At 71.9% G+C, this 110,459-nt stretch carries 112 protein-coding genes and 1 riboswitch (1 of these 113 running past the window's edge); of the genes, 45 read left to right on the top strand and 67 right to left on the bottom strand.

Annotated elements, in window-relative coordinates:
- Nucleotides 1-91: 91 nt before the first annotated feature.
- Nucleotides 92-463, bottom strand: coding sequence for a hypothetical protein (locus tag KA711_15030; protein MCM0610279.1), 372 nt, complete (start codon nt 461-463; stop codon nt 92-94).
- Between the two features lie 295 nt (nt 464-758).
- A complete protein-coding gene (locus tag KA711_15035; GenBank protein MCM0610280.1) occupies nt 759-1,838 on the bottom strand; it encodes an asparaginase in 1,080 nt (359 codons plus the stop codon).
- 43 nt (nt 1,839-1,881) lie between these two features.
- On the opposite strand from KA711_15035, the gene KA711_15040 reads away from it, so the two are divergent.
- Genes KA711_15040 through KA711_15055 form a run of 4 tightly spaced genes read left to right on the top strand, consistent with a single transcriptional unit; the run spans nt 1,882 to nt 6,662 of the window.
- Nucleotides 1,882-2,781: an EamA family transporter gene (locus tag KA711_15040; protein MCM0610281.1), complete on the top strand. Its 900-nt coding sequence runs from the start codon at nt 1,882-1,884 to the stop codon at nt 2,779-2,781.
- A gap of 13 nt (nt 2,782-2,794) precedes the next feature.
- The gene (locus KA711_15045; GenBank protein ID MCM0610282.1) at nt 2,795-3,613 is read left to right on the top strand and encodes a DUF429 domain-containing protein; all 819 of its coding nucleotides are present in this window, start codon (nt 2,795-2,797) and stop codon (nt 3,611-3,613) included.
- A 23-nt stretch (nt 3,614-3,636) separates the two neighbouring features.
- A complete protein-coding gene (locus tag KA711_15050; GenBank protein ID MCM0610283.1) occupies nt 3,637-6,141 on the top strand; it encodes a ligase-associated DNA damage response DEXH box helicase in 2,505 nt (834 codons plus the stop codon).
- Nucleotides 6,138-6,662, top strand: coding sequence for a thermonuclease family protein (locus KA711_15055; GenBank protein ID MCM0610284.1), 525 nt, complete (start codon nt 6,138-6,140; stop codon nt 6,660-6,662). Before KA711_15050 ends, KA711_15055 begins: the two co-directional genes overlap by 4 nt.
- A gap of 89 nt (nt 6,663-6,751) precedes the next feature.
- On the opposite strand, the gene KA711_15060 is transcribed toward KA711_15055, so the two are convergent.
- The 8 genes from KA711_15060 to KA711_15095 all read right to left on the bottom strand — a co-directional run bounded on the left by KA711_15060 (nt 6,752) and on the right by KA711_15095 (nt 16,384).
- Nucleotides 6,752-8,368 carry an ABC transporter substrate-binding protein gene (locus tag KA711_15060; GenBank protein MCM0610285.1) on the bottom strand — a complete coding sequence of 539 codons (1,617 nt, stop codon included), beginning with the start codon at nt 8,366-8,368 and terminating at the stop codon, nt 6,752-6,754.
- A gap of 111 nt (nt 8,369-8,479) precedes the next feature.
- On the bottom strand, nt 8,480-9,283 hold the full coding sequence (locus tag KA711_15065; protein MCM0610286.1) for a type 1 glutamine amidotransferase: 804 nt from the start codon (nt 9,281-9,283) through the stop codon (nt 8,480-8,482).
- Nucleotides 9,284-9,302: 19 nt separating this feature from the next.
- Nucleotides 9,303-10,313 (bottom strand): FHA domain-containing protein, encoded by a 1,011-nt coding sequence (locus KA711_15070; protein ID MCM0610287.1) that lies wholly within the window; start codon nt 10,311-10,313, stop codon nt 9,303-9,305.
- Nucleotides 10,310-11,713, bottom strand: a complete 1,404-nt coding sequence (locus KA711_15075; protein MCM0610288.1) for a trypsin-like peptidase domain-containing protein — start codon at nt 11,711-11,713, stop codon at nt 10,310-10,312. Before KA711_15075 ends, KA711_15070 begins: the two co-directional genes overlap by 4 nt.
- Nucleotides 11,714-11,765: 52 nt before the next feature.
- Entirely contained in the window at nt 11,766-12,680 is a 915-nt protein-coding gene (gene rocF, locus KA711_15080; protein MCM0610289.1) for an arginase, read from the bottom strand.
- A 36-nt stretch (nt 12,681-12,716) separates the two neighbouring features.
- Nucleotides 12,717-13,634: a TIGR00730 family Rossman fold protein gene (locus KA711_15085; protein ID MCM0610290.1), complete on the bottom strand. Its 918-nt coding sequence runs from the start codon at nt 13,632-13,634 to the stop codon at nt 12,717-12,719.
- Nucleotides 13,635-13,719: 85 nt separating this feature from the next.
- Nucleotides 13,720-15,156 carry a S41 family peptidase gene (locus tag KA711_15090; GenBank protein MCM0610291.1) on the bottom strand — a complete coding sequence of 479 codons (1,437 nt, stop codon included), beginning with the start codon at nt 15,154-15,156 and terminating at the stop codon, nt 13,720-13,722.
- 127 nt (nt 15,157-15,283) lie between these two features.
- Nucleotides 15,284-16,384 carry an ABC transporter ATP-binding protein gene (locus KA711_15095; GenBank protein ID MCM0610292.1) on the bottom strand — a complete coding sequence of 367 codons (1,101 nt, stop codon included), beginning with the start codon at nt 16,382-16,384 and terminating at the stop codon, nt 15,284-15,286.
- 79 nt (nt 16,385-16,463) lie between these two features.
- Between KA711_15095 and KA711_15100 the strand changes: the two genes are divergently transcribed.
- Complete coding sequence (locus KA711_15100) at nt 16,464-18,089, top strand: iron ABC transporter permease (protein MCM0610293.1); 1,626 nt, start codon at nt 16,464-16,466, stop codon at nt 18,087-18,089.
- A 27-nt stretch (nt 18,090-18,116) separates the two neighbouring features.
- Here KA711_15100 and KA711_15105 read toward each other — a convergent pair whose 3' ends face one another.
- Nucleotides 18,117-18,548, bottom strand: coding sequence for a DUF1841 family protein (locus KA711_15105; protein ID MCM0610294.1), 432 nt, complete (start codon nt 18,546-18,548; stop codon nt 18,117-18,119).
- 47 nt (nt 18,549-18,595) lie between these two features.
- On the opposite strand from KA711_15105, the gene KA711_15110 reads away from it, so the two are divergent.
- Nucleotides 18,596-19,186, top strand: coding sequence for a malonic semialdehyde reductase (locus KA711_15110; protein MCM0610295.1), 591 nt, complete (start codon nt 18,596-18,598; stop codon nt 19,184-19,186).
- An 8-nt stretch (nt 19,187-19,194) separates the two neighbouring features.
- Here KA711_15110 and kefC read toward each other — a convergent pair whose 3' ends face one another.
- Together kefC and KA711_15120 are read right to left on the bottom strand one after the other, a co-directional pair.
- Nucleotides 19,195-21,051 (bottom strand): glutathione-regulated potassium-efflux system protein KefC, encoded by a 1,857-nt coding sequence (gene kefC, locus KA711_15115; protein ID MCM0610296.1) that lies wholly within the window; start codon nt 21,049-21,051, stop codon nt 19,195-19,197.
- A gap of 3 nt (nt 21,052-21,054) precedes the next feature.
- Nucleotides 21,055-21,645: an NAD(P)H-dependent oxidoreductase gene (locus tag KA711_15120; GenBank protein ID MCM0610297.1), complete on the bottom strand. Its 591-nt coding sequence runs from the start codon at nt 21,643-21,645 to the stop codon at nt 21,055-21,057.
- A gap of 79 nt (nt 21,646-21,724) precedes the next feature.
- Here KA711_15120 and KA711_15125 point away from each other — a divergent pair, with 79 nt between their 5' ends.
- From KA711_15125 to KA711_15140, 4 genes are all read left to right on the top strand, one after another.
- Nucleotides 21,725-22,342, top strand: a complete 618-nt coding sequence (locus KA711_15125; GenBank protein MCM0610298.1) for a ParA family protein — start codon at nt 21,725-21,727, stop codon at nt 22,340-22,342.
- Between the two features lie 14 nt (nt 22,343-22,356).
- Nucleotides 22,357-22,830, top strand: coding sequence for a MaoC family dehydratase (locus tag KA711_15130; GenBank protein ID MCM0610299.1), 474 nt, complete (start codon nt 22,357-22,359; stop codon nt 22,828-22,830).
- Between the two features lie 80 nt (nt 22,831-22,910).
- Nucleotides 22,911-23,669 (top strand): response regulator transcription factor, encoded by a 759-nt coding sequence (locus KA711_15135; protein ID MCM0610300.1) that lies wholly within the window; start codon nt 22,911-22,913, stop codon nt 23,667-23,669.
- Nucleotides 23,670-23,832: 163 nt separating this feature from the next.
- Nucleotides 23,833-25,251 (top strand): HAMP domain-containing histidine kinase, encoded by a 1,419-nt coding sequence (locus KA711_15140; GenBank protein MCM0610301.1) that lies wholly within the window; start codon nt 23,833-23,835, stop codon nt 25,249-25,251.
- Here the strand turns inward: KA711_15140 and KA711_15145 are convergent.
- A complete protein-coding gene (locus KA711_15145) occupies nt 25,199-26,353 on the bottom strand; it encodes an alpha-hydroxy-acid oxidizing protein (GenBank protein ID MCM0610302.1) in 1,155 nt (384 codons plus the stop codon). The two genes, KA711_15140 and KA711_15145, sit on opposite strands and share 53 nt — an antisense overlap.
- 99 nt (nt 26,354-26,452) lie before the next feature.
- Complete coding sequence (gene dinB, locus KA711_15150; GenBank protein ID MCM0610303.1) at nt 26,453-27,583, bottom strand: DNA polymerase IV; 1,131 nt, start codon at nt 27,581-27,583, stop codon at nt 26,453-26,455.
- A gap of 142 nt (nt 27,584-27,725) precedes the next feature.
- Between dinB and KA711_15155 the strand changes: the two genes are divergently transcribed.
- Complete coding sequence (locus KA711_15155) at nt 27,726-28,076, top strand: hypothetical protein (protein ID MCM0610304.1); 351 nt, start codon at nt 27,726-27,728, stop codon at nt 28,074-28,076.
- A gap of 22 nt (nt 28,077-28,098) precedes the next feature.
- Here KA711_15155 and mltB read toward each other — a convergent pair whose 3' ends face one another.
- Genes mltB through KA711_15175 form a run of 4 tightly spaced genes read right to left on the bottom strand, consistent with a single transcriptional unit; the run spans nt 28,099 to nt 33,201 of the window.
- Entirely contained in the window at nt 28,099-29,175 is a 1,077-nt protein-coding gene (gene mltB / locus KA711_15160) for a lytic murein transglycosylase B (protein MCM0610305.1), read from the bottom strand.
- A gap of 44 nt (nt 29,176-29,219) precedes the next feature.
- Nucleotides 29,220-31,220, bottom strand: coding sequence for a DUF3488 domain-containing transglutaminase family protein (locus KA711_15165; protein MCM0610306.1), 2,001 nt, complete (start codon nt 31,218-31,220; stop codon nt 29,220-29,222).
- Nucleotides 31,221-31,279: 59 nt separating this feature from the next.
- Nucleotides 31,280-32,266 (bottom strand): DUF58 domain-containing protein, encoded by a 987-nt coding sequence (locus KA711_15170; protein MCM0610307.1) that lies wholly within the window; start codon nt 32,264-32,266, stop codon nt 31,280-31,282.
- On the bottom strand, nt 32,263-33,201 hold the full coding sequence (locus KA711_15175) for a MoxR family ATPase (protein MCM0610308.1): 939 nt from the start codon (nt 33,199-33,201) through the stop codon (nt 32,263-32,265). The genes KA711_15170 and KA711_15175 overlap by 4 nt, the downstream gene beginning before the upstream one ends.
- 41 nt (nt 33,202-33,242) lie before the next feature.
- On the opposite strand from KA711_15175, the gene KA711_15180 reads away from it, so the two are divergent.
- The 8 genes from KA711_15180 (at nt 33,243) to KA711_15215 (ending at nt 41,578) form a co-directional block, all read left to right on the top strand.
- On the top strand, nt 33,243-34,181 hold the full coding sequence (locus KA711_15180; GenBank protein ID MCM0610309.1) for a histone deacetylase family protein: 939 nt from the start codon (nt 33,243-33,245) through the stop codon (nt 34,179-34,181).
- Nucleotides 34,181-35,473: a mechanosensitive ion channel gene (locus KA711_15185; GenBank protein ID MCM0610310.1), complete on the top strand. Its 1,293-nt coding sequence runs from the start codon at nt 34,181-34,183 to the stop codon at nt 35,471-35,473. The genes KA711_15180 and KA711_15185 overlap by 1 nt, the downstream gene beginning before the upstream one ends.
- A gap of 156 nt (nt 35,474-35,629) precedes the next feature.
- Nucleotides 35,630-38,488, top strand: coding sequence for a monovalent cation/H+ antiporter subunit A (locus KA711_15190; GenBank protein ID MCM0610311.1), 2,859 nt, complete (start codon nt 35,630-35,632; stop codon nt 38,486-38,488).
- The gene (locus KA711_15195; GenBank protein ID MCM0610312.1) at nt 38,485-38,865 is read left to right on the top strand and encodes a Na+/H+ antiporter subunit C; all 381 of its coding nucleotides are present in this window, start codon (nt 38,485-38,487) and stop codon (nt 38,863-38,865) included. Before KA711_15190 ends, KA711_15195 begins: the two co-directional genes overlap by 4 nt.
- Entirely contained in the window at nt 38,862-40,430 is a 1,569-nt protein-coding gene (locus KA711_15200; protein ID MCM0610313.1) for a monovalent cation/H+ antiporter subunit D, read from the top strand. Before KA711_15195 ends, KA711_15200 begins: the two co-directional genes overlap by 4 nt.
- Nucleotides 40,427-40,942 carry a Na+/H+ antiporter subunit E gene (locus tag KA711_15205; protein MCM0610314.1) on the top strand — a complete coding sequence of 172 codons (516 nt, stop codon included), beginning with the start codon at nt 40,427-40,429 and terminating at the stop codon, nt 40,940-40,942. The genes KA711_15200 and KA711_15205 overlap by 4 nt, the downstream gene beginning before the upstream one ends.
- On the top strand, nt 40,939-41,220 hold the full coding sequence (locus KA711_15210; GenBank protein ID MCM0610315.1) for a K+/H+ antiporter subunit F: 282 nt from the start codon (nt 40,939-40,941) through the stop codon (nt 41,218-41,220). Before KA711_15205 ends, KA711_15210 begins: the two co-directional genes overlap by 4 nt.
- 22 nt (nt 41,221-41,242) lie before the next feature.
- Nucleotides 41,243-41,578 carry a Na+/H+ antiporter subunit G gene (locus tag KA711_15215; protein ID MCM0610316.1) on the top strand — a complete coding sequence of 112 codons (336 nt, stop codon included), beginning with the start codon at nt 41,243-41,245 and terminating at the stop codon, nt 41,576-41,578.
- A 3-nt stretch (nt 41,579-41,581) separates the two neighbouring features.
- Here KA711_15215 and KA711_15220 read toward each other — a convergent pair whose 3' ends face one another.
- Complete coding sequence (locus tag KA711_15220; protein ID MCM0610317.1) at nt 41,582-42,658, bottom strand: calcium/sodium antiporter; 1,077 nt, start codon at nt 42,656-42,658, stop codon at nt 41,582-41,584.
- Between the two features lie 124 nt (nt 42,659-42,782).
- Between KA711_15220 and KA711_15225 the strand changes: the two genes are divergently transcribed.
- Both KA711_15225 and KA711_15230 read left to right on the top strand, forming a co-directional pair.
- Nucleotides 42,783-43,133, top strand: a complete 351-nt coding sequence (locus tag KA711_15225) for a hypothetical protein (GenBank protein MCM0610318.1) — start codon at nt 42,783-42,785, stop codon at nt 43,131-43,133.
- A 102-nt stretch (nt 43,134-43,235) separates the two neighbouring features.
- On the top strand, nt 43,236-45,320 hold the full coding sequence (locus tag KA711_15230; protein MCM0610319.1) for a TonB-dependent receptor: 2,085 nt from the start codon (nt 43,236-43,238) through the stop codon (nt 45,318-45,320).
- A 10-nt stretch (nt 45,321-45,330) separates the two neighbouring features.
- On the opposite strand, the gene pdxH is transcribed toward KA711_15230, so the two are convergent.
- Complete coding sequence (gene pdxH, locus KA711_15235; GenBank protein ID MCM0610320.1) at nt 45,331-45,963, bottom strand: pyridoxamine 5'-phosphate oxidase; 633 nt, start codon at nt 45,961-45,963, stop codon at nt 45,331-45,333.
- A gap of 159 nt (nt 45,964-46,122) precedes the next feature.
- Here pdxH and KA711_15240 point away from each other — a divergent pair, with 159 nt between their 5' ends.
- Nucleotides 46,123-46,725, top strand: a complete 603-nt coding sequence (locus tag KA711_15240) for a nucleotidyltransferase family protein (GenBank protein ID MCM0610321.1) — start codon at nt 46,123-46,125, stop codon at nt 46,723-46,725.
- Here the strand turns inward: KA711_15240 and KA711_15245 are convergent.
- On the bottom strand, nt 46,722-47,378 hold the full coding sequence (locus tag KA711_15245; protein ID MCM0610322.1) for a gamma-glutamylcyclotransferase: 657 nt from the start codon (nt 47,376-47,378) through the stop codon (nt 46,722-46,724). The genes KA711_15240 and KA711_15245 overlap by 4 nt on opposite strands.
- Nucleotides 47,379-47,450: 72 nt before the next feature.
- Here KA711_15245 and edd point away from each other — a divergent pair, with 72 nt between their 5' ends.
- Complete coding sequence (gene edd, locus KA711_15250; protein ID MCM0610323.1) at nt 47,451-49,298, top strand: phosphogluconate dehydratase; 1,848 nt, start codon at nt 47,451-47,453, stop codon at nt 49,296-49,298.
- Nucleotides 49,299-49,404: 106 nt separating this feature from the next.
- Nucleotides 49,405-50,034, top strand: coding sequence for a bifunctional 4-hydroxy-2-oxoglutarate aldolase/2-dehydro-3-deoxy-phosphogluconate aldolase (locus tag KA711_15255; protein MCM0610324.1), 630 nt, complete (start codon nt 49,405-49,407; stop codon nt 50,032-50,034).
- 36 nt (nt 50,035-50,070) lie between these two features.
- On the opposite strand, the gene KA711_15260 is transcribed toward KA711_15255, so the two are convergent.
- The 22 genes from KA711_15260 to KA711_15365 form a co-directional block, all read right to left on the bottom strand.
- Nucleotides 50,071-50,706 carry an FMN-binding negative transcriptional regulator gene (locus KA711_15260; GenBank protein ID MCM0610325.1) on the bottom strand — a complete coding sequence of 212 codons (636 nt, stop codon included), beginning with the start codon at nt 50,704-50,706 and terminating at the stop codon, nt 50,071-50,073.
- Between the two features lie 16 nt (nt 50,707-50,722).
- The gene (gene gloA, locus KA711_15265) at nt 50,723-51,127 is read right to left on the bottom strand and encodes a lactoylglutathione lyase (protein MCM0610326.1); all 405 of its coding nucleotides are present in this window, start codon (nt 51,125-51,127) and stop codon (nt 50,723-50,725) included.
- Between the two features lie 9 nt (nt 51,128-51,136).
- Nucleotides 51,137-51,712, bottom strand: a complete 576-nt coding sequence (locus KA711_15270; GenBank protein ID MCM0610327.1) for a TMEM165/GDT1 family protein — start codon at nt 51,710-51,712, stop codon at nt 51,137-51,139.
- A 7-nt stretch (nt 51,713-51,719) separates the two neighbouring features.
- The gene (locus KA711_15275; GenBank protein MCM0610328.1) at nt 51,720-52,529 is read right to left on the bottom strand and encodes an SDR family oxidoreductase; all 810 of its coding nucleotides are present in this window, start codon (nt 52,527-52,529) and stop codon (nt 51,720-51,722) included.
- 11 nt (nt 52,530-52,540) lie between these two features.
- On the bottom strand, nt 52,541-53,524 hold the full coding sequence (locus KA711_15280) for an MBL fold metallo-hydrolase (GenBank protein MCM0610329.1): 984 nt from the start codon (nt 53,522-53,524) through the stop codon (nt 52,541-52,543).
- Nucleotides 53,524-54,726 carry a hypothetical protein gene (locus tag KA711_15285; GenBank protein MCM0610330.1) on the bottom strand — a complete coding sequence of 401 codons (1,203 nt, stop codon included), beginning with the start codon at nt 54,724-54,726 and terminating at the stop codon, nt 53,524-53,526. The genes KA711_15280 and KA711_15285 overlap by 1 nt, the downstream gene beginning before the upstream one ends.
- 119 nt (nt 54,727-54,845) lie before the next feature.
- A complete protein-coding gene (locus KA711_15290; protein ID MCM0610331.1) occupies nt 54,846-55,277 on the bottom strand; it encodes a biopolymer transporter ExbD in 432 nt (143 codons plus the stop codon).
- 37 nt (nt 55,278-55,314) lie between these two features.
- Entirely contained in the window at nt 55,315-55,752 is a 438-nt protein-coding gene (locus KA711_15295) for a biopolymer transporter ExbD (GenBank protein ID MCM0610332.1), read from the bottom strand.
- 43 nt (nt 55,753-55,795) lie between these two features.
- Nucleotides 55,796-56,614 (bottom strand): MotA/TolQ/ExbB proton channel family protein, encoded by an 819-nt coding sequence (locus KA711_15300; GenBank protein MCM0610333.1) that lies wholly within the window; start codon nt 56,612-56,614, stop codon nt 55,796-55,798.
- A gap of 104 nt (nt 56,615-56,718) precedes the next feature.
- The gene (locus tag KA711_15305; GenBank protein MCM0610334.1) at nt 56,719-57,312 is read right to left on the bottom strand and encodes a TonB family protein; all 594 of its coding nucleotides are present in this window, start codon (nt 57,310-57,312) and stop codon (nt 56,719-56,721) included.
- A 320-nt stretch (nt 57,313-57,632) separates the two neighbouring features.
- Complete coding sequence (gene miaA, locus KA711_15310) at nt 57,633-58,646, bottom strand: tRNA (adenosine(37)-N6)-dimethylallyltransferase MiaA (GenBank protein ID MCM0610335.1); 1,014 nt, start codon at nt 58,644-58,646, stop codon at nt 57,633-57,635.
- On the bottom strand, nt 58,643-59,887 hold the full coding sequence (locus tag KA711_15315) for a Bcr/CflA family efflux MFS transporter (GenBank protein ID MCM0610336.1): 1,245 nt from the start codon (nt 59,885-59,887) through the stop codon (nt 58,643-58,645). The genes miaA and KA711_15315 overlap by 4 nt, the downstream gene beginning before the upstream one ends.
- A gap of 155 nt (nt 59,888-60,042) precedes the next feature.
- Nucleotides 60,043-61,044 (bottom strand): rRNA pseudouridine synthase, encoded by a 1,002-nt coding sequence (locus KA711_15320; protein ID MCM0610337.1) that lies wholly within the window; start codon nt 61,042-61,044, stop codon nt 60,043-60,045.
- A 46-nt stretch (nt 61,045-61,090) separates the two neighbouring features.
- A complete protein-coding gene (locus KA711_15325) occupies nt 61,091-61,372 on the bottom strand; it encodes a DUF493 family protein (GenBank protein MCM0610338.1) in 282 nt (93 codons plus the stop codon).
- Nucleotides 61,369-62,238 carry a D-amino acid aminotransferase gene (locus KA711_15330; GenBank protein ID MCM0610339.1) on the bottom strand — a complete coding sequence of 290 codons (870 nt, stop codon included), beginning with the start codon at nt 62,236-62,238 and terminating at the stop codon, nt 61,369-61,371. Before KA711_15330 ends, KA711_15325 begins: the two co-directional genes overlap by 4 nt.
- A 13-nt stretch (nt 62,239-62,251) precedes the next feature.
- A complete protein-coding gene (locus KA711_15335) occupies nt 62,252-63,151 on the bottom strand; it encodes an amino acid ABC transporter substrate-binding protein (GenBank protein MCM0610340.1) in 900 nt (299 codons plus the stop codon).
- Between the two features lie 95 nt (nt 63,152-63,246).
- Nucleotides 63,247-64,164, bottom strand: coding sequence for a LysR family transcriptional regulator (locus tag KA711_15340; protein MCM0610341.1), 918 nt, complete (start codon nt 64,162-64,164; stop codon nt 63,247-63,249).
- 19 nt (nt 64,165-64,183) lie between these two features.
- Nucleotides 64,184-65,332 carry a D-alanyl-D-alanine carboxypeptidase gene (locus KA711_15345; GenBank protein ID MCM0610342.1) on the bottom strand — a complete coding sequence of 383 codons (1,149 nt, stop codon included), beginning with the start codon at nt 65,330-65,332 and terminating at the stop codon, nt 64,184-64,186.
- A complete protein-coding gene (locus KA711_15350) occupies nt 65,332-65,964 on the bottom strand; it encodes an alpha/beta fold hydrolase (protein ID MCM0610343.1) in 633 nt (210 codons plus the stop codon). Before KA711_15350 ends, KA711_15345 begins: the two co-directional genes overlap by 1 nt.
- A 16-nt stretch (nt 65,965-65,980) precedes the next feature.
- Nucleotides 65,981-66,310, bottom strand: a complete 330-nt coding sequence (locus KA711_15355) for a (2Fe-2S) ferredoxin domain-containing protein (GenBank protein MCM0610344.1) — start codon at nt 66,308-66,310, stop codon at nt 65,981-65,983.
- 25 nt (nt 66,311-66,335) lie between these two features.
- Nucleotides 66,336-67,460, bottom strand: a complete 1,125-nt coding sequence (locus KA711_15360) for a VanZ family protein (protein MCM0610345.1) — start codon at nt 67,458-67,460, stop codon at nt 66,336-66,338.
- Nucleotides 67,461-67,473: 13 nt separating this feature from the next.
- Complete coding sequence (locus KA711_15365) at nt 67,474-67,902, bottom strand: CopD family protein (GenBank protein ID MCM0610346.1); 429 nt, start codon at nt 67,900-67,902, stop codon at nt 67,474-67,476.
- Nucleotides 67,903-68,134: 232 nt separating this feature from the next.
- Here KA711_15365 and hemB point away from each other — a divergent pair, with 232 nt between their 5' ends.
- Genes hemB through KA711_15380 form a run of 3 tightly spaced genes read left to right on the top strand, consistent with a single transcriptional unit; the run spans nt 68,135 to nt 71,156 of the window.
- Complete coding sequence (gene hemB, locus KA711_15370) at nt 68,135-69,136, top strand: porphobilinogen synthase (protein ID MCM0610347.1); 1,002 nt, start codon at nt 68,135-68,137, stop codon at nt 69,134-69,136.
- 17 nt (nt 69,137-69,153) lie between these two features.
- On the top strand, nt 69,154-70,257 hold the full coding sequence (locus tag KA711_15375; GenBank protein MCM0610348.1) for a magnesium transporter CorA family protein: 1,104 nt from the start codon (nt 69,154-69,156) through the stop codon (nt 70,255-70,257).
- A complete protein-coding gene (locus KA711_15380) occupies nt 70,257-71,156 on the top strand; it encodes a DMT family transporter (GenBank protein MCM0610349.1) in 900 nt (299 codons plus the stop codon). The genes KA711_15375 and KA711_15380 overlap by 1 nt, the downstream gene beginning before the upstream one ends.
- 74 nt (nt 71,157-71,230) lie before the next feature.
- Here the strand turns inward: KA711_15380 and KA711_15385 are convergent, their stop codons facing one another.
- Nucleotides 71,231-72,604, bottom strand: coding sequence for an N-acetylmuramoyl-L-alanine amidase (locus KA711_15385; protein MCM0610350.1), 1,374 nt, complete (start codon nt 72,602-72,604; stop codon nt 71,231-71,233).
- Nucleotides 72,601-73,125: a tRNA (adenosine(37)-N6)-threonylcarbamoyltransferase complex ATPase subunit type 1 TsaE gene (gene tsaE / locus KA711_15390; GenBank protein MCM0610351.1), complete on the bottom strand. Its 525-nt coding sequence runs from the start codon at nt 73,123-73,125 to the stop codon at nt 72,601-72,603. Before tsaE ends, KA711_15385 begins: the two co-directional genes overlap by 4 nt.
- On the opposite strand from tsaE, the gene queG reads away from it, so the two are divergent.
- The 3 genes from queG to xerD all read left to right on the top strand — a co-directional run bounded on the left by queG (nt 73,111) and on the right by xerD (nt 76,226).
- Nucleotides 73,111-74,238 carry a tRNA epoxyqueuosine(34) reductase QueG gene (gene queG / locus KA711_15395; protein MCM0610352.1) on the top strand — a complete coding sequence of 376 codons (1,128 nt, stop codon included), beginning with the start codon at nt 73,111-73,113 and terminating at the stop codon, nt 74,236-74,238. The genes tsaE and queG overlap by 15 nt on opposite strands.
- 96 nt (nt 74,239-74,334) lie before the next feature.
- Nucleotides 74,335-75,312, top strand: coding sequence for a tripartite tricarboxylate transporter substrate binding protein BugE (locus KA711_15400; protein MCM0610353.1), 978 nt, complete (start codon nt 74,335-74,337; stop codon nt 75,310-75,312).
- Nucleotides 75,309-76,226 (top strand): site-specific tyrosine recombinase XerD, encoded by a 918-nt coding sequence (gene xerD, locus KA711_15405; protein MCM0610354.1) that lies wholly within the window; start codon nt 75,309-75,311, stop codon nt 76,224-76,226. Before KA711_15400 ends, xerD begins: the two co-directional genes overlap by 4 nt.
- A 147-nt stretch (nt 76,227-76,373) precedes the next feature.
- Here xerD and KA711_15410 read toward each other — a convergent pair whose 3' ends face one another.
- The 4 genes from KA711_15410 to KA711_15425 form a co-directional block, all read right to left on the bottom strand.
- Complete coding sequence (locus KA711_15410) at nt 76,374-77,390, bottom strand: porin (GenBank protein ID MCM0610355.1); 1,017 nt, start codon at nt 77,388-77,390, stop codon at nt 76,374-76,376.
- 152 nt (nt 77,391-77,542) lie between these two features.
- Nucleotides 77,543-78,295, bottom strand: a complete 753-nt coding sequence (locus KA711_15415; GenBank protein ID MCM0610356.1) for an amino acid ABC transporter permease — start codon at nt 78,293-78,295, stop codon at nt 77,543-77,545.
- Nucleotides 78,296-78,324: 29 nt separating this feature from the next.
- A complete protein-coding gene (locus KA711_15420; GenBank protein ID MCM0610357.1) occupies nt 78,325-79,191 on the bottom strand; it encodes a basic amino acid ABC transporter substrate-binding protein in 867 nt (288 codons plus the stop codon).
- 23 nt (nt 79,192-79,214) lie between these two features.
- Nucleotides 79,215-80,027: a ferritin-like domain-containing protein gene (locus KA711_15425; protein ID MCM0610358.1), complete on the bottom strand. Its 813-nt coding sequence runs from the start codon at nt 80,025-80,027 to the stop codon at nt 79,215-79,217.
- A gap of 17 nt (nt 80,028-80,044) precedes the next feature.
- On the opposite strand from KA711_15425, the gene KA711_15430 reads away from it, so the two are divergent.
- Nucleotides 80,045-80,569: a gamma carbonic anhydrase family protein gene (locus KA711_15430; protein ID MCM0610359.1), complete on the top strand. Its 525-nt coding sequence runs from the start codon at nt 80,045-80,047 to the stop codon at nt 80,567-80,569.
- 9 nt (nt 80,570-80,578) lie between these two features.
- Nucleotides 80,579-81,538, top strand: coding sequence for an Hsp33 family molecular chaperone HslO (locus KA711_15435; GenBank protein ID MCM0610360.1), 960 nt, complete (start codon nt 80,579-80,581; stop codon nt 81,536-81,538).
- A 613-nt stretch (nt 81,539-82,151) separates the two neighbouring features.
- Here the strand turns inward: KA711_15435 and KA711_15440 are convergent.
- The 7 genes from KA711_15440 to KA711_15470 are packed head-to-tail and all read right to left on the bottom strand — an operon-like array spanning nt 82,152 to nt 87,963.
- Complete coding sequence (locus KA711_15440; GenBank protein ID MCM0610361.1) at nt 82,152-82,904, bottom strand: ATP-binding protein; 753 nt, start codon at nt 82,902-82,904, stop codon at nt 82,152-82,154.
- Nucleotides 82,828-83,469 (bottom strand): nicotinamide riboside transporter PnuC, encoded by a 642-nt coding sequence (pnuC, locus tag KA711_15445; protein ID MCM0610362.1) that lies wholly within the window; start codon nt 83,467-83,469, stop codon nt 82,828-82,830. The genes KA711_15440 and pnuC overlap by 77 nt, the downstream gene beginning before the upstream one ends.
- Nucleotides 83,470-83,479: 10 nt before the next feature.
- Nucleotides 83,480-83,782, bottom strand: coding sequence for a cell division protein FtsB (gene ftsB, locus KA711_15450; GenBank protein ID MCM0610363.1), 303 nt, complete (start codon nt 83,780-83,782; stop codon nt 83,480-83,482).
- Nucleotides 83,783-83,800: 18 nt separating this feature from the next.
- Nucleotides 83,801-85,084 (bottom strand): phosphopyruvate hydratase, encoded by a 1,284-nt coding sequence (gene eno / locus KA711_15455; GenBank protein ID MCM0610364.1) that lies wholly within the window; start codon nt 85,082-85,084, stop codon nt 83,801-83,803.
- Between the two features lie 45 nt (nt 85,085-85,129).
- Nucleotides 85,130-85,423 (bottom strand): DUF1330 domain-containing protein, encoded by a 294-nt coding sequence (locus tag KA711_15460; GenBank protein ID MCM0610365.1) that lies wholly within the window; start codon nt 85,421-85,423, stop codon nt 85,130-85,132.
- A 9-nt stretch (nt 85,424-85,432) separates the two neighbouring features.
- Nucleotides 85,433-86,290, bottom strand: a complete 858-nt coding sequence (gene kdsA / locus KA711_15465; protein MCM0610366.1) for a 3-deoxy-8-phosphooctulonate synthase — start codon at nt 86,288-86,290, stop codon at nt 85,433-85,435.
- Nucleotides 86,287-87,963 (bottom strand): CTP synthase, encoded by a 1,677-nt coding sequence (locus tag KA711_15470; protein MCM0610367.1) that lies wholly within the window; start codon nt 87,961-87,963, stop codon nt 86,287-86,289. Before KA711_15470 ends, kdsA begins: the two co-directional genes overlap by 4 nt.
- A gap of 114 nt (nt 87,964-88,077) precedes the next feature.
- A riboswitch (cobalamin riboswitch) is annotated at nt 88,078-88,342 on the top strand.
- A gap of 202 nt (nt 88,343-88,544) precedes the next feature.
- Here KA711_15470 and KA711_15475 point away from each other — a divergent pair.
- The 6 genes from KA711_15475 to KA711_15500 all read left to right on the top strand — a co-directional run bounded on the left by KA711_15475 (nt 88,545) and on the right by KA711_15500 (nt 93,799).
- Nucleotides 88,545-90,380: a TonB-dependent receptor gene (locus KA711_15475; GenBank protein ID MCM0610368.1), complete on the top strand. Its 1,836-nt coding sequence runs from the start codon at nt 88,545-88,547 to the stop codon at nt 90,378-90,380.
- A gap of 17 nt (nt 90,381-90,397) precedes the next feature.
- Nucleotides 90,398-91,285 (top strand): ABC transporter substrate-binding protein, encoded by an 888-nt coding sequence (locus KA711_15480; protein MCM0610369.1) that lies wholly within the window; start codon nt 90,398-90,400, stop codon nt 91,283-91,285.
- Nucleotides 91,286-91,303: 18 nt separating this feature from the next.
- Complete coding sequence (locus tag KA711_15485) at nt 91,304-92,335, top strand: iron ABC transporter permease (protein MCM0610370.1); 1,032 nt, start codon at nt 91,304-91,306, stop codon at nt 92,333-92,335.
- Entirely contained in the window at nt 92,332-93,108 is a 777-nt protein-coding gene (locus tag KA711_15490) for an ABC transporter ATP-binding protein (GenBank protein ID MCM0610371.1), read from the top strand. The genes KA711_15485 and KA711_15490 overlap by 4 nt, the downstream gene beginning before the upstream one ends.
- A gap of 302 nt (nt 93,109-93,410) precedes the next feature.
- Nucleotides 93,411-93,578 carry a hypothetical protein gene (locus tag KA711_15495; GenBank protein MCM0610372.1) on the top strand — a complete coding sequence of 56 codons (168 nt, stop codon included), beginning with the start codon at nt 93,411-93,413 and terminating at the stop codon, nt 93,576-93,578.
- Nucleotides 93,579-93,595: 17 nt separating this feature from the next.
- Entirely contained in the window at nt 93,596-93,799 is a 204-nt protein-coding gene (locus KA711_15500) for a hypothetical protein (protein ID MCM0610373.1), read from the top strand.
- 54 nt (nt 93,800-93,853) lie between these two features.
- On the opposite strand, the gene KA711_15505 is transcribed toward KA711_15500, so the two are convergent.
- The 5 genes from KA711_15505 to KA711_15525 all read right to left on the bottom strand — a co-directional run bounded on the left by KA711_15505 (nt 93,854) and on the right by KA711_15525 (nt 99,623).
- The gene (locus tag KA711_15505) at nt 93,854-94,837 is read right to left on the bottom strand and encodes a dipeptide ABC transporter ATP-binding protein (protein MCM0610374.1); all 984 of its coding nucleotides are present in this window, start codon (nt 94,835-94,837) and stop codon (nt 93,854-93,856) included.
- Complete coding sequence (locus KA711_15510) at nt 94,834-95,820, bottom strand: ABC transporter ATP-binding protein (protein MCM0610375.1); 987 nt, start codon at nt 95,818-95,820, stop codon at nt 94,834-94,836. Before KA711_15510 ends, KA711_15505 begins: the two co-directional genes overlap by 4 nt.
- Before the next feature lie 4 nt (nt 95,821-95,824).
- Nucleotides 95,825-96,757, bottom strand: coding sequence for an ABC transporter permease (locus KA711_15515; GenBank protein MCM0610376.1), 933 nt, complete (start codon nt 96,755-96,757; stop codon nt 95,825-95,827).
- Complete coding sequence (locus KA711_15520) at nt 96,723-97,682, bottom strand: ABC transporter permease (GenBank protein ID MCM0610377.1); 960 nt, start codon at nt 97,680-97,682, stop codon at nt 96,723-96,725. The genes KA711_15515 and KA711_15520 overlap by 35 nt, the downstream gene beginning before the upstream one ends.
- Before the next feature lie 150 nt (nt 97,683-97,832).
- Nucleotides 97,833-99,623: a peptide ABC transporter substrate-binding protein gene (locus tag KA711_15525; protein MCM0610378.1), complete on the bottom strand. Its 1,791-nt coding sequence runs from the start codon at nt 99,621-99,623 to the stop codon at nt 97,833-97,835.
- A 208-nt stretch (nt 99,624-99,831) separates the two neighbouring features.
- Between KA711_15525 and KA711_15530 the strand changes: the two genes are divergently transcribed.
- On the top strand, nt 99,832-100,812 hold the full coding sequence (locus KA711_15530; GenBank protein MCM0610379.1) for a succinylglutamate desuccinylase/aspartoacylase family protein: 981 nt from the start codon (nt 99,832-99,834) through the stop codon (nt 100,810-100,812).
- Here the strand turns inward: KA711_15530 and KA711_15535 are convergent.
- Genes KA711_15535 through KA711_15545 form a run of 3 tightly spaced genes read right to left on the bottom strand, consistent with a single transcriptional unit; the run spans nt 100,800 to nt 104,002 of the window.
- Nucleotides 100,800-101,648, bottom strand: coding sequence for an alpha/beta hydrolase (locus tag KA711_15535; GenBank protein ID MCM0610380.1), 849 nt, complete (start codon nt 101,646-101,648; stop codon nt 100,800-100,802). The genes KA711_15530 and KA711_15535 overlap by 13 nt on opposite strands.
- Nucleotides 101,649-102,476: a proteasome-type protease gene (locus tag KA711_15540; GenBank protein MCM0610381.1), complete on the bottom strand. Its 828-nt coding sequence runs from the start codon at nt 102,474-102,476 to the stop codon at nt 101,649-101,651.
- Nucleotides 102,477-102,520: 44 nt separating this feature from the next.
- A complete protein-coding gene (locus KA711_15545) occupies nt 102,521-104,002 on the bottom strand; it encodes a PLP-dependent aminotransferase family protein (GenBank protein MCM0610382.1) in 1,482 nt (493 codons plus the stop codon).
- An 86-nt stretch (nt 104,003-104,088) separates the two neighbouring features.
- Here KA711_15545 and KA711_15550 point away from each other — a divergent pair, with 86 nt between their 5' ends.
- Genes KA711_15550 through KA711_15575 form a run of 6 tightly spaced genes read left to right on the top strand, consistent with a single transcriptional unit; the run spans nt 104,089 to nt 108,996 of the window.
- Nucleotides 104,089-104,688 carry a LysE family transporter gene (locus tag KA711_15550; protein ID MCM0610383.1) on the top strand — a complete coding sequence of 200 codons (600 nt, stop codon included), beginning with the start codon at nt 104,089-104,091 and terminating at the stop codon, nt 104,686-104,688.
- Nucleotides 104,685-105,605 carry a DMT family transporter gene (locus KA711_15555; protein MCM0610384.1) on the top strand — a complete coding sequence of 307 codons (921 nt, stop codon included), beginning with the start codon at nt 104,685-104,687 and terminating at the stop codon, nt 105,603-105,605. Before KA711_15550 ends, KA711_15555 begins: the two co-directional genes overlap by 4 nt.
- Nucleotides 105,602-106,297 carry an amino acid racemase gene (locus KA711_15560; protein ID MCM0610385.1) on the top strand — a complete coding sequence of 232 codons (696 nt, stop codon included), beginning with the start codon at nt 105,602-105,604 and terminating at the stop codon, nt 106,295-106,297. The genes KA711_15555 and KA711_15560 overlap by 4 nt, the downstream gene beginning before the upstream one ends.
- Nucleotides 106,298-106,299: 2 nt before the next feature.
- Nucleotides 106,300-107,463: a PLP-dependent aminotransferase family protein gene (locus KA711_15565; protein ID MCM0610386.1), complete on the top strand. Its 1,164-nt coding sequence runs from the start codon at nt 106,300-106,302 to the stop codon at nt 107,461-107,463.
- Nucleotides 107,464-107,479: 16 nt separating this feature from the next.
- Entirely contained in the window at nt 107,480-108,331 is an 852-nt protein-coding gene (locus tag KA711_15570; protein ID MCM0610387.1) for a PhzF family phenazine biosynthesis protein, read from the top strand.
- Nucleotides 108,328-108,996 (top strand): VOC family protein, encoded by a 669-nt coding sequence (locus tag KA711_15575; GenBank protein ID MCM0610388.1) that lies wholly within the window; start codon nt 108,328-108,330, stop codon nt 108,994-108,996. The genes KA711_15570 and KA711_15575 overlap by 4 nt, the downstream gene beginning before the upstream one ends.
- 21 nt (nt 108,997-109,017) lie before the next feature.
- On the opposite strand, the gene KA711_15580 is transcribed toward KA711_15575, so the two are convergent.
- Nucleotides 109,018-110,067: an alanine racemase gene (locus tag KA711_15580; protein ID MCM0610389.1), complete on the bottom strand. Its 1,050-nt coding sequence runs from the start codon at nt 110,065-110,067 to the stop codon at nt 109,018-109,020.
- A 107-nt stretch (nt 110,068-110,174) separates the two neighbouring features.
- Nucleotides 110,175-110,459, bottom strand: the 3' end of a protein-coding gene (gene ahpF / locus KA711_15585; GenBank protein ID MCM0610390.1) for an alkyl hydroperoxide reductase subunit F. 1,338 nt of this gene lie beyond the right edge of the window; only the last 285 of its 1,623 coding nucleotides appear in the window; the start codon falls outside the window, past its right edge — the gene reads right to left on this strand; it ends in the stop codon at nt 110,175-110,177.

The raw sequence follows: 110,459 nt of genomic DNA on the forward strand, positions 1-110,459 counted from the left end.
CTAACGTGTTTTCGACAGCATAGCGAACTAGGTGCGTATGGCAAGAACTTGGTGCATGCACCCGGATATTGCCATAGGCACCAATGGGGGTTTACCCAGGAAGTTCTGCACGATACTTCAGCAGGCGAAGGCCTTTGGCGACCATATGTGGGATGAGCCAAAGCTTGTTCTTCGCGTCCCACGTGGCTCCGCAGGCGAGCAAGAGCGAGCGCATCGACTTGGTGCTGTCCGGAATGCGCAGGGCGATGAGCGAGCGGTTTCGGGTTGCTACGGGGGTCGTTTCCGCGAGCAGTTCCACGGTTGTGTAGCGGGTGAGGCCGTCGCCAGACATGCGGTGTCGGACGCAGACCAAGTTCTCGCCATGTCTCTTCGCAAAGCGCTTCGCGCCGTCCTGCTCCGGGCTGTAGGTCTTGGCAACTCGCAGTTGCTGGAGGGCCGCAGGTTCTTTCTTCACTGTTGGCATGCGCAGGTGTCTCCTGTGAGGCCTAACGTTCGAGCTGAGCTTCCCGCGTAGTCTTGCAGCGTAAGCCTGGTGTGCGAAGGTGCCGGAGGCGCCGCACAACAAGCTTAAGCTGCATGCCCTAGCGGATCAGATTGAGCGAATACGAAGGGACTTCCCCAATCCAGTAACGGTATCGGGGTGCCCAGAGTGACTCGTGGAAGTTCAATCTGCTCGGAAAGAGGGGAAGTCATGACGGAGATTACACGCAGTGCGTGCATGCGCCCATCACCTCGCGGATGCCTCCGGTCCGTTGGGGTCAGCTCCTGGGTGTCGGGTTGGCCAGGCTGGGTGGTGCGTCGGTTTGCTCGACTCCGCCCGTCCACCGCAGCCGCCCGACTTCGATGCCGTTCCAGTTGCGCACTGGGTGGTTGGCCAGCTCCTGCAGCAGGTCGGCTTCGGTGCTTTCCAGCGGCACCAGCGCCGCGATGGTGGCCGCCATCACCACCTCCACCGCGCGCGCGTTGTTGCCGTCGTCCATCTTGATGGCCACGCCCAGCCCCAACTCGGGGATGGCGGCGCAGTGCACGCCCTCGGCCCCCACCTTGCAGAACACGCGCGGGCCCAGCGCCTCCATCACACGGGTGTCGAAGCGCCCGCTGCCGGCCACCATGAAGGGCGCCGTCGCCACCGCCTCGCGCAGGCGCCTCGCCGCGCGGGCGTGGTCGGGCTGCAGGCCCACGCCCGTGGCCACGCGCGCAAAGGCGTGTGCCAGATGGCGCAGCGGGATGGCGTAGGTGGGGATGCTGCAGCCGTCGGTGCCGCACGCCGTGTGCGTCAGGTCGTAGCCGGTGGCGGCCTGCAGCGCGGCGGTCACCTCCCGCATCACCGGGTGCTCGGGCGCCACGTAGCCGCGCAGGAAGGCGCGCGCATCGGCGCCGCGCTCGGCCGCCATCAGGCAGCCCACGCAGACGAAGCCGCTGTGCTTGCCCGAGCAGTTGTTGTGCAGCGCGCTCGGCGCCTGGCCGCTGGCGGCCAACGCCTTGATCGACGCGTCGTGGTAGGGCCAATGCGTGCCGCACTCCAGCGCCATCGCGTCCACGCCGGCCTTGGCCAGCATGCCGGCCGCCGTGGCCGCGTGCGCGGGCTCGCCGCCGTGGCTGGCGCAGGCCAGGGCCAGTTCGGCATCGGTCAGGCCGTAGCGCTCGGCGGCGCCGCTGGCCACCAGCGGCAGGGCCTGCAGCACCTTGACGGCGCTGCGCGGGAAGATCGGGCGCTCGATGTCGCCCACGGCGGTGTGCACGGCGCCGTCGGCGTCGAGCACGGCGATGGCGCCGCGGTGCTGGCTTTCGACGATGCCGCCGCGCAGCGCGTGCACGAGAACCGGGTTCACTGTCATGCCAACGACTGTAGTGCGCCCGTGGCGCGGCCAGAATCGGGTCATGCCGCCCGCCGCGCTCGCGCTCGTGATCCTCGCCGCCGTGCTGCATGCCACCTGGAACATCGCCGCCAAACGCGCGTCGATGAAGGCCGGCGGCGATGACCGCTTCGTCTTCATCACCACGGCCCTCACCAGCGTGCTGTGGCTGCCGATGGGCCTGTGGTTCGGATGGCACGAAGTGCCGCGCTGGGGCTGGGCGGAGTGGGGTGTGGTGGGCGCCAGCGCCGCCGTGCACCTGCTGTACTTCCGCGCGCTCATCACGGGCTACCGCGTGGGCGACCTTACCGTGGTGTACCCCCTGGCGCGCGGCAGCGCGCCGCTGCTCACGGCCGCGGTGGCGGTGCTGCTGCTCGGCGAGACGCTGGGTCTGTCCGGCACGCTGGGCGTGCTTGCGGTGTGCGGCGGCGTGTTCCTGATCGCTGGCGGGCCGGCGCTCTTCACGCGGCTGCACACCGCCAGCGCCGAGCAGCGCCGCCGCACCGCCGCCGGCGTGCGCTGGGGGCTGATCACGGGCGCACTGATCGCCGGCTACTCGGTGGTCGACGGCTACGCCATCAAGGTGCTGCTGATCGGTCCGGTGGTGCTCGACTACCTGTGCAACCTGCTGCGCCTGCCGCTGCAGCTGCCGCTGCTGCTGCGCGACCGCGCCGGCATCAAGGCCGCCTGGCGGCTGCAGTGGCGCTGCGCGCTGGTGGTGAGCACGCTGGGGCCGTCGGCCTACATCTGCGTGTTGTACGCGCTGCAGATGGCGCCGCTCAGCCACGTGGCACCGGCGCGCGAGCTCAGCCTGCTGGTGGCCGCGCTCATCGGTGGCCGGCTGCTCGGTGAGGCCGACCGCGGCCTGCGCCTGGCCGGTGCGGCCTGCATCGCCGGGGGCGTGATGGCCCTGGCCTGGGGATGAACCCGTGACGACGATGTTGTGGGGCGTTGACTTCAGCAGCGCGCCCGGCCGCCGCAAGCCCATCGTGCGCGCGCGCGGCGAGCGGCAGGGCGCCGTCGTGCGGCTGCTGGGCTTGGACGAGATGCCCACGCTGGCCGCCTTCGAGGCCGCGCTGGCCGTGCCCGGCCCCTGGCTGGGCGCCTTCGACTTCCCCTTCGGCCTGCCGCGCGCCTTTGTGGACGCCCACGCGCTGGGTGCCGACGCCGCGGCCGTGGTGCAGGCCGTGCGCGCGCGCTGCGCCACGCGCAAGGACTTCCAGGCCCTGGTCGACAGCTGGGGCAATGGCCGGCCGCCGGGCCAGCGGCTCATCCACCGCGTCACGGACACGGCCATGACGGGCCTGAGTTCCTCGAGCCCGCTGCAGACACGCTACGTGCCCGTGGGCTTCATGTGGTTCGAGGGCTTTGCGCGGCTGGTGCAGGCGGGCGTGGCGCTGCCGGGCCTGCAGGCGCCGGTCGAGCAGGGCGAGGGCAGGCGCGTGGCGCTCGAAGGCTACCCGGGCCTGCTGGCCCACGAACTCATCGGCCGCACCAGCTACAAGAACAGCGAGGCGCCCGAGCGCCTGCTGGCGCGCAAGACCATCGTTGAGGCGCTGGAGCAGGGCCGCACGCGCCTGGGCCTGCGCCTGAAGCTCACGCCCGCGCAGGCCGGCGATCTGGTGGCCGACGCCAGCGGCGACCGGCTCGACGCCGTGCTCTGCCTGCTGCAGGCGGCCTGGGCACTGGAGCAGCCGCGCCACGGCCTGCCCGAGGGCCTGGACCCGGTCGAAGGCTGGATCGCCACCGCGGGCTGAACGCCGTGCGGAGCCACGCCCCCATGTCGCCCGACGAGTGGTTCGCCTCCCGCGGCTGGCAGCCCTTTGGCTTCCAGCGCGAGGTCTGGGCCGCCATGCCGCAGGGCCGCAGCGGCCTGCTGCACGCCACCACGGGCAGCGGCAAGACGCTGGCGGTGTGGATCGGCGCGCTGCTGCGCGCGCGGGCGCAGCGCGCTGCCGCGCCGGGGCTGCAGGTGCTGTGGATCACGCCCATGCGCGCGCTGGCCGCCGACACCACGCGTGCGCTGGCCGAACCCTTGGGCAGCCTGGCCCCGATGTGGCGCGTGGGCCAGCGCACCGGCGACACCCCCGCCGCCGAGCGTGCGCGCCAGGACCGCCGCATGCCCGAGGCCTTGGTGACCACGCCCGAGAGCCTGACGCTGCTGCTCACGCGCGAGCGTGCCGCGGCCGAGCTGGCCGGCATCCACACCGTCGTCGTCGACGAGTGGCACGAGCTCATCGGCAACAAGCGCGGCGTGCAGCTGCAGCTGGCGCTGGCGCGCCTGAAGCGTTTCAACCCCGGCCTCGTGGTCTGGGGGCTCAGCGCCACCCTGGGCAACCCGCAGGAGTCCATGGCCACACTGACGGGCCAGGCCGACGCCACGCTGGTGCGCGGCGTGCACGACAAGGCGCTGGTCATCGACACGCTGCTGCCCGCCGAGCCCGGCCGTTTCAGCTGGGGCGGCCACCTGGGCGCGCAGATGCTGGAGCCGGTGGTGCGCGAGATCGAGGGCAGCGGCACCACGCTCGTTTTCACCAACACGCGCAGCCAGGCCGAGACCTGGTACCAGCTGCTGCTGGACCAGCGGCCCGACTGGGCCGGGCTCGTGGCCCTGCACCACGGCAGCCTGGACAAGGCCGTGCGCGAGTGGGTCGAGGCCGGGCTCCGGCAGGGGCGGCTCAAGGCGGTGGTGGCCACCTCCAGCCTGGACCTGGGCGTGGACTTCCTGCCCGTGGAGCGTGTGCTGCAGATCGGCAGCGCCAAGGGCGTGGCGCGCCTGCTGCAGCGCGCCGGCCGCAGCGGCCACGCCCCCGGCCGCACCAGCCGTGTGACCCTGGTGCCCACCCACACGCTCGAGCTCGTGGAAGCCGCCGCCGCGCGCCGCGCCGCGCGGGCCGGCCGCGTGGAATGCCGCAGCAGCCCCGAGGCGCCGCTGGACGTGCTGGTGCAGCACATCGTCACGGTGGCGATCGGTGGTGATGAAGGCGGCGGCTTCGAGGCCGACGCCTTCTTCGACGAGGTGCGCTCGGCGCCCGCCTACCGCACGCTGCCGCGCGAGGCCTTCGACTGGGCCCTGGCCTTCTGCGAGCGCGGCGGCGACAGCCTCTCGGCCTACCCCGAGTACCACCGCATCGTGCAAGGCGCCGACGGCCGCTGGCGTGTGGCCGATGCATCCATCGCGCGCCGCCACAAGCTGATGGTCGGCACCATCGTGTCGGACGCGTCCATGGCCGTGAAGTGGGCCAGCGGCGCCGGGGCCGGCGCCACGCTGGGCCATGTGGAGGAGGGCTTCATCGCGCGCCTGAACAAGGGCGACTGCTTCGTCTTCGCCGGCCGTGTGCTGGAGTACGTGCGCACGCACGAGATGGCGGCGCTGGTGCGCGTGGCCAAGAAGTCCCGTGGGGTGGTGCCGGCCTGGGCCGGCGGCAAGATGCCGCTGTCCAGCGAGCTGGCCGACTCGGTGCAGGCCCTGCTCGACGGCGCGGCCGGCGGCGACTTCGCCGAGCCCGAGCTGCAGGCCGCGATGCCGATGCTGCAGGCGCAGGCGCGGCTGTCCAGGCTGCCGGTGCGCGACGCGCTGCTCGTGGAGCGCTACGACAGCCGCGAGGGCCACCACGTCTTTCTCTACCCCTTTGCCGGGCGCAACGTGCACATCGGCCTCGCGCAGCTGCTGGCCTGGCGGCTGGCGAACCGGGTGCGCGATGCCAGGCCGAACACCTTCTCCCTGAGCATCAACGACTACGGCCTGGAGATCGTGGCGGCCGCGCCGCTGCCCGAGGGTGCACTCGAAGACCCGGCGCTCTGGGCCACGGATGACCTGCTGCACGACGTGCTGGCCAGCCTCAACAGCGGGCAGTTGGCGCAGCGCCGCTTCCGCGAGATCGCGCGCGTGGCCGGGCTGGTGTTCGGCGGCTACCCGGGCGCACCCAAGAGCCTGCGCCAGCTGCAGGCTTCCAGCAGCCTGTTCTTCGAGGTCTTCCGCCAGTACGACGCCGGCAACCGGCTGCTCACGCAGGCGCGGGCCGAGGTGCTGGCGCAGGAGTTGGAGCTGTCGCGCCTGCAGGCCACGCTGACGCGGCTGCAGGCCTTGCCGCAGCAGCGGGTGCTGCTGGCCGCGCCGAGCCCGTTTGCATTGCCGCTGATGATCGAGCGGCTGCGCGAGCAGCTCAGCACCGAGAAGCTCAAGGACCGCCTCGAACGCCTGGTGGCCGCGGGCGAAGCGGCACTCGCCCGCCCGCTGGGCGGTGCCCGCGGGCAGCGGCGTTCCGCAGGATCGCGGGCGTGAAGCGCCTGGCCTGCCGTCCGCGTGCCGTGGCCCTGCTGGCCCTGGCCCTGGGCGGCGCCGCCGCGTCCGCCGCAGCCCAGGGCGGTCCCGCGCAGGCCGTTCAGGGGCTGGTGGTGGCCGTCACCGACGGCGACACGCTCCGGCTCCGCATGCCCGAGCGCAAGCCGGTGACCGTGCGGCTGCGCGACATCGACGCGCCCGAGATCTGCCAGCCCTGGGGCCCCGAGGCCAGGGCTGCGCTGGCGGCGTTGGCGCTCAACCAGCAGGCGATCCTGACCCCCGTGGCGCGCGACAGCTACGGCCGCGTGGTGGGCCGCGTGACGGTCGGCGGGATCGACCTCGGCACCCGCCTGGTGGAAGACGGCCATGCCTGGAGCACGCGCAGCCGCCAGGACCGCGGCCCGCTGCTGCAGCAGGAGCGAAAGGCCCGCGCCCTGGGCCGTGGCCTGCACCGGCAGCCGCCCGGGGCCGTGCCGCCCTGGGACTGGCGGCGCCACCAGGGGCCGTGCCCCAGGCCCTGAACCCCGCCCGCACGGGTACTCGGCGTCCGTCGCAGAGCTGCGGTCCGCTTCGCCGTCCAGGTCCGCGCAGGCGGACCTGGAGCCGCGGCTCAGCGCAAGCGCACCCAGCGCAGTTCGATGGTGTCGTTGGGCCACATCACCGTTTGCACCTTCTTGGTCATCGCCCAGCTGAGGGTGCGGCGGTACAGGGGGATGTAGGGCAGGTCGTCGGCCACCAGGCGCAGCACGGTGCTCACCATCGCGCGGCGGCGCGTCAGGTCGGGTTCGGTGCGCAAGGCGTCGATCAGCGCATCGACCTTGGGGTTGCTGTAGCGGCCGGCGTTGAAGCTGCCCAGGCCCGACTTGTCGTGCGTGCGGAACAGGCCGTTGAGCGAGTTCCAGGCGTCGGGCGTGGCCGTCCAGCCGTATTCGATGAAGCTGGCCGTGCCCTGCGTGAGCTTGGGAAAGAAGCTGCTGCTCGGGCTGCTGCGCAGCTGCGTCCGGATGCCCACCTGCGTGAGCATGGCGGCCATCGCCTGGCAGACGTTCTCGCGCCAGGTCACGTTCACGCAGTCGAGCGTGACGGAAAAGCCGTTGGGGTAGCCCGCCTCGCCCAGCAGCTGGCGGGCGCGGGCGGGGTCGTAGGGCAGCCGCCGGTCGAGTTCGGCCGGCGAGCCGTCGACCAGCGGGCTCAGCAGCGCGCCGGTGGGCTCGCCCTGGCCGCGCAGCACCTTGTCGATGATCAGCGGCATGTTCAGCGCGTGGTACACGGCACGGCGCACGCGCAGGTCGCGCCAGGGGTTGCGGCCCTTGACGTCGCTGTCGCGCAGCTCGGGGCTGGCCAGGTCGAAGGCCAGGTACTGCTGGCCGATGTCGGCCGTCTGCATCAGCGCGTAGCGGGCGTCGGCCTTCAGGCGCAGGATGTCCTGGTAGGGCGGATCCAGCACCAGGTCGACCTCACCCGAGGCCAGCGCCGCCAGCCGCGTGGCGTCGCTGCGCACGGTGACGAAGTGCACGGCGCCGAGATTGCCGCTGCGCCGATCGGCCCAGCCCCACCATGGCGGGTGGCGCTGCAGCTGCGTCCGCACGTCGGGCTCGTAGCGCAGCAGGCGCATCGGGCCGGTGCCGTTGGCGTGGCGCACGGCGTGGGTTTCCTGCTTGCCGTTGAAGTCCTGCGCGCGCTGCACGCCGTGGCGCTCGCTCCAGGCCCGGCTCATCATGCCGATGTACTGCAGCTTCTCGGGCAGCACGGCGTCGGGCGCCTCGAGCAGGATATCCATGGTGAGCGGGTCGACCTTGCGCGCGCCCGTCACGCCCTTGAGCTGGAACGCGCGTTGCGAGGGCGCGGCGATGGCCCGCTCGATCGAGAACACCGCGTCGTCGGCGGTGAAGGGCGTGCCGTCGTGGAACAGCACCCCCGGCCGCAGCCGCATGCGCCACACGGTGGGTTGCACGGGCTGCCACGACAGGGCCAGGCCCGGTTCGAGCCGGAAGCGCTCGTCGCGGTTGACGAGCGACTCGTAGACCTGGAACACCACGCGCGTGTGGTACAGCAGCGCGATGGCGTGCGGGTCCATGGTCTGCGGGTCAAACGCGGAGGCGATGCGCAGCGGCGCCTCGGCGGGCGTGAAGGGCTGCGCCCGGGCAGGCAACAGGGTGGGCAAGAGGGCCGCCAGCATGAGCGTCAGCCCAGCGGCCAGACCCAGGGGCAGGAAGCGGCGTTTCACGGTACCGACATTGTGTCCACGTCGCATGACGCCATGCGGTGACGGTTCTCGTGACAAACCATGACGGGACTCGCCCTTAAGCGAAATCCCTGAAGCGCTGTGTGTGCGTGTTCAGCGGGCCGCGCGGGCACGCAGGCAGGCGGCGAGGAAATCCTGCAGGATGGGCCCGTCGTCGAGGGTGTGCGGGTGCTCCGGGCCGTGGAACTCGGGGTGCCACTGCACCCCGGCCACGAAGGGCCCGGGTTCGACGCGGCGGATGGCCTCGACCATGCCGTCGTCAGGGCAGCGCGCCTCCACCACGAAGCCCGGCGCCAGCTGCTTGATGCCCTGGTGGTGGATGCTGTTGGTGGTGGCGCGCGGCACGCCGGGGTACAGGCCGGCGAGGTGGCTGCCGGGCACGAACTCGATGTCGTGGAAGTGGCGCTCGTAGCGGCCGGCGATGCGGTGCTCCACCGCATCGGGGCGCTGCGTGCCGATGTCCTGCCACAGGCTGCCGCCGAAGCACACGTTCAGCAATTGCAGGCCGCGGCAGATGCCGAACACGGGCTTGCCGGCGGCCACGAAGGCCTGCACCAGCGCCAGTTCGTAGGCGTCGCGCACGGGGTCGCCGGCCCAGTCAGGGTGCAGCGGCTGCTCGCCGTAATGCGCGGGCGCCAGGTCGTTGCCACCCTGCAGCACCAGGCCGTCGAGCACGGCGGCATAGTGGGCGAGGTCGATGTCGCTGCGCACGACGAGGCTGCCGCTGCTGACGGCCGGAATCATCACCGCCACCGCCCCGCCCGACAGCACCCAGTGCGCGACGCTCTGCTCCAGGTAGTGCAGCGTCTTCGTCCAGACGCCGGGCAGCTCGACGCCGGCCGAGCCGGGGGTGTAGATGCGGGCCGACAGGCCAATGAGCAGCGGGCGGGTGTTCATGGGGGCGGGTGCGGGTGGGCTATTCGTCGCCGTCGTCGTCGGGCGGCTCTTCGTCGCGGGCCTTCTGCACGCGCCGGGCCAGCTGCTCGGCCAGCGGCGCAAGATCGGCGGCCAACGCCTCGGCTGGCGCGGGTGCGCGCCACAGCATCGACGGCATCGGCAGCGTGCTCATGTAGGGCGGCCGGCTCCAGCGGTCGACGCTGCGCCAACTGGCATGGACGGCCACCGCCGCGCCGGCCACTGCCGCCGCGCCCACGAAGGCCGCGACGGCCCGGCGCGCCTGCGGCAGCACCCGCGCCAGGTGGCGGAACAGCAGCCACAGCAGGGCTGCCAGCTGCAGCGGGCCCAGCAGGCGCCACAGCAGGGGCAGGTCCAGCGCCGCGGCCAGCGGCGGCAGGACGGCGTCCAGCACTTCGACGCCCAGCGCCACGGGCAGCGCCAGCCGCAGGTGGGCGGCGAACTCGAAGCGGTGCTGGAACAGCTTGGAGGCCAACGCCCAGAGCCCCGCCCACAAACCCAGCGCCAGCGGCAGGCCGGCCACCAGCGGCAGCCAGTCGCCCAGCTCGGAGCCCGGGTCCAGGCTCAGCCCGTGCTTGGTCAGCGTCAGCCCGGCCAGCGCCAGGGCCACCCCGACCATCGGCCACGTGCCCTCGGCGCGGCTGGCCGCCAGCGGCTGCTCGGCCGCCAGCGTCTCGGCGGGCGTTCGCAGGCGCAGCGTCAGGCCGCCGAGCTGCCAGGTGGCGCCGCCGGCCGGCACCGCCACGCGCTCGCCACGCGCGTGGCGCACGCGGCCCTGCCGCACGCCGTTGGCGGTGTCTCCCACTTCGAGCGTCAGCCCGCCATCATCGGACTGGCTCAGCGTGGCGTGCAGCGGGGCCACGTGCGGGTCGTCGAGCACCACGTCGGCGGCCAGTGAGCGGCCCAGCGTCAGCGGCCAGCGCTGCACGTCGAGCGTCTGCGCGACACGGCCGTCGCGGCCGATCACCTCGAGCAGGGCCAGGCGGGGCGTGGTGCCCGGGATGGCGCTCACCGCGGCACCTGCGCGGCTGCGGCGCTGCGGCCGAAGCCGGCCAGGTAGTGCCGCGTCAGCTGTTCGGCGCCGGCCACGCCCACGCCAACCGCATCGAGCCGCCCCTGCACGCCCACGGTGCGGCCGTCGAGCGTGGCCACCAGCACCATCAGGTCGTGCAGGCCGGGCAGCTTCTTGTAGGCGCGCAGGCACACCACGGCACGCATCGGCAGCGCCGGCTCCACCTTGGCCGTGGTGGCGCCCTCCGCACCCGGAGGCGGCGTGATGGTGCGCTCGCGGCATTGCGCGGCGGTGCGCTGGCGGTCGTCGGGGCCGACGGTCTCGTTGCCGAAGCTGTCGCTGTGGCGCTCGGCGAAACGCCAGGCACCGATGCGGCTGCCATCGTAGGCCTCGTGGCGCACGGTGATGTAGCCGGTGAGCAGCCGCCCGGCCACGAACACGCGGCTGTCCATCTCGCAGTCGCTGCGTTCGAACTGCAGGCCGCGCGACTGTGGCGGTGAGCTTCGCCCCCAGCAGCGCATCCAGGTCTCCTGCGGCACCGGGATGCGGTAGACGGGGTGGCCGGCGTTGCGCCAGGGCTGGGCGACGAAGGCCGAGACCAGCCGAGCCTCGTGCTCGCGCAACTGGCGCGCCACCTCGTCCCAGGCCGGCGTGGTGACGGGTGCGGCGCCGCGCCCGCGCGTGATGAGGCTGCGCACGGGGTCGGCAGGCACGAGGAAGCTCACCTGCTCGCCATCGCGCCGCGCCGCGACGTTCACGCCCACCAGCCGGCCGGCGTCGTCGAGCGCCGGGCCGCCGCTCATGCCCGCCGACAGGCTGCCGCCAAAGAACAGCGTGGCCAGGAAGCTGCGTTCCACCGGGCCGTTGAAGCTGCCCTCGGCCACGGCGAAGCCCACGTCCAGCGGGTTGCCCATGCTGAAGATGCGCGCGCCGCGCGGGAGCGGCAACCCGGCCGGGCGGAGAGAGACGGCGCCGCGGCCGGCCAGCGGGGCCGGATCCACCGGCCTGAGCAGCGCCAGGTCGTGCACCACGTCGAAGGCCAGCAGCTGCAGCGCGCCCTGGCGGCCGTCGACCGTGGCGTAGACCAGCCGGTGCTGCGACGGCCGCAGCGCGTACTGGCTGATCACGTGGTAGTTGGTGACGAGGTGGCCGGCGTCGTCGACCAGGAAGCCCGAGCCCACGGAGCTCTGGCTGTCCTGAGTCTTGAGCAGCGTGCGCACCTGCAGCAGCTGCGGGCGGATGCGCTCGTAGATGCGCTGCGCGGTGGCGGTGGGGCCTTCGGGCTCGGCTGCGTCGGCCTTGGGTGCGGGGCGGGCCTGCCCATGGGCGGCGGCCGCCAGGCCCAGCGCCACGGCCAGGGCCGCCAGCAGGCGGGCCAGGGCGCGTGCGGTCAAGGGCATGCGGGCATCTTAGCCCCGCCAGCACTTGTCGAAGGCGTGTCGATGGAAAGCATCACACGCGCATCAGCGTGCTCTTGCCGAACAGGCTTTCCACCAGGTCCACCGCCAGCGCCGCAGTCTTGTTGCGCACGTCCAGGGCCGGGTTCAGTTCCATGATGTCCAGGCTGGCCAGGCGGCCGGTGTCGGCGATCATCTCCATGCAGAGCTGGGCCTCGCGGTAGCTGGGGCCGCCCGGCACCGTGGTGCCGACGCCGGGCGCGATCTCGGGGTCGAGGAAGTCGACATCGAAGCTCACGTGCAGGTGCGTGTTCGCATCCAGCGTGGCCAGCGCCAGCTCCATGGTGTGGCGCATGCCCATCTCGTCGATGAAGCGCATGTCGAAGACCTCCAGGCCCACCTCGTGCACGAAGCGCTTCTCGCCTGGGTCGACGCTGCGGATGCCGATCTGGCGCAGGGCCTTGGGGTTGAGCGCCGGCACCGTGCCGCCGATCTCGATGAGCGCCTGCGGCCCGTGCCCGCACAGGCAGGCCACGGGCATGCCGTGGAGGTTGCCGCTGGGCGTCAGCACGCGGGTGTTGAAGTCGGCATGGGCGTCGAGCCAGAGCACGCGCAGCTTCCTGCCCGACTCGCGGCAATGGCGCGCCACGGCGCTGATGCTGCCCAGGCCCAGGCAGTGGTCACCGCCCAGAAGGATGGGCAGCTGGCCACGCCGCAGCTCGGCGAGCACCGCCTCGTGCACGGCGCGGTTCCAGGCCACCACCTCGGGCAGGTGGCGGTAGCCGTCCACCGGCGGCAGCCAGGGGTTGGGCGGGCCGGCCAGGTTGCCGAGGTCCTGCACCTGCAGGCCGTGGGCCTCGAGCGCGGCCTGCAGGCCGGCCACGCGCAAGGCCTCGGGGCCCATGCGGGCGCCGCGCGCCCCGGCACCGATGTCCGTGGGCGCGCCGATCAGGGAGACGAGGCGATTCATGGCCGCGATGCTATCGGGGCGGCCATCGGCGCGGTGTCAGACGTCTTCCGCGAATGCGCCGCCTTCTGTCGCCGGCAGGTCAAAGCCATAGCACCGGGCCAGCACGTCCCAGGCTTCCTCGGCGCTCTCGACATAGCAGAACAGCTGCAGGTCGTGAGCCGCGATCATGCCGGTGTCCACCAGGTGCTGGAAGTCGATGAGCCGCTCCCAGAAGGCGCGGCCGAACAGCAGGATGGGGCGCTTGCGGCTTTTGCCGTTCTGCACCAGCGTGAGCGTCTCGAACAGCTCGTCCAGCGTGCCGAAGCCACCCGGGAAGCACACCAGCGCGATGCTGCGCATCACGAAGTGCATCTTGCGCATGGCGAAGTAGTGGAACTGGAAGCACAGCTCTGGCGTGATGTAGGGGTTGGGCGCCTGCTCGTGCGGCAGCACGATGTTCAGGCCGATGCTCTTGCCGCCGGCCTCGAAGGCGCCGCGGTTGCCCGCTTCCATGATGCCGGGGCCGCCCCCGGTGACCACGAACAGCGGCGTCGCGAGCTCGCGGCTCTTGGTCGTGGCGATGGCGGCGAAGCGGCGCGCCTCGTCGTAGTAGCGGCTCAGTTCGAGGGCCTGGCGGGCGCGCGCCAGCGCCTGGGCGTCGTCACTGGCTTCGGCTTCCGCGAGCCGCTGCGCGGCCCGCTCTGGCGCCTGGATGCGCGCGCTGCCGAAGATCACGATGGTGCTTTCGACGCCCTGTTCGTCCTGCACGAGCTCCGGCTTGAGCAGTTCCAGCTGCATGCGCACGGGGCGCAGTTCCTCGCGCAGCAGGAACTCCGTGTCGATGAAGGCCAGGCGGTAGGCGCTGCCGGGGCCGGCGTAGCGCTCGGCCTGCGGCACGGCGGCGGCGTCTTCCTGGGCGCTCGGGAAGTTGCGCGCGGTGAGCTCGGGATTCGGCGGGGGCTTGGCGGGGTTCATTGCGGCGAGCATACGCGCGCCCCATGGTGGCGCGGTCCCGCAAAAAGGCCCGCCGAAGCGGGCCTGGGCATCGTGGACCGACCGCTTACTTGCCGGCCGGCGCCTCGGCGCGCCGCTCGGTGGCCGTCTTGCTGGCCACCACGGGCAGGCCGCGCAGCTGGTTCAGGGCCTGGCGCAGCGGCCAGTCTTCGGCGCTGCCGAATTCCGGCAGCGGCTTGGGCGGTTCCTTGCTCTTGGCCAGCTGCTCCTCGAGGCGGGTGCGGGCATCCTCCCGGGCCTTGTCGCGCGCCGGGTCCTTCTTCTCGTCGGCGCCTTCCAGGTGCTTGGCCAGGTCGGCCTCGCGCATGCGCAGCGCGGCGAACACATTGCCCTCTGCAGTTTCGTCCAGGAAGACGTCGGGTGTGATGCCTTTGGCCTGGATGGCCCGGCCGGCCGGCGTGTAGTAGCGCGCGGTGGTGATCTTCAGCGCCGTCTCGCCGGGCAGCGGGCGGATGGTCTGCACCGAGCCCTTGCCGAAGGTCTGCGCACCCATGAGCGTGGCGCGCTTGTGGTCCTGCAGCGCGCCGGCCACGATCTCGCTGGCCGAGGCCGAGCCCTCGTTGACCAGCACCACCAGCGGCACCGTCTTCAGCGCCGCCGGCAGCCGCTTGAGCGGATCGGCACCGCCGCGGCGCACGTAGTCGGCCGGCGTGGCGCGGAAGCTCATGCGCGACTCGGGCATCTGGCCGTTGGTGCTGACCACCACCAGGTTCTCGGGCAGGAAGGCGGCCGAGACCGCGATGCTGGCGTCGAGCAGGCCGCCCGGGTCGTTGCGCAGATCCAGCACCAGGCCCTTGAGCTTGGGATCCTGCTTGTACAGCTCCTCGACCTTGCGCACGAAGTCATCGACGGTGCGGTCCTGGAACTGGCTGATGCGGATCCAGCCGTAGCCGGGCTCGGCCATGCGAGCCCGCACGCTCTGCATGCGGACCTCCTCGCGCACGATGCTCACCGGGAAGCTGCGGTTCTCGTCCTTGCGGAACACCTGCAGCTGCACCTTGGTGGCGGGCTCGCCGCGCATGCGCTTGACCGCCTGATCCACCGTCAGCCCCTTGACCGGGGTGTCGTCGATGCGGGTGATGAGGTCGCCGGTCTTCAGGCCGGCGCGAAACGCGGGCGAGCCTTCGATGGGCGAGACGACCTTGACCAGGCCGTCTTCCATCGTCATCTCGATGCCGATGCCGACAAAGCGGCCGCCGGTGTTCTCGCGGAACTCCCGGAAGGACTTCTGGTCGAGGTACTGCGAGTGCGGGTCAAGGCCCGAGACCATGCCCGAGATGGCGTCGGAGATGAGCTTCTTCTCGTCGACCGGCTCCACATACTCGGCCTTGATGCGGTCGAACACCGCCGCCAGTTGCTGCAGCTCGGCCACGGGCAGCGGCGCGAAGGCGCTGCGCGCCACGGCCGAGATCTGCATGGTCATCAAGGCGCCGGCCAGGGCGCCCAGGGCCAGCAGGCCGGCGATCTTGAACTTGGAGCCCATGCGGAGTGGCCTTTCGGGAGAGGGCACGCGGGTTGCTTGCAGTATAGGTGCGCGGGGTCGGGCGCAAAGTCTTGGAGTGACGAAGACAGACCCGGGTTCCCGGGTCGATTCCGCGCCGCAGGCCTCTTCAGTCGGCGCCGTGGGCGCCCGCCGGCTCGCGCGGGAAGGTCACGACGTGGTCGACCTCGGCGCGAATGCCGATCCATTCGCCCACATGGTGGTCATGGTGGCTGGGCACATGGGCCATCACGCGCTGGCCGCCCTGCAGCCGCAGCGTCAGCAGGAACTCGCTGCCGCGGAAGGCCTTGCTCTCGATCAGGGCGCGCACGGGCGAGGCGTCGTCGTGGACGATGTCGTCGGCCCGCAGCAGCACGTCGCACTCGCCGGCTGGGCTGAAGGCCTCGGGCAGCGGGCAACCGGCGACGTCGTCGAGCTCGCCCACCGGCGTGTGCACGCAGGGGCCGTGCGCGCAGGCGACGATCTGGGCCGGCGCGAACACGCCGTGGCCGATGAAGCGCGCCACGAAGCGGCTGGCCGGGCGGTGGTAGAGCGTGTAGGCGTCGTCCCACTGCTCCAGCCGGCCGCGGTTCATGACGCCGATCACATCGCCCACGGCAAAGGCCTCGAGCTGGTCGTGCGTGACGAGCAGCGCGGTGGTCTCGCTGTCCTTGAGGATCTGCCGCACCTCCTGCGCCAGGCGCTCGCGCAGGTCGACGTCGAGGCTGGAGAAGGGCTCGTCGAGCAGCAGCAGCCGCGGGCCCGGTGCCAGTGCCCGCGCCAGCGCCACGCGCTGCTGCTGGCCGCCCGAGAGCTGGTGCGGCGCGCGCCTGGCCGCATGCGCCAGGCCCACCAGGTCGAGCATGCGCTGCACGCGCCCCTCGCGCTCGGCGCGCGGTTGCGCGGCGATGCCGAAGGCCACGTTGTCGGCCACACTGAGGTGCGGGAACAGGGCGTAGTCCTGGAAGACCATGCCGATGCGGCGGCGCTCGGGCGCCCGGTGCAGGCCTGCCGCGGCGTCGGACAGCGTCTCGCCGTCGATGGCGATGCGGCCGCCGTCCAGCCGCTCCAGGCCGGCCACGGCGCGCAGCAGCGAGGTCTTGCCGCAGCCCGACGGGCCGATGAGCACCCCGATCTGCCCGGCCTGCAGGCCCAGCGTCACGCCGTCCACCGCGGCGCGGGTGGCGCCGCGGGCGTAACGGACCGAGACGTCGTCGAGGGACAGGAACATGCCCCCCATCATAATGCCGTGCCCGCGAATGAGGATTGTTCTCATTTCCGTCCTGGTTTCCGGCCGCCCACTGCTCCCGATGCCCCTTCTGCGCCCCACGCTGCTGATCGCCTGCCTGCTGCTGGCCGTGCCGGTGCTGGGCGTGCTGGGCGCCTGGTTGGCGCTCGACGCTGCGGCGCTGGCGGTGTTGCGCCACCAGTGGGACACGGTGCTGCCGGGCTACGCCGCGCAGTCGCTGCTGCTGGCGCTGGGTGTGGGCCTGGGCGTGATGGTTCTGGGCAGCGCGACCGCGGCGGCGGTGACGCTGTTCGATTTTCCGGGCCGCCGCGTCTTTGAGTGGGCGCTGCTGCTGCCGCTGGCCATGCCGGCCTACGTGCTGGCCTACGCCTGGACCGACGCGCTGCAGTTCAGCAGCCCGCTGCACACCGCGCTGCGCGAGGCGCTGGGCGTGCACCGCGCGCTCTGGCCCGACGTGCGCAGCCTGCCGTTCGCGACTGTGCTGTTCGTGCTGTGCCTGTATCCCTATGTCTACCTGCTCACCCGGGCGGCCCTGGGCGAGCGTGCGGTGCGCATGATGGAAGCGGCCCGGCTCCTGGGCGCGCCGATGCGCCGCCGCGTGCTCGAGGTGGCGCTGCCGATGGCCCGCCCGGCGGTGGCCGCCGGCACGCTGCTGGCGCTGATGGAAACGCTGGCCGACTACGGCGTCGGCGCCTATTTCGGCCTCACCACCTTCTCCACCGGCATCTACAAGGCCTGGTTGGTGATGAACGACCGCGTGGCGGCGGCGCAGCTGGCGTCGATCCTGCTGCTGGTGGTGGCGGCGCTGCTGCTGGCCGAGCGTGCGGCGCAGCGGCGGATGCGTTTTGTCGGCAGCCAGACAGCGGCTCAGGGCAGCGAGGCCAGGCCGCTGCAGCTGCAGGGCGCGGCGGCGCTGGCGGCCATCGCGCTGTGCGCGCTGCCGGTGCTGCTGGGCTTCGTGCTGCCGGTGCTGTGGCTGGGCCATGGGGTCTGGAGCGAGTGGCGCCACGGCGAGTTCGGCCTGCCCTGGGAGCGCTTCTGGCAATGGAGCCGCGCCAGCTTCCAGCTCGCAGCCCTCGCGGCCGTGGCGGCCACGGCGCTGGCGCTGGCGCTGGCCTTCGTGCTGCGTGGCGGCGCACACGGCCTGCTCGGTCGGCTGCTGGCCGCGGCAGCGCGTGTGCTTTCGCTGGGGTATGCGGTGCCCGGGGCCGTCATCGCCGTGGGCATCCTGCTGCCCGTGGGCTGGCTGCAGCAGCGCTGGCCCGAGGCCGGCACGACGGCCGTCATCACCGGCACGGTGCTGGGCCTGCTGTACGCCTACCTGGTGCGCTTTTCGGCGGTGGCGCTGCAGTCGGTGGAGGCCGGTTACGCCCGCGTGCCGCTGTCGGTGGACGAGACGGCGCGCATGCTGGGCAGCGCGCCCGGCCGCACCTTTGTGGCCCTGCACCTGCCGCTGCTCAAGCGCTCGGCCGGTGCGGCGGCGCTGCTGGTGTTCGTGGACGTGATGAAGGAGCTGCCCGCCACGCTGGTGCTGCGGCCCTTCGGCAGCGACACGCTCGCCGTGGTGGCCTACAACCTGGCGCGCGACGAGCGCCTGGCCGAGGCCGCGCTGCCCTCGCTGGCCATCGTGGCCGTGGGGCTCTTGCCGGTGATCTTGCTCAGCCGTGCGCTGCGCCGAGAAGACTGAACCGACGGCCGCCCGCCGCCCGCACCATCATCTGGTGGCCCGCTGGCGCACCGCCTCGAGGTAGGCCTGGCCGTCGGGCGGCCGGCCGCTGCGCTGGCTGGCCCAGATCATCTCGCCCAGGCAGTCCATCACGGCGTGCTGGGCCTCGTGCAGGCTGCCTCTGCGCGCGGCCAGCAGTTCCACGGCCTGGCGGATGCCGGTGGGCTGGTCGATCGCCACCTGCTCGTCGATGCTCAGGTGCATGCTCAAGTGCAGGAACGGGTTGGTTCGGCCGTCCTCCACCGTGTAGACGGCCGCCAGCGCCGCGGCCTCGTCGGCCAGCTCGGCGTGGTACTCCGGGTGCTGCTCAATCCAGCGCGCGGCCATGGCCTGCATGGGCTCCAGGGGCAGGCCGGCACGCCAGCGGGCGTGGGCGCCGCAAAAGAATCGCCGCACGTCGTTCTGTGAGGGCTGGAACATCCCAGAATTCTCGCCTTGCCCGCCGCCGGGCGCCTGCCACCGACCCCATGACCGCCGTCCGCACCGTCACCACCGCCCAGCTCTTCACCGAGGCGCGCACCGCCATCGGCTACAGGCCCGACCCCGTGCCCGATTCGCTGTTGCACGAGCTGTATGGGCTGCTGAAGTGGGGCCCGACCTCGGCCAACGCCAGCCCGGCGCGCTTTGTGTTCGTGCGCACGCCCGAGGGCAAGGCGCGGCTCCAGGCCTGCATGAACGAGGGCAGCAACCGCCGGAAGGTCGGCGAGGCCCCGGTCACGGCCATCGTGGGCATGGACCTGGCTTTTCATGAGAAGCTGCCGCAGCTGTTCCCGCACGCCGATGCGCGGGCCTGGTTCGAGGGCCAGCCGGCGCTGATCGAGGCCACGGCCCTGCGCAATGCCAGCCTGCAGGGCGCCTATCTGATGCTGGCGGCACGCGCGCTGGGCCTGGACTGCGGGCCGATGAGCGGCTTCGACCAGGCGGCGACAGACTCCACCTTCTGGGCGGGCACCCGCGTGCGCACGAACTTCGTCTGCACCCTGGGCTACGGCGACGCCACCCGGCTGTTCCCGCGCGGGCCGCGGCTGGCCTTTGACGAGGCCTGCGCGCTGGCCTGAAGCTGCGATCAATCGGGCCCGTCGCCCAGGCCGTCCCGCGCCGAGGCGGCGAAGCCCTCGCCCCGCTGCACTTCGCGCGCGCGGCGCTGCTCACGCTCGCGCGCCCACAGCTGCTCAAGCTGAGCACGGCCCTGCTTGGCCAGTGCGATCAGCGAGCGCTCGTCGCCCTGGTGCGCCGCCAACTCGTGCAGCAGCTCAAGGTTGTGGCGGCGAAAGCGCAGCGCCTGATTGCGCGCGGTGTGCGGTTCCCAGCCCATCAGCTCCAGCACCGAGCGGCCGCTCATCAGGGCCGAGTCCAGCGTCTCGCGCTCGATGTGCTGCACACCGCGTGCGTGCAGGCCGGCCCAGTGCGTGGTGTTTCGGGCGCGCGCCACGATGGTGGCGTTCGGAAAGTGTTCGCGCAGCAGGTCGACCGCGGCCAGGCTCTGCCCGACATCGTCGATGGCCACCACGACCACGCGCGCGCGCCCGGCGCCGGCCACGCGCAGCAGGTCCAGCCGGGTGGCGTCGCCGTAGTGAGCCGGCCAGCCGAACTTGCGCACGCTGGCCACCTGGCCGGCATCATGGTCGAGCACCGTGGCGGCAAGGCCCTCTGCGTTGATGAGCCTCGCCACGATCTGGCCATAGCGGCCGAAGCCCAGGATGAGGATGGGCGCCGCCTGCTCCTCGGCGATCTCCGGCGGCGTCGGGCCCGAGCGCCCTGCCGCCAGCCGCGGCACGATGACACGGTCCACCAGCACCATCACCAGGGGTGTGAGCAGCATCGAGATGGCGATGGCCGCCAGCAGGAAGCTGGCCGCCGCAGGCGGCAGCAGTGCCGCGCCGCCGGCTGCCTGCAGCACCACGAACCCGAACTCGCCGCCCTGCGCCAGCATCACCACGAACACGGGGCGCTCGGCCAGCGGGATGCCCATCCACCGCGCCATGGCCAGCAGCAGCAGGGCCTTCACCAGCAGGAAGCCGAGCACCACGGCGGCCATCGAGAAGGGTTGTGCCCGCACCACCGCGAAGTCGATGCTCATGCCCACGGCGATGAAGAACAGGCCCAGCAACAGTCCCTTGAAGGGTTCGAGGTCGGTCTCCAGCTGGCGGCGGTACTCGCTCCCGGCCAGCAGCACGCCGGCCAGGAAGGCGCCCAGCGCCATGCTCAGACCCACGGCCTGCATCAGCGCCGCGGTGGCCACCACCAGCAGCAGGCTGGCCGCGGTGAAGATCTCCGGCGTGTCGCTGCGCGCGATCCAGCGCAGCGCCGGCCGCAGCAGCAGGCGCCCGCCGAAGACGATGGCCAACACCATGCCCACGGCCTGGGCGGCGGCCATCCAGCCCCCCGCGCCGTGTGCTTGCTGCACGGCGAGCAGCGGCAGCAGCGTCAGGATGGCGATGCCGCCGATGTCCTGGAACAAGGAAACGCTCAGGATGCTGCGCCCGCCCGCGGTGGGCATGAGGTTGCGCTCGGCCAGCGTCGACAGCGCGATGGCGGTCGAACTCTGCGCCAGCGCCAGACCCGACACCAGGGCCAGCCGCCAGTCCAGCCCCGCGGCCAGGGCCACGCCGGCCACCAGCGCGGTGGAGCCCAGCAACTGCACCGTGCCCCAGCCGAAGATCGGCCGCCGCAGAGCCCACAGCCGGCGCGGCTCGAGCTCCAGTCCCACCAGGAACAGCATCAGCACGACCCCGAACTCGGCGATATGCAGGATCGCCGTGGCGTCGGTCACCAGCCGCAGGCCCCAGGGGCCGATGGCGATGCCGGCCGCCAGATAGCCGATCACCGAGCCCAGACCCAACAGCCGCGCCAGCGGCACCGCCAGGACCGCAGCGCCGAGGAAGATCAGGCCGTTCAGCAGCCAGGACGAGACTGCGTCCATGGCTCAGCCGCCTCCCACTGCCGGGCGGGCATCGGCCGGCACCTCGCAGGCGGGGAGCGCCGGGGCATCGTCGGCCAGCTCCGGCCAGCCCTGCACCGAGGGCCAGGCCGCGAGCCGCGCCGAGAACAGCGCTGCGTGGGCGTCGATCTCTTTGTCGGTGGCGCGGTGCGCACCGTGCAGCACCAGCGGCGGCAGCCAGCGCATGCCTGTGAGCGCGGCGGTCTGCTCGCAGGGGTGCAGGAAGGCGTCGAAGAAGCAGCGGTTGTAGCCATCAGGGCGGTAGCTGGCCTCGGGTCCGCCGGTGGAGGCTGCGAGCCACAGCGCCTTGCCCTGGAGCGCGCGGCCGCCCGGGCCGTAGGCCCAGCCGAAGGTGAACACCTCGTCGAGCCAGAGCTTGAGCAAGGGGGGCATCGAGTACCAGTGCACCGGATGCAGCCACACCAGGAGTTCGGCCTCGGCCAGGCACTGCTGCTCGGCACCCGTGTCGATCAAATAATCGGGGTACAGGGCGTAGAGGTCGCGCACCGTCACTTGCGATGCGGGCAGGCGGGCCGCGCAGCGCATCAGCGCGCGCGTGGCCCGCGAGTGGTCCATCTGGGGGTGGGCGGCGATGACGAGGGCTCGGGCCAAGGCCTCGCTACCATAACCGACTCAGTTCAACCAAGGAGGGCACATGCCGGTGATCGTGATCGCCAACCCCAAGGGCGGGGTCGGCAAGAGCACGCTGGCCGTCAATGTGGCGGGCTGCCTGGCCCGCGCCGGGCATCGTGTGATGCTGGGCGACGTTGACCGACAGCAGTCGTCGCGCGAGTGGCTGGCGCTGCGCCCAAAGGCGGCGCGGCCCATCGACGGCTGGGACGTGTCCGGCGACGACATCGTGCGTCCGCCCAAGGGCACCACGCATGTGGTGCTGGACACGCCGGCCGGCCTGCACGGCAAGCGGCTCGATGCCGTCATGAAGATCGCCGACCTGCTGCTGATCCCGCTGCAGCCCAGCCCGTTTGACATCCGGGCCACGCACCCTTTCGTGCAGGCGCTGCGCGCGCACCGGCGCGGCGCCGAGGTGAAGATGGGCCTGGTGGGTATGCGCGTGCGCGAGCACACGCGGGCCGTGGAACAGCTCCAGAGCTACCTCGGCACGCTGCCTGTGCCGGTGGTGGGCTGGCTGCGCGACACCCAGAACTACGTGCAGCTGGCGGCGCACGGGCTCACGCTGTTCGACGTGGCGCCCAGCCGCGTGGAGCGAGATCTTGAGCAATGGCAGCCCCTGTCTGCGTGGCTGGGTGCCTGAAGGAGCCGACGACCATGCCCACCTCTTACGCCACGCTGGCCGAGCTGGCCGGCCATGTCGGCCAGCACCTGGGCACGAGCGACTGGGTCGAGGTCGACCAGGCCCGCATCGACGCCTTCGCCGCCGCCACGGGTGACCACCAGTGGATCCATGTCGACGCCGAGCGCGCCAAGGCCGGGCCCTTCGGAACGACGATCGCCCACGGGTTCCTCACGCTGAGCCTGCTGCCGATGCTGTTCGACACCGGCTTCGGCATCGCCAACGTGAAGATGGGCGTCAACTACGGCCTCAACCGCGTGCGCTTCATGAGCCCTGTGCCGGCGGGCAGCCGGCTGCGTGCCCACTTCAGGCTCCTGGCCTTCGAGCCCTTGCCGACGCCGCCGGGCGCAGGCTTAGGCGCGCAGCTCACGGTGGAGGCTACGATCGAGCGGGACGGCGCGTCCAAGCCGGCTTGCATAGCCGATACCGTCTCGCGCCGCTACACCTAACCCTCCCCCGAAAGTGGGCCCCGGAGGCGGTGCGCCCCCCACCCACAATGGCGAGTTCCGGGAAGCATTGAGGAAGAGACATGAAGGTGTTGCTGGTCGACGACCACCCGCTGGTGTTGTCGGCGTTGCAGACGGTCATCCTGGCCATAGGCGGCGACACCACCGTGCTGGGAGTCGAGACGGCGCAGGCAGCCCGTGCGGCGTTGCGCGATCACCCTGACTTCGACCTCGTGCTGCTGGACCTGTCCCTGGGCGACGGCGACGGTTTCGAGCTGCTCGACGAGTTCCGCGCCACCTACCCGGCGGTGCCGGTGGTCGTGGTGTCGGCTTCCGACCGCACAAGCGATGTGGTCCGCGCCATCGACGCTGGCGCGATGGGCTACCTGCCGAAGAAGAGCGCGCACGCCGAGCTGCACCATGCGCTGCGCCTGGTGATGACCGGCTCCATGTATGTGCCGTCGCAGCTGTTGGGTCTCCCGTTCAACCGCAGTCTGGCGCCGACCTCCGGTGAGACGCTGCCCGGCGCCGTTGACGGCGCGGCGCTGCCGCCGGGCCTGACGGCCCGCCCGGAGCCCCAGAAGACGCTCAGCATGAAGGACCTCGCCCTGACGCCGCGCCAGACCGAGGTGCTGTCGCTGCTGCTGCAGGGGCTGCCGAACAAGTTGATCGCGCGCGAGCTCAACCTGAGCGTGGAAACCGTGAAGGACCACGTTGCCGCCGTGCTGCGCGCCCTGGGCGCGAGCACCCGCACGCAGGCCGTGCTGGCCGTGAGTCAGATGACGCAGGGCCAGGGCTTGGGTTTCAGCTGGCGCCCGCCGGGCAACGGCGGGGATCGCTGAGGCTGGCGTGGCCCCGCCACCGACCGGGCCGGTGCCCGCCGCGGACGAGCCGGGGCTGCCGGTGCGGCCGGACGCCGGCAGCGATGCCGAGGCGGACCACCTCCGCGCGCTGTACGTGCAGACCCCGGCCTCGCTGGCCGGCAACGGCGTCGGCCTGCTGCTGATGGCGACGATCTTCGTGCCACTGGCGCCGGGCCCGAAGATCGGCGCCTGGGTGGCGGTGGCCGCTGTCCTGTGGCTGCTGCGGCTGGCGCACTGGCTGCGTTTTCGGGCCCAGCCGCAGGCCCCGGCTGCGCTGCTCCACCACTGGCGCACCAGTTGGAAAGCGCTGAGCCTGTCACTCGGCGCGCTCTGGGGCTCGGCGGTCTGGTTGTTCTGGGGGCTCGGAACTCCGTACCACCAGATCGTCCTGATCCTCATCGTGTACTCGTACTGCCTGGGCTCGGTTCAGCTGATGGCCACCCAGCGCGGGCTGTTCCTCGCCTTCATCAGCCTGGCACTCGCGCCCACCATCCTGCGCATTGCGTCCGACACCGGCCAGGAGTGGCACCTGCAGCTGGCCTTGATCCTGACGCTGCTGTTCTTCCTGACGGTCCTGATGGCGCGCACCTTCGGCAATGCGCTGGGCCAGGCGATCGCGCTGAAGCGCCGCACCGACGAGCTTGCTGCCCGGCTGGGCCACGAGATGACGCTGGCCGATGAAGCGCGCCGCGCCGCCGACGAGGCGCGCCGCGCTGCCGAAGCCGCCAACCGCGCGAAGACGCGGTTCGTCGCCGCCGCCAGCCACGACTTGCGCCAGCCGCTGCACGCGATGGCCCTGTTCGCCGAGGCGCTGCGCCAGCGTGTCCGCGATCCGGAAGTTGCCTCGCTGGTGAACAGCATCCAGGACAGCGTCGATGCCCTTGAGAGCCTGTTCAGCGAACTGCTCGACATCACCCGCATCGACACGGGTGGCGTCGACGTGCACCCCGAGCCCTTGCGGCTGAAGGAGCTGTTCGGCCGGCTGCGCCTCCACCTGGAGCCCACTGCCTACGAGAAGGGGCTGATGCTCAGCTTCCGCGGCGAGGATCACGTGGCGATGGTCGACCCGGTGCTGCTGGAGCGCGTGTTGCGCAACCTGGTGAGCAACGCCATCCGCTACACCGACGACGGCGGCGTGCTGGTCAGCGCGCGAGTGCGCCAGGGTGGGCCGGGCGGTACCCGGCATCTGCTGCTGCAGGTATGGGACAGTGGCATCGGCATTTCCGAGGACAACCTGCCGCGGATCTTCGACGAGTTCTTCCAGGCCCAGGGGGCGCGGCCGCTGCAGGCCCACCTGCGCAAGGGGCTGGGGCTGGGGCTGGCCATCGTCAAGCGGCTGGCGGCGCTGATGGAGGCGCCGATTGCGGTGCGTTCGCGCGCCGGCCGCGGCACGGTGTTCTCGCTGGAGCTGCCGCTCTGGAGCGCGCCGCACCGTGCCGGCGCCACGTCGGCGCCTTCGGCCAAGGCCCCACCGGGCCTGGGGCTGGGCTGTGGTGGGGCAGCCCCGGTCACGCCACCGGATACGTTCCCGGCACGAGGATCGACCGATTCACGCTCCTGAGCTGCGTGTGCCCGCAGAAGGCCATGGTCACGTCCAGCTCCTTGTGCAGGATCTGCAGCGCCTTGCTGACGCCGGCCTCGCCCATCGCTCCCAGGCCGTAGGCCATCGCCCGGCCCACCATCGTGCCGCGGGCGCCCAGGGCCCAGGCCTTGAGCACGTCCTGACCGCTGCGGATGCCGCTGTCCATCCAGACTTCGGTCTGGTCGCTGACGGCCTGCACGATGGCCGGCAGCGCCTCGATGCTGCTGGGCGCACCGTCGAGTTGCCGGCCGCCGTGGTTGCTGACGACGATGGCGTCGGCGCCGTGCTGCACCGCGAGCTGCGCGTCCTCGACTTCCATGATGCCCTTGAGAATCAGCTTGCCGCCCCACTGCTGCCTGACCCAGTCGACGTCGGGCCAGCTCAGCCGCGGGTCGAACTGCTCGTTCGTCCAGGCCGCCAGGCTCTTCATGTCGCTCACACCCTTGACGTGGCCCACGAGGTTGCGGAAGGTGTGGCGCCGGGTGTTCAGCATGCCCCAGCACCAGCGCGGCTTGGTGGCCAGGTTGAGGATGTTCCGCATCGTCGGCCGCGGCGGCGCCGACAAGCCGTTCTTCAGGTCCTTGTGGCGCTGGCCGATGACCTGCAGGTCCAGCGTCAGCACCAACGCGCTGCACTTCGCGTCCTTGCAGCGCTGGATCATGCGCGCCATGGCGTCGCGGTCGCGCATCATGTAGAGCTGGAACCAGAACGGCGCCGTCGTGTGCTCGGCGATGTCCTCGATCGAGCAGATGCTCATCGTGCTCAGCGTGAACGGGATGCCGAACTTCTCGGCCGCACGCGCGGCGTGGATCTCGCCGTCGGCGTGCTGCATGCCCGTCAGGCCCACCGGTGCGATGGCCACCGGCATCCTGGCCGCCTGGCCCGCCATCGTGACGGCGGTGCTGCGGTTCTCCATGTTCACCGCGACGCGCTGGCGCAGCTTGATGCGCTGGAAGTCTTCGCTGTTGGCGCGGTAGGTGCTCTCGGTCCAGCTGCCGCTGTCGGCATAGTCGTAGAACATGCGCGGCACCCGCCTCTCGGCGAGCCGGCGTAGGTCTTCGATCGTGGTGATGACGGTCATGGGGCGGGTCTCCTGCGGGGTGCCGATGCTAGCCAGCGCCCGCACGGGCCCTTCGGGCGGCCGTGCGGGCGCTGCGCCGATGCTACGCAGCGGCGCGGCTCACACCTTCACCAGACCGGCCACGCGCACGCCCAGCAGGCGCAGTCGGCGCGTCAGCGCGACGCGCTTGAGGCACTGGCCGGCTGCGTGCCGGATGGCCGCCGCGTCGGCCGCCGCCTCGGGCAGGGTGTGGTCGCGTGTGACGGTCCTGAAGTCCTCGAAGCGCAACTTGATGCCGACGGTGCGGCCGGCATAGCCCTTGCGCTGCAGGTCGGTGGCGAGGCGCTGCACCAGCTCGTCGAGCACCGTCGTCAACTCGGCTCGGTCGCGCACGGCGTGCAGGTCGCGGTCGAAGGTGGTCTCGCGGCTCATCGACACCGGCTCGGAGTGCGTCTCCAGCGGCCGGTCGTCGCGGCCATGGGCCACCTCATGCAGCCAGCGTCCGGTGCTGCGGCCGAAGGCGACCACCAACGCGGCGCGATCGGTGGCCGCCAGCTCGCCCACGGTGCGGATGCCCATTGCCGCCAGCTTCGCGCCGGCCTTCGGGCCGATGCCGTTGATGCGCCGCACCGGCAGCGGCCAGATGCGCGTGGGCACCTCGGCCTCGGTCAGCACGGTCAGGCCGTCGGGCTTGTCGAGCTCGCTGGCGATCTTGGCCAGCAGCTTGTTCGGCGTCACCCCCACCGAGCAGGTGAGTCCGGTGTGCCGGCGCACGGTGTTGCGGATCTCCTGGGCCACGGCGCGCACACCGCCGCAGCCGTCGAAGCCGATCGGATCCTGGGCTCCAGGGACGTCGGTCAGATCGATGTAGATCTCGTCGATGCCGCGGTCCTCGATCACCGGCGCGACCTCGGCCACGGCGGCCTTGAAGGCGCGCGAGAGCTGCCTGTAGCGCTCGAAGTCGGTGGGCAGCAGCACGGCCTGCGGCGCCAGCGCCGCGGCCTTCATGAGGCCCATGCCGCTGTGGATGCCAAAGTCGCGCGCCGGGTAGGTGGCCGTGGTGACCACGCCGCGACCGGCGTAACCGTCCAGCGTCGCGAAGCGCCGCGTGCCGTCGGCCAACAGCGTCGGCTGGTGGCGCCGACCGCCGCCGATGACCACCGGCAGCCCTTTCAGCTCCGGGTAGCGCAGCAGCTCCACGGACGCGTAGAAGGCGTCCATGTCGAGGTGGGCGATCCAGCGGCGGGCCATCACCTCGCGAGCCTACCTCGGCCGGGGCTGTTCCCGACGCCGCCGAGCGATGCGCGCCCGGGGCCGGGTGCAGGGCGCATCACCGGTCGCCCCTGCGACCTTGTGCCGCACGCGCTGACGCGACGCGACCTACACTGACGGCATGAAGCACACGCCTGCGCCGTCCGAGACCTGGGTTCTGCACGCCGCCGCCGCCTCGCTGGTGGCCGCGCTGGCCTGTGTCGCCCTGTTCCTGCCGCCGCTGCTGGACGACACCATCGCCACGCCGCTGCGGGCCGCCGCCACGGGTGCGGCGCTGGGGGTGACGCTGCTGCTGCACTGGATCTTCCTGGGCATGGCGGCGCGGCGTCTGCAGCGGTCGGTGCCGGCCTGGGTGGGCCTGTCGGTGCTGGTGTTCCCGATGGGCAGCGTGCTCTCCCTCGTGCTCCTGGGCTGGTTCGCCGACGCCTCGGCGCCAGGCCGCGGTCAGCCGCAGGCAGCGGCCCAGGGCTGACGACCAGACGGACGCCGGACCTTCAGGGCCGCCGCGCGGCGGCGCGGCGCAGTTCGGCCGCCAGGTCGATCACCGCCATCGCGTAGTAGGCGCTCCAGTTGTAGCGTGTCAGGGCCCAGAAGTTGGTCGTGCCCAGCACGAAGCTCGGTGCGGCTGCGCCGTTTTGCAGCTCCACCAGCGCCATCAGGCCTGGGTGCCCTCGTGCGGCCTCGGGCAGCACGGCGCCGCGGGCCTGCAGTTGCTCGGCGCTGAAGGTGGGGCGGATGTCGGGCGCAAGCAGCGCGGCGCGGTCGGCGGTGTCCACCGGCACGGCCACCCCGAAGTGCGTGGGCAGGCCGCGCTGCCAGCCGTGCTCGGCCAGGTAGTGCGCGACGCTGCCCACCACGTCGGCCGGCTGGCGCAGCAGGTCGATGTGGCCGTCGCCGTCCATGTCGATCGCATAGCGGTTGATGCTGCCGGGCATGAACTGCGGCAGCCCGATGGCGCCCGCGTAGCTGCCGCGCGTGCGGCCGGGCGCCAGGCCCTCGCGCCGGCACCACACCAGGTACTCCTCGAGTTGCTCACGGAAGAACGCGCTGCGGTCGCGACCTCCTGCGGGGAACTCGAAGGCCAGCGTGGCCAGTGCGTCGACGACGCGGAAGCTGCCGGTGATGCGGCCGTAGAAGGTCTCGATGCCGACGATGGCCACCACCACCTCGGCCGGCACACCCCAGCGCTGCTCGGCCTCGGCCAGCCAGGCCTCGTGCCCGCGCCAGAAGGCCACCCCGGCGGCCACGCGCCGGGGCTCGACAAATCGCGCGCGGTACGCGGCCCAATCCTTGGCCGTGCCGGCCGGCGGCGGCATGATCAGCTCGCGCACCCGCTGCACCCGGTGGGCGTCGGCCAGGGCGGCCTGCAGCCACTCCGCCGGCAGGCCGCGGCGGGCGGCGACCTCGGCGACGAAGGTCTGCGCCGCCGGGTGGCTTCCGTAGCGCAGCCCGGGCGGCGGGGACCGGTGGTCGGGTGCCCGCGGCGGGCCGCCGGCCAGCGCCAGGGGCGCCAGTGCCAGACCGGCACAGGCCAGCAGTGCCTGCAGGTGGCGGCGGCGCGCCGCGGGCACGTTGCGGCCAGGCTCGGGCTGGGGGGCGGTCACGCGCCCATTATTCAGCCCGGCCGCGCCGCCCGTGCCGCCCCTGCGAATGCGGCCCACCACTGCCGCAGCGCTGCAGGCGGCAAGGCCGTGTCGCGGCCGTAGCGTTCGCGGTCCAGCGCCTCCAGCGCCGCCGCCAGCAGCTCGCCCGCCGGCCCGAGTTGCGCGCGCACCCGCCGTGCGCGTTCGCGCGGGGCCTCGTGTGCCCCCACGGCCACGCCCAGGGCCGCCAGCCGCGCTGCCACGCGGACCTGCAGCCGCACCCAGGGGTCCTGGCGGCGGCGGTCCCACCTGGCCCACAGCGCGCCGGCCAGCGCGGCGCCGCACAGCAGCGCCATGAGGGCCTGCACCAGCTGGGTCCAGTCGGGGCTTTGCACGCCCAGCTTGCGCAGCAGGTCGAACTGCTGGCCGCGCGAGTAGCTCAGCACCCACTGGTTCCAGTGCTGGTTCATCGTCTCCCAAGCGGCCCGCAGACGATGGGCCAGCTCGGGATCGAGCGCGTTCATCGCCCCGGCCACCAGGCCCGGCGCCGGTGCCAGGCGCTGGCTGCGGCGCACGCGGTCGGGCGCCACGGCCGCGGTGGGGTCCACGCGCACCCAGCCGCGCTGCGGCAGCCAGATCTCGGCCCAGGCGTGGGCGTGGCTGTTGCGCACGATCAGGTTCCCGTCCTGCAGCACCGGGTCGGCGCCTTGGTAGCCGGTGACGATGCGCGCCGGCACGTCCATGGCGCGCATGACCACCACGAAGGCGCTGGCGAAGTGCTCGCAGAAACCGAGCTTGCGGTCGAACCAGAACTCGTCGATGGCGTTGTCGCCGTAGGGGCCGGGCTCCAGCGTGTAGGTGTAGCCGCCGCCGCGGATGTGGCGCAGCACCGCCTCGGCCAGCACGAGGCCGTCAGCCGTGGCGTGCTCATGCCGCGCCCGCAGCTCGGCGGCCCACTGCAGCGTGCGCGGGTTGGTGTTGGGCGGCAGGTCGACCAGGTCGCGCAGGCCGAGCACGTCGTCGCGCGGGCCATGGCGGTGCTGCAGGAAGGCGGTGGCGGTGATGCGCTGGCGCTGCGCCAGCGGCCGGTTGGCCTGCCACTGGCCGTCGACGCGCTGCACAAGCTGCCAGCCGGCGATGCGGGGCGCGGCGCCGGGGAGGTCGGGTGTCATCTCCAGCAGCGGCAGCAGCGGCAGATGGTTCGGCTCGATCGTCATCTCGTAGCGCAGCGGCGGCCCGCCCACCTGCAGCGCCAGCTGCGGCTGCAGCGGTGGCGGGAAGCTGGGCACCAGCCGTGTCCACTCGCGGCCATCGAAGGTGGACAGCACCGGGCCGCGGAAGTAGAGCTGGTCCTGCGGCGGCACCGCGCCCTCGAAGCGCACGCGCAGCGCGATCGAGTCGTCCTCGGCGACCGAGGCCACGCCCCCCAGGCGCAGCGAGCCCGACAGGCCGGTGCGCGCGGCGGCGTCCTGCGGCAGCCCCCACAGCGGGCCGATGCGCGGGAAAAGCACGAAGAGCACCACCATCAGCGGCAGGCCCAGCAGCGCCGCCTGGGCCGCCACCGCGCCGGCACGCGCCAGCGGCGGGCGCCCCACCGGCATGTGGGCCAGGGTCAGGGCCGTGAGCAGTCCCCAGACGGCGACCAGCAGCCACAGCCCGGTGAGCAGCGTCTGCGAGTACAGGAAGTGCGTCAGCACCAGGAAGAAGCCGAGGAAGAACACCACCAGCGCGTCACGCCGCGCGCGGAGCTCCAGCGTCTTCAGCGACACCAGCACCACCAGCATGGTGATGCCCGCCTCCTTGCCCAGCAGCGTGCGCTCCTGCCACCCGGTCAGCGCCGCGGCCAGCAGCAGCAGGCCCGCCAAGGGCCAGCGGCTGGGCAGGCTGCCGCCCCACAGCGTGAGCCAGCCGCGCCAGCTCAGCACGGCCAGCGTCATCAGCCCGCACCAAGCCGCCAGGTGCAGCAGGTGCGGTGCCACGGTCCAGGTGATCACGCCCAGCAGGAACAGCGTGTCGCGGGCGTCGCGCGGCAGCGCTGCCCAGCGCGGCCAGCCGGTCCAGCCGGCGCTGCCGCCCAGGCGTCGTCGCGCGATCAGCGGCTGCTCCACTCGGCCAGCAGGTCCAGCGCGGCGCGGCGGTGGGCCTCGCCCTGGCGCGGCGGGAGCTCGTGGCCGGGCAGGCGCAGGCCGCAGTCGATGCCGCTGCGCTCGGCCTGCAGCACCCAGGCGGCCAGGCGCGACAGGCGGGACTCGACGTCGGCTGTGCCGGTCTCGGCCCAGTCCAGCCACAGCGAACGGCTGGCCAGGCCGGCGGTCTCGCGGCTGACGAGCTCGCCGGAGGCGGCGACCTTCTTCCAGGCCAGCTGGCGCAGCGAGTCGCCGCGCCGGAACGGCCGCACGCCGTCGAGCTCGCTGCCGCTGCGGCGCCGTGCCGCGCGCTCGTCGCCCGCCGCGGCGCCGTGCGCCGGCAACGGCGGCGGTGCCACCTCGGGTGCGGGCCAGGCTCGCACACGGCCGGCGGGACGCCACACGCTCCAGGCGCGGAACAGGCCGAAGGGGTAGTCGGTCTCCAGCACCAGCGCCGGCACACGGTGCCAGCCGCGCTGCGGCGGCGTGAAGCTCAGCCGCGCCTGCGCCTGGCCTCCGGCCGGAGCGTCGCACAGCGCCAGGTGGCGGCCGTTGCGCAGGCGGTCGTCGAAGCGCAGCGCCAGGCCGTGGCGTTCGCGTCCCGGGTTGTGCAGCACCACTTCCAGCTTCGCCGGCTGGCCGGCGAAGTTGCTGGCCACGGGCTTGAGGTGCAGCGTCAGGCCGCGCAGGTTGCCGTGCGTCAGGTGCATGCTGACGAGGCCGGTGCCCGCCAGCAAGAAGGTCAGCGCGTAGCCGAGGCTGAGCTGGTAGTTGATGCTGGCCAGCAGCATCACCACCAAGGTCAGCGCGAATGCCAGCCCGGCGCGGGTGGGCAGGATGTAGATGTTGCGCTGGCCCAGCGCCCAGCGGTCGGTGAGCGGCAGCCGCGCCTCCCACCACGCGCGGAAGCGCTGCCGCGGCGACAGTGTGGCGGCCAGCGATGCCGGGTTCATGGGATGGGCGTAGCCTCGATCATGGCGCGCACCTGCTCGACGGCGCCGCGCCCGGCGCCGGCCGCCGGCACGACCCGGTGCGCGATGGCCTGGGGCAGGATGGCCTGCAAGTCGTCGGGGGCCACGTAGTCGCGCCCGGCCATCCGTGCGCGCGCCTGGGCCACGCGCAGCACGCCCATGCCGGCACGCGGGCTCAGACCTTGGGCGAACCACTCGCCGCTGCGCGTGGCGGCGATCAGGGCCTGCAGGTAGTCCAGCAGCGGCGGCGCGGCCCTCACCGCCCGCACCTCCTGCTGCGCCAGCAGCAGGTCGGCTGGCGGCAGCATCGCCTGCAGCTGCATCGCCGCGTGGCGGCGATCGCCACCGGCCAGGAGCTCTCGCTCGGCGGCGCGGTCGGGATAGCCCAGCGTGATGCGCAGCAGGAAGCGGTCGAGCTGGCTCTCCGGGAGCGGGTAGGTGCCGAGCTGGTCGGACGGGTTCTGTGTCGCGATCACGAAGAACGGCTCGGGCAGGGCCCGCGTCTCGTTGTCGACGCTGACCTGGTGCTCCTCCATGGCCTCCAGCAGCGCGCTCTGGGTCTTGGGGCCGGCGCGGTTGATCTCGTCGGCCAGCAGCACCTGGGTGAACACCGGGCCGGGGTGGAAGACGAAGCTCTCGCGGCTGCGCTCGAAGACGCTGACGCCGATCAGGTCCGAGGGCATCAGGTCGGCCGTGAACTGCACACGGCGGAAGGCCAGCCCCAGGCTGAGGGCCAGCGCGTGCGCCAACGTCGTCTTGCCAACCCCGGGGACATCCTCAATCAGCAGGTGCCCGCCGGCCAACAGGCAGGCGACCGCGTCCTCGATCTGGGCGCGTTTGCCCACCACGATCGTGCTAACCTGATCGACCAGCCGAGACAACTGGGCGCTGCGGGTGGCGGGGAGGTGGGCGTTCATCCCGCCGACCTTACCCGAAGCCCGCCGACCCCGAAGCCCCGATGAGCACCGCCTTCTTCAGCCACCCTGCCTGTCGCGGTCACGATATGGGGGCGGGCCATCCGGAGTGCCCCCAGCGCCTGGACGCCATCGCCGATCACCTGCGCGCCACCGGCCTCGACCTCGTTCTCGATCACCAAGAAGCGCCCCTGGCCACGCCTGTGCAGCTGGGCCGCGCCCACGCCGGCAACTACGTGAGCCAGCTCGTCGAGCGGCTGCGCGCCATCCAGGATGGCGGCGAGTCTCGCCACCTCGACCCCGACACCGTGGCGGCGCCCGGCACGCTGGCCGCCGCCCTTCGTGCCGCCGGCGCGGCGGTGGCGGCCACCGACGCCGTCATCACGGGCCGGGCCCACAACGCCTTCTGCGCCGTTCGTCCGCCCGGGCACCACGCCACGCGCGACGAGACCATGGGCTTCTGCTTCTTCAACAACGTGGCCGTGGCGGCGCGGCATGCGCTCGACGTCCACGGCCTCAAGCGCGTGGCCATCGTCGACTTCGACGTGCACCACGGCAACGGCACCGAAGACATCATTGCCGGCGACGAGCGCGTGCTCATGGTGAGCTTCTTCCAGCACCCGCTGTACCCCTACAGCGGCGCCGTGCCCAAGGGCACGAACATGGTCAACGTGCCGATCGATCCCTACAGCCGCGGCGCCGCCGTGCGCAAGGTGATCAGCGAACACTGGGTGCCCGCGCTCGAGGCCTTCCGGCCGCAGATGATCTTTGTCAGCGCCGGCTTCGACGCCCATCGCGAGGATGAGCTGGGCCAGCTGGCGCTGGTGGAGGACGACTACGCCTGGATCACGCGGCAGCTGGTGGACGTGGCCGGGCGCCATGCCGGGGGCCGCGTGGTGTCGTGCCTGGAAGGCGGCTACAGCCTGTCGGCGCTGGCGCGCAGCGTGGCCGCGCATCTGCGCGTGCTGGCCGACGTCGCCTGATGGCAGGCCCTGCCGTGGCGCCGGCCTCGACGGCCGCTGAAGTCCACCTCCTCGTTGCCAACCTCACCAGCCGCACGGCCTTGATCGAGCTGGCGGCCTTTGTTGGCTGCCTGCTGCTGGCCTGGGCACTCGTGCGGCTGTTGCGGGGCCCCCTGGCGCCGCGCGAGAACTCGGTGTGGTTCGGCCAGCGCATCGTCGACGGCGTGATGTTCCCGCTGCTGGCGCTGTTGCTGGCGCTGTTCACGCGCTGGCTGCTGCAGGGCCAGGTGCCCACGGCGGTGTTCAAGCTCGTGGTGCCCATACTGATGTCGCTGGCGGCCATCCGGCTGACGGTGCGCGTGCTGCACCAGGCCTTCCCCACCAGCCCCGTGGTGCGCCTGTTCGAGCGCACGTTCTCGTGGGTGGCGTGGATCGCGGTGGTGCTTTGGGTCACGGGCATCCTGCCGCTGCTGCTGGCCGAACTCGACCAGATCACCTGGAAGCTCGGCGGCACCACGATCAGCGTGCGCAACCTGCTCGAGGGCGCCATCAGCGCCGTCGTGGTGCTGATGGTGACGCTGTGGCTGAGCTCGCTGCTCGAGCAGAGGCTGCTGCGGGGCGCGGTCGAGAACCTGTCGATGCGCAAGATGGCGGCCAACGCGCTGCGCGCGCTGCTGCTGTTCATGGGCCTGCTGTTTGCCCTGTCGGCCGCGGGCATCGACCTCACCGCGCTGGGCGTGCTGGGCGGCGCGCTGGGCGTGGGCATCGGCTTCGGGCTGCAGAAGCTGGCCTCGAACTACGTGAGCGGTTTTGTCATCCTGGCCGAGAACAGCATGCGCATCGGCGACCTGGTGCGTGTGGACAACTTCGAGGGCCGCATCACCGACATCACCACGCGCTACACCAAGATCCGCGCGCTCAACGGCCGCGAGAGCCTGGTGCCCAACGAGATGATGATCACCCAGCGCATCGAGAACGTGACGCTGGCCGACAGCCACGTGCTGCTGACCACCGTGGTGCAGGTGGCCTACGGCACCGACGTGACGCGCCTGATGGCCGAACTGCTGGAGGTCGTCAAGACGGTGCCGCGCGTCCTGGCCGATCCGCCCCCCGCGGCGAACCTCACGGCCTTTGCGCCTGACGGGCTGGAGCTCACCTTCGGCTTCTGGATCGGCGATCCCGAGAACGGCCAGCTGAACGCGCGCAGTGGGGTCAACCTGGCGCTGCTGGCGGCACTCAACGAACGCGGCGTCGAGATCCCCTTCCCGCAGCGCGTGCTGCACCAGGCCCAGCCGGCGGCCGAGGGCCGCTGAAGCGGCCACCCGCGATCCCGTGGGGCCTTGCCGCCGGTATGGCACCGTCAGCAAGGTTCAAGGAACGAGCCACTACACTCGCGCGCCGAATCGGGATAGGGGTGGCCCGCAAGGGCTGTGCCGCGCCACGATGACATCCGATCAACCAGAACGAGCATGAGCGGCGCACTGCTTCCGATCATCGTCCTGCTGCCGCTCGTGGCCGGCACCGTGCTCACCGCCTGGGCGGCCGGCGACGAAAGCCCGGCGCGCCGGCGGCTCACGGCGGCCGTGGCCGGTGCCGTGGCCGGGGCCTCGTGCATGCTGTTGATGCTGCTGGCGCCGACGGCGCTGAACGGCCCGCTGCTGCTGTGGCAGGCCGAGTGGGTGCCGGGCATCGGCCTGAACCTGGGCTTCCGGCTGGATGCGCTGGCCTGGATGTTTGCCTCGCTGATCACGGGCATCGGCCTGCTGGTCATCCTGTATGCGGCGTTCTACCTGCATGCAGACGACCCGGTGCGCCGTTTCTTCCCGGCGCTGATGCTGTTCATGGCGGCGATGCTGGGCATCGTGCTGTCGGACAACCTGCTGCTGCTGGTGGTGTTCTGGGAGCTCACCAGCATCTCGAGCTTCCTGCTCATCGGCTACTGGAGCCGGCTGGAAGAGTCGCGCCAGGGCGCGCGCATGGCGCTGGCCGTCACCGGCGGCGGCGGCCTGGCGCTGCTGGGCGGCGTGGTGCTGCTGGGGCAGATCGCCGGCACCTACGAGCTCTCGACCATGGTCGCCCAGGCCAGCGTGATCCAGGCCCACCCGCTGTACCCGCCGGCGCTGGTGCTGGTGCTGCTGGGCTGCTTCACCAAGAGCGCGCAGGTGCCGTTCCACTTCTGGCTGCCGCAGGCCATGGCCGCGCCGACGCCGGTGTCGGCCTACCTGCACTCGGCCACCATGGTGAAGGCGGGCCTGTTCCTGCTGCTGCGGCTGGACGAAACGATCGGCGGCACGCCGCTGTTCGAGGGCCTGGTGGCCTCGGCGGGCCTGGTGACCATGGTCTTCGCCGCCGGCGTGGCCGTGTTCAAGCACGACCTGAAGGGGCTGCTCGCCTACAGCACCGTCAGCCATCTGGGCCTGGTGACCTTCCTCATCGGCCTGGCCTCGCCGCTGGCCACGGTGGCGGCGGTGTTCCACATCCTCAACCACGCGGCCTTCAAGGCGGCGCTCTTCATGAGCGCCGGCATCGTCGACCACGAAACCGGCACGCGCGACATGCGGCGCCTGGGTGGCCTGATCACCGTGCTGCCGGTGGTGGGCACGCTGGTGCTCGTGGCCAGCGCCGCGATGGCCGGGCTGCCGCCGTTCAACGGCTTCATCAGCAAGGAGATGATGCTGCACGAGGCCCTCTACGCGCCGGGCAACGGCCTGTGGGGCGACTTCGGTGGGCTCATTCCCGTGCTGGCCACGCTGGGCGGGCTGTTCTCGGCGGCGTACTCGCTGCGCCTGGTGCACGACACCTTCTTCGGCGCGCCGGCCACCGATCTGCCGAACCCGCACCCGCACGAGCCACCCTGGGGCATGAAGGCGCCGGTGCTGCTGCTGGTGGGCGTGTGCATCGCGGTGGGGCTGATGCCGATGCTCATCGCCGGCCCGCTGGTGCTGGCGGTGGCCACCACGGTGCTGGGCGCGCCGCCGCCGGCCTTCGAGCTGGCGCTGTGGCACGGCTTCAACCTGCCGCTGCTGATGAGCGCCCTGGCGGTGGCCGGTGGCGCGGGTCTGTACGCGCTGATGCAGCGTGGCGGCTGGCTGCACCGTGCGCCCGCGGGCTGGGTGCAGGCGCGGGCGATCTTCTGGTGGCTCAACGACCGCATGTTCGAGGCCGCCGGCCGCTTCACACGCGCCGTCGAGACGCGCTCGCTGCAGAGCTACGCGGCCTGGATGGTGGCCTCGGTGGTGGTGCTCGTCACCTGGGCGCTCTGGGCGCCGGCGGGCGACGCCCCGGCCACCGGCGCACGCGCCACGAACGCCGCCAAGCCGCTGGCCGTGGTGGTGTGGCTGCTGCTGCTGGCCACGGCCACGGCGGTGGTGGTGTTGCAGCACCAGCGGGTGGTGGCGGTGGTGCTGACCGGAGCCGTGGGGCTGGTGGCTTCACTCACCTTCCTGTCGCTGTCGGCGCCCGACCTGGCGATGACGCAGATCTCGGTCGACGTCGTCTCCACCGTGCTGCTGCTGATGGGCCTGGCGCTGCTGCCGCAGCTGGCCAAGGCCGAATCGGCACCCTGGCGGCGCTGGCGCGACGGCGCGCTGGCCGTGGCCGGCGGCGGCGGCATCGCGTGGGTGACCTGGCTCGTGCTGACGCGTGACTTCAGCAGCATCAGCTGGTACTTCCTGGAACAGTCGGTGCCCAAGGGTGGCGGCACGAACATGGTCAATGTGATCCTGGTCGACTTCCGTGGCTACGACACCTGGGGTGAGATCACGGTACTGGGCATCGCCGGCGTCGGCGTGCTGGCGCTGCTGGACGGCCTGCGCGCGCGCCGCCCGCTGCAGGACGACGCCGGCCGCGGCTGGAGCTACGCCGAGCCGCCGCTGATGCTGCGCCAGGTGGCGCGCCTGGTGCTGCCGCTGGCGCTGGTGGTCAGCGTGTACATCTTCTGGCGCGGCCATGGCCTGCCGGGCGGGGGCTTCATCGCCGGGCTGATCACGGCCGTGGCGCTGGTGCTGCAGTACATGGCGCAGGGCCAGGGCTGGGCCGAGGGGGTGCTGCACGCGGGCGGCGGCACGCGCTACACACGCTGGATCGGCAGCGGCCTGCTGATCGCCGGGCTCACGGGCGCGGGCGCCTTCCTGCTCGGCCGGCCCTTCCTCACCAGCGCCCACGGCAACCCGGTGCTGCCGCTGCTGGGCGAGGCGCCTTTGGCCACCGCCGCGATCTTCGACCTCGGCGTGTACATCACCGTGGTGGGTGCCACGATGCTGATGCTCTCGGCGCTGGGCGCTGCCAGCAAGGAGCCGCCCCGTGCGGCCGGGGGAGCACCGGCATGACGCTGAGCCTGGAGTTCCTCGTCGCCACCGGCATCGGCTGGGTCACCGCCTGCGGCATCCTGCTCTTGCTGCGCGGCCGCAGCTTCGCGGTGGTGCTGGGCCTGAGCCTGATCGGCTACGCGGTGAATGTGTTCATCTTCGCGATGGGCCGGCTGTGGACCGGTGCGCCGCCCATCCTGGGCACCGGCGCCACGAGCTTTGCCGACCCGCTGCCGCAGGCGCTGGTTCTGACGGCCATCGTCATCGGCTTTGCCACCACCGGCTTCGTGATCGAACTCGCGCTGCGCAACCGGCACGAGGGCGGCAGCGACCACGTCGATGGCCTCGCCGATGACGAGGTGCGCCAGCGTGAAGGCCCGCCGGAGGGCGTGCGATGAGCTTCATCGACCACCTGCCCGTGCTCGTGGTGCTGCTGCCGGCGCTCACGGCGGTGGCGCTGCTGTTCATCGGCGACGGGCGCCTGCGCGTGGCCCGCACGCTGGCCCTCGTGTCCACGGGCCTGTTCGCGCTGCTGGCGGCGCTGCTGGTGGCGCGCGTGAGCGGCGGCGACATCCTCGTCTACCGCGTCGGCGAATGGCCGGCGCCCTACGGCATTGCGCTGGTGGTGGACCGCCTGGGCGCGCTGATGGTGGCGCTCACCGCCGCCGTGGCGCTGCCCGTGCTGCTGTACGCCACCGGCGGCTGGGACAGCCACGGCCGCCACTTCCACCCGATGTTCCAGTTCCAGCTGATGGGGCTGGCGGGCGCCTTTGTCACCGGCGACCTGTTCAACCTGTTCGTGTTCTTCGAGGTGCTGCTGATCGCCAGTTATGTGCTGATGCTGCACGGGCAGGGCCGCGAGCGCTTCAAGGCCGGCCTGCACTACGTCGTGCTCAACCTGGTGGCCTCGGCGCTGTTCCTCATCGGCGTGTCGCTGCTGTACGCGCAGACCGGCACGCTGAACCTGGCCGACCTGGCGCTGCGCGTGCCGCAGCTGCAGGGCGCCGATGCGGCGCTGGCGCAGGCCGGTGGCCTGGTGCTGCTGGTGGTGTTCGGCTTCAAGGCCGCGCTGGTGCCGCTGGCGGTGTGGCTGCCCGGCACCTACGCCGCGGCCAGCGCGCCGGTGGCGGCGCTCTTCGCCATCATGACCAAGGTCGGCGTCTACGCGCTCGTGCGCGTGCATGGCGTCGTCTTCGGCGCCGGCGCAGGCGAGGTTGCGTTTGCCGCCCAGCCCTGGATCCTGCCGCTGGCGCTGGCCACCAGCGTGGTGGGCGTGATGGGCGCGCTGGCCTCGCGCACGCTGCCGCGGCTCGTGGCTTGGCTCACGGTGGCCTCGGTGGGCACGGTGCTGGTCGGCATCGGCCTCTTCACGCCCGCGGCCTGGGGCGCGGCGCTGTACTACCTGGTGAACAGCGCGCTGGTGGTGGCGGGCCTCTTCCTGCTCGGCGAGATCGTCGCCGCGCAGCGTGGTGACGCCGCCGATCAGCTGGAGCCCGGCCCCGCCGTCGGCCAGCCGGTGCTGCTGGGCCTGGCGATGCTGCTGGCCGCCGCGTCGGCCGCGGGGCTGCCGCCGCTGCCGGGCTTCATCGGCAAGGCCATGCTGCTGGAGGCCGCGGCCGTGCATCCCTGGATGGGGCTTGTGTTTGCGGTGGTGCTGGGGGCCGGCCTGCTCACCCTCGTGGGCCTGGCGCGCGCCGGCAGCATCCTGTTCTGGCATGTGCGCGAGGACCTGCCGGCCTGCACCGCGTCGGGCGGCAGTCCGCGGCTGCAGGCGGCCACGGGTCTGCTGCTGGCACTGACGGTGGCGATGAGCGTGTTTGCCGGCCCGGTGCAGCGCTACACCGCGGCCGCCGCGGTACAGCTGGGCGACCGCGCTGCCTACGGCCGCGCCGTGCTGGCGCCGCGCGAGGTGACGGTGCTGCCGTACCGCTTCGACCCACCCCCACCGGAGGTGCAGAAGTGAAGCCTGCTGCCGACACGAACCGCGGCGCCCCCGGCTGGCTGGCGCACCCCGTGCTGTCGCTGCTGCTGGCCGCCGCCTGGCTGCTGCTGCGCGAAAGCGCCGCGCCGGCCGACCTGCTGTGGGCCGCCGTGCTGGGCCTTGCCATCCCGCGCCTGTTGCACCGCTTCCTGGGGCCGGCTCTGCGGCCGCGTGCGCTGGGTGTGGCCGTGCGGCTGGCCTTCGTGGTGCTGTACGACATCGTCGTCTCCAACCTCACCGTGGCGCGCATCGTGCTCGACCCGGTCTCGCGGCCGCAGCCGGCCTGGGTGCCGGTGAAGCTGGACACCACCCACCCGACGGCCATCACCCTCTTCGCCACCATCATCACCACGACGCCGGGCACCGTGAGCTGCGTCGTCGACGAGCAGCGAGGCGAGATCCTCGTGCACGCTCTCGACTGCGACGACCCCGCCGAGGCCGCGCGGCAGATGAAGTTGCGCTACGAGGCGCCGCTGATGGAGATCTTCGGATGACACCGACCTGGCTGTCGCTGGCGCTGCTGTTCGCGATCGGGGCCGTGGGCCTGGCCATGCTGCTGTGCGGCTGGCGCTTGCTGCGCGGCCCGACGCTGCCCGACCGCGTGCTGGCGCTGGACACGCTGTACGTCAACGTCGTGGCCTTCGTCGTGCTGCTGGGCATCCGCCAGGGCACAGGGCTGTACTTCGAGGCGGCGCTGCTGATCGCGCTGCTGGGCTTCGTCTCCACCGTCGCGCTGGGCCGCTATCTGCAGCGCGGCGACGTCATCGAATGAGGAGCGCCGCATGACGAACCTGGTGCAACTTCCGCTGGCCTGGCAGGTCGTGATCGGCGCGCTGCTGGTGGTGGGCGGTGCCTTTGCGCTGATCGGCGCGATCGGCCTCGTGCGCTTTCGTGACTTCTACATGCGGCTGCACGCGCCGACCAAGGCCACCACGCTGGGCGTGGGTGGTGTGCTGCTGGCCGCCATGGCGGCCGGGGCCGCGCAGGGGCGCTGGTCGGTGGCGGAGCTGCTGATCGCGCTCTTCATCTTCGTCACCGCGCCGGTCTCGGCCAACCTGCTGGCGCAGGCGGCGCTGCACCGGCGCGAGCCCAGCGTGGCGCCGCCGCCGCCGGAGCAGCCTCAGGGTTGAGCGCTAGGCTGAGGAACGCTTGCCGAAGAGCGTGACCACCAGCGTCACGATGGTCAGCGGCACCACGAAGCCCATCATCACGCCCGAGAACGCCGGCAGCGCCGCATGCTGCTGCGCGGCCATGATGAGATAGGCCACATAGGCCGCGTAGTAGGCGACGAACACACCGCCTTCCCAGCGCGCGATCTCGCGGCCGGTCATGAACACCGGCAGGCAGGCCAGCGCCACGGCCAGCATCACCCAGATGTCGAAGGCCAGCAGCGATGGCGCCATCGCCAGGCCCATGTCGCCCGACACCAGGCCCGAGAGCCCCAGGCACCCCAGGATGTTGAAGGTGTTGCTGCCGACGACGTTGCCCACCGCGATGTCGCGCTCGCCCTTGATGGCGGCGGTGATGCTGGTGGCGACCTCCGGCATGCTGGTGCCGGCGGCCACGATGGTGAGGCCGATGACGAGATCGCTCACGCCCATGGCCTTGGCGAACGACACCGCCGCCGTGACCAGGTACTCCGAGCCGAAGACCAGCGCCGCCAGTCCCACGACGATGAGCAGCAGCTGCATCGGCAGCTTGTTGTCCCAGGCGCCGATCTCGGCGGGCTTCACCTCGCCCGAGAGTCCGTCCTGCGCGGCCTGCGTCTCGCGGCGCGACTGCACCACGAGGAAAACCGTGTAGGCCACGAGCAGCACGAACAGCACGCCGCCGTCGAAGAACGACAGCTTGCCATCGAGCCCCAGCGCCAGCAGCAACAGGCTCGCGCCCAGCATGATGGGCACCTCCTGGCGGATGAGCTGGATGTTCACGACCAGCGGCGTGATCAGCGCACTCACGCCCAGGATGAACAGCACGTTGAAGATGTTGCTGCCCACCACGTTGCCGATGGCGATGTCGGCGTTGCCGTCGAGCACCGCGCCGACGCTCACCGCCACTTCAGGCGCGCTGGTGCCGAAGGCGACGATCGTGAGGCCCACCACCAGCGGGCTGATGCCGAAGGACAGGGCCAGCTTCGACGCGCCGCGCACGAGCGCGTTGGCCCCCAGCACCAGCAGCACGAGGCCGCCCACGAACATCAGCAGGTTCATGGGGGCGCGACTGTAGCCGCGTTGCCGCGGGTGCCCACCCTCGCCGGGGTTGGGGCCTTGCGGCGCGAGGGCCGGGCTTGACGGGCCTGCTACTCTGTTGGGAATGCGTTCGCAAGAAGAGTCCTTGTTCCCCCGCCTGCGGCGCCATGCCGCTGGCTGGGTGCTGCTCGGGCTGCTCTGGGGCCTGGGCCAGGCGCTGGCGCTGGGGCACCGCGTGGGCGCAGAAGGCCTGGGCCACCACGAACACCATGAGCACCACGACCACCACGCTCACGCGGTGGGTGGCGAGCACGATGAGGGCGACGTGCAGTGCCGCCTGATCGACCAGGCCGGTCTTGCCGAAGCCGTGCTTTCGGCCGGCGCGCCCACCCCGGTGCCGCCGGGCCGCTGGGAAGCCTTGCCTGCCGCGGCGACGCTGACCTGGGGTGCGGCGCCCTGGCGCCCTTACGAGGCCCGGGCGCCACCGCGCGCCTGAACGAGCGAATGCCCCGGCGCCTGCGCGCCCGGGCGTGTGTTGCCCGTTGCCTGGCGCGCCCCGAGGCGTGCTGGCCTGCCCTGTGCCCGACAAGGAAGACCCATGAACCGCCCCGCCTTCAACCCGCGGCGCTCGCGCCTGGCCGCGGCCGCCGCGCTGGCCGCCGCCGCTTGCGGCCCGCTGGCCGCGTATGTCCAGTCTGCTAACGCCCAGACCGCAGCCGCCCAGACCGCCGAGCCCGTCGTCATCACCGCCAACCCGCTGGGCCGCGCCGACCCCGCCCGCCCCACCGCCATGCTCACCGGTGAGGCCCTGCTGCTGCGCCGCGCCGGCACGCTGGGCGAGACGCTCGACGGCCTGGCCGGCGTGGCCGGCAGCGGCTTCGGCCCCAACGCCAGCCGCCCGGTGATCCGCGGGCTCGACGGCGATCGCATCCGGTTGCTCGACAACGGCGCCGGCCTCGTCGACGCCAGCAACCTGAGCTTCGACCACGCCGTGGCCATCGACCCGCTGGTGGTCGAGCGCATCGAGGTGCTGCGCGGCCCGGCGGCGCTGCTGTACGGCGGCAACGCCACGGGTGGCGTCGTCAACGCCATCGACAACCGCATCCCGCGCGAGCGCCTCAGCGGCCTGGCCGGTCGTGCCGAACTGCGTCTGGGTGGCGCGGCGTCCGAGCGCGGTGGTGCCGCGGTGCTGGAGGGCGGCGCCGGCGGCCTGGCCTGGCACGTGGATGTCGCGTCGCGCAAGGCCGACGACCCGCGCACGCCGCGCTTCACGCCCGTGGCCGACGGCGAGCCGCTGGAACCGGCCACCCGCGTGCGCAACGCGGCGTCTGACAGCCGGGCCGGCGCCGTGGGCGCGGCCTGGGTGTCGGGCAGCGGCTACCTGGGCCTGTCGCTGGACCGCATGGACCACGACTACGGCGTCACCGTCGAGCCCGACGTCACGATCCGGATGCTGCGCGAGCGCGTGGCACTGGCGGGCGAGTGGCGGGCGCTGCCGGGGCCTCTCTCGGCGTTCGCCAGCGTCTCGCTCAAGGCCTCGCGCACGCGCTACGCGCACGAAGAGATCGAAGGCAGCGGCGAGGTCGGCACGCGCTTCTCGAGCCTGGGCGACGAACTGCGCGCCGAGGTCCGCCACAAGCCGCTGGCCGGGCTGGAAGGCGTGTTCGGTGTGCAGACCGAGCAGCTAGACTTCTCGGCGCTCGGCGAAGAGGCCTTCGTGCCGGGCACGCTGACGAAGAGCAACGCCGTGTTCCTGCTCGAGGAGTTCACGCTCGGCTCCACCACCTTCAGCGCCGGCCTGCGCAGCGAGCGCGTGACGGTGTCGTCCAACGGCGATGCGCCCGATGCCGCCGAGCCGCGCTTCGGCGCGGCGCAGTCGCGCAGCTTCTCGCCCTCGAGCCTGTCACTCGGCGCGCGCGTCGAACTCGGCGGCGGCTGGCAGGCGCTGGGGCAGGTGGGCCGCACGCAACGTGCGCCGGCCTACTACGAGCTGTATGCCGACGGCCTGCACCTGGCCACCGCGGCTTACGAGATCGGCGACCCGTCGCTCGGCCTGGAGTCGAGTCGCCACGTCGAATTCGGCCTCGCGTTCCGCAGTGCCGGCCACAAGCTGGCGGTCAACGTGTTCTCGACGCGCTTCAGCCGGTACATCGCGCTGCGCGACACCGGCGACGTGGTCACGCTGCCGGCAGAGGAACCCGGCGAGCCCGACATCGAGGTGCCCGAGTACCGCTTCGAAGGCGTGCGCGCGCGGCTCGTGGGTGCCGAGATCGAGGCCGCGACAACGTTCTCGCTGGCCGGCTCGCCGCTGCAGCTGAGCAGCACGCTGGATCTGGTGCGTGGCGACGACCTCGACCGCAAGGAGCCGCTGCCGCGCCTGCCGCCGCTGCGCCTGCGCGTCGGCGCCGCGTGGACGCTGGGCGCCACCACGGTGGGCGCCGACATCCGCCACGCCGCCCGCCAGGGCCGCGTGCCGGCCACCGACACGGCCACGCCCTCGGCCACGGTGCTGGACCTGTGGCTGCGCGGGCGCGTGGCGGCGCTGCCGGGCCTGAGCTGGTACGCAAAGCTGGCCAACGCCACCGACGAGCTGGCCTTCAACGCGGCCGCGGTGGCCACGGTGCGGGGCCTGTCGCCGGCGCCGGGCCGGGCGCTGTCGGCCGGTGTGCAGTGGCGCTGGTGATGCAGCGGGTTCAGGGCGCGAGCCGCTCGCGCACCCAGGCGCCGCCATCCAGGCGGTAGCGCAGGCGGTCGTGCAGGCGGCTCTTGCGGCCCTGCCAGAACTCCCAGCGGTCGGGCACGAGGCGGTAGCCGCCCCAGTGCGGCGGCCGCGGCGGGTTCAGGCCGTGGGTCAGCGCTGCCTTGGCCGCGGCGGTGACGAGCACCGTGCGCGACTCGATCACCTGGCTCTGCGGCGAGGCCCAGGCGCCCAGGCGCGAGTCGAGCGGGCGGCTGGCGTAGTAGGCGTCGGACTCGTCCGCGCCGGCCTTCTCCACCCGGCCCTCGATGCGCACCACGCGCTCGAGCTCCGCCCAGTGGAACTGCAGCGCGGCGAAAGGATGCGCCGCCAGCTCGCGGCCCTTGCGGCTGTCGTAGTTGGTGTACCAGACGATGCCGCGCTCGTCGCAGCCCTTGATCAGCACCACGCGCGTCGACGGCCGGCCGTCGGCGCCCACGGTGGCCAGTGTCATGGCGTTGGGCTCGGGCAGCTGGGCTGCCAGGGCCTGGTCGAGCCAGGTGCGGAACTGCTGCAGTGGGTCGGCCGCGGAGGCGTTTTCGTCGAGCTCGTCGCGTTCGTAGCTCTTGCGCAGGTCGGCGATGTTCATGCGGCCCAGTATAGGAAGCGGGCCACGGGGCATCCCCTTACGGAAAACGACTTAGGTGGAGCCCCCACTTCAAGCGGCGGCGGTGCGTCGCCATCCTGAGCCCCAAGGAGGACGCCGGCATCCCGCCCGCAAGGCGAGCCAGCCGGCGCCAACAACAGCATGAACGCCCGCCCCACCCTCATCGTGCCCGCCGCGGGCCGCGGCAGCCGCTTTCTCGGCGCCGGCGGCCCGGGCCACAAGCTCGAGCAGCCGCTGGACGGCCGCACGGTGCTGGAGTGCACGCTGCGCGCGGCGCTGGCCTCGCAGCTGCCCTGCCTGGTGGTGACGACGGCCGAGCTGGCGCCGCTGGCGGCGCGGCAACTCGCACGCCGCGACATCCTGGTGCTGAGCGCCGGCGAGGCCGCGCGCGGCATGGGCTACAGCATCGCCGCCGGCGTGGCCGAGCGCTCCGCCTCCGCCGGCTGGCTGGTGCTGCCGGCCGACATGCCGCGGGTGCGGCCTGCATCCTTGCAGGCCGTGGCCGCGAGCCTGGCGCAGCAGATCGTGGTGTTCGCGCAGCACCAGGGGCGTCGCGGCCACCCGGTGGGCTTTGCGGCCGAGCTGTACTCCGAGCTCGTGCAGCTCGACGGCGACGACGGCGCGCGCCGCATCGTGGCGCGCTACCCAGGCGTGGGCGTGGAGCTCGACGACCCCGGCGTGCTGCAGGACGTCGACACGCCGGGCGATCTGGCGGCGCTGGCGCAGGCCGCCGCGAAGTCCTAGGCCAGCCCCTCGCGCCGCGCCAGCGCCATCAAGCGCTCGATCTCGCGGTCGTGCACGCCGCGTTCACGCAGCGCCGCGGCGGTCTCGGCCAGGTACGCCATCGTCGTTCCGTAGCGGCCGCGCGCGTGGCGCAGGATGTGGCAGACCTCGTGGTCGGGCAGGCGCGGCAGGCAGGCCTCGCTGCGGCGGCTGAGCGTGAAGGCCAGCGCCACCACTGGGCCTTGCGGCGTGCGGCAGGGCAGCAGGCGCGGGTCGTAGACGCCGGTGGGCATCTCGCGGTCCCAGAGCTTCTCGAGCTCGGCCTCGGCGTTCTCGGGGCGCATGCGGTAGACGACGCCGCGGCAGGCGCCGCCCGGCAGCAGCGCGAACACCAGGCCCGGCTGCTGTGGCGTGCCGCGGTTCACGCGCGAGCGCATGCGCAGCGCGCGGTGCCAGCCGTGCACCAGGGCAGGGCGGTGCTCGGCGGCGTCGAACTCCGGCCGCCAGATCAGCGAGGCGTAGCCGAAGATCCACCACTGCGCATGGCCCCGCCACTGCTGGCGCAGCGTCTGCAGCGCGGCGCCGGGGTCGCGGACGGTGAGGCGGGCCAGGTCGAGGGGCGGCGTCACGATGGGATCGGTTGTTGCAAGAGGCGCGCCTGCGGGGCCGCACATGCGCGCCCTCGAGTCGGCGGGCGAGAGTCTGCGTCATTGACGATGTAACTCGGTTTCTTCAGAATGGACCCCATGGTTACACCCTCCGCTCCCCCGTCGGCCGTGGTGCAGCGCGTCACCGCGCGTATCCGCGAGCGCAGCGCGCCGCTGCGCAGCGCCTACCTGGCGCGCATCGACCGCCTGGCCGCCCGCAAACCCGGCAGCGAACGCATGGGCTGCGCCAACGTGGCCCACGCCTTTGCCGCGATGCCGCAGAACGACAAGCTGCGCGTCGTGGCCCACAAGGGCCCGCACCTGGCGGTGGTGACGGCCTACAACGACATGCTCTCGGCCCACCAGCCCTACGAGCGCTTCCCCGACGTCATCCGTGAAGAGGCGCGCCGCCTCGGCGCCACGGTGCAGGTGGCCGGCGGCGTGCCGGCCATGTGCGACGGCGTCACGCAGGGCCAGCCGGGCATGGAGCTGAGCCTCTTCAGCCGCGACACCATCGCCATGGCCACCGCGGTGGCGCTGACGCACGACGTGTTCGACGCGGCGCTGCTGCTGGGCGTGTGCGACAAGATCGTGCCGGGCCTGCTGATCGGCGCGCTCCACTTCGGCCATCTGCCCTGTGTCTTCGTGCCCGCGGGGCCGATGAGCAGCGGCCTGTCCAACAACGACAAGGCCAAGGTGCGCGAGCAGGCCGCGCAGGGCCTCGTGGGCCGCGACAAGCTGCTCGAAGCCGAGAGCGCCGCCTACCACGGCCCCGGCACCTGCACCTTCTACGGCACCGCCAACAGCAACCAGATGCTGCTCGAGGCGATGGGCCTGCACGTGCCCGGCGCCGCCTTCGTGCACCCGCACGACGGCCTGCGCGAGGCGCTCACGCGCGAGGCCGTGCGCACGGCCGTGGGCATCGTGCGCGACGGGCCGCGCTACACGCCGATCGGCCGCCTGGTCGACGAGCGCGCCATCGTCAACGCCATGGTCGCGCTGCTGGCCACCGGCGGCAGCACCAACCACCTCATCCACTGGGTCGCGGTGGCGCGCGCGGCCGGCATCCTCATCGACTGGAGCGACTTCGCCGAGCTCTCCGCGGCCACGCCGCTGCTGGCGCGGGTGTATCCCAACGGCAGCGCCGACGTGAACCAGTTCCAGGCCGCGGGCGGCCCGGGCTTCGTGATCCGCGAGTTGCTGTCCAGCGGTGGCATGCACGCCGACGCCACCACGGTGGTGCCCGGCGGCATGGCCGCGTTCACGACGCGGCCCGAGCTGCACGACGCGGCGTCGAACGGCTTGCGCTGGCTGCCGATGCCGGCCGACAGCGGCGACAGCAGCGTCGTGCGCACGGCGGCCATGCCGTTTTCGGCCAGCGGTGGCCTCAAGCTGCTGGAGGGCAACCTCGGCCGCAGCGTCATCAAGATCTCGGCCGTGCCCGACGACCGCCACGTCATCGAGGCGCCGGCTCGCGTGTTCGACAGCCAGGAGGCCATGCAGGCTGCCTTTGCCGCGGGCGAGCTGGAGCGCGACGTGATCGTCGTCGTGCGTTTCCAGGGCCCGCGCGCCAACGGCATGCCCGAGCTGCACAAGCTGACGCCGCCGCTGGGCGTGCTGCAGGGCAAGGGCTTCCGCGTCGCGCTGGTCACCGACGGCCGCATGAGCGGCGCCAGCGGCAAGGTGCCGGCGGCCATCCACGTCAGCCCCGAGGCGCTGGCCGGCGGGCCGCTGGGCCTGGTGCGCGACGGCGATCTCATCCGGCTCGACGCCGAGGCCGGCACGCTGCAGGCGCTGGTGGACGCAGTGGAGTGGTCGCGCCGCCAGCAGGCGCAGCCCAGCGCCGAGTGGATCGAGACCTACGCCCACGACCTGGGCCGCGATCTCTTTGCCGGCATGCGCCGCAACGTGCTGACGGCCGAAGAAGGCGCCGTCACCTGGCTCTAGACGTGCCCCCAAGCTCGCTGACGCTCGCTACCCCCCGAGGGGGCCGCCCGCCGGCGGACCGGCACAGCCGGATCCGCGGCGGTGGCTTGATCCGAAAGTGAACCCCATGCTCGACACCCGAAGCCTCGCCAGCCACGGCCCCGTGATCCCCGTGATCGTCATCCAGCGCCTGGAGCAGGCCGTGCCGCTGGCGCGCGCGCTGGTGGAAGGCGGCGTCAAGGTGCTGGAGGTGACGCTGCGCACGCCGGTGGCGCTGGCCGCGATCGAGGCCATTGCGCGCGCGGTGCCCGAGGCCGTGGTGGGCGCTGGCACGCTGCGGCTGCCGGCCGACGCCCAGGCCGCGCGCGATGCCGGCAGCGTGTTCGCCGTGAGCCCGGGCTACACCGCCGAGCTGGGCGCCGCTTGCCGGGCCGCCGGTCTGCCGCTGCTGCCCGGCGTGGCCACCGGCAGCGAGGTGATGGCCGCGATGGCCGACGGCCTGGATTTCCTGAAGTTCTTCCCGGCGGTGCAGGCCGGCGGCATCCCGATGCTCAAGGCGCTGGCCGGGCCGTTCCCGGACATCGCCTTCTGCCCCACCGGCGGCATCACGCCCGAGACGGCGCCGCAGTTCCTGGCGCTGCCCAACGTCAAGGTCTGCGGCGGTTCGTGGCTGACCCCGGCCGATGCGGTGGAGCAGGGCGACTGGCCCCGCATCACGCGGCTGGCGCGCGAGGCGCAGGCGCTGCGGCAAGGCTGAAGGCGCGGCAGGTCGTGGACCGCGGCGCTGCGGCGATCAACGCGGCGGCGTACCGCCCGCGGCCACGAGGTGGGCCATCTCGGCCTGCCCGGGGTCGGCCGCCAGGCCCGCGGCCACGCCCGCCCGGTCGACGTCGTCGCGGTTCTGGCTGACCTTCCACTTGCCCACCAGCTCGGCCACCTCGATGCGGATGCCGACGATGGCGCCGAGCATCTGCTGCACATAGTCGTCGGGCGCGTCGTGCACGGCCCAGGGCCGGGCGCGCGGGCCCTCGTGGGTGTCGGTGAGCAGGCCCACCAGCTCGCGCAGCCAGGGTGCGTCGTCCACGGCGTGCAGCGTGCCGCGGGCCTGCACCACGGTGTAGTTCCAGGTCGGCACCACCTTGCCGTGGCGCGGCTTGCTGGCGTACCAGCTCGGGGTCACGTAGGCCTGCGGGCCGTGGAACAGCACCAGCACCGCGTGGCCGTCGGCATGGCGCCACAGCGGGTTGGCGCGGGCCACGTGGCCGCGAAGTTCGGTGCTGCTTTCGTCTGCAATGTGAAGGCGCAGCGGCACCAGGTCGGCCGTCGTGCCATCGGGCGAGGGCGTCACCAGCGTGGCCAGCGGGTGCGTCGCCATCAGCGCGTGCAGCGCCGTGGTGTCGTGCTGCGCGAAATGGGCCGGCAGGTACATCGAAGGCCCGCGTCGATCAGGCGGCGGCTCGCCGCTCGATCAATTCGATCTTGTAGCCGTCGGGGTCGGTGATGAAGGCAATGACGGTGCTGCCGCCCTTCACAGGCCCGGGCTCGCGCGTGATGGCGCCGCCCAGGGCCTGGGCCTTCTCGCGCAGGCCGGCGCAGGTGGCGGCCACGTCGCGCACGCCGATGGCGATGTGGCCGTAGGCCGTGCCGAGCTCGTAGCGCTCGACGCCGTAGTTGTAGGTGAGCTCGATCTCGGCGTGCTCGGGGTTGCTGCCGTAGCCGACGAACGCGAGGTCGTACTGCTGATCGGGCCGCTTCGTGGTGCGCAGCAGCGTCATGCCGAGCACCTGGGTGTAGAAGTCGACGGCGCGTTGCAGGTCGCCGACCCGCAGCATGGTGTGGAGGATGCGCATGGCCAGGGATTATCCCGGCAGCCCCAGCAGCACCGCCACGCCCAGGCCGAGAAACACCACCGCGGCGATGCGGTGCACCCAGGCGATGGGCACGCGCTTGAGCAGCGCGTCGCCCAACCACAGCGCCGGCGCGTTGGCCAGCATCATGCCCAGCGTGGTGCCGGCGGTCACCACCACCGGCGCGTCGAAGCGCGCCGCCAGCATCACCGTGGCGATCTGGGTCTTGTCGCCCATCTCGGCCAGGAAGAAAGCGATCACGGTCAGGCCGAACACGCCCCAGCGGCCGGTGCCTGCGCCCTCGACCTCTTCGCCCGCGTCGTCGGGCTTGAGCATCCACAGCGCCACGGCGATGAAGCTGAGGCCGAGGATCCAGCGCATCAGCTCGGGGCTCAGCCAGCGCGTCACCAGCGTACCGAGCGCGGCCGCTCCCGCATGGTTGGCCAGCGTGGCCACCAGGATGCCGGCGGCGATGGTCCAGGGCTGGCGCCAGCGCGCCACCAGCAGCAGCGCCAGCAGTTGCGTCTTGTCGCCCATCTCCCCAAGGGCGACAACGCCGGTGCTGACGGCGAAGGCTTCGAGGCTCAAGCGGTGCTCAGACCGGCACGGTGTAGTTCAGCGTCATGCGTCCGCCGTCGACGACGACGATCTCGCCGGTCATGTAGCTGGCGGCGTCCGACAGCAGGAAGGCGCAGACGTCGGCGATCTCGGAAGGCTCGCCCAGGCGCTTCATGGGCGTGCGGCTGAGGATGCGCGTCTTGGCCTCGTCGCTGGTGAGCACCGCGCTGCGGGCCAGCTCGGTGGCGATGGTGCCCGGCGCCACGGCGTTGACGCGCACGCCCTGGTCGGCGAGTGCCAGCGCCATCACGCGCGTGAGCTGGTTGATGGCGCCCTTGCTGGCGTTGTAGCTGGCGATGCTGGGGATGGCCAGCGTGCCGTTGACGCTGCTCATGTGGACGATGGCGCCGCAGCCCTGGCCCTGGGGAACGCCGCCGCGCGCCACCATGTGCCGCGCCACGGCCTGGCCCACGAGGAAGCTGCCCTTGAGGTTGACGGCGATCACCGCGTCCCAGTCGGCCTCCGCGATGTCGAGGAAGGGCGCAGCGCGGAAGATGCCGGCGTTGTTGACGAGCCCGTCGACGTGGCCGAAGCGCGCCACGGTGGCGGCCAGCGCGGCGTCGACCTCGGCCTTGTCGGCGACGTTGCAGTGCTGGTAGTCCACGGCGGCGCCGCCGGCCGCGAGCTCGGCCACCAGCGCCTGGCCCGGGCCGTCGGCCACGTCCCACAGCGCCACGGCGGCGCCGTCGGCAACGAGCCGGCGCACGCAGGCCTCGCCGATGCCCTGCGCGGCGCCGGTGACGACGACGACGCGGCCCTGCAGGCCGAAGTGCACGCGGTGCGTCATGCGAGGGCCCCTCAGCCGCGTGCCGGGCGGTCCAGCCACACGGCCATGCCCTGGGCGTTGAGTTCGAGGTCGATGGCCAGCAGCTCGGCGATGCGGGCCTCGGTGAAGCCGACGCCGTGCCTGCGCAGGCTGCGCGTGAAGATGTCGAGCTGGCCGCGCTTGAGCGCCTCGTGGCGGGCGAGGGTGTCGCCCTCGCCGCGTTGGCTCTCGCCCAGGGCCACCATCTCGTCGAGCAGCCCGAGCAGCAGCCGCCCGAGCCGCGGCACGTCGCCGTTCTCGCCGATGCAACCGCAGTGCGTGAGGTACATGGCGCGTGGCGCCTGCGCCAGCAGCCGTTCGATCGAGCCGCGCAGCGCCTCGGGCTCGAACTGCACCGGCGTCGAGGTGGGCACGATCCAGGCCCCGTTTTCGGTGTCGAACTCGCGGTAGCTCAAGCCGAAGGTGTCGCCGGTGAACCAGCCCTGCGTCAGCGGGTCCCAGATGCACTGGTGGTGGCGCGCGTGGCCGGGCGTGTCGGCGACCACGAGGCCGCGGCCCGCCCAGTCGAGCACCTGGCCGTCATGCGATGCGCGCACGCGGTGCGCCGGCACGGGCGTGACCTGGCCGTAGCTGCGCGCCATCTCGGCCTCGCCATACACCGCCGTGGCGCCGGCCCACAGCGCCGAGGGGTCGACCATGTGGCGCTCGCCGCGCGGGTGCACGAGCATCGTCGCGTTGGGCAGCGCGGCCATCAGCGAGCCGGCGCCGCCGGCGTGATCCAGGTGCACGTGGGTCGGGATCACCCAGTCCACGGCCTCGGGCGCCAGGCCGAGGGCCTCGAGCGCGCCCAGCAGGCGCGGCAGCGCGAAGTGCGTGCCGGTGTCGATGAAAGCTGCACGGCCCTCATGCACCACCAGCCAGGCGGCGTCGAAGTGGTCGCGGTGGAAGCCGGTGTCGATGGCGTGCACGCCGCCGCCCACGGCGTGCAGCCAGCGGGGCTGCGAAGCAGACCTCATCAGGGGTGCACCGCCGTCCACAGGCGGGCGATCTCGGCCGTGCCATCGGCGCCGCGCACGGCGCGCAGCGTCTGCATCCCGGCGTTGCGGGTCTTGGGCGACTGGATCTGCGCCATGCCCAGGCGCAGCCGGGCCTCGTCGGGGCGCTTCAGGCCCGGCATGGCCAGGCCCTGCTGGATGAGCGCGATGCCTTTGTCGAACTCGCCGAGGGTGACGTAGGCGTAGCCCCATTTCACGAGGGCATCGCCGTCCTTGGCCTGCCCGGCCTCGGCGGCGAGGTTGCCGATGCTGGCCTTGGACTCGGCCTCCTGCTTGACCGCAAGATCCCTCAGCCGCTGGTGGCGGCCGGCTTCGGGCCCGGTGCCCAGCAGCTTGTTGGCATAGCCCTGCTCGACGATGCGGCGCGCCTCGGCCGGGAACCCGGCCTGCAGCGACAGCTGCGCCATTTCCATGTACTCCTCGGTCTTGGTCAGCGTGCCGCTGGCCAGCCGCAGCCGCAGCACGTCGAGTTCCAGGCGCTGCGAGAAGCCGGTCTTGCGCGCGAGGCGGCCGAGGTAGGCGTTCCAGTAATCCTTCTTGGGGTAGCTCAGCAGCAGCTTCTCGAGCGTGGCGACGTAGGCGTTGGTCTGGCCCAGGCGGTTCTGCGCATCGGCCAGGCGCAGCAGGTCGTCCTCGGCGGGGCGGCGGCCGGCCTGTTCGGCGGCCTGCACGGCGGCGGCGGCGTCGCGCGCGATGGCGTTGAAGTCACCGCTGTTGCTGAGCAGGAACTGCTGCAGCTGGCGCAGCGTGGCGCTGTTGTTGCCCGCCGCGGTGGCCTTGTTCAGCCACTCGGTGGCCTTGGCGTTGTTGCGCGTCTGCGCGTAGGCCGCGGCCAGCTGTTCGGCGATCTGCCCGGCCTCGGCGCCCGACACCCGGGGGTGGATGGCCTCGAGCGCGGCGATCGCGGTGGGAAAGTCGTTCGCGCGCTGGGCGGCGGCAGCCTTCATGCGGTCGATCAGCAACTGCTCGGCGGGCGACTTCCCGCCCACGGCGTCGGCCTCTCGGGCCTTGGCCAGGGCCTCGCGGGCCTTGCCGGCGCGCAGCAGCTCCGAGGCCTGCTGCAGCGGTTTGCCGACTTCGGCGCGCACGCCCTGGGCATGGGACACGGACGACGCGCCCAGCGTCAGCAGGGCGGCCGCGGCCAGCGTGGTGAGGACTCGCAGGGGTTTCATGGTGCTCGGCAACGGCATCGCTGAAAAAGGATCGAGACCCGCGGTGGAGCCCGCTGTCGAGGTCGGGTTCCGAGGGTCCCGGGGCTTGGGGTGGGGCGAGGGTGCTGCGCCTACAGGAACTGCTCGTTGCCGACGATGCCGATCTTCGTCACGCCCAGGCGCTGGGCGGTCGCCATGATCATGGCCACGTGTTTGTAGGTGACGAGCTTGTTCGGGCGCAGGTGCACTTCGGGCTGATCGGGCATCTGCGCGATGGCGAGCAGGCGCTGCTCGATGGTGGCGCGGTCGCCGGCCTGGATGATCTCGCCGTTCCAGCCGATGGTGCCGTCGAAGTCGAGGTCGATGCGCACGATCTCCGGCGGCTTCGGGGGTGGTGCCGCGTTGTTCGGCACCGGCATGTTCATCTTGACCGCGTGCGTCTGTATCGGGATCGTGATGATGAACATGATCAGCAACACCAGCATCACGTCGATCAGCGGCGTGGTGTTGATGTCGACCATGACATCCTCGTTGTCGTCGCTGTTGCCGACGCTCATGCCCATGTCTTGCTCCTTGCGGGGTGTGCGGGGGCGGCCACGCTCAGCCGCCCGCGCCGGCGGGCGGCTCGGTGATGAAGCCCACCTTGAAGATGCCGGCCCGCTGGCAGGCCACGATGACGCGGCCCACCGATTCGTAGCGCGCCTCGAAGTCGCCGCGGATGTGGACCTCGGGCTGCGGCTCCTTGATCGACTCGATCTTGAGCTGCGCCACCAGGGATTCGATGTCGGGGATGCGCTGCAGACCCCAGTAGATCTCGCCCTCGCGGTTGACCGAGATGACGATGTTCTCCGGCTTCGTCATCAACGGGATGTTCTGCTCCTTGGGCAGTTCCAGCTTGATGGTCTGCGTGATCACGGGCACCGTGATCAGGAAGATGATCAGCAGCACCAGCATCACGTCCACCAGGGGCGTGGTGTTGATGGTGTTGTTCAGCTGCTCCTCGCTGTCGCCGCCGGCGGAGCCTACCTGCATGGCCATGGCACTACCTCGTTGCTGCGGGTCAGGATGCGGGGGCGGGAGATCAGCGCTTGCCCGACAGCAGAACGTTCTGCAGGTCGCCGGCAAAGGCCAGGGTCTCGTCGAGCACGGCCTTGTTGCGGCGCACCAGCCAGTTGTAGCCCATCACCGCCGGCACCGCGACGGCCAGGCCCACGGCCGTGAGGATCAGCGCCGCGCCCACGGGGCCGGCCACCTTGTCGATCGAGGCCTGTCCCGACAGGCCGATCTTCACCAGCGCGTCGTAGATGCCCCAGGTGGTGCCGAACAGGCCCACGAACGGTGCGGTGGAGCCCACGGTGGCCAGCACCGCCATGCCGTCCGACAACCGGCTGCGGATGTTGTTGACGGCGCGCTCCACCGACATGCCGATCCAGGTGTGCTTGTCGATGGACTCGACCATCGTGCCCTCGTGGTGGTCGGCTGCCTTGATGCCCTGCTCGGCCAGGTAGCGGAAGGCGCTGCCTTCCTCGAGCGCGCCGACGCCGGCCTTCACCGAGCTGGCCTTCCAGAAGTCCTCGCTGGACTTCTTGGCGCTCTTGAGCATCGAGCGGGTCTCGGCGACCTTCACAAAGATCACGTACCAGCTCCACATCGACATCACGATCAGGATGACCAGCGTGCCGCGCTTGACGGGATCGGCGGCGGCCCACATGCCCTTCAGGCCGAACGGGTTCTCAACCGCTTCCTGCGTCACGGCGCCCGGGGCGGCCTGCGCTGCCGGTGCCGCCGCCGGTGCCGAGCCGGCAGCCGCCTGCGCATGGGCGGGTGCCACGGGGAGCAGCGCCGCCGAGGCGACGAGGAACAGCGCGCTCAGCGCCACACGCGTACGGGTCAGAAACATGGTCACTCCATTGACAAAGGTGCGCCGGTCTCGGGCGGGCACCAGGGGGGAAAGGTGTTCAGAAAGAGGGCTTGGTCCGGCGCGGCCGGAACGCAGCCGGGCGGTCAGTCCAGCTTCCAGACATACTCGACTTCAAAGCTGCCGCCCACAGCGCGGCCGTTCTCGTCGCTGCCGGGCCGGAAGGCGCACTCGCTCAGCTTGGACAAGGCCAGCCGGTCCAGCATCTTGTGCTCGCGCGAGGGGCCGGCCGATCGGACGATCTGCGACGACGCCAGCTTGCCGTCGGCACCGACGGTGAAGCTGATCTTGGTCGTGCCGGTGGCCTCGGCGCGCACGGCGGCGGCGGGGTAGTCCTCGTTGCGCGGCGCGCAGGCCTGCACGTTGGCGATGGCGGGCCGTGCGGCCATGCGCGGCGCGGCAGGCGGCGCTGGCGGCGCAGCCGGCGCCGGCGGCGCGATGGTCACCGGCGCGGGGGGCGGCGCCTCGCGCGTGACCGTGATCGTGGGTGCCGGCGTGGGCGGCGGGTTCACCACCACCTCGGGCGGCGGCACGAAGGACGGCGGCGGCGGCGCGAACTTCGGCGGCGGCGGCAGGTTCTCTGGCGGCGGAGGTGGCGGCGGCTTGGTCTCTTCGATGATCTTGGTTTCGATCGGCGCCTTGATGACGTCGACGACGCGCTGCGCGAGCCCGCTGACCACTGCCCAACCCAGCAACAAGTGCAAGGCCAGCACGATCCCGATGCCGATGGTGTGTCGGCCCGGATTGCGTTGTTGTTGGGCGAAATCCACTCGATCCTCCAGCCGGCGCCTGCTCGCAACTCAGCGCAGCGCGGCATGACCACACGTCACAGGCCTCGTGAGCCTGCCGAGGACGGAAACGTCCGCGGCGCGCGACTATATCGCGAAGGTTTTGGGGCTTTTCTCGGGGCATCACCCTAAGCCGGAGCCCGCCGAACCCCGCACCACCCGTACCCCGGCCGTTCCCGCGGAACGCCCCGAAGCCGTTGGCGGCAGCAGCCTCACGCGAGTCGCAGGCCAGGGATCTCGCAGCGCCTGGCGTGCACGAGCACGGCGTCGAGGGCACCGGTCAGCCCCGCGGCGTCGTCGCAGGCGTAGACCTGGCGCGAAGAAATCGACCGTAACCAGGTGAGCTGGCGTTTGGCGAGCTGGCGGGTCGCGGCCACGGCGGCGTCGCTCACGGCCAGGGCCGGCGGGCTGGTGAGCTCGTCTTGCGCGGGACCGAATGCGCCCTCATCCAGCCCACGCCAGACTTGGCGGTAACCCACGCAGCGCATGGACGGCAGGCCGGCGTGCAGGTCGCCGCGGGCGCGCAGCGCGCGCACCTCGCCGACGAAGTCGGCCGCGAACATCTGCTGCAGCCGCTGCGCGATGCGCTCGTGCAGGCCCTGGCGGTGGCGCGGTTCCAGCGACACGACCGGCCAGGCGGCATCGGCATCGGCCGCTGCCAGGCCGGCCGGCCGGGCCTGGGCGTGCCAGTCCGACAGCGGGCGGCCGCTGACCCGCCACACTTCCAGCGCGCGCTGGATGCGCTGGGCATCCAGCGGCGGCAGCCGTGCCGCGGTGACGGGGTCGACGCGCACCAGCTCGGCATGCATCGCCGGCCAGCCGCGCGCCGCCGCCTCGGCGTCGAGCGCGGCGCGCACGGCGGCGTCGGCCGGCGGCAGCGCATGCAGGCCGTCGCGCAGCGCCTTCACGTACAGCATCGTGCCGCCCACCAGCAGCGGCAGCCGGCCGCGCCCGCGGATGGCTGCGGCCAGCGCCGTGGCGTCGGCGGCGAAGCGCGCCGCCGAGTAGGCCTCGGCCGGATCGAGGATGTCGATCAGGTGGTGCGGCGCCTGCGCGCGCTCGGCCGGCGTGGGCTTGGCGGTGCCGATGTCCATGCCGCGGTAGACCAGCGCCGAGTCGACGCTGACGATCTCCAGCGGCAGCCGCCGGGCCAGCGCCAGCGCCAGCGCGCTCTTGCCGCTGGCGGTGGGGCCGGCCAGCAGCACGCCCTGCAGCGGCACCGTCATGGCGTGGCCAGGGCGCGCGGCACCAGCGTCCACGCGATGAGGCTGGTGGCCAGCGCCCAGAAGCCCAGGCCCCACATCAGCGGGTCGACGCGGCCGTCGAGCGCCACGCCGAGCCAGCGCCCGACGCCAAAGGCCACCAGCGCCAGCACGAAGCCGGCCAGCGCGCTGGCCGCGCCGGCCTGGGCCGGGAAGGGCGCCACCACGCCGGCCTGGCCGCAAGGCTGGTGCAGGCCATGGCCGAACAGGTACAGGCACTGCGGCACCAGCACCGCCGCCCAGTGCGACACGCCCGCCAGCACCAAGGCCACACCGAGTGCACCGCCACCGAGCGTGAAGAAGCCGCCGCGCGCCACCGCACCGCCCAACCCGAAGCGGCGGATCCAGCCGCGGCACACCACGGTGCCGGCGATGTAGGCCAGCGAGCCCGCGGCCATCGCCAGGCCGTAGGCCGCCGGACTCAGGCCCAGCACGTCGATGTAGACGAAGGCCGAGCCGGCCAGCAGCGTGAACAGCCCGCCGTAGGTGCAGGCCACCAGCAACGCCCAGGCACCGAAGACGCGGTGGCGCGCGATCTGCGCCCAGGTGCCCAGCAGCACCGCCGGCTGCAGAGCCCGAGGATTGCGGCGTGCCAGCGTCTCGGGCAGCCGCCAGGCCACCCAGGCCAGCGTGCCCAGGCCGGCTGCGGCCACCAGCGCCAGCGCGCCACGCCAGCCCACGGCGTGCGCCACCGCGCCGCCCAGCAGCGGGCTGGCCAGTGCGATCACGCCCAGCCCGGTGAGCGCCAGCGACATCACCTGCGCGCCCTGCACCGGCTCGTAGAGGTCGCGCACGATGGCGCGCGCGCACACCACGGCCGCCGCCATGGCCGCACCCTGCAGCGTGCGCCAGGCCACCAGCGCCTCGATGCTGCCGGCGAAGACGCAGCCCAGGCTGGCCACCCCGTACAACGCCAGTCCCCCCAGCAGCACCGGGCGGCGGCCGTGGCGGTCGGCCAGCGGGCCCCAGACGAGCTGGCCCACGCCGAAGGCGAGGATCAGCGCCGCCATCGTCAGCTGCGCGGCGGCCATGCTGGCACCCAGTTCGCGCGTCAGCAGCGGGAAGGCCGGCAGGGTCATGTCGGTCGTCACCGGCTGCAGCCCCATCAGCAGCGCCAGCGTGATGGCGGCCAGCCCCAGGGGCATGGCCGGCACCGGGCCGGCGGCGGGGCCGTTCTCGGCGCGGAAGGGGGCGGGCAGGGGCATCCCGTCGAGGTTATCAGCCGCACAGGGCGCTGCGTCGCGCCGTGGCGACGCTCCGTCGTGCGGCGGTCGGCGCATCGGCACGGCGCGGGCGGCATCGCTGCACGCTGTTTTCTCCGGGTGCTCTCCGGGTGCGCCTGTCGATGAAGCCCACGCTCCTAGAAGCGCTCGTCGTCGCGCAGGTAGCGCCAGCGCCCCTCGGGCAGCGGCCCCAGCGGCACGCTGCCGATGCGCACGCGCTTGAGCGCCAGCACGCGCAGGCCCACCAGTTCGCACATGCGGCGGATCTGCCGCTTGCGGCCCTCGCGCAGCACGATGCGCAGCTGCTGCTCGTTCTGCCAGCTGGCCTGCGCCGGTCGCAGCTTCACGCCATCGAGCTCCAGGCCGTGGCGCAGCGGCCCGAGTTCGGTGCTCTGCACCGGTGCGCCGTCCACGCGCTCCACGCGCACGAGGTACTCCTTCTCGACGCGCGTCTCGTCGCCGATCAGGTGCCGCGCCACACGGCCGTCCTGGGTGAACACCAGCAAGCCGGTGGAGTCGATGTCAAGCCGGCCCGCGGGCGCCAGCTGGCGCAGGTGGCCGGGGTGAAAGCGGATCCCCGAGCGGTCGCCCTCCCACTGGTTGGCCGGCGTCACCAGCGCGATCGCGGGCTCGTAGCCGTCTTCGGGCTGCCCGCTCACCCAGCCCACCGGTTTGTGCAGCAGCACGGTGACGCGGTGTTGCTGCTCGTGCCGGGCACGTTCGTCGATGACGATGACGGCATCGGGTGCCACCCGCTGGCCGAGTTGCGCCACCGCGCTGCCCACACGCACCCAGCCGGCGGCGATCCACTCGTCGGCTTCGCGGCGCGAAGCCAGGCCGCGCTCGGTCATCAGCTTGTTCACGCGCAGGCCCTGGGCTGGGGCCGCAGTGGCTGCGGGCGGGGCTGCGGGCCGCGGCACCGGCGGCCGGCGGTCCGAAGGCGCCGGCTGGGGCCGGCGGGCGTTCAGCGGTGGAGCCTGCTGGGCTGCCTGGGGTGCGGGCTCGGGCACGGCCTTCCGAGCCGTCTTGGGCCTGGGGTTCGTTGCCGTCTTGGGCGGGGGTCCGCCCCGCACGCGCGGGCGCTGGGGGTCGCGCGCCGGCTTTCCGGCCTTGGTGGTGAGCTTGGGGCGATCGGCCATCCTGGGATTGGACCATGCGGCCGTGTGCTACCGAGGCACCGACGGGTTACAGCACCACCTTCACCATCGGGTGCGAGCTCAGCGTGCGGTACAACTCGTCGAGCTGTTCGCGGCTCGTGGCGGTGACGGTGATCGTGAGCCCCAGGTAGTTGCCGGCCCTGCTGGGCCGGCGCTCGATGCGGCGGGCGTCGAACGCGGGGTCGAAGCGCTGCGCCAAGGCCACGATGGCGGCCTCGAAACCCTCGACCTGCGCACCCATCACCTTGATCGGGAAGGCGCTGGGATAGCTGATCAGGCTCTCTTCGGGCGGAATCGGGCGCATGGTCAGATCGACATCGTCTGCTTGGCGCGCTGGTAGGCCTCGAAGAGGCGCGCATACACCGGCCCCGGCTTGCCGCGCAGTGCGCCATGCCCCACCGGCTCGCCGTCGATGCGGGTGACCGGCAGCAACTCTTTCGTGGCGCTGCTCAGCAGCACCTCGTCGGCGGCACGGACGTCCGCTTCGGAGATCGGTTTCAGGTTGTAGGCGATGCCGCTGTCCTCGCACAGCTCGCGCAGCAGCTCCACGCGGATGCCCTCGAGCACGTGCTCGCTCTTGGGCGGGCCGAGCAGCGCGCCTTCGTGCGCGATCCACACATTGCTGGCGGCGGCTTCGGTGAGCCAGCCGTCCCGGAACATGATGGTCTCCAGGGCGCCCTGGTCGGCCGAGATCTGCCGCGCCAGCACGTTGCCCAGCAGGCTGGTGCTCTTGATGTCGCCGCGCTCCCAGCGGAAGTCCCGCGCCGTGACGCAAGCCACCCCGGCATGCCGCTGTTCGGGCGTCGCGGGCTTCAGCGGGTTGCTCATCATGAAGACGGTGGGCACCGGGTTGGCGGGCATGACGTGGTCGCGCGGGGCGACGCCGCGGGTGACCTGGATGTAGACGACCTGGTCGTCCTCGGGCCTCTCGGCCACCAGCCGGCGGCAGCGCTCGAGCCACTGCTCGCGCGTGGCCGGCTGCGGCAGGCGCAGCTTGGCCAGGCTGCGGTTCAGCCGCGCCAGGTGCTCGTCGAACCGGAACAGCCGGCGGCCATACACCGGCACGACCTCGTAGATGCCGTCGCCGAAGATGAAGCCGCGGTCCAGCACCGGCACGCGCGCCTCGGCGAGCGGCAGGAACTCGCCGTTGAGGAAGCAGAGCTTGTCGTGGCTCATCGGCAGGGCTGTCTCAGGTTGCCGGCTTGTCGGACTTGGCCCGCAGGTTCTCGCGCAGCTCACGCGGCATCGGCGCGTTGAGGTTCACGCCCCGGGGCGGGATCGGGCTCTGGAACCAGCGCGTGTACAGGCGCTCGAACTCGCCGCTGTCCATCAGGCGCGCCAGCACGCCGTCGACGAGTGCCTTGAACGTGGGGTCGTCCTTGCGCAGCATGATGGCGTAGGGCTCGACCTGGATGGCCTCGCCCACCACGGCCCATTCGGCCGGGTTGGCGGCGCTGGCGGCCAGGCCGTAGAGCAGGATGTCGTCCATCGCGAAGGCGTCTGCCCGGCCGCTGGCCACCACGAGCTGGCTCTCGGCGTGGTCTTTGGCGCCGATCAGTTCGAAGCCCAGGTTCCGCTCGTCGTTGAGCGCCCGCATGATGCGGAAGTTCGTCGTGCCGGTCGTGCTGACCACCTTGCGGCCGCGCAGGTCGGCCACGGCCTTGATGGGCGAGCCAGCCTTCACGAGGAGCCGCGTCCCGGTGTAGAAGTAGTTCGTGGCGAAGGCCACCTGCTTGGCGCGGTCGCTGTTGTTGGTGGTGCTGCCGCATTCGATGTCGATGGTGCCGTTCATCAGCAGCGGGATGCGGTTGGCGCTGGTGACGGCCTGCGTCGTGACCTTCAGATCAGCGCGGCCTGTGGCTTTGCGCGCCTCATCCACGATGCGCTGGCAGATCTCCCAGCCGAAGCCCGTGGGCTGGGCCTTGTCGTCGAGGTAGCTGAAGGGGATGGAGCTCTCGCGGTAGGCGACGGCGATGCTGCCGCTGGCCTTGACCTTGTCCAGCGTCTGCGCCCAGGCCGTGGGCAGCAGGGCCAGCAGCGTGGCGGCGACGGCGAAAGTGGCGAGGGCGCGGGCAGGCGGGCGGCTCATGCGGGTCTCCGGGGCGGTTGGTTGACAGGAGGGGGACTGTACGTCCGCCACGACGGCGCGACCATCGGCGATCGGGTCCCGGCCATCAGCGCCGCTTATGGCTTGGCGGCGACGGGGCCGTCGTGCAGCGCCTGCGCAAAGGCCTCGGCGAAGGCCAGCGCAAGCCGCCGTTCGTGGGGTCCGGGCTGTCCCTGAGGCAGCAGGGCGAACAGGCCCACCGGCACCTCGGGCACCAGCGGCTGCACCACCAGGTCGCCCCGGCGCGCCGCCGCGGCGGTGAACGAGTCCACCACGGCGGGGCCAAAGCCTTCCTCGGCGAGCACGAGCGCCGTGTGGTGGGTCTGCACGACGATTTCGCCCGGTGTCGAGATGCCGGCGCGCTGAGCCTCCTCGGCCAGCAGCGCGCCCATCGGGTCGCGGCCGTCGGTGCGGATGAAGGGCTGGCGTGCCAGCTCGGCGAGCGCCACCGTGGCGCCGCGGCCGATGCGACGCCGCGATACGCAGACCAGGCGCCCCTGGGCCAGCGGCAGCTGCTCGAGGCCGACGCTGCCGCCCACGCCCGGTGAGCGGCCGAAGACGATACCCAGGTCGGCCTCGCGCAGCGCGAGGGACTGGGCGATCTCGCGCGAGTGCTGCGTGCGCAGCACCAGCGGCACCGCCGCATGGCGCGCGCGGAAGCGGCGCAGTGCCGACGGCAGCTGCACCACGGCCAGCGACGGCACCACCAGCACGCGCAACGGCGCGGTGCGGCCGGCGCGCTGCGCCTCGGCGAGCCGGCGCACGGCATCGAGCTGAGCCATCAGCCGCGCCACCTCGGGCTGCAGCGCCAGCGCCTCCGCCGTGGGCTCGAGGCGGTTGCGCTGGCGCGTGAACAGGGCGTAGCCCAGCTGCCTTTCGGCCGATTGCAGCGCCTGCGAGGCCGCCGGCTGCGTCTGGTGCAGCAACCGCGCCGCGCCGCTGAGCGTGCCTGTCAGCATGACGGCGTGGAAGATCTCGAGGTGCTTGAGCTTCATGCCCAGGCCGCGCCCGGCGTCAGCGTATCCACAGCCGAATCGCATCCCAGGCGCGGCCCAGCACGCCGGCCAGCGGCACCGCCTGCTGCACCACCAGCGGCACGCTGGCCACTGGCGTGCCGCCGCTGGTGGCCACCTCGATGCGGCCCACGACCTGCCCCTGCACGAGGGGCGCCACCAGCGGCTCGGTGCGCGTGACGGTGGTCGTCAGTCGTGCGCCCTCGCCGCGGGGCACGGTCACCACCAGCGGCCCGGCGGCACCCAAGTGCACGGTGTTGCTCGCGCCCTGCCACACCGGCACGGTGGCCACGGGCTGGCCGGTGGCGAACAGGCGCACGGCGTCCCAGGACTGCCAGCCCCAGTTGAGCAGCTTCTGCGCCTCGCCAGCCGCAGCCTCGCGGCTGGTGGCGCCCGACAGCACCACCAGCAGCCGACGCGGTCCGGCGGGCGTGTCGCGCAGCGCCGTGGCCACCACGCCGTGGCCGCCGGTGGCCGAGGCCATGACCGCCAGGCCGTCGATGGTTCCGTCGCGCGCCAGCAGCAGGTTGGGGTTGTCCTGGCGCACACCGGCATGCTCGAACTGCCGCATCGCGAACAACGGCAGGGCCTGCGGGTGGTCGGCCACCAGACGCGCTCCCAGGCGGGCAAGATCCCGCACCGTGCTCGTCTGGCCGGCAGCGGGCGCGCCCGTGGGGTTGCGGAACACCGTCTGCCTCAGGCCCAGTGCCAGCGAACGGCGGTTCATCTGCGCGACAAAGTCGTCCACCGAACCGGCGACGCCTTCGGCCAATGCCACCGCGGCGTCGCGCGCGCCGAGCGTGGTCAGACCGCGCAACAGCAGTTCGGCCTGCAGCTGGCCCTCTGCGTACATCAGTGGCACGCCGGGGCGGCGCTCGGCGCGGGCGAGCGGTGAGACGGGCAGGGTGGCCTCGCGCGCCGGCCGGCCGGCCTGCAGCGCGGTGAGCACCAGGTGCGCGGTCATGAGGGTCGCGGCGCCCGCGGGGTCGATTTCGGCGTCGGCCTCGTGTTCAGCGAGCACGCGATCGCCGCTGAGGTCGATCAAGAGGTGCTGGCGCGCCGCCACCTCGGGCAACGGCGCCTGCGCCTGCGCGAGGGCGGGCGCGAGCAGCAGCGCTGCCAGCAGCCGCCTGAAGGCGCGCCGCCGCATCACGCCGAGTGCGCCGACAGCGAGCCGGCGACGAGCTGTTTCAGCTGCGGCAGCAGGCCGTGGAAGAAGTGCCCGGCGCCCGGCATCACCGTCACCGGCAGGGCCTGCGGGCGTGCCCAGTCCAGCACCGCCGACAGTGGCACGACATCGTCGGCCTCGCCGTGCACCACCAGCGTGTCGGGCGGCACCGGCGCGGCCGCGAAGTTCAGCACCGCCGGGCCCACCAGCACCAGACGCGCGGCTGGGGTACCGGCCTCGGCCAGTCGGCGCGCGGCCTGCGTGGCCATCGCGGCGCCGAACGAGAAACCGGCCAGCACCAGGGGCTCGCCCTCGGCACGGAAGCGGGCCACCACGGCCAGCACGTCGTCGACCTCGCCGTGGCCGGCGTCCCAGAGGCCGCCGGAGCCGCCGACACCGCGGAAATTGAAGCGCACCGCACGGAAGCCACACTGCAGCGACGCGCGCGCCAGCGTCTGCACGACCTTGTTGTCCATCGTGCCGCCGTGCAAAGGGTGCGGGTGGCAACACACGGCCAGCCCGCGCAGCGGCACGTCGGGGGCGGGGATGTCGAGGGCGCAGGCCAGCTCACCCGTCGGGCCGGCGATGCCCAGCCGCTCGGTGAGCGCGTTCATCGGCGCGGCGGTGCGGTCAGCGGCCCACGTCGGGGGCCAGCCGCAGCCGCTCGACGACTTCGCCGCCCTTAAGGTGACGTTCGACGATCTCGTCGAGGTCGTGCCGGTCGACGTAGGTGTACCAGGTGGCCTCGGGGTAGACCACCAACACCGGTCCGCCCGCGCAGCGATCCAGGCAGCCGGCCTTGTTGATGCGCACGCCCCCGGCTCCAGCCAGGCCCTCGGCCTTGACACGGGCCTTGCAGTGGTCGAAGGCCGCCTGCGCGTCGTGCTGCGCGCAGCAGGCCTCGCCGTTGCTGCGCTGGTTGAGGCAGAAAAAGACGTGGTGCCGGTAGTAGCTGCTCATCGCGCAGGATTGTAGGCAGCAGGCCTCAGCCTGCCCCCCGAGTGGGGCGGGCCAGCCGCGCCAGCAGCCAGGCCATGGCCAGCCAGGGCCACAGCCAGCCCAGCCACTGCGCCAGGCCGTGGAAGCGAACGAAGCGGCCCTGCTCCCAGGCCTTCAGGCTCTGCGTCAGGTAGGGGTCGGCCGGCGCCTGCGACACCATCGTGGCCATCGCCACCAGCACCATCAGCCCGACGCCGCACACCACGCGCGCCGGCAGCGCGAGGCAGGCCAGTGCCAGCGCCAGGCCCGTGGCCAGCGCGGGCAGGGTGCGCGGCCCGATCCAGGTCAGCGCATGCTGAGGTCCGAAGTTGAGGGCCGTCGACAGCGTCATGGCGGCCACGCCCAGGGTCAGCGCGCCCAGCGCCAGGCCCAGGCGGCGCCAGCCCTGCGGCGTGACCACGTAGGCCACCAGGCAAGGCGCCAGCAGGCCCAGGGCGGTGACCATCCACTCGGCCTGCGGCGACAGCGCCCCGAGCCCGGCTGCGGGTGATTGCAGCAACGCGTCCAGGGGCTCGGCCCAGGGTACGCCGGCCACGGCCTCGGCGAGCCAGGTCCGTGCCCGCTCGACCCCGTGGCCCAGACCCAAAGGCGCGGGCGCTGGGAACAGCAGCCCGACGGGCCACAACACCAGCAGGGCCAGTGCGTAGGCGGCGTCGCCCGTGAACCAGCGATGTCGCAGCCGGTTCCAGCGGTCGACGAGCCCGGCGGCCTGCAGCGCCCAGGCCAGCAACGCACCGCCGGTGGCGCCGGCCGTGTTGAGCTGGAAGTCGCCGCGCGTGGGCACGCGCGCCGGCACGAAGTGCTGCAGCCACTCGCAGCCGAACGACAGGCCCGCCGCCAGCAGCACCGCCACCGGCACGGCCCAGCGTGCGCGCCAGCCGCTGCGCAGCCCGGCCAGCGCCAGCAGCAGACCCAGCGGCCCGTAGCCCAGACTGTTGGACCAGCGGTCGAAGGCGTCGTGGTGGATGGCCTCGGGCAGCGCCGCCATCTCCAGCGCCGTGCGCCCGGGTGGCCAGCGCCAGCCCTCGAACGGGTACAGGCTGGCGTAAAGCACGAGCAGCGCATAGGCCAGGGCCAGCCAGGCGGCCGAACTGCGGTGCCGCGCGTTCATCGCGCCGCTCTCTTCAGAAAGGCTTGACGACGACGAGCACCACGATGGCCGCGAAGGCCAGCACCGAGGCCTCGTTGAAGACCCGGAACCAGCGGTGGCTGCGCGTGTTGGCCAGTTGCTCGAAGCGCCGCAGCAGCGAGCGGCACAGGTGGTGGTAGCCCAGCACCGCGATCACGAGCGCGAGCTTGGCGTGCATCCATCCCCCGGTGATGCCGCAGCCCAGCCACAGCCACAGTCCGAGCACCAGCGCGGGCAGCATCAGCAGGCTCGAAAAGCGGTAGAGCTTGCGCGCCATCAGCAGCAGCCGTTCGCGCTCGGCGTGGCTGTCGACGGGCACCATCGCCAGATTGACGAAGATCCTGGGCAGGTAGAACAGGCCCGCGAACCAGCTCGCGACAAAGACGATGTGGAAGGCCTTGAGCCAAAGGTAACCGCTGCACATGCGGACGATTATCGGGGGCGCAAAAAAAGGCCCTGGCACACAGCCAGGGCCGGGAAGCCTTGCCGCTGTCATCACGCCAAGGCACCTGCTCAGGGAGGAGAAGCAGGGGACGACACCCTCGCGGCTATCATCCGTCGATCACTCTAGCAGAACGGTTTTCGACGCGCCACGGTGGCATAACGGGCGCGCCTTGGCCTTTTCGGAGAAGTCGATGAGTTCGCGGACGACCAGCATGCCTCAGCCTCCCTACCCCGCGAGCCGGCCGCGACGACTGCGGCGCGACGCGTCCACGCGCGCCCTCGTGCGCGAGGCGCGGCTGGCCCCCGAAGACCTCATCTACCCGGTGTTCGTGCTGGCCGGCCAGCGCCAGGTGCAGGACGTGGCGAGCATGCCCGGCGTGCAGCGGCGCAGCGTCGACGGCCTGTTCGCGGTCGCCGAGCAATGCCTGGAGCTGGGTGTGCCGGTGATGGCGCTGTTCCCGGTGATCGACCCGGCGCTGAAGACGCCGGACGGCCGCGAGGCGCTCAACCCCGAGGGTCTGGTGCCCACCGCGGTGCGCGAGCTGAAGCGGCGTTTCCCGGCTCTGGGCCTGCTCACCGACGTTGCGCTCGACCCCTACACCAGCCACGGCCAGGACGGTCTGCTCGACGACACCGGCTACATCCTCAATGACGAGACGGTGGACGTGCTGCGCCGGCAGGCGCTGGTCCAGGCCGAGGCCGGTGTGGACATCGTCGCGCCCAGCGACATGATGGACGGCAGGATCGGAGCGATCCGCGCAGAACTCGAGTCCCATGGCGCCATCCACACGCGCATCATGGCCTACAGCGCCAAGTACGCCAGCGCCTTCTACGGCCCCTTCCGCGACGCCGTGGGCAGCGCGAAAAACCTGGGCAAGGCCGACAAGAAGGTCTACCAGATGGATCCCGGCAACTCCGACGAGGCGCTGCGCGAGGTGGCGCTGGACATCGCCGAGGGCGCCGACATGGTGATGGTCAAGCCCGGCATGCCCTACCTCGACATCGTGCGCCGCGTCAAGGACGAGTTCCGCGTGCCCACTTTCGCCTACCAGGTGAGCGGCGAGTACAGCATGCTCAAGGCGGCGGCGGCCAACGGCTGGCTCGACCACGACGCGGTGATGATGGAGAGCCTGCTGGCCTTCCGCCGCGCCGGTGCCGACGGCGTGCTGAGCTACTTCGCGCTTGAAGCGGCACGGCTGCTGCGCGGCCGCTGAAGCGCGCGGCCGGCCGCATGCGCGTCTTCCACATCGTTGGCGAACAGTTCTGCGAGCTGGACGCACTGCCCGAGGCGCTGCCCGAACACGGCTTCCTTTGGCTGGGCAGCGCGCGCCGTGAGTTCGAGGTGCACACGGCCGATGTGCAGGCGGCATTGCAGCGCTGGACCGGCGGGCAACTCGTCGACCTCCACGTCTCGGACCTGCTGAACAACCAGCTGCCCAGCCACTTCGACTACACCAGCTGGTACGACGTGCTCGTGTTCCGCCGTCTGGCTGCGGGCGCCGGCACCGAGGGCCTGTTCGTCGACGAGTCTCGTGGCACTCTGGCCAGCGCGCGCAAGGCTCTGAAGGGCATCGACACCAGCCCGGTGGGCTTTGCCATCTTCGACCGCGTGCTCATCACCGTGCACCCGGCCGACTGCGCCGTGCGCGAGCACTTTGCCTCGCGGCTGGCGGCGATGGCTGCAGGGCCGGAGACGCGGGTCGGCGCGCGGCTGCCCAACGGCAGCGCCGACCTGATGCTGCGCATGGTCAACCACATGGTGGACAGCTACCTCGATCTGCGCCGACTGCTCACCCGGCAGCTCGGCTACCTGCAGCAGGAGCTGCTCGACCCGCGCAGCCGCTTCGATGACTGGGCCATGCTGCTGGAGAGCCGCAACGCGCTGCACATGCTCGAGGACACCTGCGAAGACCAGCGCAGCGCCGTGCAGGAGTGGATCGACGCCTTGGACGAGTGGCCCGATGAACCGGCGAAGGACAAGCGCCGCGAGCGCGAGTTGCTGCGCGTGCGCTCGCGCGACGTGCTCGAGCACATCGAGCGCGTGTTGACCCACGTCAGGCGGCTGGAGCACAGTGCCGAGACGGCGGTGCAGATGCACTTCAGCGCACTCGGGCACCGCACCAACACCATCATGCGCACGCTCACGGCGCTGACGGCGATCTTCCTGCCGCTGAACCTGATCACCGGCTTCTTCGGCATGAACTTCGAGTTCCTGCCGCTCATCCACAACAGCTCGGGCGTGTGGGTGGCCATGCTGATGATGGCCGTGGTGGTGGTGGGCCTGGTGCTGATGTTCCGGCGCAACCGCTACCTGGGCAGCCGCGGCGAGCGCTGATGCCTGCGATGAGCGCGCGCCAGTTCTGGGTGCTGGCGGCTCTCACGCTGGTGTGGGGCCTCAACTGGCCGGTGATGAAGGCCGGGGTCAGCGGGCTGCCGGACGCGCCCAGTGCCTACCCGCCGCTCACCTTCCGCGCGCTGTCGATGTGGCTGGGGCTGCCGGTGCTGGGTCTGGCGCTGCTGTGGCTGAAGGTGCCGTTTGCGATGCCGCGCCGGCACTGGCGCGAACTGGGGCTGCTGACCCTGAGCAACATGGTGGTATGGCACGTGGTGGTGATCATCGGCGTGCAGCAGCTCAGCTCGGGGCGCTCGGCCATCCTTGGCTACACGATGCCGGTGTTTGCGGCGCTTTGGGGGCGCTGGATCTGGGGCGACCGCCTCCCGGCGCAGGCCTGGGCCGGCGTGGCGGCAGCCGGCTGCGGCGTGCTGCTGCTGCTGTGGAGCGAGCTCTCGGCCTTCGGCGGCCATCCCGATGCCGTGCTGGCCATCGTCGCGGCGGCCGCGGTCTGGGCCTGGGGCACGCACCGCCTGCGCCGCAGCCCGATCGACCTGCCGCTGCTGGCCGTCGTGTTCTGGATGACGGCGGTCACCGCGGTCGTGCTGACACTGGCCGCGGCACTGTTCGAGCGCGGGCAGTGGCGCACCCCCGAGCCGCTGGTGCGGGGCAGCATCGCTTACAACGCCGTGGCCGTGTTCGGCTTCGCGCACGCGGCCTGGTTCTACCTGGCGCGCACGCTGCCCCCTGTGGCCAGCTCGATCAGCGTCATGCTGATCCCGGTGCTGGGCGTCTTCAGCGGCGCCTTGCTGCTGGGTGAGACCGTGCACGCCAGCGACTGGGCCGCTGTGGCGCTGATCGTGCTGGCGATCGCGCTGGTGCTGCTGCCGCGCAGACCCTAGAGCACCCGCCGCCGTGCCAGCGGCGGGTGGTCCACCTAGAGCACCCGCCGCCGTGCCAGCGGCGGGTGGTCCACCTAGAGCACCCGCCGCCGTGCCAGCGGCGGGTTGCGGGCAAAGTAGCGCTGGATGCCGTCGGCCAACGCGTCCACCAGCTGCGCCCGGAAGGCCGGGTCGCGCAGGCGCTGCTCTTCCTCGGGGTTCGAAATGAAGGCCGTCTCCACCAGGATGCTCGGGATGTCGGGCGCGCGCAGCACCGCGAAGCCGGCCTGCTCCACCTGGCGCTTGTGCAGCCGGCCGACGCGCCCGATGCCTTGAAGCACCTCGCCGCCCAGGCGGAGGCTGTCGCGGATCTGCGCCGCCGTGCTCATGTCGGCCATCGTGGCCAGCAGCTGGCGGTCGCGCACCGCGGCCACGCCGGCCAGGTTGACGCCGCCCACGCGGTCGGCGGCGTTCTCCCGCTCGGCCATCCAGCGCGCGGCGCTGCTGGTGGCGCCGCGCTCCGACAGCACGAACACGCTGGCGCCTCGCGCCTCGCGCCGCACGAAGGCGTCGGCGTGGATGCTCACGAACAGGTCGGCCTGCACCCGCCGCGCCTTGCGCACGCGCTCGGCCAGCGGCACGAAGAAGTCGCCGTCGCGCGTGAGCATCACGCGCATGCCGGGCACGGCGTTCAGGCGGTCGCGCAGTGCCAGCGAGACGGCCAGCACGACGTCCTTCTCGCGCAGGCCGGTGGGGCCGATGGCGCCGGGGTCTTCGCCGCCGTGGCCGGCGTCGATGGCGACGATGATCAGCCGGTCCACCTTGCGGCGCTCTTCCGGCGTGGCCGGCGTCGGCGGCGGCTTGGGCGCCGGGGTCTGCAACACGGGCGGCGGTGCCGATGCCGCCGGGGCGGCCGGGCCGGCCCCGGGCGGCGGCGCCACGGCCACCGGCGGCTGCGACTCGATGCGGGCAATCAGCTCGCCCAGGGCGTCCTGCAGGGCCCGGGCGGCGCGCTGCTCGGCGGCCTCCTTGTCGCGCACCAGCGCCAGCAGCGGGTCGGCCTCCTGCAGCGGGTAGAGATCAAACAGGAGCCGGTGCTGGTAGGGCTCCACCGGTGCCAGCATGAACTGCTCGGGCCGCACCGGCTGCTTGAGGTCGAAGACCAGCCGCACCACGCGCGGCAGGTACTGGCCGACGCGCACGCCGGCAATGTAGGGATCGTCGGGGCGCACCTGGCCCACCAGCTCGCGCAGCGCGGCGTCGAGGACGAGCCGGTCGATGTCGACAACCAGCCTCGGCGGCGCCTCCACCAGCGTGTGCGTGGCCGCCAGCGGAGTGTCGGACTCGACGGTGACGCGCGTGTAGTCGCGGGCCGGCCACACGCGCACGGCCAGGATGCCGGCGCCGTGGGCGAGCTGCGGCGCCGTGATCAAGAGCACCGTGGTGCCGAGGGCATCGCGGCGCTTCATGCCGGAGCAGGCCCCAGCGCCTGCAGCAGCGCCCAGCCTTGCCGCGTGCCGGCCTCCACCCGCACGCTGCGGGCGTTGTCGTCGGTGGGTTCCAGGTGCAGCGCCAGGTCGGCCGGCGGCAGCACGGCCGCGGCCTTCTGTGGCCACTCGGCCAGTTTCAGGCCCGGCGCGGCGAAGACGTCGCGGAAGCCGGCGTCGAGCCACTCGCGCGCGTCGTCGAAGCGGTAGAAATCGAAGTGCGAGATCGACAATCCCGCGGCCGGCTCGCCCGCGACGTGCGGCTCGAGCACGCCGTAGGTCGGGCTTTTGATGCGGCCGGCCACGCCAAGCGCGCGCAGCAGGTGGCGCACGAAGGTCGTCTTGCCCGCGCCCAGCGGGCCGTGCAGTGCGATGAAGACGTCGCGCTGTGCGGCGTGGACGGCGAGGTGGCGGGCCAGCCGCGAGGCGTCGGCCGCGCAGGCGGCCTCGTCGGGCCAGAGCAGGGTGCGGGTTGCTAGGATGGTCGGATGCCCGGAGTCCATCTTCAAAGCCCGCAGCGCATCGTCGAACGGCTGCAGGCATGGAGCGATGAGCTGGGATTTTCCCAGATCGGCATCGCCGGCATCGACTTGTCCACGGCCGAGCCGGGCCTGCTCGACTGGCTGGCCGCCGGCTTCCACGGTGGCATGGGCTACATGGCCCGGCACGGTCTGAAGCGCGCGCGCCCGGCCGAGCTGGTGCCCGGCACGGTGAGCGTGATCAGCGCGCGCATGGATTACCTGCCGCGCGATGCGCCGCCCGACTGGCGCGAACGGGAGCAGGGCGCGCTGCACGAGCCGGGCCGCGCCGTCGTCTCGGTCTATGCGCGCGGCCGCGATTACCACCGCGTGCTGCGCACCCGGCTGCAGCGCCTGGCCGAGCGGCTGGCTTGCGAGGTCGGGCCGCTGGGCCACCGCGTGTTCGCCGACTCTGCCCCGGTGCTGGAAGTGGAGCTGGCGCGGCGTGCCGGTCTGGGCTGGCGCGGGAAGCACACCCTGCTGCTGCAGCGCGAGCACGGCTCGATGTTCTTCCTGGGCGAGATCTTCGTCGACCTGGCCCTGCCGCCGGGCGAGCCGGTGTCCGACCACTGCGGCAGCTGCACCGCCTGCATCGGCGCCTGCCCCACGGGGGCCATCGTCGCGCCATACCGGCTGGATGCGAGGCGCTGCATCAGCTACCTCACGATCGAGCACGACGGCCCCATCGACGAGGCCCTGCGAGCGCCGATGGGCAAGCGCATCTACGGCTGCGACGACTGCCAGCTCGCCTGCCCCTGGAACCGCTGGGCGCGGCGCAGCCCACTGCCCGACTTCGACGAGCGACAGGGCCTGGGCGGCGCCACCTTGCGCGCGCTGTGGGCCTGGGACGAGGCCGAGTTCGGCCGCCGCACCGAGGGCAGCGCCATCCGCCGCATCGGCTGGCGGCGGTGGCGCCGCAACCTTGCAGTGGCGTTGGGCAACGCCTGGCGAGAACACGGCGACGAGGCCGACGCGCAGGCGCTGGCCCAGGCCCGTGACACCGCCGACCCGCTGGTGCGCGAGCACATCGACTGGGCGCTGGCGCAGAGGGCGCTGGCGGCCTCCCCCGCCGCCGCGCCCGTACCATCGCGGCCCTGACCCGCCCCCGGGTGGCACACTCGGCGGCGGGCCCGAAACGCGAAGGGCGCCTTCGGCATCGCCCAACTCCACCCACACCGTCCGGAGACCAATCCCATGCAACGATCCCGCCTGGCCCTGCTGGCCGCACTCACCGCCGTGGCGCTGCCGCTGCCCGGCACCGCGCTGGCCCAGGCCTTCCCGAGCAAGCCGGTGCGGCTGATCGTGCCGTTTGCACCCGGTGGCACCACCGACATCATCGCCCGTGTGGTCGCACCCGGTCTGGGCACCGCGCTGGGTCAGCAGACGGTGGTCGAGAACCGCGGCGGCGGCGGTGGCTCCATCGGTGCGATGGAGCTGATCAAGGCGCCCGCCGACGGACACACGCTGGGCGTGGCCACGGTGTCGACCACGGCGTCCAATCCCGCCATCAACCCGAAGATCGGCTACGACCCCGCGGCCGACTTCGTGCCCATCACCAACCTCGCGGCCACCCCCAACGTGATCGCGGTGCATCCCAGCTTCCCGGCCCGCGACTACCGCGGCTTCGTGGCCGAGCTCAAGAAGAACCCGGGCAAGTACAGCTACGCCAGTTCGGGCACCGGTGGCATCGGACACCTGCAGACCGAGCTGTTCAAGAGCCTGGCGGGCGTGTTCATGACGCACATCCCGTACCGCGGCGCAGGGCCGGCGCTCAACGACACCGTGGCCGGCCAGGTGCCCATCATCTTCGACAACATGCCCTCGGCCTTGCCCTTCATCCGCGATGGCAAGCTCATGGCCATCGTCGTGGCCGCGCCCGAGCGGCTGGCACAGCTGCCCAACGTGCCCACCTTCAAGGAAGTGGGCCTGGAGGCCGTCAACCGGATGGCGTACTACGGGCTGGTGGCGCCCAAGGGCACGCCCAAGGCGGTGGTCGACCAGATCGGTGCCGCGGCGCGCAAGGCGCTGGAAGATCCGGCGGTGCGCAAGCGCATCGAGGACACCGGTTCGCTGGTGATCGGCAACACGCCCGAGCAGTTCGCTGCGCAGATGCGGGCGGAGCTGCAGGTCTACCGCGACGTCGTCAAGCGCCAGAACCTCAAGTTGGATTGAACCAGGCCGAGGGTTCGGGCGAGCTGCCGGGCATCGAGGCGATCGACGCCTTCTGCGACGCCCTGTGGCTGGAGCACGGGCTGTCGCCGCTGACGCTGGCGGCCTACCGCCGCGACCTGACGCTGTACGCACGGTGGCTCCAGCGCAGGGCCGGCCGCGGGCTCGACACCAGCACCGAGGCCGACCTGCTGGCCTACATGGCCGAGCGCCACGCCGCCACGCGCGCCACGACGGCGAACCGGCGGCTGTCGGTGTTCAGGCGCTACTTCCGCTGGGCCCTGCGCGAGCACCGCGTGGCCGCCGACCCCACGCTGCGCCTGCAGGCCGCCCGCCAGCCGCTGCGGGTGCCTCGGACGCTGACGGAGGCGCAGGTCGAGGCGCTGCTGGCCGCACCCGACACCGGCTCGCCGCTGGGCCAGCGCGACCGCGCCATGCTCGAGCTGATGTACGCCAGCGGACTGCGCGTGAGCGAACTGGTGGCACTGAAGGCCGTGCACCTGGCGCTGGACGACGGTGTGCTGCGCGTCCTGGGCAAGGGCTCGCGTGAGCGGCTGGTGCCCTTTGGCGAGGAAGCGCGCGCGCGCCTGATGGACTATCTGGCGCAGGCGCGCGCCGTCATCCTGGGCGGTCGGCGCAGCGAGGCTCTGTTCGTCACCGCCCGCGGCGAGGGCATGACGCGGCAGATGTTCTGGCGCATCGTCAAGCGCTGTGCGCAGCAGGCCGGCATCCCGGCACCCTTGTCGCCGCACACCCTCAGGCACGCCTTTGCAACCCACCTGCTGAACCACGGCGCCGACCTGCGCGCCGTGCAGATGCTGCTGGGGCATGCCGACATCGGCACCACCACGATCTACACCCACGTGGCGCGAGAACGGCTGCGCCAGCTGCACGAGAAGCACCACCCGCGCGGCTGATGGCAACCCGGCAGCCCAGGGTGGCGGCTCGAAGGGGGGCTCGAGGAAGGGGAGCCCGCGTCGAAGAAAAGGCCCGCGCGGCATTGCCGGCGGGCCTTTTCGTGGTGCCTGGCGCACCCGCTTTGGGCGCGCCAGGTCGGTGCGCGGTCAGAACACGTAGATCACCCCGACGGCGAAGCCGCTGCCGCTGCGCTGGGCATTGGCCGGGTCGGAGCCAATCCGGGACACCAAGGGGTTGGCCGCCTTGCTCGTCTTCCAGTTGCCGAACTCGGCGTAGGCGTAGGTGCTCTTGAAGATCTCGCTGTTGACGAAGACCTCGGCGCCACGTAGTTTCAGGTCGTCATCGGTGTTCTGGGCCAGCAGAACGCCGACATTGAAGTTGCCGACCGGCGCCACCAGGCCGGCGCTGAAGCCGCTGCCCGTGCCGCCCTTGTTGAAGTCGCCGCCGTCGGCGTAGCCGAGCATGAGCTTGGCGACCTTGAAGTCGTAGCTGCCGGCCGCCGACATGAATCGCTGCGCGGCGCTGTTCTCCTTGGTCTGCATCGACACCGCCACCGACAGCGGGCCCGTGCCGTACTTCAGGCCCGCCGAGAACACGTTGTTGGCCCCCGAGCCGCGGTTGCCCTTGGGCACGAGGCCCAGCTGGGCGGTGAAGCCGCCCAGGTTCGGGCTGATGTACTGCAGCGAGCGCGACTGGCGAAGGGGCAGCCACGGAGCGGTCAGCGTGTAGCCCAGGGCCGACAGGCCGTTGGAGGCGCCGTTGAAGTCGTAGTCGATCATCGTCTGGAACGAAACCGAATCCTGGCGGCCCAGACGCACTTCGCCGAAGTTGCCCGAGAAGCCGAACCAGGCCTGGCGATCGAAGAAGTTGCCGCCGCCGTTGACGCCACCGTCGCTGTTGATGCCGCCGGTTTCGAAACGGAAGTTGGCCTTGACGCCGGAGCCGAGATCCACGCCGCCCTTGATGCCCACGCGGGTGGTGGAGTTGCCTTCGCTGGAGCCGTTGTCGCCGCCAGAGTGGAAGTCGGCCTTCTCGGCGAGGAACACATCGCCGAACAGGCTCTTGCCGTAGCTCATGTCGACCAGGCCGTAGAGGCTCAGCTGCGCCTGGGCGGCGCCGGCAAAAGCCATCAGAACCGCTGCGGGAATCAAGTTTTTCTTCATCGGGTCGTCCTAAGAGTGGGTTAGGGAACACCCGCAGTCTAAGGGCCGGGTTAGCCCGGATGCCCTTCGATCGGCTGTTCTGCGTGGTGCGACAGCAACATGTGTGCCAGGTGCTGCGGATCGGGCGCAAGCAGCGGCAACGCGTGTGTCGGTCAGCGTCCGCGCAGGTGCGCCGGGGCTTCCAGTCGCCGAGCCAGCAGGGACAGCGCCAGCGTCAGCACCAGGTACACGGCCGAGATGGCCAGGTAGGGCTCCCAGTAGCGGCTGTAGGCGCCGGCCACGGTGCGCGCGGCCAGCGCCAGCTCGGCCAGGCCGATGGCGCTGACCAGCGAGGAGTCCTTGATGAGTGTGATGCCCTCGTTGACGAGCGCCGGCACCATGCGCCGGAAGGCCTGCGGCAGCACGACGAAGCGCATGGCCTGGGTGTGTGTGAGGCCCACGCTGTAGGCGGCCTGCGTCTGGCCACGGTGGATGCTTTGGATGCCGGCGCGGAAGATCTCGCCGATGTACGCCCCGGCATTGAGCGTGAGCGCGAGCGCGCCGGAGAAGAAGGCCCCATGCTCCTGGCGGAACGCGCGCGCCGCCTCACCCGCGAGCAGCAGGCCGTGGTCGGGGTGCACCAGCGTCGGCATCAGCGCAAAGTGCACGAGCAGGATCTGCACGAACAGGGGCGTGCCGCGGAAAAAGCCCACGTAGGCGGCCGTCGTGCCGCGCAGCAGCGACATGGCAGCGCGGCCCGCGGGCGATGCCGGCGCCGGCCCGTCCTTGGAGCAGCTCACCAGACCGATCACGGTGCCCAGCGCCATGCCGGCAGCGATGGCGACCACCGTGAGCTGCAGGGTCATCAGCAGGCCGCTCCAGAAGAGCGGCCCGTAGCCGGCGAGGATCTCCCAGCGAAGATCCACGGCCGGCGTGGTTCAGCGGCGAACCGGACTCACTTGCTGGCGGCCGGTGCAGGTGCCGCGGCGGCCGCCGGGGAGGCACCGAAGTACCTGGCGTAGATCTGCGCGTAGCTGCCGTCGGCCTTGATCGCGGCCAGGCCCTGGTTGACCTTGGCCAGCAGCTCGGCGTTGCCCTTCTTCAGAGCGATGCCGTACTGCTCGGGCACGAAGCCGGGGTCGGACACGGTCTTGAACTTGCCGCCCGGGTTGTTGGCCACGTGGTGCGCGATGACGCCGTTGTCGGCCACCACGGCGTCCACGCCACCGGCCTCAAGCTCCTTCAGCGCCAGGGGCGTGCTCTCGAAGCGCTTGATGTTGGTGTTGGTCTTGCCGAGCAGCTTGCTCACGGCCTCGTCGCCGGTGGTGCCGGTCTGCACGCCGACCTTGAGTTTCTTGAGGTCGGCAAACTTGGCGACCTTGCTCGACTCCTTCACCGCGATCAGCTGCGCGGCGTCGAAGTAGGGCTCGGAGAAGTCCATGGTCTGCTTGCGTTCGTCGGTGATCGTCACCGCCGAGACGATCATGTCCCGGTCGCCCTGCTGCAGCGTGTTGAAGATGCCTTCCCAGGGCGTGTTGACGAACTTCACCTCGATGCCGGCCTTGGCGGCGATGGCATTCACGACGTCGATGTCGAAGCCGACGATCTCGCCTTTTTCGTTCTGGATCTCGAAGGGCGCGTAGGCGGCGTCGGTGCCCACGACATAGACCTTGGCCGGGGCCGACGCCACAGGAGCGGTGGTCGGGGCTGGGGCGGCTTCCTTTTTTCCGCAGGCGGCGAGCATCAGGGTGGCGGCAGTCAGGCCGGCCAATTGCAGGAAGCGGCGGGTGGACAGCATGGTCGTAGGCAGGGGGGTTGACATGAAGGGCAGTGTAAACCTCAGCGTCACGCACGGAGCGTGCCTTGCCGAGGCGGCGCACCGAGGGCGTCGAGCTCGTCGGCCGTGAAGCCGGCGGCGGCGCGTGCCTCGAGGTTGAACGGCCCCTTGGGCACCGGCGCGCCGTGGCGTGCCGCGAGCACCGCGTCATGCGCCACGGGGTCGAGCCCGTCGCGCGCGCACAGCCAGCGGTACCAGCGGTTGCCGATGGCGACGTGGCCGACCTCGTCGCGCAGGATCACGCCGAGGATGCGCACCGCAGTCTCGTCGCCGGCCTGTGCGAGCTTCTTCTGCATCGGCGGCGTGGCGTCCAGGCCGCGCGCCTCCAGCGTGCGTGGCACCAGCGCCATGCGCGCGGTGGCATCCAGCGCGGTCCGCTCGCACATCGTCCACAGGCCGTCGTGCGCGGCATGGTCGCCGTAGCGGCAGCCGAGCGTGGTCAGGTGCTCGGCCAGCAGGCCGAAGTGGTGGGCCTCTTCGGCGGCCACGGTGAGCCAGTCGCGGTAGTAGGCCGCGGGCAGGCCCGGGAAGCGCCAGATCGCGTCGAGCGCCAGGTTGATGGCGTTGAACTCGATGTGCGCCACGGCGTGCAGCAGCGCGGCGCGGCCCTCGCGCGTGAACGGAGAGCGACGCGGCACGTCTTTGGGCGCGACCAGCAGCGGGCGCTCGGGGCGGCCCGGCGGCGGGGCCTGCGGCTGCAGCGCAGCGGTGGTGTCGATCGCGAGGCCGGCGCGCGCCTCGAACAGCGAGCGCGTGGCCGCGACCTTGGCCGCAGGCTCGGCGATCTGCAAGGCCTCGAGGGCGGCGGCACGAAGCTCCATCCCTACAATCTTGCCGCATGGCCGTCTACCGACTGGGTGAGGACACCCCGCAGCTCCACGCCACGGCCTGGGTGGCCGACGGCGCCACCGTCATCGGCCGCGTCGCCCTGGGCGAGGGCAGCAGCGCCTGGACCGGCGCTGTGCTGCGCGGCGACAACGAGTGGATCACGCTCGGCGCCCGCTGCAACGTGCAGGAAGGCGCCGTGCTGCACACCGACATGGGCCACCCGCTTGTGCTGCATGACGAGGTCACCGTCGGCCACCAGGCCATGCTGCACGGCTGCGTGGTGGGCGGGGGCTCGCTGATCGGCATCCAGTCGGTGGTGCTCAACGGTGCGCGCATCGGCCGCCATTGCCTGGTGGGGGCGGGCGCGGTGGTCACCGAGGGCAAGGTGTTCCCCGACCGCAGCCTGATCCTCGGCGCACCGGCCAAGGCGGTGCGCGAGCTTGCCGATGACGAGGTGGCGCGCTTGCGTCTGTCGGCGCTGAGTTACGTCGAGAAGGCACAGCGCCATCGCGCGACGCTTGAGCGCATCGCCTGACCGCCCCGCATGGACACCTGCCTGAAGTTCCTGTTCGAGGGTCTGCCCGTGCGCGGCTTGCTGGTGCGGCTGGAGGGCAGCTGGCAAGAGGCTTTGGCGCGCCGCGCCGAGCCGCACCCGCCCGAGCTGCGCGGTCTGCTGGGCGAGATGGCTGCCGCGGCGGTGCTGATGCAGGCCAACATCAAGTTCAACGGCGCCTTGGTGTTGCAGGTGTTCGGCGACGGGCCGGTCAAGCTCGCGGTGGCCGAGGCGCGGCCCGACCTGAGCTTCCGCGCCACCGCCAAGCTCGTGGGCACCGTGCCGGAGGGCGCGCAGCTGGAGGCGCTGCTGAATGTGCACGGCCAGGGCCGCTGCGCCATCACGCTGGACCCGAAGGACCGCCTGCCCGGCCAGCAGCCTTACCAGGGCGTGGTGCCGCTGCACGGCGATCGGCGCGAGCCGTTGCAGCGTGTGGAGCAGGTGCTGGAGCACTACATGCTGCAGAGCGAGCAGCTCGACACGCGGCTGGTGCTGGCGGCCGACGATCGCGTGGCCGCCGGTCTGCTGATCCAGCGCCTGCCGGTGGAGGGCGAGGGCAACCTCGAGGGTCAGGCGGCCCTGCGCAACGAAGACGAGATCGGCATCCACGAGGGCTTCAACCGCGTCGCGATGCTGGCCGCCACGCTCACGCGCGAGGAGCTCGTCGGCCTGGACCCGCAGACCGTGCTGAGGCGCCTGTTCTGGGAGGAGTCGGTGCGCCTGTTCGAACCCGTCACGCCGCGCTTCGCCTGCACCTGCTCGCGTGAGCGCGTGGGTGGCATGCTGTTGGGCCTGGGCCGCGACGAAAGCGACGGGCTGATCGCCGAGCGCGGCGAGGTCGAGGTGGGCTGCGACTTCTGCGGCGCCGTCTACCGTTTCGACGCGGTGGACGTGGGCGGGCTGTTCACGCCCGGGCGCGAGCTGCCGCCGGGCAGCGCGCAGGTGCAGTAGGAGGCACGCCGTTCGCGTTGCGGCCAGCACCCGGTTCGGGCTGCGGCCAGCACCCCGTTTGCGCTGAGGCCAGCACCCGTTCGCGCTGAGGCCAGCACCCCGTTTGCGCTGAGGCCAGCACCCGTTCGCGCTGGGGCCAGAACCCGTTCGCGCTGAGCCTGTCGAAGCGCGGCGCCACGCAACGGCTTCGACAGGCTCAGCCCGAACGGGGGGCGGGCTTCGACAGGCTCAGCCCGAACGGCGGGTTGGCTTCGACAGGCTCAGCCCGAACGGCGGGTGGGCTTCGACAGGCTCAGCCCGAACGGGGGGTGGGCTTCGACAGGCTCAGCCCGAACGGCGGGTGGGCTTCGACAGGCTCAGCCCGAACGGCGGGTGGGCTTCGACAGGCTCAGCCCGAACGGCGGGTGGGCTTCGACAGGCTCAGCCCGAACGGGGGGCGGGCTTCGACAGGCTCAGCCCGAACGGCGGGTGGGCTTCGACAGGCTCAGCCCGAACGGCGGGTGGGCTTCGACAGGCTCAGCCCGAACGGGGGGTGGGCTTCGACAGGCTCAGCCCGAACGGCGGGGTGGGCTTCGACAGGCTCAGCCCGAACGGCGGGCGGGCTTCGACAGGCTCAGCCCGAACGGCGGGGTGGGGCAGACCTGCTCCGCAGCAACGCGCGCTCGGCCTCGGGCACGCAGCACTCGCAGGCCCAGCGCGCGCGCGCCGCATGGCCGGACGCCAGGCCCGTGAACAGGCCGCCGCCCGACCCGGCCTTCAGATGGGGCCGCACGGCGGCCAGCGCCTGCTGCACGCGCTGCTCGCCGCTGCCGGCCACGACGCTGTAGACCAGGCCGTGGCGGCGCATCAGCGCGCGCAGCAGCGTGTCCACCGGCTCGCGCACCTGCGGGCCGTCGCGCTGGTGGCCGTCTGGCACCCAGGGCAGGTCCAGCGCCGTCAGCAGCGTGGCCGTGGCGGTGCGGGCGTGCAGTTCGGCGGCGCGGGCCTGCAGACTCTCGTCGCCGAACACCAGCGTGCTGTAGACGGCCGTCATCAGCCCGGTGGTGTCGCACACCACCCAGTCGTGCCTGGCCGCGGCTTCGGCGATGCGCTCGTGTTGTGCGTGCAGCATCGCGGCCTGCTCGTGGGCCCGCGGCGTGCGGCCGGTGGCGTCGCACCACTCGCGCAGCACCTCGGGCACCCAGGCCACGCGGCCGTGGCCCGCGGCGTGTAGCCGCCCGGCAAGCACCGCGGCCAGCGTCGTCTTGCCGGTGCTTTCGGCGCCGACGATGGCGATGCAAGCACCCGGCTCAGCCACGGGCCTGCTCCGCCAGCCGCCCTCGCCACACGCGCCAGCCCACGACACTGAGCACGGCGAAGAGGGCATACAACACGGCCGCCAGCCACAGTGCCTTGTAGGCGAACAGCGCCACGCTCAGGATGTTGACGGCCAGCCAGGTGGGCCAGCTCTCCAGGCACTTGCGCGCCAGCAGCAACTGCCCGGTGATGCTGGCCGCCGTGGGCAGCGCGTCGAACCAGGGCACGGGGCTGTCGGTGGCGTGGTCCAGCAGCAGCGCGAGCCCCACCCAGCCGGCCAGCGTGGCACCGATCACGGGTGCCCAGGCTCGGCGTGGCAGCCGGTGCACCACCAGCGGCGCGCCGCCGTCACCCTTGCCGCGCAGCCACTGCCACCAGCCCCACAGCGCGACCGCCACGAAGGCGAACTGCAGTCCGGCCACGCCATACAGCCGGGCGTCGGCGAAGAGCAGGGCGTACATCAGCGAGCTGGCGATGGCCAGCGGCCACGCCACCCAGTGCACACGCACGTTGGCCACCACCATGGCCAGGGCCACAACAAAGGCCACGATCTCCAGCCCGGTCAGCGGGCTGCCCCACAGCGTGAAGACCGGCGCCAGCCACGGCCGCGCCGCAGCGAGCAGCGTCTCGAGCACAGGGCGTTCCCTAGCGCGGCGGCGCAGGCGGCTTGTTCGTGCGTGGCGCGTTCAGCTGCACGAAGACCTCGTCCGGTCGCACCATGCCCAGCTCGCTGCGCGCCTTCTCTTCCACCATCTCCAAGCCGTCGCGCAGATCGCCCACCTCGGCGGCCACACGGGCATTGCGCTCACGTGCCAACTCGTTGGCGGCCTGCTGCCCGGCCAACTGCTCGCGCAGGCTGATCACGTAGGGCAGGTTGCCCTTGCCAAACCACAGGTCGGCCTGCACCACCAGCAACAGTCCGCCCAGCACCAGCGGCGTCCAGCGCATGGCCGTAGCCCCTCCGCCCTACCTGAGGTTGTAGAAGGCGCTGCGGCCCGGATAGCTGGCGACCTCCCCCAGGTCTTCCTCGATGCGCAGCAACTGGTTGTACTTGGCCATGCGGTCGGAGCGGCTCATCGAACCGGTCTTGATCTGCCCGGCGTTCGTGGCCACCGCGATGTCGGCGATGGTGCTGTCCTCGGTCTCGCCCGAGCGGTGGCTGATGACGGCGGTGTAGCCGGCGCGCTTGGCCAGCTCGATGGCGGAGAAAGTCTCGCTCAGCGTGCCGATCTGGTTGATCTTGATGAGGATGGAGTTCGCGATGCCGCGCGAGATGCCCTCCTGCAGGATCTTGGTGTTGGTGACGAACAGGTCGTCGCCCACCAGCTGCACCTTCTTGCCGAGTTTTTCGGTCAGGTGGGCCCAGCCGTCCCAGTCGCCCTCGTGCATGCCGTCCTCGATGCTCACGATGGGGTACTTGTCGCACCAGGTGGCCAGGATGTCGGTCCACTCGGCGTGCGTGAGCGTCAGGCCCTCGCCCTCGAGGTGGTACTTGCCGTCCTTGTAGAACTCGCTGGCGGCGCAGTCCAGGCCGAGCGCGATCTGCGTGCCGGCGGTGTAGCCGGCCTTGTCGATGGCCTCCAGGATGAGCTGGATGGCCGCCTCGTGGCTGGCCACGCTGGGCGCGAAACCGCCCTCGTCGCCCACGGCCGTGCTCATGCCCTTGGTGTCGATGATCTTCTTCAGCGCATGGAACACCTCGGCGCCGTAGCGCACCGCCTCGCGGAAGCTCGGAGCGCCCACGGGGATGATCATCAGCTCCTGGAGGTCAAGGTTGTTGTTGGCGTGCGCGCCGCCGTTGATGACGTTCATCATCGGCACCGGCAGGCTCATGCGGCCCATGCCGCCGAAGTAGCGGTACAGGGGCAGACCCGATTCCTCGGCCGCGGCGCGTGCCACGGCCATGCTCACGGCCAGCGTGGCGTTGGCACCCAGGCGGCTCTTGTTCTCGGTGCCGTCGAGGTCGATCAGGGTCTTGTCCAGGAACGCCTGCTCGGAGGCATCCAGGCCCATCACCGACTCGCTGATCTCGGTGTTGATGTGCTCAACCGCCTTGAGCACGCCCTTGCCGAGGTAGCGGCTCTTGTCGCCGTCGCGCAGTTCGATGGCCTCGCGGCTGCCGGTGGACGCACCGCTGGGCACGGCCGCGCGGCCCATCGTGCCGCTTTCCAGCAGCACGTCGCACTCGACCGTGGGGTTTCCTCGGCTGTCCAGGATCTCGCGGCCGACGATGTCGACGATCGCACTCATGTTGATTTTTCCTCTGCGGGGTTGACTGTTCTTCTGGTGAAGCGGCTACACGCCCTCGACGATGACCATGTTGAACATCGCCGTGGCCCCGGCGCGCAGCGCACGGGCCTGCACATAGGACGGGCTGTCATACATCGTCTTGGCGGCGTCGAAGTCAGGGAAGCGCAGCACCGTCAGACGCGGCGGCTGCCAGTCGCCTTCGAGCACGTGCTGGCGGCCGCCGCGCACGAGGTATTCCCCACCGAAGGCCTTGACGGCTTCGGGGGCCTGAGCCATGTAGCGCTTGAACTGCTCGGGGTCGGTGATCTGGGACTCGACGATCAGGTAGGCGGCGGGCATGCGGGTCCTTCAGCAGGAGAAGTCGTTTTCGAGCAGCGGCTGGCTCTTGACCACGCGGTCCAGCGCCAGCAGTTGCTCCAGCAGCGCCTTCATGTGCTTCAGCGGCACGGCGTTGGGGCCGTCGCACAGGGCGTTGCGCGGGTCCGGGTGCGTTTCCATGAAGACGCCAGCCACGCCCACCGCGATGGCCGCGCGGGCCAGCAAGGGCACGAACTCGCGCACGCCGCCGGAACTGGTGCCATTGCCGCCCGGCAACTGCACGCTGTGGGTGGCGTCGAACACGACCGGCGCATTCGTCTCGCGCATGATCATCAGACTGCGCATGTCGGAAACGAGGTTGTTGTAGCCGAAGCTCACCCCGCGTTCGCAAGCCATGAAGTTGTCTTCTTCCAGGCCCGCGGCACGCGCTGCGGCGCGGGCCTTGTGGATGACGTTCTTCATGTCGCCCGGGGCCATGAACTGGCCCTTCTTGATGTTCACCGGCTTGCCACTGCGGGCCACGGCCTGGATGAAGTCGGTCTGGCGGCTCAGCAGGGCCGGGGTCTGCAGCACGTCCACCACGGCAGCGGCAGCAGCCACCTGGGCTTCGTCGTGCACGTCGGTGATCACGGGCACCTGCAGCTCGCGGCGCACCTGGGCCAGGATCTCCAGGCCGCGCTCGGTGCCCAGGCCGCGGAAGCCGCTGTCGCTGCTGCGGTTGGCCTTGTCATAGCTGCTCTTGAAGATGAAGGGTATGCCCAGCGCCGAAGTGATCTCCTTCAGGTGCCCGGCGGTGTCCATCTGCATCTGTTCGCTCTCGACCACGCAGGGCCCGGCGATCAGGAAAAAGGGCCGCTCGAGGCCGACGTCGTATCCGCAGAGCTTCATGCCAGGGTCCATTCCTGCGGCGCAGGCGTGCCGCTGCCTTTGCGCGCCTGGTGCTCGAGCGCGGCCTTCACGTAGCTGGTGAACAGTGGGTGGCCGCCCCAGGGCGTGCTCTTGAACTCGGGGTGGAACTGCACGCCCATGAACCACGGGTGCTGGTCGCGCGGCAGCTCGACGATCTCGGTGAGCCTTTCGCTTTGTGTCAGCGCGCTGATCACCAGGCCGGCCCGCTGCAGCCGCTCGAGGTAGTTCACGTTGGCCTCGTAGCGGTGGCGGTGCCGCTCGGTGACCACGGGGCCGTAGATCTGGTGGGCCAGCGTGCCGACCTTGACGTCGGAGCTCTGCGCGCCCAGGCGCATGGTGCCGCCGAGGTCGGAGCGGGCCGTTCGCTTCTGGATGCTGCCGTCGCGGTCCTTCCATTCCTCGATCAGCGCGATCACCGGGTGCTCGCACTCGGGCTCGAACTCCGTGCTGTTGGCGCCGGCCAGGCCGGCCATGTGGCGCGCGTACTCAATGGTGGCCACCTGCATGCCCAGGCAGATGCCCAGATAGGGGATGCCATGCTCGCGGGCGTACTGTGCGGCGATGATCTTGCCCTCGATGCCGCGCTTGCCGAAGCCGCCGGGCACGAGGATGGCGTCGTACCGGGCCAGCTGCGCGCCTGTCGCGGGCGTCAGCGTCTCGGCGTCGACGTACTCGATCTGCACCTTGGCATGGTTGTGGATGCCGGCGTGGCGCAATGCCTCGTTGAGGCTCTTGTACGAGTCGGACAGGTCGGTGTACTTGCCGCACATCGCGATGGTGACCGTGTGCGCCGGGCGCTGCACCTCGTGCACCAGGCTGTCCCAGCGCCTCAGGTCGGTCGGCCGCGTGAGCTGCTGCAGCTTCATGCAGATCAGCTCGTCCAGGCCCTGCTCGTGCAGAACGCGCGGCACCTTGTAGATGGTGTCGACGTCGGGCATGGAGATCACGCCGTGCTGCGCCACGTTGGTGAACAGGCTGATCTTCTCGCGCTCGTCGTCCGGGATGGGGCGGTCGGCGCGGCACAGCAGCACGTCGGGCTGGATGCCGATCTCGCGCAGCTTCTGCACCGTGTGCTGCGTCGGCTTGGTCTTGAGCTCGCCCGCGGCGGCGATGTAGGGCACGTACGTGAGATGCACGAAGGCGCTGTTCGTGGGCCCGAGCTTCAGGCTCATCTGGCGGACGGCCTCCAGGAAGGGCAGGCTCTCGATGTCACCCACGGTGCCGCCGATCTCGACGATGGCCACGTCCACGGCCTGCGCTTCGGCGCCGCGTCGCACGAACTCCTGGATCTCGTTGGTGACGTGCGGGATCACCTGCACCGTCTTGCCGAGGTAGTCGCCGCGGCGCTCCTTCTCGAGCACGCTCTTGTAGATCTGGCCGGTGGTGAAGTTGTTGCTCTTCTTCATCCGCGTGGTGATGAAGCGCTCGTAGTGGCCCAGGTCAAGGTCGGTCTCAGCGCCGTCATCGGTGACGAAGACCTCACCGTGCTGGAACGGGCTCATGGTGCCCGGGTCGACGTTGAGGTAGGGGTCGAGCTTGATGAGGGTGACCCTGAGGCCCCGCGACTCGAGGATGGCGGCCAGCGAAGCCGCCGCGATGCCCTTGCCCAGCGAGGACACCACGCCGCCGGTGACGAACACGAACTTGGTCATGGTGGCTGCCCCGCACGGTGCGGCACGGGGGCCCTGGTGGTAAAGCGTGAGTATATCGAGCGGGGTCTGGCGGACGGCCGCCGCGTGCGTGCCGGCCGTGCCCGCTGGGGTAGCATGCGCATGCTCGCACGCGGTGCCCGCCGGTCTCGTTCAGGACCGTTGGGTTGAACGGGAAACCGGTGAGGCGCCTGGTGCACAGCCGGGCTCCGAATCCGGTGCTGCCCCCGCAACGGTGAGCGAGGAGCGTGCCGCACGGATGGCCACTGGTCCTGCACGGGGACTGGGAAGGCGCGGCCTTCGCTTGCGGTGTGATCGTCGGCAAGGCCGGCCGCACCGCCACTCGCAAGCCCGGATACCGGCCACGCGCGAGGGTCGCTGACGTTGCGGAGGGCAACGGCAGGTGCCCGGCGCCCCTTGGCCTTTGGCCGGTGTGGGCGCCCGGGCGCGTGCCTGCGTCTCCTGCCGCCATGGCAGCGTGATCCATCCGATGGGCCGCACGGGGTGGTGCGGCCGGGAGACGTGTCGTGTTCCTTGCTTGCTCGTCATCGTGCGCGGGTCGTGCCCGGCGCCGGCTTTCCTTCGTGGCCATCCTGTGTGCGGCCGGGTTCCCGGCGGCGGCGGAGACCGTCGTCGTCACCGGCAGCCGCGAGCCGCTGCCGTTGCTGCGTCTGGCCGCCGATGTGGCCGTGATTGAGGGCGATGTGCTGCGCGACACCCGCGCCGACTCGCTGGCGGACCTGCTGCGCCGCGAGGCCGGCCTGCAGATCTCGCGCAGCGGTGGCCCCGGGCAGAGCACGGGCCTGTTCATCCGTGGCGCGGCGTCGCAGCAGACGCTGGTGCTGGTGGATGGCGTGCGGATCGGCTCGGCCACGCTGGGCAGCACGGCGCTGGAGTCGCTGGGCCTGACCGGCATCGAGCGCGTGGAGGTGCTGCGCGGCCCGGGTTCCAGCCTCTTCGGCGCCGATGCCGTGGGCGGCGTCGTCAATGTCATCACGCGCAGCGGCGAAGCCGGCAGCGGCCTCGACGCCCGCTTGGCCGCCGGCGGTTTTGACGCGCGCGAGGCCTCGGGCGGCTGGCGCGGGCGCGTCGGCCCCCTGAGCCTCGCGGTGGCGCTGGCGCGCGAGCAGGATGACGGTGTCTCGGCGATCACACCCGGCGACCGCTTCGGCAGCCACAACCCCGACCGCGACGGCCACGCGCGCGACAGCGCGCAGCTGCGCCTGGGCTTCGAGCCGGCGCCGGGCCAGCGGCTGGGCCTGACGCTGCTGCGCACGGAGCTGGACACGCGGTACGACGCGGCCGTGTACCGGCCGCCGAGCTTCGCGCCCGACGCCTCGCCCGACTTCCGCACAAGGCTCGACACCCAGGTGCAGGCGGTGGACTGGCGCGGCCGTCTGGGGGCCGGCCTCACGGCCAGCCTGCGCATGGCGCGCAGCACCGACGACAACCGCAGCGGCGCTGCCGGTGAGGACCGCTTCCACACCGAGCGCCGCCACGTGCAGGCGCAGCTGGCCTGGCGTGCGGGCGAGGCGCTGCACGCGGTGGTGGCGCTGGAGCAGCAGGACGACGAGGCCAGCTCCACCAGCTACCTCGCCCCGGTGTCGCGGCGCAACCGCGCCGTGGCGATGGAGGCCACCGGCAGCGCCGGTGCCTGGGCCTGGCAGGCCGACCTGCGCCGCGATGACGCCAGCGACCACGGCGCCGAGACCACCGGTCGCCTCGGCGGCAGCCTCGCGCTTGGCGCCGGGTGGCGGCTGCGTGCGCTGGTGGGCAGCAGCTTCCGGGCGCCGAGTTTCAACGACCTGGTCTTCCCGGGTTATGGGGTGCCGGGCCTGAAGGCGGAGCGTGGCCGCAGCGCCGAGCTGGGCGCAGGCTGGAAGAGTCACCGCGCCGAGTTGGCCGTGACGACATGGCGCAACCACGTCAACGATCTCGTGGCCTACGAGCCGGACGCCGCGCGCTGCCCGCCTGGACCGGCCTACGCCTTCGGCTGTGCGGCCAACGTGGCCCAGGCGCGGCTGTCGGGCACCACGGTGTCGGCCTCGCAGACGCTGGGCCGGTTGCAGTGGCGCGCGCAGATCGATGCGCTACGGGCGCGCGATGGCCTGACCGGCGCGAAGCTGCCGCGACGTGCCGACACCCAGGCCACGCTGGCCGCCGACTGGCGCGTGGGCGGGTGGACGCTCGGGGCCAGCGTGGCCCACCTGGGCGATCGACCTGATGGTGCCGCCGAGCTCGCGGCCGAGACGACGCTGGACTTGGCCGCCACCTGGCGACTGGCTCCGGGCTGGCAGCTGACGGCGCGCCTGGACAACGCCACCGACGAGGCCCGGGTGCCGGCGCGCGACTACCAGGGTCTGGGCCGCCAGGCCTGGCTGGTGCTGCGCTGGAGCCTGGGGGCGGGAGCGGCGCAGTGAAGCCCGCGCCCGGCCGGCTGGGGCGCCGCGCACGCGCGGCGGCGCTGTGCCTGGCGTTGCTGGCCGTGGGCAGTTCCGGTGCGGTCGGCACGGCGATCACGGTTCAGGGTGACGACGGCCACAGGCTCACCCTGCCGCGGCCGGTCGAGCGCATCGTCACGCTGCTGCCATCGCTCACCGAAACGGTGTGCGAGCTGCAGGCCTGTGGTCGTCTGGTGGGCACCGACCGCTATTCCGACTGGCCGGCTGCCGTGCGCGCTCTGCCCAAGCTCGGCGGGCTGGAGGACACGCAGATCGAGCGTCTCGTGGCGCTCAAGCCCGACCTCGTGCTCGTGGCGCGCTCCGCGCGCGCGCTGCCGCGGCTGCGCGCTTTGGGACTGCCGGTGCTGGCGTTGGAGCCGCATGACGCCGCCGGCACCGCCCGTGTCATCAAGGTCGTGGCTGCGGCGCTTGGGCGCGACGACGCGGGCGCCCTGCTGCAGCAGCGCCTGCGCCAGCGCATGGCCGCCGCCGCCGCGCGCGTGCCCTCAGGCTGGCGTGGGCAGGCGCTGTACGTGGAGGTCGCGTCGACGCCCTACGCTGCCGGCGAAGCCTCGTTCATCGGCGAGACGCTGCGCGCCCTGGGTCTGGCCAACATCGTGCCGGCGGCGTTGGGGCCGTTCCCGCAGCTCAACCCCGAGTTCGTGCTGCGCGCTCAGCCGGCGCTCGTGGTGCTGGCGCGCCGCGCGGCCGCCGAGTTGCCGCAGCGCCCGGGCTGGGCCGGCCTGAGAGCCTTGGCCGAGGGCCGGCTCTGCGCGCTCGATGCCGAGCCATGGAACGCGTTGGTGCGCCCCGGCCCCCGTGCGGCCGAGGCGGCCGAGGCGCTGGTCCACTGCCTGGCGGCGCTGCCGCCGCCGCGGCTCTGAGAACATCACGGCCTGCGCATGAACACGCTCGCCCGACAACTGGCCGCCGGTGCCCGCGCCGCGTCGCCGCGCCGTGTGGCGGTGGCGCTGGTGGCTGCGCTGCTTGCGTTGCTGCTGCTGGGTCTGGCCGCGGGCGCCGAGGGCCTGAGCAGCGCCTGGGTCGCCGAAGCAGCGCTGATCGCCGACATCCGCGCGCCGCGCACGGTGGGCGCGGCGCTGGCCGGCGCGCTCTTGGGGCTGGCCGGCGCCTTGTCGCAGGGCTTGTTCCGCAACCCGCTGGCCGACCCCTACCTGCTGGGCACCGCCGCCGGCTCGGGCCTGGCGGTGACGCTGGTGCTGTCCGTGGGCGGGCTGCTGGGTGCGGCCGACGGGCTGGGCTTGGTGGCCAGCGGCTGGCTGGCGCGGCTGGGCGTGTCGGGCGCGGCGTTTGCGGGCGCCTTGGGCGGCCTGGCGCTGACGCTGCTGATGGCGCGCGGCAGCGCCCGCCCGCTCACGCTGCTGCTGGCCGGCGTGGTGGTGGGCGTGCTGCTCACGGCGCTGGGCGATCTGCTGGTGCTGGCCAACCCCGAGGCGCTGCGCGGCCAGCGCGTGTTCATGATCGGGACCACCAGCTTTCTGGGATGGGGCGCCGTGGTGGCGCTTGCCTGCGGCCTGATGGTGGCCCTGCCGTTGGCGATGCTGCTGGCGCGCGTGCTCGACGCGCTGGTGCTGGGCGAAGCCAGCGCCGCCAGCCTGGGGCTGCCGCTGCCGCGGCTGCGCCTGGTGCTGGTGGGCCTGCTGGCGCTGGCCACCGGCTGCGCGGTGGCGCAGGTGGGGCTGGTGGCTTTTGTGGGGCTGGTGGCGCCGCACCTGGTGCGGCGGCTCGTGTTGGTTCGCCACGGCGCGCTGCTGGCGCTGTCGGCGCTGGCCGGCGCCGTGTTGCTGCTGGCCGCCGACGTGGCCGCCCGAGTGGCCCTGTCTCCGCAGGAGCTGCCGGTGGGCGTGCTGACGGCGGTGTTCGGGGGCGTCTACCTGCTGGCCTTGCTGTGGCGGCGCGGGGCGGCGTCTTGACTGCGCCACTGCTGCAGGCTGCCGGGCTGGTGGGCACGCTGGGCGGCCGGCGCGTCGTCGATGGCGTCTCGCTTGCGCTGCACGCCGGGCAGTGGGTGGCGCTGGTGGGGCCCAATGGCGCCGGCAAGAGCACGCTGCTGCAACTGCTGGCGGGGCTGCTGCAGCCACAGGCCGGCGCGGTGGCGTTGCAGGGTCGGCCGCTGGCCGACTGGCCACTGCGCGAGCGCGCCACGCGCTTGGCCTGGCTGGCGCAACACGGCGAGATCGACGCCGAGTTGCCCGCGCGCAGCCTGGTGGAGCTGGGCCGGCTGCCGCGCCACGGCCTGCTGGGTGTGCCGGACGCCGCCGACGCCGCCGCCGTGGGCCGCGTGATGGCCGAAACAGAGACGGCTGCGCTGGCGGGCCGGCGGCTGTCGGAGCTTTCGGGTGGCGAGCGCCAGCGCGTGCTGGTGGCGCGGGCGCTGGCAGTGGAAGCCCCGGTGTTGTTGCTCGACGAACCCGTGGCCCATCTCGACGCCCCGCATCAGATGGCGCTGCTGCGCGGCCTGCGGCAGCGCGCCCGCGACGGCGCCGCCGTGGCCGTGGTGCTGCATGACCTGAACCTGGCCCTGGCCGCCGACCGCGTGCTGCTGATGGCCCGCGGCCGTCTCGTGGCCGACGGTCCGCCGGCCGACCCCGCGCTGCGAGGCGCGCTGGAGGCGCAGTTCGACCACGCCTTCACGGTTCAGCGCATGCAGGATGCGGAGCGCTGGATCGCCGTGCCGGCCGTCTGATCAAGGCCGCCGATGGGCGCCCGCCACGCCCCGCAACGCACCGTCTGTCTCACCGGGGAGACGACCGAGTGGCCGCCCACGATCCCAGGCACACCGCATCGTCGGCATCAGCGGCTGCGCCGTGCGGCCGCGGCGGCCGCGCGCCCGAGATCAGGCGCAGCGACACCCTGCAGCCCGGCTCCGCGGCGCTGACGACGGTTCATCCTCGCTGAACCGCAGCCCGTCGCAAGGCCCTCGCGCTGCACTCGGCGATGGCCGACGATGCGTGCACATCGACGCCACCACCCCCACCGGAGCCCGCCATGACGCTGAACACCCTCGACACTCTCCTGCCACGCGCCATCAGCCTGGGCCTGTCGCTGGTCGTCACCCTGGGCATGCTCGGTGGCATCGACACCCTGGCCCAGCGTCCGCACGTCGAGCTGCAGCCTCAGGAGATGGCCACCGCGGACGCCGCGCCGCGCGGCTGAGTCTGCGAGGCAAGTCGATGAAGGCCTTCATCGCCTTCCTGCTGTGGTGTCTGCTGCTGGTGCTGAGCTGGCCGCTGGCGCTGTTGGCGATTCTGCTGTGGCCTGTGGTGTGGCTGCTCATGCTGCCGCTGCGCCTGCTCGGCATCGCGGTGGAGGCGGTGTTCGGCCTGCTGCGCGCCGTGCTGACGCTGCCGGCGCGCCTGCTGAGCGGCGGCCGCTGAGCCGCCGCGCTGTCAACCCTGCAGCACCGGGCTGTCAACGTGCCCGATTAAGCGCTAACTGCGCAGGTGGCAGGCCACCTGGTGTCCGTCGCCGCTGCCGGCCACGGCCTTGAGCTCGGGGCGCTGCACGTCGCACAGGCCCTTCTGCGCGATGCTGCAGCGGGTGTGGAAGTGGCAGCCGCTGGGCGGGTTCAGCGGGCTGGGTACGTCGCCCTGCAGCATGATGCGCTTGCGCTTGATCTGCGGATCAGGGATCGGCACCGCCGACAGCAGCGCCTCGGTGTAGGGATGGCGCGGCGCGGTGTAGAGGTCCTTGGCGCTCGCAATCTCGACGATGCGACCGAGGTACATCACCGCCACGCGATCGGAGATGTGCTCCACGACGCTGAGGTCGTGCGCGATGAAGATGTAGGTCAGGCCGAACTGGGCCTGCAGGTCTTCGAGCAGGTTGATCACCTGCGCCTGGATCGACACGTCGAGCGCGCTCACCGCCTCGTCGCAGACGATCAGCTTGGGGTTCACGGCAAGGGCGCGCGCGATGCCGATGCGTTGGCGCTGGCCGCCGGAAAACTCATGCGGATAACGTCGCATGTGGTCGGCACTCAGGCCCACGGTCTCGAGCAGATCGACGATGCGCGCGTCGTACTCGGCCTTGCTCTTCGTGAGCTTGTGGATGGTGAGGGCCTCGCCGATGATGGCGCTGACCGTCATGCGCGGGTTCAGGCTGGCGTACGGGTCCTGGAAGATGATCTGCATGTCGCGCGCCAGCGCGCGCAGCTCGGCCTTGCCAGCGTCGGTGACGCTCTTGCCCTCGAAGCGCACCTCGCCCGAGGTGGGCTCGATCAGGCGCAGGACGCAGCGGCCCGTGGTGCTTTTGCCGCAACCGCTCTCGCCGACCACGCCCAGCGTCTCGCCCTTGGCGAGATCGAAGCTCACGCCGTCGACGGCGTGCACGCGGCCGACCTCGCGCTTGAACAGTCCGCCGCGAACCGGGAAGTGCTTCACCAGGTTGCGCACCTGCAGCAGCGGGGCGTTCATGCGGCCTCCGCCAGGAAACAGGCCACCTTGTGGCCGGGTGCGATCTCGCGCAGCGGTGGGTCGGCCGTGGTGCAGGAGGGCTGCGCCAGCCTGCAGCGCGACGCGAAACGGCAGCCCGGAGCCGGCGCGATGAGCTTGGGCACCGTGCCCGGTATGGCCTCGAGCCGCTGGCGGTGGCCGGCGGCGGTGGCCGCGGTGTCGATGCGCGGAATGCTGCGGATGAGGCCTTGGGTGTAGGGGTGGCGCGGCCGGGCGAAGAGCTCGGCCACCGACGCTTCTTCCACCACCTGGCCCGCATACATGACGACGACGCGCTGCGCCACTTCAGCCACCACACCCATGGCGTGCGTGATGAGCATCACGGCCATGCCGAGCCGGTCTTTGAGTTCCTGCATCAGCTCGAGGATCTGCGCCTGGATGGTGACGTCCAGCGCCGTGGTGGGCTCGTCGGCGATCAGCAGCTGCGGGCTGCAGGCCAGCGCGATGGCGATCATCACGCGCTGGCGCATGCCACCCGAGAACTGGTGCGGGTAGTCGTTCACGCGCTTGTCGGGCGTCGGGATGTTCACCAGCTTGAGCATCTCGATGGCGCGTTCGAGCGCCGCCTTCCTGGACAGCCCCTCGTGCAGGCGCACGCTCTCGGCGATCTGCTCGCCCACGGTGAACACCGGGTTCAGGCTCGTCATCGGTTCCTGGAAGACGATGGCGATCTCTTTGGCCCGGATCTTCCGCATCTCCTCGGGCCCCAGCGGCACGAGATCGCGGCCCTTCCACAGCACGCGGCCGGCCACGATCTTGCCCGGCGGCATGTCGATCAGCTTCATCACCGTCTTGGCGGTGACGCTCTTGCCGCAGCCGCTCTCGCCGACCACGCAGACCGTCTCGCCCTTGCCGATGGCGATGTCGACGCCGTCGACGGCGTGCAGCCAGCCGTCGTCGGTCTTGAAGTGGGTCTTCAGACCCTGGATCTCGAGCAGCGCCATGTGATCAGAGAACCCGGCGGGGGTCGAGCACGTCGCGCAGCCCGTCGCCGATGAAGTTGATGGTCAGCACGGCGATGAAGATGGCCAGGCCCGGGAACAGCGACCAGTGCATGGCGATGTCCAGGTAGTCGCGGCTGTCGTAGAGGATGCGTCCCCAGGTGGGGATGTCGGGCGGGAAGCCCAGGCCGAGGAAGCTGAGCGTGCTCTCGGTGATGATGGCGGCGGCGATGTTGATGGTGGCCGCCACGACCACCGGGCCCAGCGCGTTGGGCAGGATGTGCCGCACCACCTGGCGCTGCGTGCTCGCGCCCAGGGCGCGAGCGGCCTCGACGAACTCCTTCTCGCGCAGGCTGAAGAACTGCGCGCGCACCAGCCTCGCCACCGGCATCCAGCTCAGGCCTCCGATTACCAGCACGATGAGCAGGAAGATGCCGAGCTCAGGCCCGAAGGCGAGCTTCAGGGGGTCGCGGAAGAAGAACATCAGCAGCAGCAGCACCGGCAGCTGCGGCAAGCTCAGGAAGAGGTCGGTCACCCACATCAGGAAGGCGTCGACCCCACCGCGGGAGATGCCGGCGGCGGCACCCACGACCACGCCGATCAGGATGCCGGTCAGCATGGCCGCCAGGCCCACCGCCAGCGAGATGCGGCCGCCGTAGAGCATGCGGGCCAGCAGGTCGCGGCCCAGGTCGTCGGTGCCCAGCGGGTGGGTGCCGCCCGGGCCCTTCAGGCGGGCGGTGAAGTCGATGTCGTTGATGCCCACCTTGTAGATCAGCGGGCCCAGCAGAACGGCCAGCGACAGCAGTGCCAGCAGCCACAGGCTGGCATAGGCAAGCCGGTGCCGCTTGAAGCGCCGCCAGGCCTCGGCCCAGGGCGAGGTGCTGACGGGCCTGCTCGCTGCCGCTTCAGCGGTAGGAGATGCGGGGGTCGAGCCAGCCATAGAGGAGGTCTGCAATCAGGTTGAAGGCCACGACGAGGATGGCGAAGACGAAGGTCACGGCCATGATCACTGGCGTGTCGTTGCGCAGGATGCTGTCGATCAGCAGGCTGCCGATGCCGGGGATGCGAAAGATCTGCTCGGTGACGATGGCGCCGCCGAAGATGCCCGGCATCTGCAGGGCCACCAGCGTGACCACCGGGATCAGCGCGTTGCGCACCACGTGCTTGACGATGACCACGCGCTCCTTCAGGCCCTTGCTGCGCGCGGTGGTGACGTAGTCCAGGCGCACCACGTCGAGCACGCTGGAGCGCACGTAACGCATCCAGCTCGCGGCCTGGAACAGGCCCAGCACCATGATCGGCATGATGCTCTGCTTGAACTGCACCACCCACCACTCAAAGCCGGTGGCCTGCACCTCGCTCTGGAAGACGAAGGGGAACCAGCCGAGGTAGATGCTGAAGAACAGGATGAACAGCAGACCGGTGAAGAAGGTCGGCAGCGAGAAGCCGATGAAGCTGAGCGTGCTGGCGATGCGGTCGAACCACGAGTAGGGCTTCACCGCGGCCAGGATGCCCACCGGCAGCGCGATGGCCAGGGCCACCAGCTGGCTCAGGCCGATGATGGCGATGGTGACCGGCATGCGCTGCCAGATCAGCGTGTCGACGTCGAGCCGGCTGATGAACGAGAAGCCCCAGTCGCCCTTGAGCATGCTGGTGAGCCAGTGCCAGTAGCGCTGCCAGACGGGGTCGTCCAGGCCCAGGCTGGCGCGCAACTGCATGCGCACCTCGGGCGGCACGTTGGGGTTGGTGGCCAGCTCCTCGAAGGGGTCGCCGGGTGCCAGAGCCAGCACCGTGAACAGCACGATGCTGATGCCCAGCAGGCTGGGGACCGCGATCAGCAGGCGGCGGAGGATGTAGGAACCCAAGGGGGATGCACAAGCAGGAGGAAAGAACCTCCGTTCGCCCTGAGCTTGTCGAAGGGCCTGCTCGCTTCGGGCGGCGGGGCTTCGACAGGCTCAGCCCGAACGGGCTGCAAGGGAGGGAAAGGGGCCGGCGCGCCGCGGCGGCCCGGCGTATCAGGCTTCCTTAAACCAGTGCGGCAGGGCCCACATGTCGTTGTCCCAGCCCGACAGCGGCGCCGAGAGCTTGAGCCCTGCGGCCGACACCCGCGGCCGGAACACCACCGGGATGATGTAGTTGCTGGCGCCGATGAGGTCGTTCATGCGGATGAACAGCGCTGCGCGCTTGACCGGGTCGAGCTCGCTCTGGGCCTGCTGGTGGGCGCGGTCGTAGTCGTCATTCTTCCAGCGCAGGATGTTGCGCTTGGCCCACTTGTTGTCTTTCTGCGCGAACTCCCACGAGCAGTACTGCTCCATGAACAGCTGCGGATCCGGCTGCGTCATGGTGGTGGTGAACATCTGCATGTCGGACCAGAACTTGGTGTAGGTGTCCGGGTTGGCCTGGTCGCCACCGAAGAACACCGCTGGCGTCACGCTCTTCAGTTCGAGCTCGATGCCGGCCTTGGCCGCGGCGCTCTTGACGATGGCCTGGGTGTCCTGCCGCGGCTTGTTGACGCTGGTCTGGTAGACGAACTTCAGCTTCACGCCACCCTTGGCACGGATGCCGTCGGAGCCCCGGACCCAGCCCGCGGCGTCGAGGATCTGGTTCGCCTTGTCGATGCTGAACTCGAACTTGAGGTTGTTGCTGTGGAAGCGCTGCGGGTTGTTCAGGAAGTTCGCCGTGGCCACGCCGGTGCGGCCATAGATGAAGTCCATCACGCCCTTGCGGTCGACCAGCAGCGCCATCGCATCGCGCACCGCCTTGTCGCTGAAGGCCGGGTGGCGGCTGCTGGCGTGGGCGCGTTCACCCTGGACCTCGTTCCAGGGGTCCGTCACGTTGAGCATGATGAACTCGATGTTGCCGCCGGGCACGATGGTGACCTTGCCCCTGCCGCCGTTCTCCAGGCCCTTGAGGATCTCGTCGGCCACTTGCAGGTTCCAGGCGAAGTCGTACTCGCCGGTCTGCAGCACGGCGCGCGCGGCGCTGGTGGCGTCGCCGCCGCCCTTCATCTCAAGCCGGTCGAAGTGCGGCCGGTTGGGCACGTGGTAGCTCATGTTCGCCTCGGCGAGCACCAGGTCGCCCGGCTTGAAGTCGACGATCTTGTACGGGCCCGTGCCCACAGGCCGGGTGTTGGCCGGCGCCTCGCGGCTCTTGGTGCCCATGAAGTCCTTGAACACGTGGCGCGGGATGATCATGCCCACCGTCCCCACGAAGGGCTCGGCCCAGAAGGGCGTGGGCTTGGGGAACTGGATGCGCACGGTGTGCGAGTCGACCTTCGTGACGGTGATGTCGCGGTAGGTGCTGATCCAGCTCGAGCTGGTGGCGGGGTCCTTGTGGTACTCCCAGTTGAAGACCACGTCGTCGGCCGTGAACGGCTGGCCATCGTGCCAGGTGACGCCGCGCTTGAGCTTCCAGGTCACGCTGCGGCCGTCGGCCGTCAGGCCGCCATTGGCCACTGACGGGATTTCGGTGGCCAGCACCGGCACCAGGTTGCCGTCGGCGTCCCAGGCCGCCAGCGGCTCGTAGAAGATGCGCGAGCCTTCCTGCTCTTTCGTGCCGGTGGCGAACTGCGGGTTCAGCAGCACCGGGCCCTGCCACCACAGCAGCTTCAGCGTGCCGCCGCCGCCGCGCCGGGTGGGCTTGTACGGGATCGCGGTCTGCGCCTGCGCGATGCCGGCATGCATCAGCATCATCGAGGCCATGGGCGCGGTCAGGCCCACGCCCACCATCTTCTGGATGAAGCTGCGGCGGGGCAGGGTGCCATCGCGCACTTCGTCGATCAACTGGCGGATCTCGCGTTCTTGCATGGTGATGCTCTCCTGGCAGGAAGGGGGCCGGCGCGCCGCAGGCACGGTCCGGGGCACCGGGCTGGTGCACAGAGGCGCGAATGCTATGCGTTGCGCCCGCACCGGCCATCGGTGTCGGCCCGTACCGCGGCGGCGGCGATACTCAGCCCTTGGTCAGAGCAAGGGGCATGCCGTCATGCAGCGCCCGGATGAACGGATGAATTCCCTGATGAATGACCCTGCCGCTGTCGTTGTCGTGCCCCCTTTGGAGCTGAAGGCCCCCGACATCGCCCGCTGGCGCGTGGGCAACACCGGCGTCGACCACGTGCACCGCCTGCGCGCCGAAGCACCCGGCCCCGTGGTCCACGTGCAGGCGCTGACCCATGGCAATGAGATCTGCGGTGCCATCGCCCTGGACTGGCTGCTGCAGCAGGTGCAGACCGGCTGGCGCCCGCGGCGCGGCACGCTGACGCTGGCCTTCGCCAACGTGGAGGCCTACGCGCGCTTCGACCCGGCTGACCCCTACCCGTCGCGCTGCGTCGACGAAGACCTCAACCGCGTCTGGGCCGACGAGGTCTTGTCCGGCCCGCGCGACAGCCGCGAACTGCGGCGGGCGCGGGCGCTGCGCCCCTACGTGGACGACGCCGACAGCCTGCTGGACATCCACTCGATGGGCGAGGCCTGCGTGCCGCTGATGGTGTGCGGCACGGTCGACAAAAACGCCGCGCACGCCCGCCGGCTGGGCGTGCCGGCGGTGCTGCTCATCGACACCGGCCACCCGGCGGGGCTGCGCATGGTGGAGCGCGGGGGCTTCGGGGATCCGGTGTCTCCCCGCCACGCGCTGCTGATCGAGTGCGGCCAGCACTGGGAGCGTGCCGCCGCCGACGTGGCCATCGACGCGCTGGTGCGTTTCCTGGGTCTGGAAGGCCTGGCCGACGGCGCCTGGGTGGCCGCGCACACCCGCATCCCGCTGCCTCAGCGCCAGCGCCTGTTGCGCGTGACCGAGGCCGTGGTGGCGCGCAGCGCCGCGTTCCGCTTCATGGTGCCCACCGAGGGCCTGGGCGTGGTCGCCAAGGCCGGCACGCCGCTGGCCCAGGATGGCGATCACATCTGGACCACGCCCTACGACGACTGCGTGCTGGTGATGCCCGGCACGCACAACCTCAAGCCCGGCGGCACGGCTGTGCGCCTGGGCCGTTACGAAGGCTGAAGCATCTCCTGCAGCAGTTCCAGCACGGTGGCGGCGGTGGCGTCGGGCTGCTCCATCGGCACCAGGTGCGAGCCCTCGATCCACCGGATGCGGCCATGGGTGATGGCGCGCGTGGTGGCCAGGCCCACGGTGCGGCCTTCTGCCGAGCGCGTGCCGGCCACGTAGGCGATCGGGCAGCCCGGCGGGTGGCGCGCCAGCATCGCCGCCAGGTGGTGCGGCAGCGTGTTGTAGAAGCGCGTCTCGACTTCGCGGCGGAAGGCCAGGCGCACGGCGGTGCCGGTGGTGGCGGCGGGCGCGGCCGGATCCGGCTCGGTGCCGGCGGCCACATAGTCGGCCAGCACGCGCGGGTCCCATACGGCAAAAGCCCGTTTGGCCTGGAAGTGCGCCAGGGTCGCCGCCGCCGAGGGCCAACGCTCGCGCCGCCGCTGCGACACCCGCCCCGGGCTCACGCGGCGGATCGTGCCCGTGAGCTTGAGCGCGTGCAGGCTGTGCGCCTTCCAGCCGCCGAGCACGGGCGAGTCGAGCAGCACGATGGCGCGCGCCAGGCCTGGCCTTCGCGCCGCTGCCAGCAGGCTGAGGTAGCCGCCCAGCGAGTGGCCCACCAGGCACACGCGCTGGCCCGGCGCCTGCTCGTCGATGAAGTCCAGCAGCTCGTCGCGCACGCGCGGCCAGTTGCTCGTGACCGGAAAACGCTCGGCGTGGCCGAACTTCGGCAGCGCCACCACGCGCCAGCCGGCGGCGCGCCAGGCCTCGAACAGCACGCGGTAGGTGCCGGCCGGAAAGCCGTTGGCGTGGCTGAAAACGAGGGTGCGCCCGTCGGCCAGGGCTCTTGTCATCTAGACGATCCGCTCCCCGGGGGTGGTGATCTTGCGCATGCGCTCGAAGCGCGCGCTGCCCGTCATCAAGGGGTGCGCGGCGTCGCCGCCGTCCCAGCGCGGGTCGTCGATGCCCTCGAACACCTCGCGCAGGCGCTGGCCCCAGGTCTCGCGGATCATGCGGAAGTAGGGGTTGTGCTCGTCGATGCACACGTGCTCGTCGCTCTTGAAGCGGCCCTCGCGGTAGACCAGCAGGTCCAGCGGCAGGCCCACGCTCAGGTTGCTCTTGAGCGTGCTGTCCATGCTCACGAGTGCGCACTTGGCGGCCTCGTCGAGCTGCGTCGTGGGCGTGAGCACGCGGTCGAGGATGGGCTTGCCGTACTTGCTCTCGCCCACCTGGAAGAAGCAGGTCTCGCGCGTGGCCTCGATGAAGTTGCCGGCGCTGTAGACGAGGAAGAGGCGCATCGCCTCGCCCTTGATCTGGCCGCCGAAGATCATGCTGGCGTTGAAGTCCACGCCGGCGGCCTTCAGCGACGGGCCGTCCTGGTGGTAGACGCGGCGCACCGCGCTGCCCAGCACGCGCGTGGCGTCGAACATGCTCTTCGCGTTCCAGATGGTGATGGGCTCCTCGCCCTCGGCCCCCGGGATCTTCTCGACCTGCAGCACCTCTCGGATGCTCTGGCTGATGCTCAGGTTGCCGGCCGACAGCATGACCATGAAACGCTCGCCCGGCTGCTCGTAGATCATCATCTTGCGGAAGGTGCTGATCGCGTCCAGGCCCGCGTTGGTGCGCGAGTCGGACAGGAACACGAGCCCGGCGTTGAGCCGGATGCCGACGCAGTAGGTCATGGCGGGCGGCGCTGCTCGCGCCGTGGTTGGCGAAGCCGGCGAGGTTAGCAGGGCTGCACGGCCGACCGCGTTCGCCGCAGCGCCGCCAGCCGCTGCCAGAAGCGCGGTTCGTCGGCGCTGGCGAAGTTCACGCGCATCAGCGTGGTCGACCGCGGCGTGGCGTGGAACAACATGCCCGGCGCGGTCAGCCAGCCTTCGTCGAGCAGCGGCTGGGCCAGGGCCTCGGTGTCGCAGCCGACATCGACCCAGCCGAACAGCCCCGCCGGGGGCGCGACGAAGCGGCAGCCGGCGGCCTCGGCCAGCCGCACGGTGCGCGTGCGAGCGGCGTCCAGCCGCTCCACCAGCCGCTCGGCGTGGCGGCGCAGCAGGCCCTGGTCCAGGCAGTCGGCCACGGCGGCTTCCAGCGGACCGGGGCTGGTGAGCGTGGCCAGCAGCTTGGCGTCGATCACGCGGTCCACCAGCGCCGGCGGCAGTGCCGCGAAGCCCACGCGCCACTGCGGCACCAGCACCTTGGAAAAGCCGCTGACGGCGATGGTGCGCTTCAGGCCGTCGAGCTGCGCCAGCCGCGTCGCGTGCGGGCTGGCCAGCCAGGCGTAGCTGTCGTCCTCGACGACGAGGAGATCGTGCGCCTCGGCCAGCCGCAGCACCTGGTGGGCCTGGGCCGGCGTGAGGCTGTGGCCCGTGGGGTTGTGCAGCACCGAGACGGTGACGTACAGGCGCGGCCTGTGGGCCCGCAGCAGTTGCTCCATGGCCACGAGATCAGGGCCCCCGTCGCTGCCCGGGCCGCCGCGCGGAACCGGCAGCAGCCGCATGCCGGCGCGGGCCAGCCGAGCGAATTCCACCGCCCACCCGGGCTCGTCGACCAACACCGCATCGCCCGGGCGCAGCAGCACGCGCGAGACGAGGTCCAGCGCGTGGGTGGCGCCCACGGTGGTGACGATCTGCGACGGCGCTGCCGGCACCCCCAGGTCGGCCAGCCGGCGCGACAGCGCGGCGCGCAGCGTGGCATCGCCGGCCGGATCGCCGTAGCCCAGCCAGCTGCCGGGCTCGCGGCAGACGCGCCGCAGCGCACGCTGCAGCAGCGGGGCGTCGAGCCAGGCGGTGGGCAGCGTGCCCATGCCCGGTGCAGGCCGCCCGTGCTGGGCCTGGAACATGCTGCGGATCAGCGCCGTGGCGTCCACCGGCGGCGGCAGCGCGGCGCGCTCGGTGGGCGGCGTGCCGCTGCGTGCCGCCTCTGCCGCAACCGGCTCGCGCACAAAGAAGCCGCGCTGCGGCCGCGCCTCCACCAGGCCGCGCGCCTGCAGCAGGTCGTAGGCGCCGACCACGGTGCTCGGGCTCACGCCATGGCGCGCAGCGGCGTCGCGCACCGAGGGCAGCCGCGCGCCCGGGGCCAGCAGCCGCTGCTCGATGCGCTCGGCCAGCCGCGCCGCCAGCTGCTCGGCCAAGCCGGCGCGCGTGCCGCGCAGTCCCCGGCCCAGCGGCGCGGGCGGCGGGGCCGTGGGGCGTGTCTGTGTGGCCGGCGGCATCGATACAGTGCAAATTCTGTGTGGCAAAGTGTACTGCTGCTGTATTGCTTGGGGCCTCTACACTGCGGCCGATCATGACCTTGCCCATGCCCTGGCCCGAGCTCGCCGCGCTGCTGCTGTTCGCCACGGCCATGGCCTTCACGCCCGGGCCCAACACCACGCTGGCCGCGGCGCTGGCCGCCAACCGCGGCCTGGGGCACGCGATGCGCTTCGTCTGCGCCGTGCCCGTGGGCTGGGGCCTGCTGCTGCTGGGCGTGACGCTGGGGCTCGGCGCGCTGCTGGACGCCGCGCCGGTGTTGCGTGGCCTGCTGCAGGCCGTGGGCCTGGGCTACATGCTTTGGCTGGCCTGGAAGCTCGCGCGCAGCGGCGCCCTCGGCCAGGCCGACCCGGCCCGCTTCGAGGTCGGCTTCGGCCAGGGCGTGCTGCTGCAGTTCGTCAACGTCAAGGCCTGGATGAACGCGCTGCTCATCTGCGCCGGCTGGGTGACCGTGGCCGACCCGCCCTGGGCGCGGCTGGCGCTGGTGCTGCCGCTGATGATGGCCTACGGCTTTGCCAGCAACTTCACCTATGCGCTCGTCGGCCACGCGCTGCGCGGCTGGTTGGCGCAGGGCGCGCGGCTGCTGTGGTTCAACCGCGTGCTGGCGGCGGTGCTGGTGGCCACGGCGGCTTGGATGGCTGGACTGTGAGCCTGCCGACCCCGGCCGATCTCACCCGGGGCCTGCTGCTTGGCGCCGCCGGCGTGGCGATGTTCGCGATGACGCTGCCGATGACGCGCCTGGCCGTGGGCGACGTGGCCGACCCGCAGCTGCCACCGGCCTTCGTCACCGCGGGCCGGGCCGCGGTGGCCGGACTGCTGAGCGTGCTGTACCTGTGGGCCGTGCGCGCGCCGCGGCCGGTGCGGCGGCACGGCCCTGCGCTGCTGGTGAGTGGGCTGGGCACCGTGGTGGGCTTCCCGCTGTGCCTGGCGATGGCGCTGCGCGAGGTCGACGCCACCCACGCTGCGGTCCTGAGCGGCACCATACCGCTGGCCACGGCGCTGGTGGCGGCGTGGTCGCTGCGCCAGCGACCGTCGGCTGCTTTCTGGGCATGCGCACTGGCCGGCTTTGCCCTGGTGCTGGGTTACGCGGCCTGGCAGGGCAACGGGCGGCTGGTCGTGGCCGACGCCTGGCTGCTGGGCGCCGTGCTGTCCACGGCCTTCGGCTACGTGGCCGGTGCGCGCGTGTCGGCCGAGATGCCCGCGGCGCACGTGATCGGCTGGATCCTCGTCTTCAGCCTGCCGTTCACGGTGCCGGCGGCGCTGTGGCTGTGGCCGGCGGAGGCCACCAGCGTGCGACCGTCGGCCTGGCTGGGCTTTGCCTATGTGAGCGTGTTTTCGATGTGGCTGGGCTTCTTCGCCTGGTACCGCGGCCTGGCGCTGGGCGGGGTGGTGCGCGTGAGCCAGGTGCAGCTGCTGCAGCCCTTCCTGGCCATTCTGTTTGCGGTGCCGGTGCTGGGCGAGCGCCTGGAGCCGGTGGCCGTGGCCTGTGCGATGGCCGTCATCGCCCTCGTGTTCGTCAGCCGCCGCACGGCCGTGCGGGCGGCCGCTCCTCCAGGAAAGACATGAAGACGCTTGGCATCCTCGGCGGCATGAGCTGGGAGAGCACCGCGATCTACTACCGGCTCCTCAACCAGGCCGTGGCCGCGCGCTGTGGCGGCCTGCACAGCGCGCCGCTCGTGCTGGCCAGCGTCGACTTCGAGACCATCGCCGCGCGCCAGCGCGCCGACGACTGGGCCGGCGCCGCTGCGCAGCTGGGCCGTGCCGGGGCCGGGCTGCGGGCGGCTGGCGCCGGGGCGCTGCTGATCGCCACCAACACCCTGCACAAGGTGGCCGACGAGGTCGCGGCCAGGGCCGGCCTGCCGCTGCTGCACATCGCCGACGCCACCGCGGCGGCACTGCGCGCGGCCGGCGTGCGGCGCGCGGCCTTCCTGGGCACGCGCTTCTCGATGGAAGACCGCGGCATCGTCATCGAGCGGCTCGAGCGTGCGGGCACCGCCGTGTTTGTGCCCGAGGCCGACGACCGCGCGCTGATGCACCGCGTGATCTTCGAGGAGCTGTGCCGCGGCGTCATCCGCGACGCCACGCGCGCGGAGGTGGTGGCGCTCATCGAACGCCAGGCCGCGCGCGGCGCCGACGCCGTGGTGCTGGGCTGCACCGAGATCGGGCTGCTGATCGACGAGGCCTGTTGCCCCTTGCCGTGTTTCGACACCACCGTGCTGCATGCGGCAGCCGCGGTCGAGTGGATGCTGGAGACCTGACCATGCCCTGGACGATGGCCCGCCGCGCCGAGCGGCTCAACCCAAGCACCATCCGCGAGCTGCTCAAGCTCACCGAGCGGCCCGGCATCATCAGCCTGGCCGGCGGGCTGCCGAGCGCCGACACCTTTCCGGTGGCCGAGCTGCGCAAGGCCTGTGCCGAGGTGCTGGAGCAGCACCCGCGCGGGGCGCTGCAGTACGCCGCCAGCGAAGGCTTCGGCCCGCTGCGCGAGTGGGTGGCGGCCGAGCTGCGCGGGCAGGGCCTGGCGGCGGAGGCCGGCCGAGTGCTCATCACCAGTGGCTCGCAGCAGGGGCTGGACCTGGTGGCCAAGGTGCTGCTCGACCCCGGCAGCGCGGTGGCCGTGGAGTCGCCCACCTACCTGGGCGCGCTGCAGGCCTTTGCGCCCTACGAGCCGGTGTTCGAGGCGCTGGAGGGCGACGACGAGGGCCCGCTGCCGGCCGCGCTTGCGGCCCAGCGCGCGGCGCGCTTTGCCTACCTGCTGCCGAACTTCCAGAACCCCACCGGCCGCTGCCTGGGCGCGGCGCGACGCGAGGCGCTGGCCGAGGCCGCGTTGGCCGTCGGCCTGCCGGTGGTGGAAGACAACCCTTACGGCGAGCTCTGGTACGACTCGCCGCCCCCGCCGCCACTGGCCACGCGCCTGGGCGAGCAGGCCGTCGTCCTGGGTTCCTTCTCCAAGGTGCTGGCCCCAGGCCTGCGCCTGGGCTACCTGCTGGCGCCGCCGGCCCTGTTCAACAAGCTGCTGCAAGCCAAGCAGGCGGCCGACCTGCACACGCCCAGCTTCAACCAGCGACTGGTGCACACCGTGCTGGCCAGCGGCATGCTGCCCGCCCACGTGGCCGCCACCCGCGCGCGCTACCGCGCGCAGCGCGACGCCATGGCTGCGGCGCTGGCGGCGCACATGCCGGCCGGCGTGCGCTGGCAGGTGCCGGCCGGTGGCATGTTCTTCTGGCTCACGCTGCCCGAGGGTCTGGACGCCACGATGCTGTTGCCCCGCGCGGTGGAGGCCGGTGTGGCCTACGTGCCGGGCAGCACCTTCTACCCGCAGGCCGGCCATGCCGACACGCTGCGCCTGAGTTTCGTCACCGTGCCGCCGGCCCGCATCGCCGACGGCGTCGCGGCGCTGGCGCAGGTGCTGCGCGCCGCCTGAAACCCCGGAGATTCCCATGCCTCACCGCTTCCACCAACTCGATGTCTTCAGCGCGCAGCCGCTGCGCGGCAACCCGCTGGCCGTCGTGCACGGCGCCGACACCCTGGACGAGACCGCGATGGCCGCCTTCGCGCGCTGGACCAACCTGTCGGAGACGACCTTCCTGCTCGCGCCCCGCGAGCCCGGCGCCGACTACCGCGTGCGCATCTTCACGCCCGGCGGCGAACTGCCGTTTGCGGGCCACCCCACGCTGGGCAGTTGCGCCGCGTGGCTGGCGGCCGGCGGCGTGGCGGCACAGCCGGATGTGGTGGTGCAGGAATGCGGCGTCGGCCTGGTGCGCATCCGGCGTGACGGCGCCCGGCTGGCCTTTGCGGCGCCGCCGCTCCAGCGCAGCGGGCCGCTGGACGAGCCGCTCTTGGCGTGCATCGCGGCCGGCTGCGGCCTGCCGCGCGCGGCCATCGTCGGCCACCAATGGGTCGACAACGGCCCGGGTTGGTGCGCAGTGCTGCTGCCCAGCGCCGCGGAGGTGCTGGCCGTCAAGCCCGACTGGGCGCGGCTGGGCCCCGTCAATCTGGGCCTGGTGGCGCCGCAGCCTGCGGGCGCCGACACGCAGTTCGAGGTGCGCGCCTTCGTGCCGACGCTGGGCGTGCCCGAAGACCCTGTCACCGGCAGCCTCAACGCCGGCCTGGCGCAATGGCTCATCGGCGCGGGCTTGGCGCCGCGCGCCTATGTGGCCGCGCAGGGCGCGGCGCTCGGCCGGGCCGGCCGCGTGCACGTGCAGCACGACGGCACCGACTGCTGGATCGGCGGCGAGGTGGCCTTCTGCATCGAGGGCACGGTGGAACTGCCCGCGACAATGGGCCGATGAGCAACCGTCTCGACCACCTCGTCATCGCCGCAGCCAGCCTGGAGCAGGGCGTGGCCTGGTGCGAGGCCACGCTGGGGGTCACGCCCGGCCCGGGCGGCGTGCACGCCACGATGGGCACGCACAACCGGCTGCTGCGCATCGCCGACGACGCCTTTCCGGACGCCTACCTCGAGATCATCGCCATCGATCCGGCCGCGCCGGCGCCGGGCCGGCCGCGCTGGTTCGGCCTCGACGACGCGGCGCTGCATGATCGCCTGGCGCAGCACCCGCGGCTGGTGGCGGCGGTCGTGCGCACGCCGCTGATCGAGATGCACCGCTGGGGCCTCATCAACGTGGGCATCCACCCGGGGGAGCCGATCGCCTTCGAGCGCGCCTCGCCGGCCGGGCCGCTGGCCTGGCGGCTGCTGGTGCGCGACGACGGCGCGCGGCTGTGCGGCGGGGCGCTGCCCGTGCTCATCGAGTGGAAGGGCGAGCGCCACCCGGCCGCGGCCATGGCGCCTTCAGGGCTGGAACTGCGGTCGTTGCGGCTGGCCGGCCTGCCCAAACGGGCGCAGGACGTGCTCAAGCTGCGCGGCATCGAGGTCGTGAACGACACCGACGGGCCGGCCCTGAGTGCCACTTTCGCCACCCCGCGGGGCGAGGTCAAGCTCAGCAGCGAGGACTGACCCCCTCCGGGCCGCCCGGGCTCACCAGCCGTTGAAGCGCGGCCACGTGTCGGCCACGGCGCCACCGGCCAACACGGCATAACGGTCGAACTGCGCGGCCGTGGCGCAGGCGTGGTTGGGCAGCACGCGCAGCTGCGTGCCCACGGGCAGGCGATCGGCCAGTGTGGCGTCGGCCGTGCCGTCGGCGCGCGAGACGATGCCGTGCTCCTGGTTGGCGCCGGTCATCAGCAGGCCCGGCAGGGGCTCGCCGGACTCGTCGCACACCACCCCGTAGCCGCAGTCGTCCTGGCCGCGGTCGCGGCTCATGGCCATCCAGCCGGCGTCGACCAGGACCCAGCCCTTGTCGCGCTGGTGGCCGATGACGGTGGTGAGCACGCTGAGCGCGATGTCGCCGGTGCCACACACGCCCAGGCCGCGCATGACGAGGTCGTGGAAGGCGTAGACACCGGCGCGCACTTCGGTCACGCCCTCGAGCCCGCGCGCGAAGGTGGCGGTGGGCGTGCTGCCCACGCTCACCTCGGGGCAGGCGTGGCCGGCGGCGCGCAGCACCTGGGCGGCGGCGACGCAGCGTGCGCGCTCCAGCTCGGCCATGGCGGCGAGCTCGGCCTCGCCGCGGCAGGCGTAGCTGGCGCCGCAGTGCGTCATCACGCCCACGAGCTGGGCGCCGCCCTCGGCCAGCACGCGCGCCACGGCCGGCAGGACGGGCGCATCGGGCGCCAGGCCGGCGCGGTGGCCGTCGGTGTCGATCTCGATCATCACGTCGAAGCGGTGGCCATGGTCGCGGCCATGGGCCACCAGCGTTTCGGCGGCTTCAACCGAGTCGAGGATCACCGTGAGGCGGCAACCGCCTTCACGCAGCGCCCGCACCGCCGGCAGCCGGGCCGGCACGATGCCCACGGCGTAGAGGATGTCGTTCACGCCCTGGGCCGCGAACTGCTCGGCCTCCTTGAGCGTGCTCACCGTGATGCCGGCCGCGCCCGCGGCCAGCTGGCGCTGCACCACGGGCCAGCACTTGGTGGTCTTGACATGCGGGCGCAGCCGCACGCCCAGATCGCGGGCGCGGGCCTGCATCGCGGCGATGTTGCGCTCGAGCCGCGCGGCGTCGAGCAGCGCGGCGGGGGTGGGCAGGGGGGCGAGGGCTCATGCGGGCATCGTAGCCCGCATGGACCCCGCGGCGATCAGGCCGCCACCGGCTCGGCCCTGGGCGCTGCCGCCGGCGCAGTGCCGCCGCTGCGCATCATGTGGTCGAAGGCCCCGAGTGCGGCCTTGGCGCCGTCGCCCGCGGCGATGACGATCTGCTTGAAGGGCACCGTCGTCGCGTCGCCCGCGGCAAACACGCCGGGCAGGCTGGTGGCGCCCTTGGCGTCGACCTCGATCTCGCCGTAGCGGCTGAGCGCCAGCGTGCCCTTGAGCCACTCGGTGTTGGGCACGAGGCCGATCTGCACGAACACGCCCTCGAGCTC

The sequence above is a fragment of the Ideonella sp. WA131b genome (assembly GCA_023657425.1).
GTDB lineage: Bacteria > Pseudomonadota > Gammaproteobacteria > Burkholderiales > Burkholderiaceae_C > Rubrivivax.

Bases quoted from the DNA above. Each gene is read 5' to 3' on its own strand.
- KA711_15030 (MCM0610279.1), bottom strand. From the start codon at position 463: ATGCCAACAGTGAAGAAAGAACCTGCGGCCCTCCAGCAACTGCGAGTT.
- KA711_15035 (MCM0610280.1), bottom strand. From the start codon at position 1,838: ATGACAGTGAACCCGGTTCTCGTGCACGCGCTGCGCGGCGGCATCGTC.
- KA711_15040 (MCM0610281.1), top strand. From the start codon at position 1,882: ATGCCGCCCGCCGCGCTCGCGCTCGTGATCCTCGCCGCCGTGCTGCAT.
- KA711_15045 (MCM0610282.1), top strand. From the start codon at position 2,795: ATGTTGTGGGGCGTTGACTTCAGCAGCGCGCCCGGCCGCCGCAAGCCC.
- KA711_15050 (MCM0610283.1), top strand. From the start codon at position 3,637: ATGTCGCCCGACGAGTGGTTCGCCTCCCGCGGCTGGCAGCCCTTTGGC.
- KA711_15065 (MCM0610286.1), bottom strand. From the start codon at position 9,283: ATGAACACCCGCCCGCTGCTCATTGGCCTGTCGGCCCGCATCTACACC.
- KA711_15075 (MCM0610288.1), bottom strand. From the start codon at position 11,713: ATGCCCTTGACCGCACGCGCCCTGGCCCGCCTGCTGGCGGCCCTGGCC.
- rocF (MCM0610289.1), bottom strand. From the start codon at position 12,680: ATGAATCGCCTCGTCTCCCTGATCGGCGCGCCCACGGACATCGGTGCC.
- KA711_15085 (MCM0610290.1), bottom strand. From the start codon at position 13,634: ATGAACCCCGCCAAGCCCCCGCCGAATCCCGAGCTCACCGCGCGCAAC.
- KA711_15090 (MCM0610291.1), bottom strand. From the start codon at position 15,156: ATGGGCTCCAAGTTCAAGATCGCCGGCCTGCTGGCCCTGGGCGCCCTG.
- KA711_15095 (MCM0610292.1), bottom strand. From the start codon at position 16,384: ATGTTCCTGTCCCTCGACGACGTCTCGGTCCGTTACGCCCGCGGCGCC.
- KA711_15100 (MCM0610293.1), top strand. From the start codon at position 16,464: ATGCCCCTTCTGCGCCCCACGCTGCTGATCGCCTGCCTGCTGCTGGCC.
- KA711_15105 (MCM0610294.1), bottom strand. From the start codon at position 18,548: ATGTTCCAGCCCTCACAGAACGACGTGCGGCGATTCTTTTGCGGCGCC.
- KA711_15110 (MCM0610295.1), top strand. From the start codon at position 18,596: ATGACCGCCGTCCGCACCGTCACCACCGCCCAGCTCTTCACCGAGGCG.
- kefC (MCM0610296.1), bottom strand. From the start codon at position 21,051: ATGGACGCAGTCTCGTCCTGGCTGCTGAACGGCCTGATCTTCCTCGGC.
- KA711_15120 (MCM0610297.1), bottom strand. From the start codon at position 21,645: ATGGACCACTCGCGGGCCACGCGCGCGCTGATGCGCTGCGCGGCCCGC.
- KA711_15125 (MCM0610298.1), top strand. From the start codon at position 21,725: ATGCCGGTGATCGTGATCGCCAACCCCAAGGGCGGGGTCGGCAAGAGC.
- KA711_15130 (MCM0610299.1), top strand. From the start codon at position 22,357: ATGCCCACCTCTTACGCCACGCTGGCCGAGCTGGCCGGCCATGTCGGC.
- KA711_15135 (MCM0610300.1), top strand. From the start codon at position 22,911: ATGAAGGTGTTGCTGGTCGACGACCACCCGCTGGTGTTGTCGGCGTTG.
- KA711_15140 (MCM0610301.1), top strand. From the start codon at position 23,833: ATGGCGACGATCTTCGTGCCACTGGCGCCGGGCCCGAAGATCGGCGCC.
- KA711_15145 (MCM0610302.1), bottom strand. From the start codon at position 26,353: ATGACCGTCATCACCACGATCGAAGACCTACGCCGGCTCGCCGAGAGG.
- dinB (MCM0610303.1), bottom strand. From the start codon at position 27,583: ATGGCCCGCCGCTGGATCGCCCACCTCGACATGGACGCCTTCTACGCG.
- KA711_15155 (MCM0610304.1), top strand. From the start codon at position 27,726: ATGAAGCACACGCCTGCGCCGTCCGAGACCTGGGTTCTGCACGCCGCC.
- KA711_15170 (MCM0610307.1), bottom strand. From the start codon at position 32,266: ATGAACCCGGCATCGCTGGCCGCCACACTGTCGCCGCGGCAGCGCTTC.
- KA711_15175 (MCM0610308.1), bottom strand. From the start codon at position 33,201: ATGAACGCCCACCTCCCCGCCACCCGCAGCGCCCAGTTGTCTCGGCTG.
- KA711_15180 (MCM0610309.1), top strand. From the start codon at position 33,243: ATGAGCACCGCCTTCTTCAGCCACCCTGCCTGTCGCGGTCACGATATG.
- KA711_15185 (MCM0610310.1), top strand. From the start codon at position 34,181: ATGGCAGGCCCTGCCGTGGCGCCGGCCTCGACGGCCGCTGAAGTCCAC.
- KA711_15190 (MCM0610311.1), top strand. From the start codon at position 35,630: ATGAGCGGCGCACTGCTTCCGATCATCGTCCTGCTGCCGCTCGTGGCC.
- KA711_15195 (MCM0610312.1), top strand. From the start codon at position 38,485: ATGACGCTGAGCCTGGAGTTCCTCGTCGCCACCGGCATCGGCTGGGTC.
- KA711_15200 (MCM0610313.1), top strand. From the start codon at position 38,862: ATGAGCTTCATCGACCACCTGCCCGTGCTCGTGGTGCTGCTGCCGGCG.
- KA711_15210 (MCM0610315.1), top strand. From the start codon at position 40,939: ATGACACCGACCTGGCTGTCGCTGGCGCTGCTGTTCGCGATCGGGGCC.
- KA711_15220 (MCM0610317.1), bottom strand. From the start codon at position 42,658: ATGAACCTGCTGATGTTCGTGGGCGGCCTCGTGCTGCTGGTGCTGGGG.
- KA711_15230 (MCM0610319.1), top strand. From the start codon at position 43,236: ATGAACCGCCCCGCCTTCAACCCGCGGCGCTCGCGCCTGGCCGCGGCC.
- pdxH (MCM0610320.1), bottom strand. From the start codon at position 45,963: ATGAACATCGCCGACCTGCGCAAGAGCTACGAACGCGACGAGCTCGAC.
- KA711_15240 (MCM0610321.1), top strand. From the start codon at position 46,123: ATGAACGCCCGCCCCACCCTCATCGTGCCCGCCGCGGGCCGCGGCAGC.
- KA711_15245 (MCM0610322.1), bottom strand. From the start codon at position 47,378: ATGTGCGGCCCCGCAGGCGCGCCTCTTGCAACAACCGATCCCATCGTG.
- edd (MCM0610323.1), top strand. From the start codon at position 47,451: ATGGTTACACCCTCCGCTCCCCCGTCGGCCGTGGTGCAGCGCGTCACC.
- KA711_15255 (MCM0610324.1), top strand. From the start codon at position 49,405: ATGCTCGACACCCGAAGCCTCGCCAGCCACGGCCCCGTGATCCCCGTG.
- KA711_15260 (MCM0610325.1), bottom strand. From the start codon at position 50,706: ATGTACCTGCCGGCCCATTTCGCGCAGCACGACACCACGGCGCTGCAC.
- gloA (MCM0610326.1), bottom strand. From the start codon at position 51,127: ATGCGCATCCTCCACACCATGCTGCGGGTCGGCGACCTGCAACGCGCC.
- KA711_15275 (MCM0610328.1), bottom strand. From the start codon at position 52,529: ATGACGCACCGCGTGCACTTCGGCCTGCAGGGCCGCGTCGTCGTCGTC.
- KA711_15280 (MCM0610329.1), bottom strand. From the start codon at position 53,524: ATGAGGTCTGCTTCGCAGCCCCGCTGGCTGCACGCCGTGGGCGGCGGC.
- KA711_15290 (MCM0610331.1), bottom strand. From the start codon at position 55,277: ATGGGCATGAGCGTCGGCAACAGCGACGACAACGAGGATGTCATGGTC.
- KA711_15295 (MCM0610332.1), bottom strand. From the start codon at position 55,752: ATGGCCATGCAGGTAGGCTCCGCCGGCGGCGACAGCGAGGAGCAGCTG.
- KA711_15300 (MCM0610333.1), bottom strand. From the start codon at position 56,614: ATGTTTCTGACCCGTACGCGTGTGGCGCTGAGCGCGCTGTTCCTCGTC.
- miaA (MCM0610335.1), bottom strand. From the start codon at position 58,646: ATGACGGTGCCGCTGCAGGGCGTGCTGCTGGCCGGCCCCACCGCCAGC.
- KA711_15315 (MCM0610336.1), bottom strand. From the start codon at position 59,887: ATGCCCCTGCCCGCCCCCTTCCGCGCCGAGAACGGCCCCGCCGCCGGC.
- KA711_15320 (MCM0610337.1), bottom strand. From the start codon at position 61,044: ATGGCCGATCGCCCCAAGCTCACCACCAAGGCCGGAAAGCCGGCGCGC.
- KA711_15330 (MCM0610339.1), bottom strand. From the start codon at position 62,238: ATGAGCCACGACAAGCTCTGCTTCCTCAACGGCGAGTTCCTGCCGCTC.
- KA711_15335 (MCM0610340.1), bottom strand. From the start codon at position 63,151: ATGAGCCGCCCGCCTGCCCGCGCCCTCGCCACTTTCGCCGTCGCCGCC.
- KA711_15340 (MCM0610341.1), bottom strand. From the start codon at position 64,164: ATGAAGCTCAAGCACCTCGAGATCTTCCACGCCGTCATGCTGACAGGC.
- KA711_15345 (MCM0610342.1), bottom strand. From the start codon at position 65,332: ATGCGGCGGCGCGCCTTCAGGCGGCTGCTGGCAGCGCTGCTGCTCGCG.
- KA711_15350 (MCM0610343.1), bottom strand. From the start codon at position 65,964: ATGAACGCGCTCACCGAGCGGCTGGGCATCGCCGGCCCGACGGGTGAG.
- KA711_15355 (MCM0610344.1), bottom strand. From the start codon at position 66,310: ATGAGCAGCTACTACCGGCACCACGTCTTTTTCTGCCTCAACCAGCGC.
- KA711_15360 (MCM0610345.1), bottom strand. From the start codon at position 67,460: ATGAACGCGCGGCACCGCAGTTCGGCCGCCTGGCTGGCCCTGGCCTAT.
- KA711_15365 (MCM0610346.1), bottom strand. From the start codon at position 67,902: ATGTGCAGCGGTTACCTTTGGCTCAAGGCCTTCCACATCGTCTTTGTC.
- hemB (MCM0610347.1), top strand. From the start codon at position 68,135: ATGCCTCAGCCTCCCTACCCCGCGAGCCGGCCGCGACGACTGCGGCGC.
- KA711_15375 (MCM0610348.1), top strand. From the start codon at position 69,154: ATGCGCGTCTTCCACATCGTTGGCGAACAGTTCTGCGAGCTGGACGCA.
- KA711_15380 (MCM0610349.1), top strand. From the start codon at position 70,257: ATGCCTGCGATGAGCGCGCGCCAGTTCTGGGTGCTGGCGGCTCTCACG.
- KA711_15385 (MCM0610350.1), bottom strand. From the start codon at position 72,604: ATGAAGCGCCGCGATGCCCTCGGCACCACGGTGCTCTTGATCACGGCG.
- queG (MCM0610352.1), top strand. From the start codon at position 73,111: ATGCCCGGAGTCCATCTTCAAAGCCCGCAGCGCATCGTCGAACGGCTG.
- tsaE (MCM0610351.1), bottom strand. From the start codon at position 73,125: ATGGACTCCGGGCATCCGACCATCCTAGCAACCCGCACCCTGCTCTGG.
- KA711_15400 (MCM0610353.1), top strand. From the start codon at position 74,335: ATGCAACGATCCCGCCTGGCCCTGCTGGCCGCACTCACCGCCGTGGCG.
- KA711_15410 (MCM0610355.1), bottom strand. From the start codon at position 77,390: ATGAAGAAAAACTTGATTCCCGCAGCGGTTCTGATGGCTTTTGCCGGC.
- KA711_15420 (MCM0610357.1), bottom strand. From the start codon at position 79,191: ATGTCAACCCCCCTGCCTACGACCATGCTGTCCACCCGCCGCTTCCTG.
- KA711_15425 (MCM0610358.1), bottom strand. From the start codon at position 80,027: ATGGAGCTTCGTGCCGCCGCCCTCGAGGCCTTGCAGATCGCCGAGCCT.
- KA711_15430 (MCM0610359.1), top strand. From the start codon at position 80,045: ATGGCCGTCTACCGACTGGGTGAGGACACCCCGCAGCTCCACGCCACG.
- KA711_15435 (MCM0610360.1), top strand. From the start codon at position 80,579: ATGGACACCTGCCTGAAGTTCCTGTTCGAGGGTCTGCCCGTGCGCGGC.
- KA711_15440 (MCM0610361.1), bottom strand. From the start codon at position 82,904: ATGCCCTCTTCGCCGTGCTCAGTGTCGTGGGCTGGCGCGTGTGGCGAG.
- ftsB (MCM0610363.1), bottom strand. From the start codon at position 83,782: ATGCGCTGGACGCCGCTGGTGCTGGGCGGACTGTTGCTGGTGGTGCAG.
- eno (MCM0610364.1), bottom strand. From the start codon at position 85,084: ATGAGTGCGATCGTCGACATCGTCGGCCGCGAGATCCTGGACAGCCGA.
- KA711_15460 (MCM0610365.1), bottom strand. From the start codon at position 85,423: ATGCCCGCCGCCTACCTGATCGTCGAGTCCCAGATCACCGACCCCGAG.
- kdsA (MCM0610366.1), bottom strand. From the start codon at position 86,290: ATGAAGCTCTGCGGATACGACGTCGGCCTCGAGCGGCCCTTTTTCCTG.
- KA711_15470 (MCM0610367.1), bottom strand. From the start codon at position 87,963: ATGACCAAGTTCGTGTTCGTCACCGGCGGCGTGGTGTCCTCGCTGGGC.
- KA711_15485 (MCM0610370.1), top strand. From the start codon at position 91,304: ATGAACACGCTCGCCCGACAACTGGCCGCCGGTGCCCGCGCCGCGTCG.
- KA711_15495 (MCM0610372.1), top strand. From the start codon at position 93,411: ATGACGCTGAACACCCTCGACACTCTCCTGCCACGCGCCATCAGCCTG.
- KA711_15500 (MCM0610373.1), top strand. From the start codon at position 93,596: ATGAAGGCCTTCATCGCCTTCCTGCTGTGGTGTCTGCTGCTGGTGCTG.
- KA711_15505 (MCM0610374.1), bottom strand. From the start codon at position 94,837: ATGAACGCCCCGCTGCTGCAGGTGCGCAACCTGGTGAAGCACTTCCCG.
- KA711_15510 (MCM0610375.1), bottom strand. From the start codon at position 95,820: ATGGCGCTGCTCGAGATCCAGGGTCTGAAGACCCACTTCAAGACCGAC.
- KA711_15515 (MCM0610376.1), bottom strand. From the start codon at position 96,757: ATGGCTGGCTCGACCCCCGCATCTCCTACCGCTGAAGCGGCAGCGAGC.
- KA711_15525 (MCM0610378.1), bottom strand. From the start codon at position 99,623: ATGCAAGAACGCGAGATCCGCCAGTTGATCGACGAAGTGCGCGATGGC.
- KA711_15530 (MCM0610379.1), top strand. From the start codon at position 99,832: ATGAATGACCCTGCCGCTGTCGTTGTCGTGCCCCCTTTGGAGCTGAAG.
- KA711_15535 (MCM0610380.1), bottom strand. From the start codon at position 101,648: ATGACAAGAGCCCTGGCCGACGGGCGCACCCTCGTTTTCAGCCACGCC.
- KA711_15540 (MCM0610381.1), bottom strand. From the start codon at position 102,476: ATGACCTACTGCGTCGGCATCCGGCTCAACGCCGGGCTCGTGTTCCTG.
- KA711_15545 (MCM0610382.1), bottom strand. From the start codon at position 104,002: ATGCCGCCGGCCACACAGACACGCCCCACGGCCCCGCCGCCCGCGCCG.
- KA711_15550 (MCM0610383.1), top strand. From the start codon at position 104,089: ATGCCCTGGCCCGAGCTCGCCGCGCTGCTGCTGTTCGCCACGGCCATG.
- KA711_15560 (MCM0610385.1), top strand. From the start codon at position 105,602: ATGAAGACGCTTGGCATCCTCGGCGGCATGAGCTGGGAGAGCACCGCG.
- KA711_15565 (MCM0610386.1), top strand. From the start codon at position 106,300: ATGCCCTGGACGATGGCCCGCCGCGCCGAGCGGCTCAACCCAAGCACC.
- KA711_15570 (MCM0610387.1), top strand. From the start codon at position 107,480: ATGCCTCACCGCTTCCACCAACTCGATGTCTTCAGCGCGCAGCCGCTG.
- KA711_15575 (MCM0610388.1), top strand. From the start codon at position 108,328: ATGAGCAACCGTCTCGACCACCTCGTCATCGCCGCAGCCAGCCTGGAG.
- KA711_15580 (MCM0610389.1), bottom strand. From the start codon at position 110,067: ATGCAGGCCCGCGCCCGCGATCTGGGCGTGCGGCTGCGCCCGCATGTC.